At 69.0% G+C, this 112304-nt stretch carries 100 protein-coding genes and 1 tRNA gene (1 of these 101 cut by a window edge); 42 read left to right on the top strand and 59 right to left on the bottom strand.

Going from position 1 to position 112304, the window contains the following annotated elements:
• The 8 genes from dsbD to ribA all read right to left on the bottom strand — a co-directional run.
• On the bottom strand, positions 1-568 hold the 5' portion of the coding sequence (gene dsbD, locus ABE85_RS24420; RefSeq protein ID WP_067280978.1) for a protein-disulfide reductase DsbD. Its footprint begins 1415 nt before the window's first position; 568 of the gene's 1983 nt are visible here — the first part of the coding sequence; its start codon is at positions 566-568; the stop codon falls past the left edge of the window.
• Positions 565-1491: an FAD:protein FMN transferase gene (locus ABE85_RS24425; protein ID WP_067280980.1), complete on the bottom strand. Its 927-nt coding sequence runs from the start codon at positions 1489-1491 to the stop codon at positions 565-567. Before ABE85_RS24425 ends, dsbD begins: the two co-directional genes overlap by 4 nt.
• 72 nt (positions 1492-1563) lie before the next feature.
• Positions 1564-2736 carry a DUF3570 domain-containing protein gene (locus ABE85_RS24430; RefSeq protein WP_231993175.1) on the bottom strand — a complete coding sequence of 391 codons (1173 nt, stop codon included), beginning with the start codon at positions 2734-2736 and terminating at the stop codon, positions 1564-1566.
• 7 nt (positions 2737-2743) lie between these two features.
• Entirely contained in the window at positions 2744-2986 is a 243-nt protein-coding gene (locus ABE85_RS24435; RefSeq protein ID WP_067283493.1) for a DUF4266 domain-containing protein, read from the bottom strand.
• An 11-nt stretch (positions 2987-2997) separates the two neighbouring features.
• Entirely contained in the window at positions 2998-5712 is a 2715-nt protein-coding gene (locus tag ABE85_RS27190; RefSeq protein ID WP_082938917.1) for a choice-of-anchor D domain-containing protein, read from the bottom strand.
• A 13-nt stretch (positions 5713-5725) separates the two neighbouring features.
• Complete coding sequence (locus tag ABE85_RS24445; protein WP_067280983.1) at positions 5726-6175, bottom strand: type II CAAX prenyl endopeptidase Rce1 family protein; 450 nt, start codon at positions 6173-6175, stop codon at positions 5726-5728.
• Positions 6176-6317: 142 nt separating this feature from the next.
• Positions 6318-6839: a hemerythrin domain-containing protein gene (locus ABE85_RS24450; protein WP_067280986.1), complete on the bottom strand. Its 522-nt coding sequence runs from the start codon at positions 6837-6839 to the stop codon at positions 6318-6320.
• A 27-nt stretch (positions 6840-6866) separates the two neighbouring features.
• The gene (gene ribA, locus ABE85_RS24455) at positions 6867-7490 is read right to left on the bottom strand and encodes a GTP cyclohydrolase II (protein WP_067280989.1); all 624 of its coding nucleotides are present in this window, start codon (positions 7488-7490) and stop codon (positions 6867-6869) included.
• A gap of 217 nt (positions 7491-7707) precedes the next feature.
• On the opposite strand from ribA, the gene ABE85_RS24460 reads away from it, so the two are divergent.
• Entirely contained in the window at positions 7708-9453 is a 1746-nt protein-coding gene (locus ABE85_RS24460) for a M14 family metallopeptidase (protein ID WP_082938918.1), read from the top strand.
• A gap of 150 nt (positions 9454-9603) precedes the next feature.
• Here the strand turns inward: ABE85_RS24460 and ypfH are convergent, their stop codons facing one another.
• The 4 genes from ypfH to ABE85_RS24480 are packed head-to-tail and all read right to left on the bottom strand — an operon-like array spanning position 9604 to position 13653.
• The gene (ypfH, locus tag ABE85_RS24465) at positions 9604-10305 is read right to left on the bottom strand and encodes an esterase (RefSeq protein ID WP_067280992.1); all 702 of its coding nucleotides are present in this window, start codon (positions 10303-10305) and stop codon (positions 9604-9606) included.
• A gap of 15 nt (positions 10306-10320) precedes the next feature.
• Positions 10321-10659 carry a thioredoxin family protein gene (locus ABE85_RS24470; RefSeq protein ID WP_067280995.1) on the bottom strand — a complete coding sequence of 113 codons (339 nt, stop codon included), beginning with the start codon at positions 10657-10659 and terminating at the stop codon, positions 10321-10323.
• 32 nt (positions 10660-10691) lie between these two features.
• Entirely contained in the window at positions 10692-12923 is a 2232-nt protein-coding gene (locus ABE85_RS24475; RefSeq protein WP_067280999.1) for a HAMP domain-containing sensor histidine kinase, read from the bottom strand.
• A gap of 19 nt (positions 12924-12942) precedes the next feature.
• Positions 12943-13653: a response regulator gene (locus ABE85_RS24480; RefSeq protein ID WP_067281001.1), complete on the bottom strand. Its 711-nt coding sequence runs from the start codon at positions 13651-13653 to the stop codon at positions 12943-12945.
• A gap of 165 nt (positions 13654-13818) precedes the next feature.
• Between ABE85_RS24480 and ABE85_RS24485 the strand changes: the two genes are divergently transcribed.
• The 4 genes from ABE85_RS24485 to ABE85_RS24500 all read left to right on the top strand — a co-directional run bounded on the left by ABE85_RS24485 (position 13819) and on the right by ABE85_RS24500 (position 17951).
• Positions 13819-15138, top strand: a complete 1320-nt coding sequence (locus ABE85_RS24485; protein WP_067281004.1) for an SPFH domain-containing protein — start codon at positions 13819-13821, stop codon at positions 15136-15138.
• 83 nt (positions 15139-15221) lie between these two features.
• Positions 15222-16838 (top strand): hypothetical protein, encoded by a 1617-nt coding sequence (locus ABE85_RS24490; protein ID WP_231993176.1) that lies wholly within the window; start codon positions 15222-15224, stop codon positions 16836-16838.
• A gap of 179 nt (positions 16839-17017) precedes the next feature.
• A complete protein-coding gene (locus tag ABE85_RS24495; protein WP_067281007.1) occupies positions 17018-17530 on the top strand; it encodes a hypothetical protein in 513 nt (170 codons plus the stop codon).
• A 10-nt stretch (positions 17531-17540) separates the two neighbouring features.
• Entirely contained in the window at positions 17541-17951 is a 411-nt protein-coding gene (locus ABE85_RS24500) for a hypothetical protein (protein WP_067281009.1), read from the top strand.
• On the opposite strand, the gene ABE85_RS24505 is transcribed toward ABE85_RS24500, so the two are convergent.
• Both ABE85_RS24505 and pyrF read right to left on the bottom strand, forming a co-directional pair.
• Positions 17938-21222, bottom strand: coding sequence for a PAS domain S-box protein (locus tag ABE85_RS24505; RefSeq protein ID WP_157522887.1), 3285 nt, complete (start codon positions 21220-21222; stop codon positions 17938-17940). The genes ABE85_RS24500 and ABE85_RS24505 overlap by 14 nt on opposite strands.
• 198 nt (positions 21223-21420) lie before the next feature.
• Entirely contained in the window at positions 21421-22251 is an 831-nt protein-coding gene (pyrF, locus tag ABE85_RS24510) for an orotidine-5'-phosphate decarboxylase (RefSeq protein WP_067281014.1), read from the bottom strand.
• 70 nt (positions 22252-22321) lie between these two features.
• Here pyrF and ABE85_RS27790 point away from each other — a divergent pair, with 70 nt between their 5' ends.
• The 6 genes from ABE85_RS27790 to ABE85_RS24540 all read left to right on the top strand — a co-directional run bounded on the left by ABE85_RS27790 (position 22322) and on the right by ABE85_RS24540 (position 27026).
• Positions 22322-23089 (top strand): GNAT family N-acetyltransferase, encoded by a 768-nt coding sequence (locus ABE85_RS27790; RefSeq protein ID WP_067281017.1) that lies wholly within the window; start codon positions 22322-22324, stop codon positions 23087-23089.
• 123 nt (positions 23090-23212) lie between these two features.
• Positions 23213-23920, top strand: coding sequence for a winged helix-turn-helix domain-containing protein (locus tag ABE85_RS24520; RefSeq protein ID WP_067283503.1), 708 nt, complete (start codon positions 23213-23215; stop codon positions 23918-23920).
• The gene (locus ABE85_RS24525; RefSeq protein ID WP_067281019.1) at positions 23920-25236 is read left to right on the top strand and encodes an ATP-binding protein; all 1317 of its coding nucleotides are present in this window, start codon (positions 23920-23922) and stop codon (positions 25234-25236) included. The genes ABE85_RS24520 and ABE85_RS24525 overlap by 1 nt, the downstream gene beginning before the upstream one ends.
• Positions 25237-25434: 198 nt before the next feature.
• Positions 25435-26007: an outer membrane beta-barrel protein gene (locus tag ABE85_RS24530; protein ID WP_067281024.1), complete on the top strand. Its 573-nt coding sequence runs from the start codon at positions 25435-25437 to the stop codon at positions 26005-26007.
• 303 nt (positions 26008-26310) lie between these two features.
• On the top strand, positions 26311-26592 hold the full coding sequence (locus ABE85_RS24535; protein ID WP_067281027.1) for a hypothetical protein: 282 nt from the start codon (positions 26311-26313) through the stop codon (positions 26590-26592).
• Complete coding sequence (locus ABE85_RS24540; RefSeq protein ID WP_067281031.1) at positions 26574-27026, top strand: hypothetical protein; 453 nt, start codon at positions 26574-26576, stop codon at positions 27024-27026. Before ABE85_RS24535 ends, ABE85_RS24540 begins: the two co-directional genes overlap by 19 nt.
• A gap of 84 nt (positions 27027-27110) precedes the next feature.
• On the opposite strand, the gene purB is transcribed toward ABE85_RS24540, so the two are convergent.
• Positions 27111-28478, bottom strand: a complete 1368-nt coding sequence (purB, locus tag ABE85_RS24545; RefSeq protein ID WP_067281034.1) for an adenylosuccinate lyase — start codon at positions 28476-28478, stop codon at positions 27111-27113.
• 159 nt (positions 28479-28637) lie between these two features.
• On the opposite strand from purB, the gene ABE85_RS24550 reads away from it, so the two are divergent.
• Positions 28638-31535, top strand: coding sequence for a polysaccharide deacetylase family protein (locus ABE85_RS24550; RefSeq protein ID WP_231993177.1), 2898 nt, complete (start codon positions 28638-28640; stop codon positions 31533-31535).
• A 115-nt stretch (positions 31536-31650) separates the two neighbouring features.
• Entirely contained in the window at positions 31651-32160 is a 510-nt protein-coding gene (locus ABE85_RS24555; RefSeq protein ID WP_067281038.1) for a GNAT family N-acetyltransferase, read from the top strand.
• Between the two features lie 2 nt (positions 32161-32162).
• Here ABE85_RS24555 and ABE85_RS24560 read toward each other — a convergent pair whose 3' ends face one another.
• Genes ABE85_RS24560 through ABE85_RS24570 form a run of 3 tightly spaced genes read right to left on the bottom strand, consistent with a single transcriptional unit; the run spans position 32163 to position 35198 of the window.
• Positions 32163-32843, bottom strand: coding sequence for a glutathione S-transferase family protein (locus ABE85_RS24560; RefSeq protein ID WP_067281041.1), 681 nt, complete (start codon positions 32841-32843; stop codon positions 32163-32165).
• Between the two features lie 43 nt (positions 32844-32886).
• Positions 32887-34005: a M48 family metallopeptidase gene (locus tag ABE85_RS24565; protein ID WP_067281045.1), complete on the bottom strand. Its 1119-nt coding sequence runs from the start codon at positions 34003-34005 to the stop codon at positions 32887-32889.
• A complete protein-coding gene (locus ABE85_RS24570) occupies positions 34005-35198 on the bottom strand; it encodes a YjgN family protein (protein WP_067281052.1) in 1194 nt (397 codons plus the stop codon). The genes ABE85_RS24565 and ABE85_RS24570 overlap by 1 nt, the downstream gene beginning before the upstream one ends.
• 243 nt (positions 35199-35441) lie before the next feature.
• Here ABE85_RS24570 and ABE85_RS24575 point away from each other — a divergent pair, with 243 nt between their 5' ends.
• From ABE85_RS24575 to metW, 4 genes are all read left to right on the top strand, one after another.
• Complete coding sequence (locus tag ABE85_RS24575) at positions 35442-36074, top strand: glutathione S-transferase family protein (protein ID WP_067281055.1); 633 nt, start codon at positions 35442-35444, stop codon at positions 36072-36074.
• 176 nt (positions 36075-36250) lie between these two features.
• Positions 36251-38122: a signal peptide peptidase SppA gene (sppA, locus tag ABE85_RS24580; protein WP_067281057.1), complete on the top strand. Its 1872-nt coding sequence runs from the start codon at positions 36251-36253 to the stop codon at positions 38120-38122.
• Positions 38123-38264: 142 nt separating this feature from the next.
• Positions 38265-39455 carry a homoserine O-acetyltransferase gene (locus ABE85_RS24585; protein ID WP_082938921.1) on the top strand — a complete coding sequence of 397 codons (1191 nt, stop codon included), beginning with the start codon at positions 38265-38267 and terminating at the stop codon, positions 39453-39455.
• Positions 39452-40036, top strand: a complete 585-nt coding sequence (gene metW, locus ABE85_RS24590) for a methionine biosynthesis protein MetW (protein WP_067281060.1) — start codon at positions 39452-39454, stop codon at positions 40034-40036. Before ABE85_RS24585 ends, metW begins: the two co-directional genes overlap by 4 nt.
• On the opposite strand, the gene ABE85_RS24595 is transcribed toward metW, so the two are convergent.
• The 3 genes from ABE85_RS24595 to ABE85_RS24605 form a co-directional block, all read right to left on the bottom strand.
• The gene (locus ABE85_RS24595; protein ID WP_067281078.1) at positions 40017-41510 is read right to left on the bottom strand and encodes a lipopolysaccharide assembly protein LapB; all 1494 of its coding nucleotides are present in this window, start codon (positions 41508-41510) and stop codon (positions 40017-40019) included. The genes metW and ABE85_RS24595 overlap by 20 nt on opposite strands.
• On the bottom strand, positions 41507-42361 hold the full coding sequence (locus tag ABE85_RS24600) for a hypothetical protein (RefSeq protein ID WP_157522893.1): 855 nt from the start codon (positions 42359-42361) through the stop codon (positions 41507-41509). Before ABE85_RS24600 ends, ABE85_RS24595 begins: the two co-directional genes overlap by 4 nt.
• An 88-nt stretch (positions 42362-42449) precedes the next feature.
• A complete protein-coding gene (locus tag ABE85_RS24605; RefSeq protein ID WP_067281084.1) occupies positions 42450-43436 on the bottom strand; it encodes a succinylglutamate desuccinylase/aspartoacylase family protein in 987 nt (328 codons plus the stop codon).
• 92 nt (positions 43437-43528) lie between these two features.
• On the opposite strand from ABE85_RS24605, the gene ABE85_RS24610 reads away from it, so the two are divergent.
• The 3 genes from ABE85_RS24610 to ABE85_RS24620 all read left to right on the top strand — a co-directional run bounded on the left by ABE85_RS24610 (position 43529) and on the right by ABE85_RS24620 (position 46996).
• Positions 43529-44377, top strand: coding sequence for an alpha/beta hydrolase (locus ABE85_RS24610; RefSeq protein ID WP_067281087.1), 849 nt, complete (start codon positions 43529-43531; stop codon positions 44375-44377).
• A gap of 32 nt (positions 44378-44409) precedes the next feature.
• Entirely contained in the window at positions 44410-45885 is a 1476-nt protein-coding gene (locus ABE85_RS24615; protein WP_067281090.1) for a M20 family metallopeptidase, read from the top strand.
• A 103-nt stretch (positions 45886-45988) separates the two neighbouring features.
• Positions 45989-46996, top strand: coding sequence for a LysR family transcriptional regulator (locus ABE85_RS24620; protein WP_067281093.1), 1008 nt, complete (start codon positions 45989-45991; stop codon positions 46994-46996).
• 15 nt (positions 46997-47011) lie between these two features.
• Here the strand turns inward: ABE85_RS24620 and ABE85_RS24625 are convergent, their stop codons facing one another.
• Positions 47012-48196, bottom strand: a complete 1185-nt coding sequence (locus tag ABE85_RS24625) for an aminoglycoside phosphotransferase family protein (RefSeq protein WP_067281096.1) — start codon at positions 48194-48196, stop codon at positions 47012-47014.
• A 231-nt stretch (positions 48197-48427) separates the two neighbouring features.
• Between ABE85_RS24625 and ABE85_RS24630 the strand changes: the two genes are divergently transcribed.
• The 3 genes from ABE85_RS24630 to rsmA are packed head-to-tail and all read left to right on the top strand — an operon-like array spanning position 48428 to position 52979.
• Positions 48428-50773 (top strand): LPS-assembly protein LptD, encoded by a 2346-nt coding sequence (locus tag ABE85_RS24630; RefSeq protein WP_197507152.1) that lies wholly within the window; start codon positions 48428-48430, stop codon positions 50771-50773.
• A 10-nt stretch (positions 50774-50783) separates the two neighbouring features.
• Positions 50784-52187, top strand: coding sequence for a peptidylprolyl isomerase (locus ABE85_RS24635; protein ID WP_067283508.1), 1404 nt, complete (start codon positions 50784-50786; stop codon positions 52185-52187).
• An 18-nt stretch (positions 52188-52205) separates the two neighbouring features.
• The gene (gene rsmA, locus ABE85_RS24640) at positions 52206-52979 is read left to right on the top strand and encodes a 16S rRNA (adenine(1518)-N(6)/adenine(1519)-N(6))-dimethyltransferase RsmA (protein WP_067281101.1); all 774 of its coding nucleotides are present in this window, start codon (positions 52206-52208) and stop codon (positions 52977-52979) included.
• 101 nt (positions 52980-53080) lie between these two features.
• Here rsmA and ABE85_RS28665 read toward each other — a convergent pair whose 3' ends face one another.
• The 3 genes from ABE85_RS28665 to ABE85_RS24650 form a co-directional block, all read right to left on the bottom strand.
• A complete protein-coding gene (locus tag ABE85_RS28665; RefSeq protein ID WP_255362631.1) occupies positions 53081-53203 on the bottom strand; it encodes a hypothetical protein in 123 nt (40 codons plus the stop codon).
• A gap of 41 nt (positions 53204-53244) precedes the next feature.
• Positions 53245-53640 carry a barstar family protein gene (locus ABE85_RS24645; RefSeq protein WP_067281104.1) on the bottom strand — a complete coding sequence of 132 codons (396 nt, stop codon included), beginning with the start codon at positions 53638-53640 and terminating at the stop codon, positions 53245-53247.
• A 353-nt stretch (positions 53641-53993) separates the two neighbouring features.
• The gene (locus ABE85_RS24650) at positions 53994-56291 is read right to left on the bottom strand and encodes an NADP-dependent malic enzyme (RefSeq protein WP_067281107.1); all 2298 of its coding nucleotides are present in this window, start codon (positions 56289-56291) and stop codon (positions 53994-53996) included.
• Between the two features lie 279 nt (positions 56292-56570).
• Here ABE85_RS24650 and ABE85_RS24655 point away from each other — a divergent pair, with 279 nt between their 5' ends.
• Genes ABE85_RS24655 through ABE85_RS24675 form a run of 5 tightly spaced genes read left to right on the top strand, consistent with a single transcriptional unit; the run spans position 56571 to position 61427 of the window.
• Positions 56571-58691, top strand: a complete 2121-nt coding sequence (locus ABE85_RS24655; RefSeq protein WP_310732592.1) for an ATP-binding protein — start codon at positions 56571-56573, stop codon at positions 58689-58691.
• Complete coding sequence (locus tag ABE85_RS24660) at positions 58688-59344, top strand: response regulator transcription factor (protein WP_067281112.1); 657 nt, start codon at positions 58688-58690, stop codon at positions 59342-59344. The genes ABE85_RS24655 and ABE85_RS24660 overlap by 4 nt, the downstream gene beginning before the upstream one ends.
• Positions 59337-60398 carry a thiamine-phosphate kinase gene (gene thiL, locus ABE85_RS24665; protein WP_082938922.1) on the top strand — a complete coding sequence of 354 codons (1062 nt, stop codon included), beginning with the start codon at positions 59337-59339 and terminating at the stop codon, positions 60396-60398. Before ABE85_RS24660 ends, thiL begins: the two co-directional genes overlap by 8 nt.
• Complete coding sequence (locus tag ABE85_RS24670) at positions 60395-60916, top strand: phosphatidylglycerophosphatase A (RefSeq protein ID WP_067281114.1); 522 nt, start codon at positions 60395-60397, stop codon at positions 60914-60916. The genes thiL and ABE85_RS24670 overlap by 4 nt, the downstream gene beginning before the upstream one ends.
• A gap of 10 nt (positions 60917-60926) precedes the next feature.
• The gene (locus tag ABE85_RS24675; protein WP_067281115.1) at positions 60927-61427 is read left to right on the top strand and encodes a CinA family protein; all 501 of its coding nucleotides are present in this window, start codon (positions 60927-60929) and stop codon (positions 61425-61427) included.
• A gap of 17 nt (positions 61428-61444) precedes the next feature.
• Here ABE85_RS24675 and ABE85_RS24680 read toward each other — a convergent pair whose 3' ends face one another.
• The 12 genes from ABE85_RS24680 to ABE85_RS24735 all read right to left on the bottom strand — a co-directional run bounded on the left by ABE85_RS24680 (position 61445) and on the right by ABE85_RS24735 (position 72308).
• Positions 61445-61639: a hypothetical protein gene (locus ABE85_RS24680; RefSeq protein WP_067281117.1), complete on the bottom strand. Its 195-nt coding sequence runs from the start codon at positions 61637-61639 to the stop codon at positions 61445-61447.
• The gene (locus ABE85_RS24685; protein WP_067281120.1) at positions 61632-61931 is read right to left on the bottom strand and encodes a type II toxin-antitoxin system RelE/ParE family toxin; all 300 of its coding nucleotides are present in this window, start codon (positions 61929-61931) and stop codon (positions 61632-61634) included. Before ABE85_RS24685 ends, ABE85_RS24680 begins: the two co-directional genes overlap by 8 nt.
• Positions 61928-62185, bottom strand: coding sequence for a hypothetical protein (locus ABE85_RS24690; RefSeq protein ID WP_067281122.1), 258 nt, complete (start codon positions 62183-62185; stop codon positions 61928-61930). The genes ABE85_RS24685 and ABE85_RS24690 overlap by 4 nt, the downstream gene beginning before the upstream one ends.
• A gap of 139 nt (positions 62186-62324) precedes the next feature.
• Positions 62325-64739: a bifunctional diguanylate cyclase/phosphodiesterase gene (locus ABE85_RS24695; RefSeq protein WP_067281124.1), complete on the bottom strand. Its 2415-nt coding sequence runs from the start codon at positions 64737-64739 to the stop codon at positions 62325-62327.
• A 7-nt stretch (positions 64740-64746) separates the two neighbouring features.
• Positions 64747-65361: a methylamine utilization protein gene (locus tag ABE85_RS24700; RefSeq protein ID WP_067283512.1), complete on the bottom strand. Its 615-nt coding sequence runs from the start codon at positions 65359-65361 to the stop codon at positions 64747-64749.
• 26 nt (positions 65362-65387) lie between these two features.
• The gene (holA, locus tag ABE85_RS24705; RefSeq protein WP_067281126.1) at positions 65388-66455 is read right to left on the bottom strand and encodes a DNA polymerase III subunit delta; all 1068 of its coding nucleotides are present in this window, start codon (positions 66453-66455) and stop codon (positions 65388-65390) included.
• Between the two features lie 19 nt (positions 66456-66474).
• Positions 66475-66996 (bottom strand): LPS assembly lipoprotein LptE, encoded by a 522-nt coding sequence (lptE, locus tag ABE85_RS24710; protein WP_082938923.1) that lies wholly within the window; start codon positions 66994-66996, stop codon positions 66475-66477.
• A 2-nt stretch (positions 66997-66998) separates the two neighbouring features.
• Positions 66999-69632, bottom strand: a complete 2634-nt coding sequence (gene leuS / locus ABE85_RS24715; protein ID WP_067281127.1) for a leucine--tRNA ligase — start codon at positions 69630-69632, stop codon at positions 66999-67001.
• A gap of 89 nt (positions 69633-69721) precedes the next feature.
• Positions 69722-70198 (bottom strand): biopolymer transporter ExbD, encoded by a 477-nt coding sequence (locus tag ABE85_RS24720; RefSeq protein ID WP_067283517.1) that lies wholly within the window; start codon positions 70196-70198, stop codon positions 69722-69724.
• 28 nt (positions 70199-70226) lie between these two features.
• Complete coding sequence (locus ABE85_RS24725; protein WP_067281129.1) at positions 70227-70871, bottom strand: MotA/TolQ/ExbB proton channel family protein; 645 nt, start codon at positions 70869-70871, stop codon at positions 70227-70229.
• A gap of 40 nt (positions 70872-70911) precedes the next feature.
• Positions 70912-71718, bottom strand: coding sequence for a 4-hydroxy-tetrahydrodipicolinate reductase (gene dapB, locus ABE85_RS24730; RefSeq protein WP_067281132.1), 807 nt, complete (start codon positions 71716-71718; stop codon positions 70912-70914).
• Positions 71715-72308: an outer membrane protein assembly factor BamE gene (locus ABE85_RS24735; RefSeq protein WP_082938924.1), complete on the bottom strand. Its 594-nt coding sequence runs from the start codon at positions 72306-72308 to the stop codon at positions 71715-71717. Before ABE85_RS24735 ends, dapB begins: the two co-directional genes overlap by 4 nt.
• A gap of 83 nt (positions 72309-72391) precedes the next feature.
• Here ABE85_RS24735 and fur point away from each other — a divergent pair, with 83 nt between their 5' ends.
• On the top strand, positions 72392-72823 hold the full coding sequence (gene fur, locus ABE85_RS24740; RefSeq protein ID WP_067281134.1) for a ferric iron uptake transcriptional regulator: 432 nt from the start codon (positions 72392-72394) through the stop codon (positions 72821-72823).
• 82 nt (positions 72824-72905) lie between these two features.
• On the opposite strand, the gene hprK is transcribed toward fur, so the two are convergent.
• The 3 genes from hprK to hpf form a co-directional block, all read right to left on the bottom strand.
• A complete protein-coding gene (gene hprK / locus ABE85_RS24745) occupies positions 72906-73868 on the bottom strand; it encodes an HPr(Ser) kinase/phosphatase (protein ID WP_067281136.1) in 963 nt (320 codons plus the stop codon).
• Between the two features lie 52 nt (positions 73869-73920).
• On the bottom strand, positions 73921-74391 hold the full coding sequence (gene ptsN / locus ABE85_RS24750; RefSeq protein ID WP_067281138.1) for a PTS IIA-like nitrogen regulatory protein PtsN: 471 nt from the start codon (positions 74389-74391) through the stop codon (positions 73921-73923).
• 286 nt (positions 74392-74677) lie between these two features.
• On the bottom strand, positions 74678-75019 hold the full coding sequence (hpf, locus tag ABE85_RS24755) for a ribosome hibernation-promoting factor, HPF/YfiA family (protein ID WP_067281141.1): 342 nt from the start codon (positions 75017-75019) through the stop codon (positions 74678-74680).
• 740 nt (positions 75020-75759) lie between these two features.
• On the opposite strand from hpf, the gene corA reads away from it, so the two are divergent.
• Positions 75760-76749: a magnesium/cobalt transporter CorA gene (corA, locus tag ABE85_RS24760; RefSeq protein ID WP_067281145.1), complete on the top strand. Its 990-nt coding sequence runs from the start codon at positions 75760-75762 to the stop codon at positions 76747-76749.
• A 577-nt stretch (positions 76750-77326) separates the two neighbouring features.
• Here the strand turns inward: corA and ABE85_RS24765 are convergent.
• Positions 77327-77947: a glutathione peroxidase gene (locus tag ABE85_RS24765; protein ID WP_067281153.1), complete on the bottom strand. Its 621-nt coding sequence runs from the start codon at positions 77945-77947 to the stop codon at positions 77327-77329.
• Between the two features lie 183 nt (positions 77948-78130).
• On the opposite strand from ABE85_RS24765, the gene ABE85_RS24770 reads away from it, so the two are divergent.
• The 4 genes from ABE85_RS24770 (at position 78131) to ABE85_RS24785 (ending at position 80989) form a co-directional block, all read left to right on the top strand.
• A complete protein-coding gene (locus ABE85_RS24770; RefSeq protein WP_067281155.1) occupies positions 78131-79012 on the top strand; it encodes a ferritin in 882 nt (293 codons plus the stop codon).
• A 174-nt stretch (positions 79013-79186) separates the two neighbouring features.
• The gene (locus ABE85_RS24775; RefSeq protein WP_067281157.1) at positions 79187-79606 is read left to right on the top strand and encodes a VOC family protein; all 420 of its coding nucleotides are present in this window, start codon (positions 79187-79189) and stop codon (positions 79604-79606) included.
• The gene (locus tag ABE85_RS24780) at positions 79606-80490 is read left to right on the top strand and encodes a DUF3034 family protein (protein WP_067281159.1); all 885 of its coding nucleotides are present in this window, start codon (positions 79606-79608) and stop codon (positions 80488-80490) included. Before ABE85_RS24775 ends, ABE85_RS24780 begins: the two co-directional genes overlap by 1 nt.
• A gap of 58 nt (positions 80491-80548) precedes the next feature.
• On the top strand, positions 80549-80989 hold the full coding sequence (locus ABE85_RS24785) for a group 1 truncated hemoglobin (protein WP_067281160.1): 441 nt from the start codon (positions 80549-80551) through the stop codon (positions 80987-80989).
• A 90-nt stretch (positions 80990-81079) separates the two neighbouring features.
• On the opposite strand, the gene ABE85_RS24790 is transcribed toward ABE85_RS24785, so the two are convergent.
• The 5 genes from ABE85_RS24790 to rsmB all read right to left on the bottom strand — a co-directional run bounded on the left by ABE85_RS24790 (position 81080) and on the right by rsmB (position 86364).
• Positions 81080-81155 (bottom strand) — tRNA-Phe (locus ABE85_RS24790).
• Between the two features lie 75 nt (positions 81156-81230).
• The gene (locus ABE85_RS24795) at positions 81231-81959 is read right to left on the bottom strand and encodes a response regulator (protein WP_067281163.1); all 729 of its coding nucleotides are present in this window, start codon (positions 81957-81959) and stop codon (positions 81231-81233) included.
• A gap of 6 nt (positions 81960-81965) precedes the next feature.
• Positions 81966-84215, bottom strand: a complete 2250-nt coding sequence (locus ABE85_RS24800; protein ID WP_067281165.1) for an ATP-binding protein — start codon at positions 84213-84215, stop codon at positions 81966-81968.
• 94 nt (positions 84216-84309) lie between these two features.
• On the bottom strand, positions 84310-84924 hold the full coding sequence (locus tag ABE85_RS24805; protein ID WP_067281167.1) for a DUF4390 domain-containing protein: 615 nt from the start codon (positions 84922-84924) through the stop codon (positions 84310-84312).
• A 30-nt stretch (positions 84925-84954) separates the two neighbouring features.
• Positions 84955-86364, bottom strand: a complete 1410-nt coding sequence (gene rsmB / locus ABE85_RS24810; RefSeq protein WP_082938925.1) for a 16S rRNA (cytosine(967)-C(5))-methyltransferase RsmB — start codon at positions 86362-86364, stop codon at positions 84955-84957.
• A 206-nt stretch (positions 86365-86570) separates the two neighbouring features.
• On the opposite strand from rsmB, the gene folE reads away from it, so the two are divergent.
• The gene (gene folE, locus ABE85_RS24815; RefSeq protein ID WP_067281169.1) at positions 86571-87290 is read left to right on the top strand and encodes a GTP cyclohydrolase I; all 720 of its coding nucleotides are present in this window, start codon (positions 86571-86573) and stop codon (positions 87288-87290) included.
• Between the two features lie 54 nt (positions 87291-87344).
• Here folE and ABE85_RS24820 read toward each other — a convergent pair whose 3' ends face one another.
• Both ABE85_RS24820 and queC read right to left on the bottom strand, forming a co-directional pair.
• Entirely contained in the window at positions 87345-87959 is a 615-nt protein-coding gene (locus ABE85_RS24820; RefSeq protein WP_082938926.1) for a LemA family protein, read from the bottom strand.
• Positions 87956-88720, bottom strand: coding sequence for a 7-cyano-7-deazaguanine synthase QueC (gene queC, locus ABE85_RS24825; RefSeq protein WP_067281171.1), 765 nt, complete (start codon positions 88718-88720; stop codon positions 87956-87958). The genes ABE85_RS24820 and queC overlap by 4 nt, the downstream gene beginning before the upstream one ends.
• A 118-nt stretch (positions 88721-88838) precedes the next feature.
• Here queC and ABE85_RS24830 point away from each other — a divergent pair, with 118 nt between their 5' ends.
• Positions 88839-90464, top strand: coding sequence for a DUF4139 domain-containing protein (locus ABE85_RS24830; RefSeq protein WP_067281174.1), 1626 nt, complete (start codon positions 88839-88841; stop codon positions 90462-90464).
• 36 nt (positions 90465-90500) lie between these two features.
• On the opposite strand, the gene ABE85_RS24835 is transcribed toward ABE85_RS24830, so the two are convergent.
• A complete protein-coding gene (locus ABE85_RS24835; protein ID WP_067281176.1) occupies positions 90501-91775 on the bottom strand; it encodes a glutamate-5-semialdehyde dehydrogenase in 1275 nt (424 codons plus the stop codon).
• Between the two features lie 315 nt (positions 91776-92090).
• On the opposite strand from ABE85_RS24835, the gene ABE85_RS24840 reads away from it, so the two are divergent.
• Both ABE85_RS24840 and ABE85_RS24845 read left to right on the top strand, forming a co-directional pair.
• A complete protein-coding gene (locus ABE85_RS24840; protein WP_067281177.1) occupies positions 92091-92501 on the top strand; it encodes a BlaI/MecI/CopY family transcriptional regulator in 411 nt (136 codons plus the stop codon).
• Positions 92494-94893 carry a M56 family metallopeptidase gene (locus tag ABE85_RS24845; protein WP_067281180.1) on the top strand — a complete coding sequence of 800 codons (2400 nt, stop codon included), beginning with the start codon at positions 92494-92496 and terminating at the stop codon, positions 94891-94893. Before ABE85_RS24840 ends, ABE85_RS24845 begins: the two co-directional genes overlap by 8 nt.
• Positions 94894-95060: 167 nt before the next feature.
• Here the strand turns inward: ABE85_RS24845 and ABE85_RS24850 are convergent, their stop codons facing one another.
• The 8 genes from ABE85_RS24850 to ABE85_RS24885 all read right to left on the bottom strand — a co-directional run bounded on the left by ABE85_RS24850 (position 95061) and on the right by ABE85_RS24885 (position 105133).
• Positions 95061-97943 carry a pitrilysin family protein gene (locus tag ABE85_RS24850; protein ID WP_067281182.1) on the bottom strand — a complete coding sequence of 961 codons (2883 nt, stop codon included), beginning with the start codon at positions 97941-97943 and terminating at the stop codon, positions 95061-95063.
• Positions 97944-98045: 102 nt separating this feature from the next.
• Complete coding sequence (locus ABE85_RS24855; RefSeq protein ID WP_067281183.1) at positions 98046-98906, bottom strand: N-acetyltransferase; 861 nt, start codon at positions 98904-98906, stop codon at positions 98046-98048.
• Entirely contained in the window at positions 98903-99613 is a 711-nt protein-coding gene (locus tag ABE85_RS24860; RefSeq protein WP_157522896.1) for an MAE_28990/MAE_18760 family HEPN-like nuclease, read from the bottom strand. The genes ABE85_RS24855 and ABE85_RS24860 overlap by 4 nt, the downstream gene beginning before the upstream one ends.
• A gap of 52 nt (positions 99614-99665) precedes the next feature.
• The gene (locus ABE85_RS24865; RefSeq protein WP_067281190.1) at positions 99666-100295 is read right to left on the bottom strand and encodes a DUF262 domain-containing protein; all 630 of its coding nucleotides are present in this window, start codon (positions 100293-100295) and stop codon (positions 99666-99668) included.
• Between the two features lie 120 nt (positions 100296-100415).
• The gene (locus tag ABE85_RS24870; RefSeq protein WP_067281191.1) at positions 100416-101396 is read right to left on the bottom strand and encodes an AEC family transporter; all 981 of its coding nucleotides are present in this window, start codon (positions 101394-101396) and stop codon (positions 100416-100418) included.
• A gap of 177 nt (positions 101397-101573) precedes the next feature.
• Positions 101574-103403, bottom strand: a complete 1830-nt coding sequence (locus ABE85_RS24875; RefSeq protein WP_067281194.1) for an ATP-binding protein — start codon at positions 103401-103403, stop codon at positions 101574-101576.
• A gap of 168 nt (positions 103404-103571) precedes the next feature.
• Positions 103572-104495, bottom strand: a complete 924-nt coding sequence (locus ABE85_RS24880) for a pyridoxamine 5'-phosphate oxidase family protein (protein WP_067281196.1) — start codon at positions 104493-104495, stop codon at positions 103572-103574.
• Positions 104496-104503: 8 nt separating this feature from the next.
• On the bottom strand, positions 104504-105133 hold the full coding sequence (locus tag ABE85_RS24885; RefSeq protein ID WP_067281201.1) for a glutathione S-transferase family protein: 630 nt from the start codon (positions 105131-105133) through the stop codon (positions 104504-104506).
• Between the two features lie 138 nt (positions 105134-105271).
• Between ABE85_RS24885 and ABE85_RS24890 the strand changes: the two genes are divergently transcribed.
• Entirely contained in the window at positions 105272-106186 is a 915-nt protein-coding gene (locus ABE85_RS24890; protein ID WP_067281204.1) for a LysR substrate-binding domain-containing protein, read from the top strand.
• 27 nt (positions 106187-106213) lie between these two features.
• Here ABE85_RS24890 and ABE85_RS24895 read toward each other — a convergent pair whose 3' ends face one another.
• Together ABE85_RS24895 and ABE85_RS24905 are read right to left on the bottom strand one after the other, a co-directional pair.
• On the bottom strand, positions 106214-107017 hold the full coding sequence (locus ABE85_RS24895; protein WP_157522898.1) for a hypothetical protein: 804 nt from the start codon (positions 107015-107017) through the stop codon (positions 106214-106216).
• A gap of 51 nt (positions 107018-107068) precedes the next feature.
• Positions 107069-109756 carry a DNA topoisomerase III gene (locus tag ABE85_RS24905; RefSeq protein ID WP_067281215.1) on the bottom strand — a complete coding sequence of 896 codons (2688 nt, stop codon included), beginning with the start codon at positions 109754-109756 and terminating at the stop codon, positions 107069-107071.
• A 140-nt stretch (positions 109757-109896) separates the two neighbouring features.
• Between ABE85_RS24905 and ABE85_RS24910 the strand changes: the two genes are divergently transcribed.
• The 3 genes from ABE85_RS24910 (at position 109897) to ABE85_RS24920 (ending at position 112221) form a co-directional block, all read left to right on the top strand.
• Positions 109897-110505, top strand: coding sequence for an SET domain-containing protein-lysine N-methyltransferase (locus ABE85_RS24910; RefSeq protein WP_082938930.1), 609 nt, complete (start codon positions 109897-109899; stop codon positions 110503-110505).
• A 165-nt stretch (positions 110506-110670) separates the two neighbouring features.
• Complete coding sequence (locus tag ABE85_RS24915; protein WP_067281222.1) at positions 110671-111522, top strand: biotin--[acetyl-CoA-carboxylase] ligase; 852 nt, start codon at positions 110671-110673, stop codon at positions 111520-111522.
• A gap of 6 nt (positions 111523-111528) precedes the next feature.
• Entirely contained in the window at positions 111529-112221 is a 693-nt protein-coding gene (locus ABE85_RS24920; protein WP_067281227.1) for a hypothetical protein, read from the top strand.
• Positions 112222-112304: the final 83 nt, after the last annotated feature.

Below are 112304 nucleotides of genomic sequence, written 5' to 3' on the forward strand. Positions count from 1 at the left end.
CGGTCGGCGTTCCGGATCCCGTCGGCGCTGCGTCCTCGATGGGCGCAGACAGCGCGTCCGGCTGCGCTTCCCAGCTCGCCTTCAGCAGGCCGTCGCCGCCACGCGCGAGGTGCACGAGCGCCTGCTGCGGCGGATAGCAGAGCCCGCGATCGGCGCAGCCCTGGTAGCGCACCGTCAGCGTCTGAGGCACGACACCCTGCGGCAGCGGCTGCACGACGCGGATGGCATCGGCCCACAGCGTCATCGTCTTGTTGAAGTTGGGATCGAAGACCGACTTGCCGGCCGGCAGGCCCGGCGCGGGCAGCGTGGCGCCCTCGGCCTCGATGGCGAAGCGCTCGCGGTACAGGTGGTAGCCGGCGGCGACGTCGAACTCGACGATCAGCGCGGCGTCACCCGCGCCGCCGCCCGGACGGCCCGATGGCGCTTCGATGCGCGCCCGGCCCGGGAAGGCCTGGGTGGGCTCGAGGAACGCGGCCTGATCGGTCGCCGCCCGGGCGGACGGCGGCGCGGTGACGGCCAGCGCGAACGCGGCCGCCGCACCGGCGAGGAAAGTGGTGAGGAGTCTCATGGCGAGGTCGGAAGTGGGATCAGTTGTTCGGGGTCGTGCGTGCGGACCCGGCCGTCGGCGTCGACGAGCAGGAATCCGACGCCGGGCGTGCTCAATCGCGAGGCGGCTTCGGCGCCGATCAGCATGGCCATCGTGGCCAGCGCGCCGGCCGCGACGCACAGCGGCGCGACGACGCTGACGGCCTGCCAATGGCGGACCGGCTGGCCGCTGCGCGGATCGAGGATGTGGCAGCAGCGCCGGCCGTCGGGGGTGATGAAGAAGCGCTCGTAGTCACCGCTGGTGGCGAGCGCGCCGTCGCTGAGTGGAATGCGCGCGCACACCTGTTCCTCGTTGCGCGGATGCCGGATCGCGAACACCCAGGGCTGGCCGTCGGGACGCGGACCGATGACGCGGAGGTCGCCGCCCAGATTGACGAAGCCGTGCCGCAGGCCGAGGCCGCGCAGCGCGGCGACGGCGCGGTCGGCGGCGTACTCCTTGCCGATGCCGCCGAAGTCGATCTCCATGCCCGGCTGCGGCAGCGCGATCGCGCGTCCGTCCCACTGCACGCGCTGCCAGCCGATGCGCTGGAGTTGCAGCGCCAGCGCATCGGGCGTGGGCTCGCGACCCGCCTTGAAATCCCAGACGCGGCGCAGGCAGCCGCTGGTGATGTCGAAGAGGCGGTCGCTCTGCCGGTGCAGCTCGGCGGCGAAGTTCAGCAGCTGCGCCGTCTCCTCGTCGACGGCGACGGCATTGCGGCCGGCGCGTCCGTTGATCGAGGAGATCACGCTGTCCTCGCGATAGCGCGAGTACTTGCGTTCGATGCGGCGCACCTCGGCCTCGGCCGTCTCAAAGCCTTCGAAGGCCAGGTCCGCCGCCACGCCAGCGAGCACGATCTCGTTGGGCGAGGCCATCGCGGTGAAGGCATGGCGGTGGACGGACCACATGGCGCGCTCGTCAGGTTCGTGGGGCGGCGTTGTTCATCGGAGGAGGTCGTCGCAGCGGGTCGTTGAAGCCGGTCAGAACTTGTGCGACAGGCCGACCTGCAGCCAGTCGGCCTGGAATCGCGCCAGGCCCGGCGAGCCGCTGCCGCCCAGGCGCCAGGCGGCGCGCTGTTCGTAGTGCTCGAGGCTCAGGTCGGCGGTCCAGCGTGGCGCGATCTCGTAGGCGACCTTCATCCCGACCGTGATCGCACCGAAGGCGGACAGCCGCTGGTCCGGGGACAGGTATTGCGGCGATGTCGCCGTGTAGCCCGGCGGCAGCGGCGCGCCGAGCGACGCGTCGTAGACCGGGTCGTAATAGAACTTCGCCGCGCGCTGCGTCGTGTAGCGCAGCGAGGGCGTCAAGGTCCAGCCGCCCGACACGGGCTGCACCCAGGCGGTCTCCAGCGTGTTGGCGCGCACGCCGAAGCTGTCGGCGTAGTAGCGCCAGCTGCTGCGCAGCGTCGCCTTCCAGTCGGTGAAATGATGGTTCCAGCGCGTCATCAGCGTGTACTGCTCGCGCCGGTCGGGACGTCGGTCGGGGAACTTGTACGGATCCGAATACATGCCGTGGCCCCAGCTCGCGCCCAGGCTCAGCTGCACCAGGTCCACCGAGGTCCAGGCCTGGGTCACGCCGGCGGTCAGCTGCGTGGTGTTGCGGCCGCGGCTGAGTGTCGGATCGTCGGAGGAGCCGATCCAGTCGTCGCTGTACGCGGCACCGAGGTTCCAGGTGGTGTTGTTGTCTTCGCTGGAGCGGCGATAACCGGCGGAGACGGTGCGCGAGCGGTAGTCGTGCTCGGTCGAATACGCGGCGCCGAGCGACCAGGCGTCGCGATCGTTGTAGCGCGTCACCTGGATATCGCCGGCCTTGCGGGTCTCCTCCAGCCGTGAGGCGCCGGAGACCGCGCTGTGATACCGCGGCGAGGCGCCGGAGACGCTGTCGTTCACGAGCGAGCCCTCGACCGACCAGCGGCCCGCGACCGGCACCATCAGGTAGACGGAAGGCGCGGTGACCTTGATCCGGGCTAAGCCGGGCTGGCGGTCGCGGTAGTGCAGCAGCTTGACCGACATCTCGGCCTGCTCGGGCGGGGTCTCGGCAAGGGCGGGGGACTGCAGGCCGGGGAGCAGCAGCGCGGCGGCCAGAACGCCGCCCCAGGCGTTGCGGCTGCCGCCGCTGTTCGCGCCGGGGTCCGCGCTCACGTCTGCGTTCACGTCGTTCTCAGTTGCAGCCACAGCCACCTCCTCCGACGCCGTTGCCGCCGGACGCGTTTTCCTTGCTCGTGTAGATGTGCTGCGCGAATCGGTCGCCGAGGACGTCGCCGCCCATCGTCATCTCGGGGCGGGCGAGCGCGCCCTTCTCCCAGGCTTGGGGAGGTTGCATCGCGCAGCCGGTGCTGGCGATCGCGATCAGCGCGGCGATCGCGGTCGGCGCGCGGCGGCGCCAAGTGGAAGGCAGGGACATCGGGATCTCCTTCAAGGGGTCTTCAGCGCGGCGGCGATGCGGGCTTCGAGGTCGGCCTCGTCCTCGGCGCGGAAGCCGCTGTGCTGCATCAGCACGCGTCCGTCCGGACCCAGCAGCACCGAGCTGGGTATCGTCCTCACGCCGACGCGACGGGCCGAGTCGCCCTTCGGGTCGAAGCCCAGCGAGACGCTGGCCGGCACCTCCTTGAGGAAAGCCTGCGCGTCCGCGCGGCTCGCGTCGAGATTCACCGCGACGATGCGCAAACCCTGCGCGCCGTACTTCGCCTGCATGCGGTTCATCCACGGGAAGGACTGACGGCACGGGCCGCACCAAGACGCCCAGAAGTCGACGTAGGTCACCTTCGCCTTGCCGTCGTGCAAGGGGACCGGCGCGCCATCGGCGCTCGGGACACTGGCGATCGGCAGAGGCTGGCCGACATCGGCCGCCTGCGCGTCTGTGGGAGTGAAGGAGAAGGCCGTCGTCAGTGCAATCGCGGCGGCCGCTGGGAGGGTTGCCTTGGCGAAGGTCGCCCGGACTGCACGACGCCAGGCGCGGGCACTCCACCGCGCAGGGGGCATCCCTCCGGGAACCCCCAGCACCATTCCGGCCCCAGCAGCACTCGCTGCCCGCACGTTGGTCGAAGCGCTCGTGGTCTTCGTTCCTCGGCGGCGCCACAGGATCAGCGCGGAGAGGCCAGCCATCAGCAGCAGCAACGGATCCGCTGCGCCAGTGCCCGCACCGATCGTGCAACCACCACCGCCGCTGTTCGACGCTTCGGTGCTGCCTGGCGCTCCGCGCAGCGCGACCGTCGTCGTGGCCGGCGTCATGTCGCCTTGCAGCGTGAGCGTGCCGGTGTCCGTGCCCGTAGGCGCCGAGGCGGCCGCGCCAGCGCCCAGCCAGCGCAGCGTGACCTGGCAGTTCGCGCCAGGCTGCACCGTGAAGGGCGCGGCACCGCAGGCGTTGGTGCCGGTGGTGTCGATCGTGAAGCGGGCGCTGTCGACACTCAGTGCGCTGATGTGCAGCACGCCGGCACCGCTGTTGGTCAGCGTCAGCGGTCGACCGTTCGTATCGGCAGGACCGAAGTCGAGCGAGGTCGCCGACAACTGCAGCGCCGGTTGCGGCGGTGCAAGGCCGACGCCCGTCAACGTGAGCGGCGCGGGCAGCGAGGCGTTGTCCGCGACGACCGCGGCCGTGGCCGCTCGCGTGCCGACGCCGCGCGGGCTGAAGCCGATCGCGAGGTCGCAGCTGCCACCGACGGCCAGGGCGGCGCCCGCTGTGCAGGTCGACGTCGTGTCGACGCGGTAGTCGGCGGCGGCATCGCCGGCGAAGGCGAAGCTGCCCAGCGTCGCGGCGACGTCTCCGGTGTTGCTCAGCGTGAAGTGCTTGAGGCCGCCGTCCGCGCCCATTGTGACGGTACCGAAGTCGGCGGTCGTGGCGGCGGTCCACACGAGGATGGGCGTGTTCGTGAGAACGCCCGTGCCGCTGAGCGCGACCGACTGCGGCGAGGCGGCGGCATTGCTGGTCAGGCTCAGTGTGCCGGTGGCCGCGCCGGCGCCGGCGGGGGCGAAGCTGACGTTGACCGCGCAGCTGCCGCCGGCAGGCACGCCGCCGCTGCAGGTGTCGGTGGTCGTGAACGGACCCGTGGCCGCGATGGCGCTGAAGCTGAGCGCCGCGTTGCCGGTGTTGGAGACGGTGATGGTCTGCGCGGTGCTGGTGCGTCCGACGGTGAGTGCGCCGAAGCTGAGCTGCGTCGCGGACAGCGAGGACACCGGCGTGGGCTGCGCCTGGCCCACACCGGTCATGGCGATGTTGACGTTGGCCGTGGCGTTGTTGGCGGCGGGGGCGATCGCGGCGACGGCCAGGGTGGCGGTGCGTCCGCCGGTCGCGGACGGCGTGAAGGTGGCGGTGACGGTGCAGCTGGCCCCGACGGCGAGGGGCGTGCCGACGGCGCAGCTGCCGCCCCGGGTGAAGTCGCTGGCATGGACGCCGGTGACGCCGATGCTGCTGAAGTCCAGCGACGCGGTGCCGGTGTTGCTCAGCGTGACGGTGCGCGCGGCGGAGGCGCTGGCCAGCGGCTGGCTGCCGAAGGCCAGGGTGGTGGCGTCGGCGGAGAGCACGGCCGTCAGGGTGACGTTGGCGGTGCCGCTCAGCGTGATCGGGATGGGCGTGGAGATGCCGTTGTGGCTGATGGTCAGCGCGCCGCTGCGCGCACCGGCGGCGGTGGGTTGGAAGACGACGCCGACGGTGCAACTGGTGCCTGCGGGCACGGTCGCGCCGCAGGAGCCGCCCTGCACGGCGAAGTCGCCGCTGGCGACGGCGGAGAGGCTGCCGAGCGCGGCGATGCGGCTGGCACTGACGGTGATCGTGGAGACCGCGCTCGTGGCGCCGACCGCGGTCTGCGCGAAGCTGATCGACGACGGCGAGTTGCCGAGGTAGGCGGCGATGTTGGCGATGTCTGCGGCGGAGACCGCGCCGCCGACGCCGGCCATCTGCGGGATCGTGTTGATCGCGTTCTGGATCATCGCGGGGTTGTTGCGACCGCGGTCGACGACGGCCGTGGAGGCGACCGTGTGGCAGGCGGCGCAGACCTGCGAGAAGCGGGCCTGGCCGGCGACGGGGTCGGCGGCGAAGGCGGGACCCGCGAGGACCGCGGCCGTGATCGCGAGGGTCGCGACGAACGCGCCGGCGGATGAGCCGGGGAGGGCGCTGCGCAAGGGAAGGGTCATGGCGGGAGCCTCGTCAGGATGAAGAGAGGGAGACGGAGACCGTCGAGAAGAAGGGCGGTGCAAAGGGCAGCGCGTGGCCCGGAGCGAGCAGCGGCAGCAGGGCGGGCGCGGCGATCAGCCAGCACGCGTTGAAGCCCGCGTGCCACGCGATGCAGCGGGGCAGCGAGCGATGTCTCTGATAGCTGCGGCCGATCCACCACGCGGGCCCGGCGGTGGCGAGCGCGAGCAGCAGCGCAGGGAGCGGCAGCGTGGCGGGCGTGACGATGGCGAGCACGATCGCGTGCGCCGCGCCGAAAGCGAGCGCGGTCAGCGCGACGGCATGGCGCCGCGCGACGATGGCGCGCGAGGTCGACAGCCGCTCCTGGAGTCCGAGCCGGAAGAGGATCTCTTCAAGGCAGGGCGCGAGCAGGAGCTGCCGGAGTACGACGTCCCAGGGGATGGGAACGGGGAAGAAAGACGGCATGGGCGCGGCGGAAATTCACGCAGGGGTTCTGCGTAGGTGCCGGCGCGCGGGAGAAAGGTTGCGAGGAGGTGGGGGCGTTACGAGTTGGTCACAAACGGCGAAGCCTGGAGGCGACGAGCGGGCGACGTGAGGGGGCGACGGTTCAGGTGCGTCGCCGACCGGCCATTTCCTCGCCCATGGCGCGCAGCTCGGTGTCAGGTGTTGCCACACTCGCCGCCGGATAGGCGTCGTGATCCTCGGCGTCGATGTGCCGCCGGTACAGCGTGGCGAAGGTCTGCCAGCGCTCGCGCGCGGCGCTGAGCGTCTCGCCCGGCATGACTCCGTCACGGATCGCCGTCAGGTCCGGGACGATCCCGGCCCAGCGCGCTTCCATCTCCCGATGGTCGGACAGCAATTGATCCGCGAGCTCGCCGTGGCCCTCCTCGCGCAGACGCGGAAAGACGTGCAGTTCCTCGTCCTCGTGATGCAGCGGCGCGGCGATCGTGAAGTAGCGCAGCACGTCCTTCGCTGCGTCTCTGGCCTGCGCGTCGCAGCCATGCGTCGCGATGTGCTCACCGATGCGTTCGAGCAGGCTCAGCGTGCGCGCCATGCGCTCGTGGCACGCCGCCATCAGCTCGAAGGGCTCGTCGAAGCCGGCGGCGGGCGAGGCGTGCAGGAGATTCATGGACAGACCGCCGGGGTCATTTCCGAATCACTCCAGGTAGTGCCCCATCCGCTTGCGCTTGGTCTCGAGGTAACGCTCGTTGTGCGGGTTGGACGCGATGCGCAGCGGTACCAGCGCCTCGACCTCGACGCCGCCTTCGACCAGCGCGTCGCGTTTCTGCGGGTTGTTGGTGATCAGCCGGACGCTCTTCACGCCCAGCAGGCACAGGATGTCGATGGCGTCCGCGTAGTCGCGCTCGTCCTCGGCATGGCCCAGGCGCAGGTTGGCGTCGATGGTGTCGACACCGGCTTCCTGCAGCGCGTAGGCGCGCAGCTTCTCGACCAGGCCGATGCCGCGGCCTTCATGACCGCGCATGTAGATGACGATGCCGCCTTCGTCCTTCAGCAGGTCCAGCGCGCCCTGCAGCTGCGGACCGCAGTCGCAGCGCAGCGACTGGAAGACGTCGCCCGTCAGGCACTCGCTGTGCACGCGCAGCAGGCCGCCGCGCTCCTGCAGCGGACCGACCGACAGCACCAGGTGCTCCGAGCCCGTCGCCGGGCTGCGGAAGGCCCGCGCCTGGAAGTCGCCCAGCGTCGACGGCAGGTGCACCACTTCCCACTCGGTCGCCCCTTGCGTCCCCAAGGGGATCTTCTCGCAGTGATTCACAGCCATCTCTCCAGCTTCGCCTCGGCGCCCTCGCGGACGTCCCGGTCGTGTCGTTCGTTCATGTCGTGCGATGCGCGCCCGTCGGATCGACGGTGCGCCCGTGCAAGTCCAGCAATTTAACCCGTCTCAGGGAAAACGCGCTGTCACGTGGTGGAGAGGCCTCTCGGTCTCCAGGGCCCGGGCATGCAAAATCGACCGCACCGACACCGCCCCTGGGATGCCCATGACCGCTCTCCCGCCCGCCGCCGCGCCCGCGCCGAATCCATCCCCCTCGACGCTCCCGACGCCGCGCTTCGACGAATTCCCGCGCTACGACGCGCTGACGCAGCTGCTGTTCAGCTACGCGGAGGCCTGCCCCAACCTGGTGTCGGTGCGCTCCATCGGCAAGAGCTTCGAAGGCCGCGAGATCTGGGTCCTCATCCTGACCAACACCGCGACCGGCAGCGACGTCGAGAAGCCCGCCTTCTGGCTCGACGGCAACATCCACGCCGCCGAGCTCACCGCCTGCACGACCTGCCTGTACTACCTGCACGACCTGCTGAGCAAGTACGGCACCGACTCGCAGGCGACGCACCTGCTGGACACGCGGACCATCTACATGGTGCCGCGCCTGAACCCGGACGGCGCCGAGCTCGCCCTGGCCGACCGGCCGCGGCACATCCGCTCGTCGACGCGCCCGTATCCGTTCGACGAGGAGCCGGTCGAGGGCCTCAGCGTCGAGGACATCGACGGCGACGGCCGCATCCTGACGATGCGCATCCCCGATCCGCACGGCGGCTACAGGAAGCATCCGGACGACCCGCGGCTGATGGTGCCGCGCCAGCCGGGCGAATTCGGCGGCGAGTACTACCGCCTGATGCCCGAAGGCCTGGTGATCAACCACGACGGCTTCAGCATCAAGGTCAACCGCGACAGCGAAGGCCTGGACCTGAACCGCAACTTCCCCGCCGGCTGGCGCCAGGAGTTCGAGCAGGTCGGCGCCGGTCCCTACCCGACCAGCGAGCCCGAGGTGCGGGCGATGGTGGACTTCATGGTCGGCCATCCCAACATCGGCGCGGCGATCAGCTTCCACACGCACAGCGGCGTGATCCTGCGCCCCTGCGGCACGCGCAGCGACGACGAGATGCCCCCGGAAGACCTCTGGGCCTTCCAGCGCTTCTCCAAGCTCGGCGAGCAGCACACCGGCTATCCGGCGGTGAGCATCTGGCACGAGTTCAAGTACCACCCGAAGGAAGTCATCACGGGCACGCAGGACTGGGTCTATGAGCACCTGGGCGCGCTGTTCTGGGTGGTGGAGCTGTGGTCGCCCAACAAGGAGGCCGGCATCACCGGCTACAAGTGGATCGACTGGTTCCGCGACCACCCGGTGGAGGACGACCTCAAGCTGCTGAAGTGGAGCGACGAGCACTGCGGCGGCAAGGCGCATGTCGAGTGGAGCTCGTTCATGCATCCGCAGCTGGGGCCGGTGGAGATCGGCGGCTGGGACAAGATGAATTTCTGGCGCAACCCGCCGCCGCATCTGCGCGAGCGGGAGGCGGCGCGCTTCCCGGCGTGGATGAACCAGATCGCGCTGAGCCTGCCGAAGCTGGAGCTGCTGCGCACGGAGGTGCGGGCGCTGGGACCGGACACGTGGCGGGTGCGGATGGCCGTGGGCAACAGCGGCTGGCTGCCGGCCTACGTGACCAAGCAGGCGCTGGCGCGCAAGCAGACGCGCGGCGTGATGTTCGAGATCTTCCTGCCGGTGGATCCGGAGGTAGGGCTGGTGAGCGGGAAGCCGAGGATGGAAGGGCCGCAGCTGGAAGGGCATGCGCCTAAGCAGACGCAGCTGGCGTTCCTGCCGGAGCGGGACATCACGGGCGATCGCGCCTATGGCGAATGGACGGTGAGAGCGCCCAAGGGCACGCGTCTGAGCCTCGTCGCCTGGGCGGATCGCGCGGGCACTGTGCGGACCGAAGTCACCCTCGATTGACGCTGGTCGCACTGCAGCGACCGCAGCCCTCACCCCTGCCCTCTCCCGCAAGCGGGAGAGGGAGCAAGCGGCGCAGGCACTGCGAGTAGAGCCGGTCGGACTCCCTCTCCCGCTTGCGGGAGAGGGCGGGGGTGAGGGCCAGCGGCCGTGTCAGTGCTTCGGCTCGTTCTTGTCCTGCTCGGCGGCCGTGAGGACCGCTTCGCGCCACAGGCGCGCAGGGATGAACGTCCGCAACTGCTCCATCGCGCGCTCGATGAGCGCCGGATGCAGTTCATGGCCGACATGCGGGACCACGTCCGCCGTGATGTCGGCACCGAGCGTCATCAGCTCGCGCGCCGCATTGAGCAGCGCCGGATAAGGCAGCTCGCCGTCGTCCTTCCCGTGCAGCAGATGGATGGAGACATCCTGAGGCGCCTGCTGCGGCCAGTAGGCAAACGCCCCACCGAACGCGAGCACGCGACCGGCCAACTGCTCTTCCTGCTGCATCGCCTCCAGCGCCAGAATCGCGCCCTGGGAGAACCCCGCCAGCGCGACGCGTCCCCACTCCAGATCGAGCTTCTCCGCCCAGCCGCGCACCAGCGCGACCAGCGTCGGCACCGCCGCGCTCAAGCGCAGCGCCTTGAGCGTGTCGTCGCCCTGCTCGGAGTACCACTGGAAGCCCGCTCCCCCACCCGGGATCGCATCGAAAGGCTCGAAGCCTTCGAGCAGCACCAGCGCGGCGCGCGGGTACTGGCGGTGCAGCGCCTCGGCCAGCGGGCGCATCTGTTCAGGGTCGGCGCCGGCGCCGTGCAGCAGCACGAACAGCAGTTCAGGCGCCCCGTCCTTGGGGAGCAGCACATGGGCTTGAGTCATGGGCCCGATTGTCCGTCACGTGTTGTCGATGCGCTCCAGCGCGGCCCGGATATCCGCGGCGTCCGTGGGCCTGACCAGGCGCTCCACCTCCTGCCCGTCGCGCATGAAGACCAGCGTCGGCCACAGCTTGACCTTGAACGAGCGGCCCAGCGCCTGGCCCTTGCCGTCCTCGACCTTGATGTGCTGCACCATCGCGTGCCGCCCGTCGAAGGCCTGCTCCAGCAGCGGCTGCGCGGCCTCGCAGATGGGGCACCACGAGGCGCCGAACTCGACCAGCAGCGGATGCTCCTTCGACAGCGTGTCGACGGCGTCGCGGATGGGCTCGGTCAGCGCGTAATGGGGATTCATCGGCATGAAGACCTCCTTGTCGATTGAAGCGGAGCCGCTCAGGCCGCGGCGCGGCGCAGGCTCATCTCGAACACCACGCCTTCCGGCACGTTGAATGCCCGGATGCTGCCATCCATCTTCGCCAGGTAGGTCTTCGCGACGAAGAGCCCCTGGCCGCGGCGTTCCCCGTTGACCTGCGGGGCGGTGTCGGAGACGCCGTATTCGAAGATCTGGTCCAGCATCGCTGCGTCGATGTGCGGCCCCTGGTTGCGGATCCGCAGCAGGACGACACCCGGCCCGCCCGCTTCCAGGGTGATGGCAATGGGCGTGCCTTCGGGCCGGTAGCGGTCGGCGTTGCGCAGCACGTGCGTGACGGCGTCTTCCAGCGCGTAGGCCTCCGCGTGCACGGGCTGCGGCTCGGGCAGCGCGGTGTCGAAGCTGACGTGATCGATACCGGCGTAGTGCGCGTTGGCGGCCACCTCGCGGCAGAAGGCGGCCAGGTCCAGCGCCTCCGTATGCAGGTCGGCCGACGCCAGCGCCTCGCTCGGCGGCGCGCTGCCGTAGAGCACCTTCACGGCCTGCTGCATGCGCTGCACGTAGCGGTGGCTGGGATCGTCGCCCGCGCCGTGCAGCACCATCAGCGATTGCAGCGGCGACATGATCTCGTGACCGACCGCGTGCCACATCTCGCGCTCGCGCTCGGCCCGCAGCTGCTCGCGGCGCAGGCCGTCCTTCACGCGGGTCAGCGCGTCGGCCAGGCTGCCGGCGAGGATGCCCAGCTCGTCGCGGCCGCGCAGATCGGCCACGTCGAGCTCGCCGATGCGCTGCTCCGCCCGCACGTCCTGCATGTTGTAGGAGACCGCGGCCGCGCGCTTCGTGAGCACCGCGATGCCGCGGATCAGGCCGAGTTCCACCATCAGCCACGCGAGCGCGACCGCGGCCAGCATCGCCGCCGCCAGCCACGCCAGCGGACGCGCCTCCAGCGCGAGCTGACGGTCGAGGCTGCGCAGGTCGCCGCGCAGATCGAGCCGGTAGCGGCCGCTGGTCGTCGCGACCTCGTCGGAGGCGGTCAGCCAGCGGATCTCGGCCGCGTCGGTGCCGGCGCCGACGCCCAGGATCTCGCCCTGCACCGGCAGGCGGCGCATCACGTGGATCAGCCACGGCAGCGCGCGCTCGGACAGCTCCGGGCCGCGGCGCTCGGCGATGGTCGTCGCCTGCTTGCCCAGGCGCTCGATGCGCAGGGTCTCGCCCGGCTGCAGCGAGGCACCGATCCGGTCCAGCGACAGCGCGAGCGACGCGCCCGGCTTTGCGCTGTCGAAAAGGACCGGCACCACCGCTGGCGAGGAGCTCGTCCCTGCAGGCATCGCATCGGATGCGGCTGCTGACGGCTCGGCGGGCTCGGTGGGCGCGGTGGGCTCCAACGGACCGAGCAGCTCCACCCGGACCCGCATCTGGTCGAGGTCCGCCGGCGGCCAGACGGGCCGGGCGCGGTGGCCGGCGTCGTCGAAGAGCGCGTCCTGGAAGGCTTCCACCGGCAGCCGGATCGAATAGAAGGTGCGCCGCGCGCAGTCCGGTCCGCTGCTGCCCTCGGCGCATGGGCCCTCGCGCCAGAGCCAGCCGCGGAACTCGCGCACCGGGCGCGCCTTGCCGGGCAACTGCGGCCCCGCGCCGAGGAAGCCGGTCAGGCGCCCGCGCTGCGTGCCGTCTGCGGCAGCGGCACCTTCGAACGGCGCGATCCAGGTCTGCGTGCCGCCGCGCAGTTTCAGCGTCACGCGGGCGCGGTGCACGCCGCCCAGGTCCAGCGCACCGTGCTCGCGGCCGGCGAGCGGGCCGCTCTCCAGGCTGCCGACCAGGTACAGGAAACCGCCCGCGTAGGCGTTCGCGCCGACGGCGGCGCACAGGCTCGCGCCGTCGGGCCATCGCAGGCCGCAGCCGGCCATCTCGACGGCGCGCTGCGCCTTGTTCTGATCGTCGAAGTCGATGGCCGAGAACGGCAGCAGCACCGGCGCCTGGCCGTCGCGGTCGCCGACGCTCATCGCTGGATTGAGCAGCGCCAGCTGGCCGCTCGGATGGCGCAGCTGCAGGACGATCTCCGCCAGCGACTGCCGGAAGCCCTGCGCATAGCGCTGGTAGGCGCGCTGCTTCTGGTCGATGAGCACCGTCAGCACCAGGCCGACCGTCGCCAGCGCCAGCAGCAGGAAGGCCAGGTGAACGACCGCGCGCCGGCGGAAGGCCGCCAGGCCCAGGCGGGGTACGACCAGCGCGGGCAGCTCGACGGGGCCGAGTTTCATGCGACGCCCCTGTCGATGCTCACCGCGGTCCTGACCACCGGAACCCGCGCATCGGCACGTTCTCGATCGCATCGAACGTCGGGTCGACTTCCTTCAACGCTTCGCGCAGCGTCGATACATGCTTGCGGACGTTGTCGCGCGTGCGGCCGCTCTTGACGACGTCGTAGAGCTCCTCGTACGACACCACCTGCGGCGCGCGCTGATACAGCGTGGCGAGGATGCGCTGCGCCGTCAGCGGCAGGTTGATGCGCTGGCCCTGCCACAGCGGGCTGCGCTGCCACAGCGGGTCCAGCTGCAGCGCTTCCGGCGCGGCGGGCACCGGCTCGGCCGCCTCGCGGGCGCGGGCGGCGCGCAGGATGTCGAGGAAGGTGTCGATGAACTCGGATTCGTCGAAGCTGGTCTTCTGCAGGTAGTCCCAGGCGTCGAGCGCCTTCATGATCCCGCGGTAGATGGCCGCCGGCATGGCCGACACGACCAGCACCGGCGTGCCGGCGTTCAGCTTGTTGATCTCGTTGATCAGCGCGACGCCGGCGTTGCGCTCGCGGCCGAGCTCGATGTCGAGCACCACCATCTCGTAGCGCTCGCGCGCCAGCGCGGCCTCGGCGGCGTCGCGGTCGAACCACTGGTCGACCTGCAGCTCGGGGCGCGCGGCGCGGATCCAGCCGGCAAGCTGCTCGCTGGTGGGGCGGTCGTCCTCGATGACGGCGACCTTGTTCCTGGGGATGGCCATGGCGCCGGATTATCGACACCGCCGCGTCTCCCGGCGCGGGCGGCGTGTGAGGGTTTCTTCCGGACCGTGAAGGGACCCGCCGACGCCCGCATTGAGGCTTCCGGGCCCTTTCCGGACCATGAGCGTCATCCCAACACCCGATCGACGGGAACCCCGGAGGACCTCATGAACGACCGCCTGCAATCGATCCGCAACGCCGCCGCGCGGCTCAAGGCTAGTCTGCCCGGTTTCTCCCGCCGCAGCCGCGGCGACGAATTCGGCGGTGAAGGCGCCGGCGCCGGTGCCGGCGGCCTGGGCGTGCCGCTGAAGCGCGCCGGTGCCGGCCTGGTCCGCTGCCTGCCCTGGCTGGCCGGCCTGACCGCCGTGGCCGGCGCGGTGGCGCTGCTGGTCACGCATCCGCCGGTGCATGAGGTGCCGCGCGGCGCCGTGAGCCTGCGTACCAACATGCTGACGGGCGGCGTGACCGAGGCCCGCTCGGGCTCGATGCTCCAACTCCCCGGCCTGCACGACGTCCGCGACCTGCCGGTGCGCGATCGCAGCTATCACCCGGAACGCTTCGCCCGCGCCGACGGCGAAGCGCCGCTCCAGTCGCTGGAAGGACTGTCCCTGGGCCTGGACCTGACCGTGCGCTGGACCGTCGACCCGACGCGACTGGCGCAGCTGGCGACCACGCTGCCCGACGACATCGAAGGCGACGTGATCGCCCCGGCCCTGCAAGGCATCGTCTACCGCCAGATCGCCACGCACACGGTGCGCGAGATCTTCTCGACGCAGCGCGGTCCCATCCAGGCCGCGCTGGAATCCGAGCTCCGCCGCAAGCTGGCGATGGACGGCATCGTGCTGCGCGGCCTGGAGATCGGCAATGTCGACCTGCCGCAGGAGTACCGCGCCGGCCTGGAGAACCTGCTGTCCGAAGGTCTGGCCAGCGAGAAGATGCGCTACACGCTGGAGCTCAAGGAGAAGCAGGTCAAGCAGACCGAGCTGGAGGCGGCGGCCGAGAAGGTCCGCCGCGAGACCTCGGCCGAGGCGGCCGCGCGCGAGCAGATCATCGCGGCCAAGGGCCAGGAAGAGGCGATGAAGCACGTGCTGCCCTTCAAGCAGCGCCAGGTCGAGCAGCGCCAGCTGGAAGCCGAAGCCGAGCGCGTCGCGCGGGTCCGCATGGCCGAAGGCAATGCGCAGGCGCGCGGCATCGAAGCCGAAGGCGAGGCCAAGGCGCGCGAGAAGCTGGCCGACGCCGAGGCGTATCGCCAGACGCGCATCGGCAAGGTCGCCGTCGACCAGATGGCCGCCGAGGGCGCGTTGCTGAGCCGTCATCCGCTGCTGATCCAGAAGGCGATGGCCGACAAGCTGTCCGACAAGGTGCAGGTGATCATCGCGCCGCCGCCGTCGGACGGCGGATTCATCGGCAAGACGCTGCTGGGCTCGAAGCCGGAGACGCGTCAGGAAGGTCGCGCGGAAGGCGAAGGCGAGGGGGCCTCGCAATGAACCGCCGCCGTTCCTCCACGTTCCTGATCCCGTCCTTGATCCTGGGTCGAAAGGGTTCCGACATGTGCCGCCTGAAGCTCGTGATGGCCGCTGCCATCGCCGCCGTCGCTGTCCAGTTGCTCTGTGTCCATCCGGCCAATGCCGCGACGGACGACACGACGCCCAAGCCGCCGATCAAGCGCGTCTCGCCCGACGACGCGGCGCCGCGCACCGCGCTGGTGGTGCAGGACAACGCCGCGATGCGCGCGGCGGCGAAGGACTCGTCGCCGGCGCAGGCGCAGCTCTGGCGCGGCGAGGCGCTGGAGATCCGCGGCGAACGCCCCGACCACTTCCAGGTCTACGACTACCGTCGCGAGCGCGGCGGCTTCGTCCGCAAGGCCGCGCTGCTGCCGCTGAACGGGCCCGCCGCGCAGCCGGACGCGCTGCTGGCCGCATTGCGCGTGGTGCGCCAGCAGACGGGCGCGGAGTCCCTCGGCCTGGGCCTGGCCGCGGCCTACGTGCAGTCGGCGAGCGCGGCGCAGATGAACGGCGTCGACGGCGCGGAGGTGCTCGATGCGATGGGCACGCTGGCCGAGCGGCTCGCCGACCGCGCCTCGCGCACGCAGCCTCGTTCGGACGGCGTGGCGACTGTCGCCCCGTCGGCCGCCGAAACGCAGGTCGCCGCGCATCTCGATGTCGCCGCGCGCTACGGCCTGCGTTTCCGCACGCTGGAGCGCGAGGCCGGCGCGATGCAGCTCTGCTACGACGGCGAGGCGTTCCGTCGCTTGCTCGCGATGCCGGCCTCGACGCCGGAGCAGAAGGCGCGCGCCGCGCTGGCGCTGACGCGCGTCGACTGCCTGGACCCGGTCGCGACGCCGTCGCAGCGCGAGCAGATGGACCAGTGGCGCGCGGACGTGCTCGACAAGGTCGACCTGAAGGACCCGGCGCTGGCGACGCATTGGCGCAACCGCGTGCTGATGCGGCAGTCGGGTGTGTGGAGCAGCCTGGCGTTCATCCGTGCGCGTCGCGCGAGCGTTGCAGGCGTGGCCGCCTCGCCCGTGACCCTGCAGGTGGATGCGTCGTCGGCGGCGTCGCGCCGCTCGCTGGAAGCGTTCGCGCGCATCGTGCCGGCTGAACTCTCCGACGACGACCAGCCTGCCTACAACGACGCCGCCATGCGCGGCAACGCGATGCGCTGGGCGGCTTTGCCAGCGGGTGGCCCCGAGCAGACGCTCGGCGCGGTGAAGCTGAACGTCGCGGCCGGCCAGCCCGGCGAGACCTGCCTGACGCTCACGATGAACGGCGCGAGGGAAGGTATCCCTTCGCTGCTGCGCCACTGCGTGTGGGGACTGGTGATGACGGCGTCCGCGCGTGTGAACCGCGAGGGCAACGCGATCACGATCGCCTCCGTGCCGGCGGACGGCTGGCGCGAGCTCTGGCTGTTGCGCCGCACGGCGCAAGGCTGGAAGGTGTCGGTGCTGCCGCCGGTGGCGGCTCAGCCCGGCCTGGGCTACGCGGAATTCGCCGGCTGGGTGCCCGGCGGCAAGGAGCTGCTGGTCGCGCGCGAGTCCCGCGCCGAAGGCCGCTACAAGCGCAGCTACGAGCTGGTCGATCTCGACACGCTGGAGACGAGGCGCCAAGCCGGCGACATGACGATGCTCGGTGCGTTCCAGCGTTGGCAGGCGGCCGATTGGAAGGGCACCAGCCTGAGCGCAAGGTGAGGGCTGCGCCATTTCGCATGGCGACGCTGCGAGTTCAGAAGAGGTGCCTCTTTCCCTCGAAAGAGGGCCCTCTTCATCTCCCTCCCCGCCCACAACTTTGAGTCATGTCAGAAAGGGATTCGATTTCGAGAATGCGTACATCGCATCGACATGTGGTCGGTGGCAGAAAGGCAGAAACGATGTTGCAGCGAATCGAATTCGAAGACGAGCCCGAGGAGGCAGCGCTGGCGCCAGTGCCGGAGTTCCTTGAGCGCGGACGGCCGGTGTGGGTTTACAGCAAGAGCCAGAAGCCGTACCTCTACCGGCCGTGGATGAACCCTTGTTCGCCCGGCGAGTGGCCGTACGACCTCCAGGCGCTCCGCGGCACGGAGGACTACGAGGACATCCTCGAGTGGTTTGCGCAGAAGCATCCGCATCTGTTGCGCGAGGACTTCTGGGTTGTGGATCGGGAGCTTGCGCGATGCGCCGGAGACCGGCAGATCAGTGTCTACGTGGTCAGGGATCCCGAGGAGCACTACCTAGGCTTGCAGTTCACGCTCTTCGGCTATGCGCCGGACGCGAAGTATCCCCATCCCGAGATCGAAGCCTTCGAATCACTGTACGAGTCCGTCCCGGCGATTGCCCGTCTGTGGCTGGTCGCTCATGCCAATGCTTGGCCCGGCCGCTTCGAGGACCGGCATCTGGTGAAGTGAGGACTGAACCATGACTGTTTTTGACCCCGATGAAGTCCTCGCCGTGGCGAGGCACCTCTGGACCCGAAACGACGAGGCGAGCAACCGCAGCGCGGTGTCACGTGCCTATTACGGCGTGTTCTTGAGGGCTCGCGACATGGCAGGCATTTCCGAGCGACATCCCATGGTTCATCAGTGGACGCAGGAACATTACGAACGTGATGGCCAGAAGGGTCTGGCTAAGAGGCTGAGCGCTCTACGTCGCAGCAGGAACTACGCTGACTACTCGACCGAACGGCACGTCACGCGGAAGGAGGCGGAGGCGGCAATGAATCTGTCGCAGCAAGTTCGCGCGGAGCTTCGGGCGCTGGCAGGTCGTCGGCAGTACAGGGACAGCAGCAAGGTCTCGGTAGAGAAATCTGACCCGGTCAATCCGCCGTGAGCTTCACCAGCACCTGCCGCAGCCGCTGCGCGTCGATCGGCTTGGTGAGGAACTCGTTCATCCCGGCGGCGAGCGCCTCGTCGCGTTCCTGGACCAGTGCGGCGGCCGTCAACGCGATGATCGGCAACTCAGTCGCGTCGTAGCGCTGGCGCAGTTGCCGTGTCGCCTCGTGGCCGCTCATGACCGGCATCTGCACGTCCATCAGCACCGCGTCGAAGGGCTTGCCCATGCTGGCCGCAGCCGTCACCGCCTCCACCGCCTGGCTGCCGTCGCTGGCCTGGGAAACCTCCGCCCCCCACTGCTCGAGCATGGCCACGGCGATCATCATGTTCACCGGGTTGTCCTCGACCATCAGGATCCGGCGGCCCGCCAGTTCCGCGTCGTCGGCCGGCGCGCGGCGTTGCGCGCTCACTGGCGCCGGTGCCGCGGGCAGCGGCAGTTCGGCCCAGAAGGTCGCGCCCGCGCCCGGCTGGCTGTCCACGCCCACGTCGCCGCCCATCAGCGTCGCCAGCTCGCGGCAGATCGACAGGCCCAGGCCCGTGCCGCCGTAGCGGCGCGTGGTGGATTCGTCGGCCTGCGTGAAGGGCTGGAACAGCCGCTCGTGCATGGCCTCGGCGATGCCCGGGCCGGTGTCGCTGACCTCGACGCGCAGGCGACGCTCGTCCAGGCGGCGCACCCGCACCGCCACGCGGCCCTGCTCGGTGAACTTCAAGGCATTGCTCAGGTAGTTGCTCAGGATCTGCCGCGTGCGCACCGGGTCGCCGATCACCCAGGCGGGCACCGCGTCGTCCACATCGATGCTGAACCCCAGCCCGCGCGCCTGCGCCAGCGTCAGGTAACCCATGCGCATCGTCGCGAGCATGTCGCGCAGCGCGAAGGGCACCGTCTCCAGCGTCAGCCGGCCGGCTTCGATCTTGGACAGGTCCAGGATGTCCGACATCAGCCCCGACAGGCTCTCCGCGCTGTCCACCATCTGGTCCAGGTAGTGGCTGCGCGTGTCGCTGTCCAGGTCCGGTTGCTGCAGCAGCCGCGTCAGGCCGACCAGGCCGTTGAGCGGCGTGCGGATCTCGTGGCTGATGTTGGCCAGGAACGCGCTCTTGGCGCGGTTCGCCGCCTGCGCCTCGTCCTTGGCCTGGGCCAGCGCGGCTTCGACGCGCCGGCGCTCGGTCACGTCTTCCATGATCCAGATCGTGCCGCCGCGGCTCGGATGGTTCGGGTCCACGGCCCGCGCCAGGATCCGGCACAGGAAGCGGCTGCCGTCGCGGCGCCGCATCAGGCGTTCGACCTCGACCTGCTCGCCCGCCGACAGGCGCGGGCCGAGTTCGCGGCCGACGGACTCGTAGTCCTCGGCGCTGGGCCACACCACGCCGCCCGCCTGGCCGATCAGTCCGCCCGCCGGCCAACCGAACATCTCCTCCACCAGCCGGTTCGCCTGCACGAAGTGCTGGTCGCGCGTCAGCGCGATGCCGATCGACGCGTTCTCCAGGATCGCGGCATGGACCAGCCGCGTGCGCTCGGTGTCGCTGACATCGCGCGAGTTGACGACCAGGTAGGACATGCCGTCCATCACGAACGGCGCCGCCGACAGCAGCATCGGGATCGGCTGGCCGCGCCGGTTGACGAAGCTCGCCGGCAGGTCGCTGACGCGGCCATGCTGCCGCAGCGCCTCGACCAGACGTTCGCGGTCGGCGATGTCCTGCCAGATGCCGAGTTCCTCGGAGCTGCGCCCCAGCACCTCGTCGGCGGTGTAGCCGCTGACCAGCTCGAAGGTCTTGTTGACCATCACGTAGCGGCCGCTCACGGTCTCGGACAAGGTGACGACGTCGGGGCTGGTCGCGAACAGATGCGACAGCAGCGCCTCCGAGCGCCGCAGCGCATCCTGCGCGCGCGAGGTCTCGGTCTGGTCGATGAAGAAGGACAGCGTCGCGGGACCGGTGGCCGCGTCCACGCGCACGCTGGTGGCCTGCACCAGACGGCGCCGGCGCGACAGCGTCCGGAGCCGGAATTCCGTCATCGGCAGCATCGCGCCGACGGGCAGCGCCTCGATCTTGGCGGCGCGCTGGCGGGCTCGCTCCTCGTCGCCCGGCTCGTAGTGCGAGAAGAGGTCCTGCCCGATCATCGACGAGCGCTGCGTGTACCCGAACATCGCCATCGCCGCCGGGTTGGCGTCCATCACGCGGCCCCAGCGGTGCAGCACCAGCGGCGACGGCGAGCGGCGGAACAGCTCGCGGTAGCGCGTCTCGGTGGCCACCATGGCCTGCTCGGTCTGGACCTCGTCGGTGACGTCGCGGCCCACGCCCCAGTAGCCGCGGAAGTTGCCCTTGGCGTCGAAGCGCGGCTCGCCGCTGATCGACACGTAATGCAGCGCGCCGTCTTCGGACGTGCGGCGCATCACCAGGCCGCGGAACGGGCGATGGGATTCGAGGTCGGCGCGGTGCGCGTCGAGTTCCTCGTCGGTGAGGCCGAGGTGCTCGATCTCCCACGGCGCGCGGCCGAGCCGCTCCGCCATCGACAGCCCCGAGGCGCCCGGGTTGTGCTCCGTCAGGTGCGTGAAGCGGAACTGGCGGTCCATCTCCCAGTACCAGTCCGCCGCCATGTTGAGCAGGTGGCGGAAGCGGGCGTGGCGGTCGTTGACCTCCTGCATCGCGCGCCGGATCAGCTTGGCCGTGCCCAGGCCGACGACCAGTCCCGAGGTCAGCAGCAGCAGTTGCGTCAGCAGCCGGGCGGTGAGTCCGACCGGCGCGGCGCCGACCTGGATCCAGCCGCCCAGTTCCGCCGAGGCCAGCCCGCCCAGCGCGGCCAGCCCCAGCCCGAACAGCGACAGGCCCGCGCCCAGGCCGATCATGCCGGTGCCCAGCGCGACCATCAGACCCATGATCCCGAGGCTCGCGGCGTTGAGGCCGAGCTGGCGCGACACCGCCAGCGACAGCGCCGTCGCCATCGCCAGGCACATCAGCGCGACCGCCGCCGCGGGACCGTGGTGGGAAGGGAGCCGCCACAGCATCGCCAGACCGGCGAAGGTGGTCACCAGCGCAAGCACCGGCGGCAGCAGGCCGCCGAAAGGTTCCGCCGCGCCGGCGCTGGCCAGCAGCAGCAGGCCGGCCATGCCGGACAGCAGCACGCAGGCCGCCATGAACAGCCGCGCGGCGCGCCATTGCAGCTTCGCGGGCAGGCTGTCGCCGCGCGACAGCTCATGGCCCACCAGACTGCTCAGATCGTCCTGGGAATCCTTGCTCACTCGATCCCGCCCCAACTCGTTATGGATGGACATGCCCTTTCTCTCCTTGGAAAGGTTCCGGGGCGAGCGGCATGCCAGATCGGCACGCGGCAGCTCGGAATTGCAACGTCCGGTAACGGAGTCTCGGTGAGCCGAGGGTGTTCTGCAGAGGCGTGGAATCCCGAAACGCGTCCAGTTCGGTGCGCGTTCGACGTTTTTGCCAACTAGTTGGCGGGCGTCACCGGCGGGGGATCAGGCCGCGGCGGTCGGGCGCAGCGCCTCGCGTGTCGCCAGCGCCACACGGCGGGCGGCGGCGGCGAAGTCCTCGCTGGCGGACGCGTACAGCACCGCGCGGGAGGAATTCACGATCACCGTCCCGCCGTCCTTGCGCCAGCCGGCCGAGACCGTGGCGGCCGCGTCGCCCCCCTGGGCGCCCACGCCCGGGATCAGCAGCGGCAGCGTCGGGGCGAGCTCGCGCACGCGCTCGATCTCCTTCGGATAGGTCGCGCCGACCACCAGCCCCAGCTGGCCGTTGACGTTCCAGTCGCTCTCGGCCAGCGCGGCCAGGTGCTCGAACAGGCGCGGCTGGCCGGGCACGTCGGCCAGGCGCTGCATCTGCCAGTCGTCGCCGCCCGGGTTGGACGTGCGGCACAGCAGGAAGGCGCCCTTGTCGGCGTAGCGCAGGTAGGGCTCGACGCTGTCGCGGCCCATGAACGGCGACAGCGTCACCGCGTCGGCCTGGTAGCGCTCGAAGGCCTCGCGGGCGTACTGCTCGGCGGTGGCGCCGATGTCGCCGCGCTTGGCGTCCAGGATCACCGGGACGTGCGGCGCGTTGCGCTTGATGTGGGCCATCAGCTGCTCGAGCTGGTCCTCGGCGCGGTGCGCGGCGAAGTAGGCGATCTGCGGCTTGTACGAGCTCACCACGTCCTTGGTGGCGTCGACGATGGCGGCGCAGAAGTCGTAGATCCGGCCGGCGTCGCCCTTCCAGTGGGTCGGGAACTTCGCGGGATCGGGATCCAGCCCCACGCACAGCAGGGAGTCGTTCAGGCGCTCGGCGGCCTGCAGCTTCGACATGAATTTCATGTGCGGTATTGTCCCGCTTTTGCTTGAGATGACATCCGGGGGCGACGTCCCCGGGCGCTGGGAGGCGGGGATGGACGTGTTGAGAACGGCGCGACTGCGCCTGCGGTGGTTCCGGCAGTCGGATGCGGCCTTCGTCCGCGGGCTGCTCAACGAGCCGGCCTGGATCGCGCACATCTACGACGCGCAGGTCCGCACCGACGAGCAGGCCGCGGCCTGGATCCGCGAGCGGCTGGAGGCGCGCTACTGGCTGCTGGGCTACGGCTTCTGGGCCGTCGAGCGGCTGGAGGACGGCGAACTGCTCGGCCTGGCCGGCGTGATCCAGCGCGAGGGGCTGCCGCATCCGGACATCGGCTACGGTTTCCCGGAACGGTTCTGGGGTCAGGGCTACGCGCGGGAGGCGGCGGCGGCCACCTTCGACTACTGCCGGCAGGTGCTCGGCCTGCGGCACCTGCTGGGCACGACGGCGCCGGAGAACCATCCGTCCGGTCGCGTGCTGCTCGCGATCGGCATGAACGACGACGGTCTCCAGCAGACCGAGGCGCATGAGGGCCTGTCCCGGGTCTATTCCTGGCACGACCCGGCACCGCCTTCCGACGCCGACGAGATCGCCGCGCTGCGACACCGCTGGCATGCCGCGCTGCGCGGACCGGCGCGGCCGGCGCTGACGGCCTGCGTGACGCCGGAAGTCGTCGATCGCGTGATGGCCAGCCGCACGGACCTGTCGCCGCAGGCGCTGGACCACCTGGCGCAGCGCTGGGCGCCGCTGGCCGACGATCCGACGCTGCGGGCCGTGCGCACGCCCGCGGGCTGGCGGCTGGACGTGCCGGCTGATCGCTGAGACCGGAAGACACGCACCGGAAGACACGCACCGGAAGGCGTGCGCCGGAAGACGCGCGCGTGCGCAGGCGCGCTTAAGCGTGGCTGAAGTCGGCGGGGCGAGGCCTCGCCTATGCTCGCCGCCATGGACATTCCTGCTCAGACCGCCGCGCGCATCCTGCTCATCGAGGACGACGAGCGCCTGGCGCAACTGGTCGCCGATGCGCTCAGCAAGGCCAACTACGCGGTGACGATCTGCGGCGACGGCCTGGCCGGCGAGGCGCTGATGCGCCAGGAGTCCTTCGACCTGGTGCTGCTGGACGGGCACCTGCCGGGCAAGGACGGCTTCGACGTGCTGCGCGACACGCGCCGCGATTTCGCCGGTCGCATCGTGATGCTGACCGCGCGGGACGACGACATCGACCAGGTGCTCGGCCTGGAGGGCGGCGCGGACGACTACATCGCCAAACCCGTCGCTCCGCGCGTGCTGCTGGCGCGGCTGAAGGCGCTGCTGCGACGCGACGCGCTGCCGGCGGCGCATCCGGTCGGCGAGGCGCTGCACTTCGGACCGCTCACGCTGCTGCCGCAATCGCGCGAGCTGCGCCTGAACGGCGAACCTGTCGTCCTCACGACCGCCGAATACGAGCTGCTGAACTTCCTCGCGCATCGCGCGGGGCAGGTCGTCAGCCGCGACGACATCATGCAGGGCCTGCGCGGGCTGGAGTTCGACGGGCTGGACCGCGCGATCGACGCGCGCATCTCGCGGCTGCGCAAGAAGATCGGCGACGACGCGCAGGCGCCGGTGCGGATCAAGACGGTGCGCGGCCAGGGTTACCTCTTCGCGATCGACTGATGGCCGGGATCACGCTGCGCGCCTCGCTGTTGCGGATGGCGCTGGGACTCGGGCTGGCGGTGCTGGCGCTGATCCTGCTCGTCGAAGGGCTGGTGCTGATCGGCGCGTCCGAGGTCACCAACGACTACGTCCGCAACTTCATGCGCGGCACGGTGGACCTGCTGGTGCGGGACCTCGCGCCGCTGGATCCGCCGGCGCGGCGCGAGCGGGTGAGGGAGCTCGACGCGCAGTTCGACTATCCCGTGCGGCTGATCCGCACCGACCTGTCGGAACTGAACGCGGACCAGCGCCGCCGGCTCGAACGCGGCGAGGTGCTGGTCACCGGCTTCAACCGCCGCATCTACGCGGCGCTGCCGGGCGAGCCGGATCAACTGCTGCTGCTCGGGCCGCTCGATTCCAAGCGGGCGGGCGAGCTGCCGAAGGAACTCGCCGCGCAGCTGGGCGTGGCGGTCGTGATCGCGTTGGCGGTCGCGTTGATCGCGTGGTGGCAACTGAGGCCGCTGTGGCGCGATCTGCGCGGGCTGCAGCGCGCGGCCGAGCGTTTGAGCGCCGGACGGCTCGACACCGAATTGCCGCCGTTGAAGAGCCGGCTCTTCGCGCCCGTTGCCGCGGCCACGCGCGCGATGCTGGAGCGGCTGGCCGCCGCGATGGCGACGCAGCGTGAGCTGACCGGCGCGGTCTCGCATGAACTGCGCACGCCGCTGGCGCGGCTGCGTTTCGCGGTCGATGCGCTCGTCGACGAGGACGACCGCGACCGGCGCGAGCAGGCGGTGATGGCCTGCGAGCGCGACATCGCCGAACTCGACGAACTCATCGATGCGAGCCTGACGCTGGCGCGGCTCGACATGGGCGCGCTGCAGCCGCATGTGATGCAGGGGAACCTGGGCGACATGCTGGCGAAGGAGGCGGCGTCGCTGGCGCCCTTGCTCGACGGCAAGGCCTTGGACACGGACCTGCGCCTGCCCGATGTGCTGCCCTTCGACGAGCGGCTGCTGCCTTACGCGATCCGCAACGGGCTGCGCAACGCGGCGCGGTATGCGAAGGGCCGCATCCTGTTGACCGCGTGGGTCGAGGCGGGCCAGCTCTGGCTCGCGATCGACGACGACGGCGAAGGCGTGCCACCGTCGCTGCGGGAGGCGGCGTTCGAACCCTTCAAGCGGCTCGAACGCAAGGGCCGCGGCACGCGCGGCTTCGGCCTGGGCCTGGCGATCGTGCGGCACGTCGCGCATGCGCACGGCGGGCATGCGCGACTCGGCGAAGCGCCGCGACTCGGCGGCGCACGACTGCTGCTGTACTGGCCGGCCACCGCGGTCTGAAGGGCGCTCTCCGCCCCGCGTGAAGCTTCGTCAAGCGCTGCGTGCGCCGCTGTCATCGACCGTCACACAAGCGCTCAACTCGCTCCACAGACGCGGCGAGGTCGAATTCCCAGAATGAGGCCCATGTCGAACGAGCCTGGCGGTTGTCCAAGGCACCCCCGGACGACAGATCGGTCAACAGCTCTGAAGGAGTTCCAGATGAACAGCAACAACAACACCCGCACTTCGATCAACGGCAAGAAGGCCGGCCTGCTGGCCGCCGCGGCCGTCGCGCTGACCCTGGGCGTGGGCGTCGCGCACGCCGATCCGGTGACCCCGTACTACATCGGCGGCGACGTCGGCAAGACCACGCAGCGCGTGGACGGCAATTCGCAGAAGCGCACTTCGGACAGCTACAGCATCTTCGGCGGCTACAAGTTCAACGAGAACTTCGCCGCTGAAGTGGGCTACTCCGACCTGGGCAAGGTCGACTTCGGCGGCGTGACCGCGAAGAACAAGGTGTACTCGCTGGACGGCATCGCCCGCGCCCCGCTGGGCAAGGGCTTCGGCGTCTACGGCAAGGTCGGCGTGGCGTATGCCGAGCGCGACTTCAGCAACGGCCTGGGCGACAAGGACAAGACCGGCCTGAAGCTGGGTGTCGGCGTCGACTACGCGCTGACGAAGAACGTCTCGCTGCGCGCCGAAGCCACCCGCTTCAACAACATGCCGCAAGCCAACGGCTTCGACAAGAAGGACGACCGCCTGAGCATGGGCGTCGCGTACCAGTTCTGATCGACTTCGGTTGACCGGTGCCGATTCCCCCCGGCACCGGCGCCTGACGGGGCTGCTCCGAGCGACACCCGACCCCCCGATTCCCCGGCAGGTGCAAGGGCAGTGCAGAAATGCACTGCCCTTTTTTCATTGCCGCCGGACAGGGGCGAGTCGTGCTCGCGGCGCGTGACCGGCCTCGTCGACGCACAGGCGGGTCATGGGCGTCAGTCGCCGTTCTCGATGGAATGCGAACGCGCCGTCACCCGACGGTGTGATTCATCGACGCCAAGGTCGTGAATCAACTTCCTTTCCGGGAACATCGACATGAACGTTCTGACAACCTCTTGTGAATCGCGCGACCTGGAGTTCCGCGAGCTGACCGACGCGGAGATCGACACCGTGCACGGCGGCGATTCGTGGGCGGGCACGCCTGAAGGCCGCGCCACCGCCGACGCCACGGCCTGCGCCAACACCATCCTCGCGTGGAGCGGCATCGGCTCCACGGTGGGCGGCATCGGCGGCAGCTTCATCACCGTGCTGGGCGGCTGGGCCATCGGCGGCGGGCTGGCGGCGGAGTACTCCAAGGCATGCAACATCACGCGGTGAACCCGGACGCCTCCGCGCAACCGCCGCAAGGCGGTCTGCCCCGGACCGTGGCGCGCGTGGTCGCCGCGGGCGCGGGCGCCCGTCTCGTGCTCGCGCTGCCGGGGTGCTGCGCGGCGTGGTCGTACCCGCAGCTCTTCCTGGCAATGCTGGGCGCGCTCGTGTGGGGCGCCGTCGTCTTCCGCGTGACGGCGGTGTTCCTGGCGGCGGCTGTCGACGCGACACGTCCCCGGGTCTCGCGAGCGACCGTCGCCGTGCTGGGCCTCGTGGTCGCGGCGATCGGCGCGGAAGCCTTCCGCGCGCTCGCGGACGTCACGTCTGAATCCGTGATGGCCGCGGCGCTGGAAGTCCTCGCCGTGAGCTGGATCGCAGGCTGCGTGATCCTCGTCGGGCGCCGCTGGCGTCAGTCTCCAAACGCTGATCGGAACGACCGATAGCAAAAAGGGGCAGTGCCTGTTTGCACTGCCCCTTCTTTGCGATCAAGCGACGTTGACGTCGATGTCGATGTCGACGTCGATCGATCAGATCCGCTTGGCCAGCGCTTCCGCCGTGCCGGTGTAGTTGCCCGGCGTCATTGCCAGCAGGCGTTGCTTCTCGGCTTCGGGCAGCTCCAGACCCTGGATGAAGGTCTGGATCGATTCACGCGTGATCGCCTTGCCGCGCGTCAGTTCCTTCAGGCGCTCGTACGGGTTGGGCAGCGCGTAGCGGCGCATCACGGTCTGGATCGGCTCGGCCAGCACTTCCCACGAGCTGTCCAGGTCCGCGTCCAGCGCGGCCTGGTTGAGTTCCAGCTTGTCGAGGCCCTTGGTGAGCGAGTCGTAGCCCAGCAGCGCATAGCCCAGCGCCACGCCCATGTTGCGCAGCACCGTCGAGTCCGTCAGGTCCCGCTGCCAGCGGGAGATCGGCAGCTTCTGGCTCAGGTGCGTGAGCACCGCGCTGGCCAGTCCGAAGTTGCCTTCGGCGTTCTCGAAGTCGATCGGGTTGACCTTGTGCGGCATCGTCGACGAGCCGATCTCGCCGGCCTTCGTCTTCTGCTTGAAGTAGCCCAGCGACACATAGCCCCACACGTCGCGCGACCAGTCCACCAGGATGGTGTTGGCGCGCGTCACGGCGTCGAACAGCTCGGCCATGTAGTCGTGCGGCTCGATCTGGATCGTGTAGGGGTTGAAGGTCAGGCCCAGCTGCTGCTCGATCACCGACTGGCTGAACGCCTCCCAGTCCTTCTCCGGATAGGCCGACAGGTGCGCGTTGTAGTTGCCCACGGCGCCGTTCATCTTGGCCAGCAGCTTCACCTCGGCGATCACGGTGCGCGCGCGGCGCAGGCGCGCCACCACGTTCGCGATCTCCTTGCCGACGGTGGTCGGGCTGGCGGTCTGGCCGTGCGTGCGGCTCAGCATCGGCGCGGCGGCGTGGGTCCGGGCCATCGCGGTCATCTTCTCGATGACGCGGTCCAGCGCGGGCAGGATCACCTGGTCGCGCGCGGCTTTCAGCATCAGGCCGTGGCTGGTGTTGTTGATGTCCTCGCTGGTGCAGGCGAAGTGCACGAACTCGCCGGCGCCTTCCAGCTCCGCCTTGCCGGCGAACTGCTGCTTGATCCAGTACTCCACCGCCTTGACGTCGTGGTTGGTCGTCTTCTCGATGTCCTTGATCGCCTGCGCATCGGTCTCGGAGAAGTCGGCCACCAGCGCCCGCAGGAACTCGCGCGAGGCGGTCGACAGCGGCTTCAGTTCAGCCAGGCCGGCGTCCGACAGCGCGATGAACCATTCGATCTCCACCTGGACGCGGCGGTGCATCAGGCCGAATTCGGACAGCAGCGGGCGCAGCGCGGCCATGCGCGACGCATAGCGGCCATCCAGGGGCGACAGGGCGGTGAGGGCGGAAAGATTCATGGCGCGCAAGGGCCGGAACCGGCCGTTCAAGGGGGTGGGACAAACCCGCGGATTCTACAGAGCGGGTCACAATGGCCCCCGCTCCGATCTGCCACCCCCCGAGGGGAGGCCTCCGGCGGGCGGGGAGCAAGGACTTTGAGGGAAGGGTCGAGGGAAGGCATGCAAGAGAGAAGTCAACGCAAGGGCGCCGCCTGGATGGCCGCCCGAACGCTCGTCACGGCCGCGGCATCCGCCGTCACGATGACCCTGATGAGCGGCTGCAAGCCCGCCGGCGACGCCCCCCGGCCGCTGGCGCCGGTCGAGGCGGCGTCGGCCAGTCCGGCGGTCAGCGCCACGCTGCGCAAGCAGAGCGACGAGGTGCTGGCGCGCTACCGCCAGATGATCGTGCTGATGGACGGCGAAGCCGCGCTCAAGCCCGCTGAACGCGATGCGGTGCGGTCCGTCGGCATGCTGCTCTTCCACGACATGCAGGACAGCATCCGCGCCCTGGGCGAGACGGCCTCGAAGAGCACCGACCCCGCCGGCCTGGCCGCGCTCTCGGAGCTGCTCGACCGCATCGAGCAGGAGCCGTCGTGGTTCGACGCCGACCGGCTCGCCTTCAAGGAATTCCTGACGCAGCTCTCGCAGCAATTCTCGACTTCGCAGAGCATCGCCGGCCTCAAGCTGGCCAAGCGCGCGGGCGAAGATCTTGGTGTGCTGGGCGAGATCGAGAACGCCTACGAGCAGGAACTGCGCGACACCTTCGGCCGCTTCGCGCAGCGCGGCATCGTGCCCAAGCGCGAGAAGTGGACCGACTACGTCGCCAAGCTCAAGGGCCTGTACGCGCGCGACCGCATCCTGAAGGACTACGCGACCATCCTGCCGGACCTGCAGGCGCGTCCGAGCGTCACGGAGGGCCCGGATGAGACCGTGGCTTCGACGTCCAGCGGGCAGACGGCGACCGCGCCTGCCGCACCGGCTGCGACGCGCGGACCCAGCAAGCAGGAGCGCGAGTTCTTCGGCCGCCAGCTGCCGCCCAAGACGGTGCTGCTGACCTTCGACGACGGTCCGCACCCGCGCTACACCGACGAGATCCTGGAGATCCTCAAGCGCTACCAGGCGCCCGCCGTGTTCTTCGAACTGGGCCGCAACCTCGGCAGCGTCGACGCCAACGGCAAGATCAAGCCGGGCCCGGGCAGCGAGGTCGCCAAGCGCGTGCTCGCCGCCGGCCACCCGATCGCGAACCACAGCTTCAGCCACGGCGTGATGTCGAAGTTCGAGCTCGACAAGGTCCGCCAGGAAGCCAGCTCCACCGAAGCGCTGCTCGACGCCGCCGGCCGCGACGGCCAGGCGCTGTTCCGCTTTCCCTACGGCGCGCGCAACGACGCGGCGCTGGGCGCGATCGAGGCGCTCAAGCTGCGCTCGATGATGTGGAACGTCGACTCGCTGGACTGGTCCGACCCGATCCCCAAGTCCATTGCGGCGCGCGTGCTGGGCGAGCTTGGCAAGCAGCAGCGCGGCATCGTGCTGTTCCATGACATCCACGCGCGCACCGTCGAGGCGCTGCCGCTGGTGCTCGACCAGCTGAAGGCCGAGGGCTACAAGTTCGCGGCCTGGAAGGACGGCAAGATCGTCGCGGCCGACACGCCCGCCGCGGACGCGGCGCCGCCGGATCTCGCGGGCGCGAACCTCTATCGCGACAGCGTCGCGCTCGTGATCGGCATCGACCAGTACAAGGCCTGGCCGCGACTGCAGCATGCGGTGCGCGACGCCCGCGCCGTCCAGGAGACGCTGCAGACGCAATTCGGCTTCCGGCCGGAGAACGTCACCACGCTGACCGACGGCGACGCGACGCGCGCCAACATCCTGCGCGCGCTCAACGGCATGGCGCGCAAGGGCGGCGACGGCAAGCTCAAGCGCGACGACCGCGTGTTCGTCTTCTTCGCCGGCCACGGCAGCACGCGCAAGCTGCCGAGCGGGCGCGACGTCGGCTACATCATCCCGGTCGACGCCGGCACCGACGACCTGCAGACCGACGCGATCGCGATGCCGCAGCTGCAGGAACTCAGCGAGGCGCTGCCGGCCAAGCATGCGTTCTTCGTCATCGATGCCTGCTACTCGGGCCTCGGACTGACGCGCGGCGGCGCGCCGGGCGGCAGCTCGAACTTCGTGCGCGACAACGCGCGCCGCATGGGCCGTCAGATGATGACGGCCGGCGGCGCCGACCAGCAGGTCGCCGACGACGGTCCGGGCGGACATTCGGTCTTCACCTGGACGCTGCTGCAGGCCCTGTCCGGCAAGGCCGACCTCAACGGCGACGGCCTGATCACCGCGACCGAGCTGGCGGCCTATGTGGCGCCGGCGGTCTCCGCGATCGCGCACCAGACGCCGGCCTTCGGCAGCCTGCCGGGCAGCGAGGGCGGCGAGTTCATCTTCGAACTCGCGTCCACGCAGGAGCAGGCGCTCAGCGGCGACAGCAACCAGCTCGACGCCAAGACGAGCGCGCTCGCGAAGCAGGCCGACGACGCCCGCAACGCGCAGCTGCAGCCGGTGGCGCAGGCCTCCGCGCCGACCGGCGCCGCGCCCGGATCGCCCGCTGCCAGCGCGACCTCGGTGCAGGTCACGCTGAAGGGTCTGGACGGCACGGACACGGCGATCGCCACGAGCGCCGCGCCGGCGCCGACCAGTGCGCGCATCGCGGCGCAACGCGCCAACGACCGCGGCCTGCAGCTCTACAAGGAGCGCCGCTACGACGAGGCCGAGGCCGCGTTCACCGAGGCGCTCAAGCTGCAGCCCAAGTTCGCACTGGCGGCCAACAACCTGGGCTTCATCTACTACAAGCGCGACAAGCCGGCCGAGGCGGCGCGCTGGTACCGCAAGGCGATCGAGATGGACGGCAGCCGCGCGCTGGCGCACCTGAACCTCGGCGACGCGCTGCTGCGGGCGGGCGACGACGCGGGCGCGCAGGCGGCGTACCGGGCGTTCATCGAACTCTCGCCCAAGCATGCGCGGGCGGCGGAGCTCAAGGCCTGGATCGAGCATCCGGAAAGCGCGAAGAAGCCGGAACCGCCGCGCTGAGCGAGCGTTGGAAAGGACCGACGGCGGGCGGGTTGTCCCTGATGCGAGGGGCATTCCGCCTGCTGCTTAATCCGTCCTTTCCCGCTCGGTTGACGACTGGTTACCGCTCCGCTCGATGCTTTCCCTGGCCTCCGATGGCGCCGCACCGCGCCTGATCCGCGTGCATCAGATTGATCCCCTTGCCTGGGCGCCGCTGCTTGCAGCGAGCGAGAGCGAGGGGCGGCAGATGCTGCGCCGTCTGATGGACGAATGGCGCAGCGGCGCCAACCGCTACGAGCAGCCCGGCGAGTCGCTGTGGGCCTGGCTCGATGCGAACGGGCAGGTCATCGCGGTGGGCGGGCTCAACGTCGAACCGCCGCCCGGACGCCCCGGCACCGGCCGCATGCGTCGCTTCTACGTGCATCCCGACTGGCGCGGTCACGGCTTTGCGAAGCGCCTCGTGAACGCGGTGCTTGCCAGTGCGCAGGGTCACTTCAGCCGCTTGCACGTCAATTGCGAAGAAGCGGATTCAGCGACCTTCTGGACGCGTTGCGGCTTCGCGCCGATCGATGCAACCCTCGATCCCATCGAGCGTCCCGCGCGCTACACCCACGTGCGGCTGCTGCCGCAGTTCCAGGCCGCGTAAGGTCAGGCCGTCTTCGGCGGCCAGTGTTTCGCGCACACCTCGGCGACGTGGGGCAGCGCTTCGATGCGCTGGAGCAGCGCGAAGAACTCCGGCCGATTCGCTTCCAGGTATTTCCTGGCCCCCGACCACTTCGACACGATCACGGCCATCGCGTCGAGCGCGCCTGGCTTGGCCCCGCTGAGCCAAGGTTGCCCGGGGAACATGTCCGCGAAGATCTCCCAGTGCTTGTGCAGGCGCGCCTTCGTGCCGGCGATGATGGCCTCGCGGTCGTCCTTGTCGGTGCGGGTCGAGTAGCGTGCCGGGTAGTCGATGATGCTGATGCAGCTGTAGCAGTTGGCCGCGATATAGACGAGGCCGCGCAGGATCTGATCGCGATGGCGCTCGTCGCTGCCCAGCAGTCCCGCGTCGGGGAAACGCAGGCCGAGGTGCATCAGGATGGCGCCGCTCTCGGTGAGCACGGCATCGTCGGGCGTGTGCAGCGTCGGAATCTGCATCAGCGGATTGAGCGCACGCAGCGCGTCCTGCTCCGACGCGTTCTCCCACGAGGACGCATGCACGGTGCGGTACTCCTGGCCGCACCAGCGCAGGCCGATCTCGACGATCGCCGAGCCGGAGCCTTGCGTGCCGTAGAGGACGTAGCCGTCGTTGGATGTCGAGGTGGAAGCCGAGGGGGAGGCGGTCATCACGATCTCCGCGAAAGAGGAGCGGAGAGTGTAGGAGCGTCGATCAGCGCTCGAAGAACCGCATCCGCTCTTCGTCCGCCGGATGCGAGTTGAACGCGATGCGCAGCAGCTCGCCCGCGCCGGCCTTGGCCTGTTCGCCGATGTCGCGGCCGAGGCTGTGAGGTTCGGAGGCGCGCTCGGCACGCGCTTGGGCGGAGCGCTTCGAGCGCCATTCGCCGATGCGCTCGAACAGCGCCAGCATGGCCCGCGGCGACCGGCCGCTGTCGATCAGCAGCCGCTTCGCCTGCGCATCGGCCGCGCGCTCGAAGTCGCGCGAGTAGCTCGCCTGCATCAACACCGCCGGCGCACCCGCGAGCAGGCTCGAGAAATCGCCCACGGCGAAGCCCAGCAGTCCGCCCATCAGGCTCGCACGCATCGTCAGCCGCAGGCCATGCTGCTCTCGCACGTGGCCGAGTTCATGCGCCAGCACGCCGAGCACCGCATCGGGCTCGTCGCCGAGCAGATGCAGCAGTTCATCGGTGACGACGATGTGCCCGCCGGGCAGCGCGAACGCGTTCGGACCGACGCTTGGACCGGCGTCGCGGAAGTGCAGCTCGTAGGCCGTCGATTCGCCGGGCTGGCTCGCGACCATCGCGGCGAAGCGCTCCCGCCACTGCTGCTGATCGCGCGTCGGCGTCTTGCTCGGCTTGAGCAGCAGATGGTCGATCTGTTCCATCGAGCCGTCGCCGATCGACTGCTCGATCGCCGCGGGCAGGTGGCGCGCGATCAGGTCCGCGGCAGCGGGCACGCCCCAGTGCCAGGTCGCGCCACCGGCGGCCACGACCACGGCCAGCGCCACGATCGAATGCTTCCAGCTGGAGAACCACCGCACCGCGAGTCCGCCGCCCAGCCCGCGGCCCTGCGTCGAGGCGTCGGCCCAGGCGTCCCAGTCGGCGGCGTCCTTGGCCATCAGCACGCCCCCGTCGGGCAACTGCGCCTGGCGCTGCCCGTGGCGGGTGCGCTCCGGCCATTGCACGTGGCGGATCGGATAGCGGCGTTCGACGCCCTCCAGCCCCTGGTCGTGGACGACCAGCTGGTCGCGCTCCAGCCACAACCGGACTGGCCGCGCGCGGGCGCTGCGGCCGTCGAACCAGTCCGCGTGGAGGGTCGCCGCGTCCGGCATCACAGCCCCATGTCGATGCCGAAGAAGTCGCCCGCGAGATCGCCCGCGGCGTCCTGCGAAGCGTTCTCCTGGCCGGCCAGCCAGGTCTCGGGATCGCCGTCCATCGTGAGGCTCACGGCCTCCAGCCGCATGCGCGCGGTGTGGACCGCGGCGAACGGGCGATACAGGCCGAGGGTCAGCGCGGTCAGCAGCCAGTTCTTCAGCGTGAGCCCGGCCAGCGCGCCGAAGCGCAGTTGGCTGGTGAAGGACAGGTCATCGGTCGTCGTGCGGTTCCAGAGCAGGTTCTGGAAGCGTGCCGTGAAGAACGGTCCGACCAGCGCGAAGAGCAGGAGGTAGGTCAATCCGAACGACACGAACGCCGAGATCATGGTCAGGATCCGGGACCCGAGCAGGGCGCTCGCCCCCGAGATCGCCATCGCCACCAGGATCCCCACCACCAGCACGAGCAGCCCGATGCCGGCGCCTTTGAGGCACAGCCAGTACACGCTGCCGGCGCCCAGGCTCAACTCGCCCTGCTGCGCGGCGATGCGGTAGCCGTTGTGCTGGTAACGCTTGGCCGCCGCGACGATCCACGGCATCACCAGCGCCATGCCGAGGACGGCCAGCAGCACCAGGACCTCGACCGGCCCGAAGCGCGGCTTGCCGTGGAGCAGCAGCCCGGCCGGGCCGCCGATCGCCTGGGCCGCCAGCACCACGCCGGAGAGGATCCAGACCGGCAGCGCCGGGGCGTAGGCGCCCTGGAGCGTGCCGACGAAGCCGAAGCGCAGGCCGCGCCAGCCGGTATTGCCCAGCCGGAACTGCATGCCCGCGCGCCACAGCGCCGGCCAGATCGCGGCCATCACGACGAAGGCCACCAGGCCCGCCATCGGCGAGAAGTGGCCCGCCGCCGAGTACGTGCCCATCAGCACCAGCAGCAGCACATGGCCGCGGAACATCTTCCACGGATCGCCGTGGAAGGTGAGCGCATGGCCGTCGATCACCGTGTTGGCGTAGAAGTAGCGGATGCGCCGCGCCTTCGCGAACGGCCAGTACAGGCTGGCCGTGACGATCGTCAACAGCAGGTTGACGATCCAGATCCGGAAGTATTCGCTGCCCGACCCGGTGAACCGGATCTCCAACTTGCGCTTGCGGTACTCCGACAGCGGCCACCCGGTCAAACCGCCGGTCGCCGCTTCCTCCTCGTGCTGTCGCATGATTCCCTCTCTCTGACGCTGTCGTTGTGGTTGTCGCTCTCAAGGAGCCGATCTGTGCTGTGGGCGCACTGATTGCCTGTGCGTCCCCGTCGGCCCCCTCGGCCGCGACCCCGCATCCAGGCGGGGCGGGCGGGAGTGTGCGTCACCGGCGCAGGGGACGGCAATACACCCAAATGAGGGCGGCGCCACTGTCGCGTCCGGGAGTCAGTCCCGGGAGTCGACTCGCTAGAATCCCCCGACACCATGAAGCTCATCGGATCCCTCACCAGCCCCTACGTCCGCAAGGTCCGCGTCGTCATGGCGGAAAAGAAGCTCGACTACCAGTTCGAGCTGGAAGACGTCTGGGGCAGCGACAACATCCTCAAGATCAATCCGCTCGGCAAGGTGCCGTGCCTGGTCATGGAGGGTCAGGACTCGATCACGGGCGCGGTGTTCGATTCGCGCGTCATCGTGGAGTACGTCGACACGCTGTCGCCGGTGGGCCGCATGATCCCGGAGCGGGGTCGCGAGCGTTGCGAGGTGCGCACCTGGGAGGCGCTGGCCGACGGCCTGATCGACGCCTGCGTCGCGGCGCGCCTGGAGCACACCTGGTCCGGCCGCGCGCCGGGCGAGCGCAGCGAGGCCTGGGTGGAGCGTCAGATGAACAAGGTCCTGGCCTCGCTGCAGGCGATGGCCAACGGGCTGGGCGAGAAGAACTGGTGCTCGGGCAACCACTTCACGCTGGCCGACATCGCCCTGGGCTGCGCGCTGGGCTACCTGGACTTCCGCTTTGCCCAGATCGACTGGCGCGCGGCGCACCCCAACCTGGCCAAGCACTTCGACAAGCTCATGACCCGTCAGAGCTTCCAGGACACGGTGCCGCCCGCGAACGCCTGACCTGACTGATCCGGCCCGGCCGGGGCCAGGCCATGCCACCCCACGGGCCTCCCTCCGATGGGCGGGCGCGCCACTGACTTCCCGCCGGACCGCTCGAACGGGCCCACAATCGCCCGATACCGGCTCGACATCCGAGCCGGTCTGGACATTCCTTTGACGGATCCCGGGAGGATTGGATGGGTGTGAAGCGAGCGTTGGCGCCGGTCGGGCGCTTTTTCGGTGGCGTGTGGTGGTTCCTGAACGGCACGCGGCGCGTGGTGTTCACGCTGCTGTTCTGGGTGATCCTGATCGCCCTGATCTGGGCCGCGGTGCACGGCGGCAAGCCGCTGCAGGACAAGACGACGCTCGTGCTCGACATCCGCGGCGATGTCGTCGAGCAGTTCTCCGGCTCGCCGCGCGACCAGGCGATCGCGCAGATCAAGGGCGAGGCCCGCGCGCAGACCCGCTTGCGCGACATCCTGCGGGCGCTGGACGCCGCGGCCAAGGACGACCACATCGTGCAGGTCGTGCTGAACCTGGACCAGTTCGGCGGCGCCACGCCGGCCGCGCTGCATGAGATCGAAGCCGCGCTGACCCGCTTCAAGGCGAGCAAGAAGCCGGTGGTGGCCGCCGGGCTGGCCTTCGACCAGCGCGCGTACTACCTGGCCGCGCAGGCCACCGAGGTCTACATCCACCCGATGGGCGGCGTGATGATCGAGGGCTACGGCCGCTACCGCAACTACTACAAGGACGCGCTGGACCGCGTGGGCATCACGCCCAACGTGCTGCGTGTCGGCACCTACAAGAACGCGGTCGAGCCCTACTTCGCCAACGGTCCGTCGCCCGCGACGCTGGAGGCGGAAGGCTATCTGTACGACGAGCTGTGGGCGCGGTACCAGACCGCGATCGAGACGGCCCGCAAGCTGCCGAAGGGGTCGGTGCAGCGCGCGATCGACGAGCTGCCGCAACGGCTGAAGGCCGCCGGTGGCGATCCCGCCAAGCTGACGCTGGCCGAGAAGCTGGTCGACGGCCTGAAGACCGAGGACGAGGTCGAGGCGCTGCTCGAGAAGCGCGGCGCCAAGGACGAGAAGCGCCTGCGCCAGATCAACCTGGGCGCCTATGTCGCGCAACTGCCGCCCAAGCTGCCCAAGCCCGAGGGGCAGGTCGGCGTGATCGTGGCCGAAGGCGAGATCGTCGACGGCAGCGCCGGTCCGGGCAAGATCGGCGGCGAGTCGATGTCCAAGCTGATCCGCCAGGCGCGCGAGGACGACAAGGTCAAGGCCGTCGTGCTGCGCGTGAACTCGCCGGGCGGCAGCGCGTTCGCTTCCGAGCTGGTGCGTCGCGAGCTGGAACTCACGCGCGCGGTCGGCAAGCCGGTCGTCGTGTCCATGGGCGGCGTGGCGGCGTCGGGCGGGTACTGGATCTCGATGTCGGCGGACGAGGTGATCGCCGACGCATCGACGATCACGGGCTCGATCGGCGTGTTCGGCATGCTGCCCACCGGCGAGAAGCTGCTGGACAAGCTGTCGATCCACACCGGCGGCTACACGACGACCTGGCTGGCCAACGGCTATGACCCGCGCCGTCCGCTGGATCCGCGCATGGCGCAGGTGGTGCAGTCCTCGATCGAGCACATCTACGCGGACTTCACCGGCAAGGCGGCGCAGGCGCGCAAGAAGTCCTCGCAGCAGATCGACGCCGTCGGCCAGGGCCGCGTGTGGACCGGCTCGCAGGCGCTGGAGCGCGGACTGGTCGACAGAACCGGCCTGCTGTCCGACGCGATCGCCAGCGCGGCCAAGCGCGCCAAGCTCGGCGACGAGCCGACGGTGCGTTACGTCGAGCCTGACCGCAGCGCCTTCGACCGTCTGCTGACGAGCATGGGCGACGCGGCGGCGCCGTCGTTGCGCGGCATGGTCATGCACGCGCTGGGCGGCATTCCGGCGGTGCCGGCACCGCTGCGCGAGGCGCAGGTCGACATCACCTGGCTGGCCGAGCAGGCCGAGGCCGGTCCGGCGGGATCGAAGCCGCCGGTGCGCGCGATCGTGCACTGCCTCTGTACCGCGCCGTAGCTATACTTCCCCCGATGGCGCCGATTTGTCCGGCTTGCGGGCGCCCAAGAAATGCAGCTAAAGAGGGACACCCGATCCACGGATCGAGACCCGGTGTTCCGCTTCAAGCAGCGGCGCCGGGTTTTGTTTTTTGGGGTGTTCCATGGGATCTGTCGGTGACGTCACACCGCAGCGGCTGTTGTTCGATGAGCCGCTGATCTTGCGCAGCGGCGCCCGCATCGTCGGGTACGAGTTGATGGTCGAGACCTACGGCCGGCTCAACGAGGACAAGTCCAACGCGGTCCTCGTGTGCCATGCGCTCAATGCCAGCCACCACGTGGCCGGCACGCATGCCGACGTCGAGAAGAGCGAGGGCTGGTGGGACAACCTCATCGGTCCCGGCAAGCCGCTGGACACGGACCGCTTCTTCGTCATCGGCATCAACAACCTGGGCTCGTGCTTCGGCTCGACGGGGCCGATGCATCTGAACCCGGAGACGGGCCGCGTGTACGGCAAGGACTTCCCCGTCGTCACCGTGCAGGACTGGGTCGATGCGCAGGCGCGCGTGCTGGACCGGTTCGGCATCCAGAAGCTGGCGGCGGTGCTGGGCGGCTCGCTGGGCGGGATGCAGGCGCTGGACTGGTCGCTGCGGTATCCGGAGCGCATGCGCCACTGCATCGCGGTGGCGACGGCGCCCAACCTGTCGGCGCAGAACATCGCGTTCAACGAGGTCGCCCGACGGGCCATCATCACCGACCCCGAGTTCCACGACGGCTTCTTCTACGAGCACGGCGTGGTGCCCCGCCGGGGGCTGCGGGTGGCACGGATGATCGGCCACATCACCTACCTGAGCGACGACGTGATGGAGGAGAAGTTCGGCCGCCAGATGCGTTCGGCGGAGCTGGGGTATTCGACCTCGGACATCGAGTTCCAGATCGAGAGCTACCTGCGCTACCAGGGCGACAAGTTCAGCGAGTATTTCGACGCCAACACCTACCTGCTCATCACGCGGGCGCTGGACTACTTCGACCCGGCGCGCGAGCACGGCGGCGACCTGAGCCGCACCTTCGCCACGGCGCTGTGCAAGTTCCTGGTCGTGAGTTTCACGACCGACTGGCGCTTCTCGCCGGCGCGTTCGCGCGAGATCGTCAAGGCGCTGCTCGACAACAGGCGCGACGTGTCCTACGCGGAGATCGACGCGCCGCACGGCCACGATGCGTTCCTGCTCGAGGATCCGCGCTATCACGGCGTGCTGCGCGCGTACTTCGACCGCATCGCCAAGGAGCATGAGAAGTCCTTGCCGGGGGCCGCCGGCGCGCCCGTGTCGCATCGCCTGGCGGGGGTGTCGGTATGAGCGATCGCGCGGTGATGGACATGATCGCGGAGCTGGTCCCGGCCGGCTCGCGCGTGCTCGATCTGGGCTGCGGCACCGGCGAGCTGCTGGCGCATCTGCAGGCGACGAAGGGCTGCACCGGTTACGGTGTCGAGCTCGACGATGCGAACGTGCTCGCCTGCGCGCAGCGCGGCGTGAACGTGATCCAGCTCAACCTGGAAGAGGGCCTGGCGATCTTCGAGGACCAGAGCTTCGACGTCGTGCTGCAGCTGGAGACGCTGCAGAACCTGCGCAACACCGAGGCCATGCTGCGCGAGACCGCGCGCGTGGGTCGGATGGGCGTCGTCAGCTTCCCCAACTTCGCGCACTGGCCGAACCGGCTGCAGATCCTCGCGGGCCGCATGCCGGTGACGCGGGTGCTGCCCTACCAGTGGTACGACACGCCCAACATCCGCGTCGGCACCTACGCCGACTTCCAGATCCTGGCGCGCAAGTGCGGGCTGCGGGTGCTGGACAGCTTCGGCGTGCAGGAGAGCCGCCAGGTCCGCGTGATGCCGAACCTGATGGCGAGCATGGCGGTGTTCAAGTTCGATCGGGATTGAGCGTCGATTCGCCGCACTCGCCACGCATCGCGGCGAGTGCGGCGTTCATGTCGGCCAGCGCGGTCCGGTCGATGGCCTGATCCGCTTCGACGACCGCCAGCGCCGGCTTGTCGCCGAGGTACTGGAACACGGGAATCGCCTCGTCGGCGCGCAGCGCGATCGCATCTTCGAACCGACCTTGCTGCGCGAACCCATCAGCGACCTTGCACACCACCCAGGCGATGAGTCGGATGTCCTTGGACACCGCCAGCAGAGGAATCACGTCGCGGCGACGTATCCGGAGCGCATCGTCCAGCTCGCCTTGCCGTTCCAGCACGTCAGCCAACAGGTCGAGCGTGATGGCCGTGGCTCGCTCGCCGGCGAGGTCGGGCAGAGTCGGCAGGACTTCATCGCGGAGAACTTCTTCGGCGTTCTTGAGGTCGTTGTCACTCGGCTGCTCGGTGCTGAGCAGGCAGCGAACAATCTCCGCCTTCGTGAAGGCTTGCCATTTGCGCGTGCCACGGGCCACGTAGGTCGGCAGGAACCCGCGCTCCCATATCCGGCGCGCGTTCCTGATGTCGCCGCGTGCGCGGTGAGCGCTGGCCAAAGCGGAAAGCGCCCGCTCATGGGCGTTCTCGGCTTGAATCCTGCGAAGCAAGCGCACCTGCTTGTCGCGCGCCATGACCGCGGCCTCGAATTGCTCCTGCGCGGTGCGCAGCTCCGCGAGCAGGCCATGCGCGTCGGCCAATCCGATCTGGTCGCCGGCCGCCCTGGCACGGGGGATCATTTCCAGCAACAGCAGATCGTCGGCGTCTTCCCAGTCCCCCAGGGATGTCGCATGTCGGATCATGTCTGTCAGCACGAACTGACCCCAATCGAGCGTGTCCGTCGGACTGCAGGCGGCAAGCTCATGCAGCGCCATGCACCGCTCCTCAAGACGCAGTCGCTTGAGCTCTTCGCTGCGGATGTCGACGTCGCGATGAAGGTGACGGCCTAGATCCTTGCTGCGATGCGTCATTGACAGTGTTGGCGCTTCCGGGTGGAGGAATCTGAAGTGGCCCGTCCGCCAGGACCAGAGGTCCTTCGCTTCGCCGACCAGCATGCGCAAAGCCTTTGGCGTGAGCCAGAGCAGAATCGGACACGGCACGCGTGCCGCAAATTGATCGCGGCGCATGTTCATGTGACCGAGCTTCCTCGGAGTCTCGTCGTCGTCCACGTCGAGCCATCGCTCCAGCCCCATGACCTGAATCGCCGATGCGCCGACGGACAGTGCCGCCAGGTCGTTTTCAAGGTCCATCCACCGGGCATGCCGCGAGGACGCCTCGATGCTGCGGAGCCCCGGCTGTGCAGATTCCAGCATCTGGACAACGGCCGCGCGCTCCGATGCATGGCGATACAGCATGAGGAACAGGCCCCACCGATCGTGTTTGATCTCCAGGTACAGCATGAGCCGTTTGAACTCCTCAGAGCAGGAGGCCGGCAGGATCGCATTCATGCCGCCTCCGCAGTCTTTGCTTGAGCATCCAGCAACTCGGCGGCGTAGGCATACCCCGCCAGGGTCTGAACGACGGGGTGGGTCTGGCGCCAGGAGCCGGCGTTGTATTCCAGCAGCGCGCCGTTCTCGACCAGTTCGGCCAACATCTCGTTGGTGCCCAGATTCCTGCTCCTGCGATCGGCCTTGACGAGCATCAGGTAGTGCTCCTCCGTGAGGCCGTCCCGATAGTCGATGCCGACTTCCGTGATGGCGGCATCCACCGCCGCGCGATCGATCTTCGGGCCGGTGGCACGCGTGCAGGCGAAGTCGATCAGACGGAGCAGATCGCGCAGATGTCCGCCTGAAAAGGCGATCAGTCGATCCAATGCGGCCAGATCCGCGAAGAGACTGTGGTGACAGCGCTTCAACACCACTTCGCGCAGCGCGTCGAATGCCTCGACGCGGCGCGTGGTGCCATCGGATTCGAAGAGCTTCATGTTGGTGTCGATCAGCGCCTGCAGGTCCACGTGCACGACCCAATAGCGCTGCGGGTGATGGAGGGTCTCCGAAAGGTGGCGCAGCTCGGTACTCTTGCCACATCCGACGTGGCCGAAAAGCAGAAGATGCTGACCATCCGGATTGATATCCAACGGACTGGGGTCTTCGGCGTCGAAACCCAACGCGAGCTGGAAATGCCGCTCGAACAGTTCGCCGCGCGCTCGCGCGGTCTGCACGTACCTCGGATCTTCAAGGGGCAGCGATCGACCATAGTCGACCCTGACGCTCGCCGAGAGCAGACGTTTGGGCGCTGCTTCAAACGCAGCAGAAAGCTGCGTCGACCGCAGCGGAAAAACATCATCGAGATCGATCACGCGACGCTCCCGAAAAACAGAAGCGGCAAGCGTCGTCGTCAGCGCGTCACGTGTCTATGACTGGGATTTGCATCCGCTAGCAGGAACGTCAGCTTTCGTAGCGCCCCAGCCTCACCATCGTCTGTCCCGCCATCCCGGCGCGGCGCGAGGGCATGATCAGGACGCACTCGTCGTGCGGCGTGAGCCACAGACGGCCGCCGTCCTCGGCCAGCGGCGTGCCGGCCTTGGGGACCACCTTCAGGTGGTGCGTCGGCACCAGGAAGCGGAACTCCGGCGTCACCGCCGTCACGCCTTCGCCGACGCGCACCAGCCGCTGACGCTCCGGCGCCGGCACGCGCAGTTGGGCGTCCGCCCAGTCCGCGTCGACCATCGCCAGATGGCGCAGGAAACGCAGCGTCACGTCGAGCGCCATCTCTGCGCTCGCCGGCTCCCAGTGCGAGCCGCATTCGACCAGCACGGCCTGGCGATCGCTCCCGGGATCGGCGAAGCCGCCGCGGTCGATCAGCCGCAGGCCCGCCGCATGACCGGTGTCCACCAGCAGCGTTTCCGGCTGACCCAGCGCCCGCGCCAGCGGCACGCTCTTGTCCGTCATGCCGCAGATCGTCAGCGCCGGGGCGCCCGCCTCCTGCATCGAATGCAGGTCCAGCAGCACGTCCGCCGCGTCGACGAAAGGCGCCAGCTCGCGCGCCCGCCGCAGTTCCGCCGAGTGGCGCGCGCCGCGCAGCACGGCGTCGTCCCAGACGCGGTTCATGTCCTCGTCGACGCAGCGCGACGAGAACGGCTCCACCGCATTGAAACGTCCGAAGGCCTCGACGTTGGCGAAGACCAGCACCAGCCGGCCGCGCAAGGGCTTCACGTCCTGGCGCAGCAGCGTGTCCAGCGCGATCGCGCCGCACAACTCATTGCCATGGGTCAGCGCGACCACCATCGCCGTCGGTCCCGGTCGTCCCGAATCCAGCACGTGGACGAACTCGACATCGGTCCCCGTGCCCCGCCGCCAGCGCTCGATCGCCGGCGGCTGGAGCCGGACCTCCGGGTTGAAGGGCGGGAAGGACTCGAGCAGGGCGGGCGTCATCGTCTTCGAAACGTAAGGTCGAAACGTGGGGTCGAAACGTGGGGGTCGTCCACAACAGGTGGACCTCCCGGTCGATCCTACACTCCGGCCCCATGAAGACTCTCACCGGCCATGACGGCCTTCCGCTGCACTGGCGGGAATGGGGCGCCGACCTGTCGCTGCCCACCCGCGGCACCGTGCTGATCGTCCACGGCCTGGGCGAGCACATCGGCCGCTACGAGGCCGTCGCACAGCGCCTCAACGACTGGGGCTGGCATGTGGCCGGCTTCGACCAGCGCGGCCATGGCGCCTCGGGCGGCCCGCGCGGCGACATCCCGAAGCACGACAGCCTGCTGCTCGACCTCGCCGCCACCATCGACTGCCTGCGCGCCGACGACCGCAAGGGGCGTGGGCGGCTGATCCTGCTCGGTCATTCGATGGGCGGCGCCGTCGCCGCCCGCTTCGTCGCCGGCGCGCTGGAGAACGCGCCCTGGTCGCGGCCGGTCGACGGGCTCGTGCTCAGCTCCCCGGCGCTGGACGCGGGGCTCTCCGCCGTGCAACGCGGACTGCTCGCAGCCACGCTGCCGCTGGCGCCGCACCTGGCCGTCGGCAACGGGCTGAATCCTTCCTGGGTCTCGCGCAGCCCCGACGTGGTCCAGGCCTACAAGGACGACCCGCTGGTCCACAACCGCATCACCCCGACGCTGGCGAAGATGATCGCCAGCTTCGGCCCGGAGACGCTGCCGCTGGTGCCGCGCTGGACCACGCCGACGCTGCTGATGTGGGCGGGCGCGGACCGCTGCGTCGCGCCCGCCGGCAGCGCCGCCTTCGCCGCGGCGGCCGCCGCGGGCGGCGCAGTGCAGGCCGTGCCCTTCCCGGGCCTGTCGCACGAGATCTTCAACGAACCTGAGCGCGAACAGGTCTTCGCCCGGCTGCGCGCCTGGCTGGGCACACGCTCCTAGAATCCACGGTACCGACCCCGCAGGAGACCCGCATGAACGCACGTGATCCGTCGTTGCCGCTGCAGACCGATGACCTCAGCGCCCTGGGCGCCTTCGCCGAGAAGGTCTGGGACGAGGAGATCGTCCCCGCGCTGACCGACTACATCGCCATCCCCGCCAAGAGCCCGATGTTCGACGCCGACTGGGAGGCCAACGGCTACATCGAGCGCGTCGTCCGCGACGCCGCCCAGTGGGTGGAGGGCAAGAAGATCCCCGGCCTGAAGCTGGAGGTCATCCGCCAGGACGGCCGCACGCCGGTCATCTTCTTCGAGCTGCCGTCGACCAAGGCCGACAGCGCCGACACCGTCGTCCTCTACGGCCATCTGGACAAGCAGCCCGAGTTCAACGGCTGGCGCGCCGACCTCGGCCCGTGGACGCCGAAGTACGAGGACGGCAAGCTCTACGGCCGCGGCGGCGCCGACGACGGTTATGCGATCTACGCCTCGATCACCGCGCTGCTGGCGCTGGACCAGCAGGGCATCCCGCGCCCGCGCTGCGTCGGCCTGATCGAGGCCTGCGAGGAATCCGGCTCCTACGACCTGCCCGCCTACATCGACCTGCTCCGGCCGCGCCTGGGCAACGTGTCGCTGGTGGTGTGCCTGGACTCCGGCGCCGGCGACTACGACCGCCTGTGGATGACGACCTCGCTGCGCGGCATGGTCTCGGGCGTGCTCAAGGTCGAGGTGCTGACCGAAGGCATCCACTCCGGCGACGCGTCGGGCGTGGTGCCGTCCTCGTTCCGCATCCTGCGCCAGGTCCTGGACCGGCTGGAGGATTCCAAGACCGGACGCCTGCTGCCTGAATCCTTCCATTGCGACATCCCCGGCGTGCGCTTCGAGCAGGCGCAGGCGACCGCCGCGATCCTCAAGGAAGAGGTCTACAAGCGCCTGCCCTGGGCCTGCGGCGCGGACGGCGGCCCGGTGCTGCCGGTGACTTCCGACCCGGTCGAGGTGCTGCTCAACCGCACCTGGCGGCCGACGCTGTCGGTGACCGGCGTGGACGGCTTCCCCGAGATGAAGAGTGCCGGCAACGTGCTGCGCCCGTACACGGCCTTCAAGCTGTCGCTGCGCCTGCCGCCGCTGATCGACGGCAACGAGGCCGCGCTGAAGCTGAAGACGCTGCTCGAGGACAACGCGCCGTACAACGCCAAGGTCAGCTTCGTGCCGGACGGCCGCGCCGGCGCCTACGGCGCCACCGGCTGGAACACGCCGGAGCTGTCGCCGTGGCTGAGCCAGGTGCTGGACGACGCCAGCCAGGCCCACTTCGGCCAGCCGGTGGGCTACATCGGCCAGGGCGGCACCATCCCGCTGATGAGCATGCTGCAGAAGGGCTTTCCGGCCGCGCAGATGATGGTCTGCGGCGTGCTGGGTCCCAAGAGCAACGCCCACGGTCCCAACGAGTTCCTGCACGTGCCTTATGGCAAGCGCCTGACTGCCGCGGTGGCGCAGGTGATCGCCGCGCATCCTTGACCGCTGCGGACCCGGTCGGCGCCCTGTCGGTCGCCAAGGTCCGCTGATCGACGCACAGCAGAGGCGGCCCGCGGCGACGCGGCGTCCGTCCGGAGGAGACGGGATGGATCAGGTCAAGGCGATGCGGGTCTTCACCCGCGTGATCGACGAGGGCAGCCTCGCCGGCGCCGCGCGCGCGATGGACCTGGCACCCGCCGTGGTCACGCGGCTGGTGGCGGATCTCGAGGAACACCTCGGCGCGCGGCTGCTCAACCGCACGACGCGGCGGCTGTCGCTGACCGACGTCGGCGAGGGCTACCTGGAACGCTGCCGCCGCATCCTCAGCGACATCGAGGAGGCGGAGGCGCTCGCCTCCGCGGCGACCAACGAGCCGCGCGGCACGCTGCGAGTCCTCATTCCCCCGGCGATCGCGATCCATCAGCTCGCGCGGCACATGGCGCGCTTCCATGCCCTGTATCCGCTGGTCAGCGTCGAACTGGTTGCGCCGGGCCCGGTGGACACGCTCGACGAGAGCTTCGACATCACCGTCATCTCCACGCGCAGCCCGCTGCAGGGCGACTTCATCGCCCGCAAGCTGGCGCGCACCGAGGTCATCCTGTGCGCCTCGCCCGAGTACCTCGGCCGGCGCGGCAAGCCGCAGCATCCGTCCGACCTCAAGCAGCACGACGTCATGCTGCCGCCCATCCACGAGCTGACCCGCGGCGTGACCTTCGAGCGCTGCGGGGTCGACGGCCTCACCACCGAGAGCTTCTTCGCGATCCCGAGTCGGCCCGTGATGACGACGTCCTCGGTCGACACCAAGTACGCCTGCGCGCTGCACGGGCTGGGCGTGGCGGGGCTGCCGTCCTTCGTCGTCGGCGATGCGCTGATGGAAGGGGCGCTGGAGCGCGTGCTGCCGCAGTGGCGCATCTACAGCTATGCGCTGTGGGCCGCGATGCCGACGCGCAAGTTCGTCCCGGCGCGCACCCGCGCGTTCATGGACTTCCTCGTCGAGATCTTCGGCGGGAAGGACGAGGACCCGTGGCTCACCGCCGCCGGATGCCCGTCATACCGGGCCGCGCAGGAGTTCCTGGCCGCCCAGGCAGCCAAGGCCGCCGCGGCCGGGGATTGACCGCGCCGGGCTCGCTCAGCGGAGGCTGAAGCCGACCTGCGTGTACTGCGGTTGCAGATCTTCGATGAGACGCAGCAGCGGCGACAGCTCGATGTAGCGCGTCGCCGTCTTCACGACATAGGCGTAGAAGCGCGGCAGGTCCTCCGCGTAATGCGGCTTGCCGTCGCGGTGCTTGAGCCGGCAGAAGATGCCCATGATCTTGAGCTGCCGCTGCAGCACCGTCCATTCGAGGCGGCGCCAGAACAGGCCGAAGTCCAGCGCCATCTCGTGCGGGTCTTCCCCGTTCGGGTCCAGTCCGAACAGGCCGGCGCGCTTCGCGCCTTCCCAGTAGCGCACCGCCCAGTCGAGTTCTTCGGACTCTTCCCAGGAGATGAACGCGTCGCGCATCAGCGAGGCGATGTCGTAGGTGACGGGGCCCATCACCGCATCCTGGAAGTCGAGGATGCCGGGCGTGGCGAAGGCCGTGGCATGGGCGGCATCGTTGCCGGTGGCGACGGTGGCGCCGGTGCTGCCCGCCGGGCACACCATCAGGTTGCGCGGCATGTAGTCGCGATGCATCGGCACGCGCGGTTGCGCCATGACGTTGGCCGACAGCTGCGCCACGGTCCTGTCCCAGTAGCCGCGCTGCTTGTCGTTCCAGGTCTTGCCATGGTGGGCCTGGACGCACCAGTCGACGAAGATCTGCAGCTCGCGGCGCACGAAGGCCTCGTCGAACAGAGGGAGCGCGCCATCGGCGCGCGCCGCCTCGCTGGTCTGCCAGCGCAGCAGCGCGGCGGTGGCGTCGCGCATCAGCACGCGGGGCGCCTCCGTGTCGCCCGCGCGCTGCGCGGCGAGCAGCGCCTCCAGGTAGGACGCGGTGCCGAGGTCTTCCATCAGCGCGAAGCCGAGCCCGGCATCGTGCGCCAGCATCCGCGGCACATGCAGGCCGCGCTCCGCCATCAGCGCGCCGACCTTGACGAAGCTCGCCACCTGATTGGGCGACGCCGGGTCGTCCATGACGATCAGCGTGCCGCCGTCCGCCGCGGTGATGCGCAGATAGCGGCGGAAGCCCGCATCGCTGCTGGCCGCGACGAGCGTCTCCTCGCGCAGCCCGTGCGTCGCCACGAGCGGCGCCACCCATCGATGGAAGCTGGCGGCGCGGCCGGCATCGGGCCAGAGCGGGGGCGATGCGTGCGGGACGTGCGGGTCGGAAGGGGTCATCGGCGGGGGAAGCAGAAGGGCCGCTGCGTGAGCGGCCCCGGGGTCGGTGACAAGGCGCGCCGGCGGTCCTGCCGGCGTGCGAGCCTCGTGGATAATGATTCTACAAACCCCCGGGCAGCGCGGCGCGATCGACGCGCGGCCGCCTGACCTCTGCAAGACGCTGCCCGCCTGATGCGCCCACCGGTTTCCCGTCCCCGTCCGATCTCGCTGGCCGCCGCCCTTGCGGTCGCCTTGCCTGGACTCGCCGCCTTCTCCGCGCAAGCGCAGGAGTCCGCCGGTCAGCCGCTGATCCTCAAGTCGATCAAGCAGCTCCATCAGACCAAGCGCAAGGATGCCCGTCCCGCGCTGGCGCTGAGCGCCGACCGCATCACCAGCGACATGGACCAGACGTCCACGGCCGAGGGGGATGTCCAGTTGCGCTACGGCGGCATGCTGCTGAAGTCGAAGACCCTGCGCTACGACTATCCGCAGGACCTGGCCGTCGCGGACGGCGACGTCGAGCTCAGCCAGAACGGCGCCGTGCTGCGCGGGCCCAAGCTGGAGCTCTTCGTCGACAAGTTCGAAGGCAAGCTCGACAGCCCGACCTACTTCTTCGCCGCCACAGGCGGCAGCGGCAGCGCCAGGGCGATCCACTTCCTCGGCGACCAGCGCATGCGCGCCGACGAGGCGACCTACTCGACCTGCCCGGTGTCGGAGAAGGGCGAGAAGGACGCTGCGGAGGCGGGCAAGGGCAAGCGCGACTGGGAGCTGGTCACCAGCAGCCTGAACCTGGACTTCGATGCCGGCGAGGGCGTGGCCAAGGATGCCGTGGTGCGCTTCCTCGGCGTGCCCATCCTGGCGGCGCCGTCGCTGAGCTTCCCGCTCGGCGACCAGCCGAAGTCGGGTCTGCTGCCGCCCAACGTCAACATCGACAACCGCAGCGGCGTCGAGTACAGCCAGCCCTTCTACTGGAGCATCGCGCCCAACCGCGACGCGACGATCACGCCCTTCGTGATGACGCGACGCGGTCCCGGCGTGGACTCCCAGTTCCGCTACCTGGAGCCGGGCCATCGCGGCCAGATCGACTACGCGCTGCTGCCGCACGACCGCGTCACCGGCATCTCGCGCTGGGACCTGCGCCTGAACGCCGACGGCGACGTGCTGCCCAACTGGACCTACAACGTCCACACCGAGCGCGTCTCGGACGACGACTACTGGAAGGACCTGCGCAGCCGCATGCTGTCGCAGACGCCGCGCCTGCTGTCGACGGACCTGCGCACGCAGCGCGACTTCAGCTTCAACTGGGGCGAGATGCAGACCTATGCGCGGGTCCAGAAGTGGCAGCCGCTGCAGGTCGCGCAGGTCGAGGACAGGTTCGCCTCGCCGTACCAGCGGTCGCCGCAGATCGGCGTGCGCCTCCAGACCGGCGCCGACGAATCGGTGCTGGCCGGCTACCTGCCGACCGGCCGCCGCGCGCGGCTCGAAGGCGGCCTGGAGGTCGAGTACAACCGCTTCGACCTGCCCGGCGGCGCGCTGGGCTCGCAGACGCAGACCGGCGAACGGTTGCACCTGCTCGGCCACGTCAGCCTGCCCTTCAGCGGCGCGGCGTGGTGGCTGATCCCCAAGCTGTCGGTCAACGCAGCGAGCTACAACCTCGACCAGGCGATCGACGTGACCGGCCGACGTTCGATCGGCCGCACGATCCCGACCTTCAGCGTCGACCACGGGTGGATCCTGGAGCGCAACACCTCGCTCTTCGGGCAGGCGATGCGCCAGACGCTGGAGCCGCGATTCCTGTACGTCAACACGCCGTACCGCGACCAGAGCGCGATGCCCAACTTCGACGCGGCGCCGCGGGACTACAACTTCGACTCGGTCTTCGCGGAGAACCAGTTCTCCGGCGTCGACCGCGTCAACGACGCCAACATGCTGGCTTTCGGCGCGACCACGCGCTGGATCGAGGACGAACGCGGCGAGGAGCAGCTGCGCCTGGGCATGGTCCAGCGCTACCTGTTCCGCAACCAGCAGATCACCCCCGACGGCACGCCGCAGACGCACCGCCTGTCCGACGTGGTGCTGCTGGCCTCGGCCCACTTGAACCAGGCCTGGTGGACGGACAGCACGCTGCAGCTGAACTCCGCCGACGGCAAGGTCGAGCGGACCGTGCTGCGGCTGCGTTATTCGCCGGGTCCGTTCCGGACTGTCAGTGCGTCGTATCGCCTCGCCCGCGGGCAGAGCGAGCAGATCGAGCTGGCCTGGCAATGGCCGCTGTTCGGACCGGACCGCAAGTCGGTGTCCGGAGGACCGGGCTGCGCGGGGGCCTGGTATGGCGCGGGCCGCCTGCAGTACAGCATGCGCGACAAGCGTCTGACCGATTCCGTGATCGGCGCCGAGTACGACTCGGGCTGCTGGATCCTGCGCGTCGGCGCGGAACGCCAGGCCACCGGCCGCGCGGAAACCAACACCCGACTGATCCTCCAATTGGAACTGGTCGGCCTGTCGCCGCTGGGCTCCAATGCGCTGAAAGTGTTGAGAGACAATATCCCCGGTTACCGTTCGCTGAGCTCCGAGCGCTCGGCCTTTGGCACTTATGACTGAACTGCGTTCGATGCGACATCTCAAGCCGGTGGCGGCCACTCTCCTGTCCCTGACCGCCGTCCTGGCCGGGTCGGCTTCCTCGGCGCAGACGACGCCCGCTCCAACGCCTGCGGCCGCCGCTTCCGCGCCCGCCGCCGCGGCGTCCGCGCCGGCGGCCAATCGTCCTGTCGTCGAACAACGGCAGCTCAAGCCGGGTGACTACATCGCGGTGATCGTCAACACCGACATCGTGGCCGCGTCGGAAGTCATCCAGCGGACCGAGCGCGCCCGCGAGGAAGCCCGCCAGCGCGGACAGACCGTCACCAACGAGCTGCTGCACAAGCAGGCGCTGGACAGCCTGGTCGACGAGCGCGTCGTCGTGACCTATGCGCGTGAGAACGGCCCGCGCGTGGACGAGCCGGAACTGGATCGTGTCGTCGCGAACGTCGCCACCCAGAACAAGCTGACGATGCCCGAGCTGCGCCAGCGTCTGGCCGCCGAGGGCATCGACTTCAAGCGTTTCCGCGAGAACCTGCGCGACCAGATGCTGAGCGAACGCGTCCGCGAACGCGAGGTGCAGGGGCGCATCCGCATCACCGACGGCGACATCGACAAGTATCTGGAAGAGCGCCAGGCCGCGTTGCAGGGCCGCGCGCAGCTGAACATCGCGCAGATCCTGGTGCCGGTGCCGGACGGCCTGAGCGTGGCGGCCGTGGCCGAGCGCAAGGCGCGCGCCGAATCGGCGCTCGCGCGCATCAAGGCCGGCGAGGACTTCGCCAAGGTGGCTCGCGAGGTGTCGGAAGACGCCAACAAGGACCGGGGCGGTGAGATCGGCCTGCGCGCCGCGGACAAGCTGCCCGACGTCTTCGTCGACGCGGTCAAGGACCTGAAGGACGGCGAGGTGCGGCCGCAGCCGCTGCGTTCCGAGGCGGGCTTCCATGTGCTGAAGCTGATCGAGCGCAACTCCGGCAAGGCGTCGATCAACGTGGTCGTGCAGACCCATGCGCGCCACATCCTGCTGCGTCCTTCCGAACAACTGAGCCCCGAGCAGGCCACCCGCCGGCTGGTCGAGTTCAAGCGCGCGATCGAGTCCCGCCGCGCCACCTTCGAGCAGCTGGCCCGCGCCAACTCGGAAGACGGCAGCGCGCAGGAAGGCGGCGACCTGGGCTGGGTCTCGCCGGGCGGCTTCGTGCCCGAGTTCGAGCAGGCGATGGACGCCTTGCCGCTCAACGGCATCTCGGATCCCGTGCCCTCGCGTTTCGGGATCCACCTGATCCAGGTGCTCGAACGCCGCGACGTCGTGCTCGACACCAAGCAGCTGCGCGAGCAGGCCCGCAGCGCGCTGCGTGAGCGCAAGTACGAAGATGCCTACAACGACTGGATGAAGGAAATGCGCGCCCGCGCCTTCATCGAGACCCGCGAGTGGCTGGACTGACCGGCCGGGGCTGAGTTCATGGGACATGTCGCGCGCAAGCGCTTCGGCCAGCACTTCCTGACCGACAAGGCCATCATCGACGGCATCGTGGACGCGATCGCGCCGGGCGAAGACCAGGCGATGGTCGAGATCGGCCCGGGCCTGGGCGCGATGACGCTGCCGCTGCTGCAGCGCCTGCCGGCGTCGAGCCAGCCGCTGACCGTCATCGAACTCGACCGCGATCTTGCCGCGCGCATGCGCAAGCGCGGCGACGTGACGGTCATCGAGTCCGATGTGCTGAAGGTCGACTTCGCCGCGCTGGCCGCCGAGCGCGGCCGCAAGCTGAAGGTCGTCGGCAACCTGCCGTACAACATCTCGTCGCCTATCCTGTTCCACCTGCTGGGTTTCGTGGACCACGTGGTCGACCAGACCTTCATGCTGCAGAAGGAAGTCGTCGACCGCATGGCCGCCAAGCCGGGCAACAAGGACTTCGGTCGGCTGAGCGTCATGCTGCAGTGGCGCTACGACGTCGAGGCGCTGTTCGACGTGCCGCCGGAGGCCTTCGATCCGCCGCCGCGGGTGGACTCGGCGATCGTGCGGATGGTGCCGCTGTCGACGCCCGCCAGGATCGACGAGGCGCTGCTGAGCGAGCTGGTCGCGTCGGCGTTCTCGCAACGCCGCAAGCTGCTGCGGCATTCGCTCGGCAAGTGGCTGGACGCCCGCGGTTTCCAGGGCGAATTCAACCTGCAGCGCCGCGCCGAGGAAGTGCCGGTGGCGGAGTTCGTCGCGCTCGCGCTGGCGGTGCAGGGCTGAGCCATTCCGGCGTCGCGCGATCCGACAGGCCAAACAAAAAGGCCTTCCGTCGCCGGAAGGCCTTCTGCATCGGACACTAGGGTCAGTCGTTCTTCAAACGATCATGCGGCGCTGAGCCACATGGACGTGTCGAAGGCGCTGCACATCATCGGCATGTTCATGCCGAAGTTCGGATTCGGATTCGCCTTGGTGCTCTTGAGCACCGGCTTCACCTCTGGAGCCACTTCGGTAGCCCGCTCCCATGAACCTTGTTCTTGGGAGCGGGCTACTGAAAAGAATAGAAGCACCGGAATGAGACCTTCCGCTCGGCCCAGAAATCGGCCGCCTCGCGGAAGACGTCGAGCAACTGCTCGCGCGCCTCACGATCGAACTTTGCATGGTCCGGCAACTGGTCCAGCACCACGACGAAACCGGGTTGCGTGCCCGACTTGTTGACCAGATTGGTCATGCAGTCGTACAGCGCTTCCATGTTCTTGCCGAAGTGGGCCGGAAACAGGAAATTGCTGGCAATCAATTCCAATACGTCCTGTTTGGTCTCCGCTGGAGACAGGTCGGCGTACAGGAAGTGTTGGCCGGCGTCCTGCGCGGCCTGCATCAAGTCCTCGACCCGGTAGGCTCTGATCGCCTGCACGATGTTGGGACGGACTGTCTGCAAAAGCATTGTCGCGTTCCTCCTAGATGGGGTTCCGAATTCATGTCCAACCCCGGCCTGTGGCCCCGGACAGAACCCGCTAGGGAGCCTGCGATCGTCGGTGGCGTGGGCTGGGTCAGAGAGGGTTAACCCTGAACTCTGAAACCGAGATGGTACAGAAACGGGCCCGAATGCTCAAGCCGGGGGCTACCAGAATGCCCTAAAAAGCGGCAACGTTGGCGTGCGCTCACATTCGGCGCAACCACGACGTAGACTGATCGTCATCCCACAGAAATTGTCTGGTGAGCCGCTACAAACTTTTTATATAGGCGGGGCCGCAGGTCGGGTTTAAAGGCCTTCCTGCGGCTGAATCCACCCGGATCTCAGCGGGCTGCGTTCGCGTCCGCGACGGTCAGGGCCGTCATGTTCACGATGCGGCGCACCGTGGCCGACGGCGTCAGCACGTGCACCGGCTTGGCCGCGCCGAGCAGCACCGGCCCGATCGCGATGCCGCCGCCGGCGGCCGTCTTCAGCAGGTTGTAGCTGATGTTGGCGGCGTCGATGTTGGGCATGACCAGCAGGTTGGCCTCGCCCGTCAGCGTGCTGTTGGAGACCAGCTGCTCGCGGTAGTGCGGGTCGAGCGCGGCGTCGCCGTGCATCTCGCCGTCGGCTTCCAGCCAGGGCGCCTGTTCCTTGATCAAGGCCAGCGCGTCGCGCATCTTGACGGCGGACGGGCAGTTGCTCGAACCGAAGTTGCTGTGCGACAGCAGCGCCGCCTTCGGACGCAGGCCGAAGCGCATCATTTCCTCGGCCGCCATCTGCGTGATCTCGGCGATCTGCTCGGCGGTCGGGTCGTAATTGACGTGGGTGTCGACCAGCATGACCTGGCGTCCCGGCAGGATCAGCCCGTTCATGCAGGCGAAGGTCTTGACGCCGGGGCGCTTGCCGATGACCTGGTCGATGTACTGCAGGTGCATCGCGGTGTTGCTCCAGGTGCCGCAGAGCATCCCGTCGACTTCACCCTTGTGCAGCATCATGGCGCCGATCAGCGTCAGGCGGCGGCGCATCTCGATCTTGGCGAGCTGCTGGGTCACGCCCTTGCGCTCGGTCATCGCGAGGTAGGTCTGCCAGTAGTCGCGATAGCGGTGGTCGAACTCGGTGTTCACCACGTCGTAGTCGCGACCCTCCTGCAGACGCAGACCGAAGCGCTCGCAGCGTTGCGCGATGACCTCCGGACGGCCGATCAGCGTCGGGCGGGCGATCCCCTCGTCGATGACGATCTGCACCGCGCGCAGCACCCGTTCCTCTTCGCCTTCGGCGTAGGCCACGCGCTTGTGCTTGGCCTTCTTCGCGATCTGGAAGATCGGCTTCATCGTCGTGCCGGAGGCGTAGACGAAGCTCTGCAGCTTCTCCAGATACGCCGGCATGTCGGCGATCGGACGCAGCGCGACGCCCGAGGCTTCCGCCGCCAGCGCGACCGCCGGAGCGATCTTCATCATCAGGCGCGGGTCGAAGGGCTTGGGGATCAGGTATTCGGGGCCGAAGCTCAGGTTCGCGCCCGCATAGGCGGCGGCGACGACTTCACTCTGTTCCGCCTGCGCGAGCTCGGCGATCGCGTGGACGGCGGCGATCTCCATCTCGTCGTTGATCGTCGTGGCGCCGCAGTCCAGCGCGCCGCGGAAGATGTACGGGAAGCACAGGACGTTGTTGACCTGGTTCGGATAGTCCGTCCGGCCCGTGGCCATCAGCGCGTCGCCACGGATCGCGTGGACGTCCTCCGGCTGGATCTCCGGATTCGGGTTGGCCAGCGCGAAGATGATCGGCCGGGCCGCCATCGAGGCGACCATGTCCTGCTTGAGCACGCCGCCCGCCGACAGGCCCAGGAAGATGTCCGCGCCGGCGATCACGTCGCGCAGGCTGCGCTGCTCGGTGGGCTGCGCGTAGACGGCCTTGTCCGGGTCCATCAGCTCGGTGCGGCCTTCGTAGACGACGCCGGCCAGGTCGGTCACCCAGATGTTCTCGCGCGGCAGGCCCAGCTTGACCAGCAGGTTCAGGCAGGCGAGGGCGGCGGCGCCGGCGCCCGAGGTCACCAGCTTCACCGACTTGATGTCCTTGCCGGCGACCTTCAGGCCGTTGAGCAGGCCGGCGGCGACCACGATGGCGGTGCCGTGCTGGTCGTCGTGGAAGACCGGGATCTTCATCCGCTTGCGCAGCTCGCGCTCGACGTAGAAGCAGTCCGGCGCCTTGATGTCCTCGAGGTTGATGCCGCCGAAGGTGGGCTCCAGCGCGGCGATCACGTCGACCAGCTTGTCGAGGTTGTGCTTCTCGTCGATCTCGAGATCGAAGACGTCGATGCCGGCGAACTTCTTGAACAGGACGCCCTTGCCTTCCATGACCGGCTTGGAGGCCAGCGGTCCGATGTCGCCCAGGCCCAGCACGGCGGTGCCGTTGGAGATCACCGCGACCAGGTTGCCGCGCGAGGTGTAGCGGAACGCGTTGGCGGGATCGGCGACGATCTCCTCGCACGCGGCGGCCACGCCCGGCGAGTACGCCAGGGCCAGGTCACGCTGGTTGATCAGCTGCTTGGTGGCCGCGATGGCGATCTTCCCGGGGGTCGGGAACTCGTGGTATTCGAGAGCGGCCTGGCGCAGCTGCGCACGTTTTTCTTCGGACGTGGACATGGGGGACTCTTCTGGTTGAAACCGGTCCGCCGTCGTGGGCCGGGTCGGCGATTGTAGGAGTCCGCCCCGACGGCGGCAGTGCGGACTATGCGTATGCTGCATGTCGGCAGGGCCGCAGGCACATACGCGAAACTGCGCATCGCCACGGGCCTGCGGCGCGCCATACTGCCTGCCCCGCGCGCGGGAGATGCGCGTGCCCGGGCATGCCTGGGCGATCCTTTCAAGCGCCTTTCACGCCACGTTCACACCCCTCGTCCCGACCTGCCGTCCGACCACCGCTTGCCTGCTCCGACCATCATGCGGCCCGCCGCTCCCTTCTCCCCGATGGCGCCTGGCGCAAGGCCCCGGCGCTGGCGTCGCGCGCTGCTGTGGGGGACGCTGGTCGCGCTGCTGCTGATCGCGCAGTCGCTGCTGCTGTCGCTGACCTTGAGCCATGAGGCGGCGCGCGCGCAGGAGGCGTCGGACCTGGCCGCCGCCGAGGTGACCGCGCGCGCCAAGCAGTTGATCGGCCGCGACCTGCAAGGGCTGCAAGGCCTGATGTGGGCCGAGGACGACGACTGGCGCGGCAACGCCGCCGCGCAACTGCGCCAGACGCGCGTGCTGCTGCGCATCGAACTGCGCGACTCGGAACGCCAGGTGCGTCGCGCGGTCGACTCGCCGTATGCGCCGCCGCTGTTCTCAATCCTGGCGCGCGAGCAGCTGCAGATCGAGACCGAGCTCGCCTGCATCGCCGCGCTGCGGCAGGGGACGCCGCTGTTCTCGCGCTCGTACTTCGTGCCGGGGCCGGGCGGCGACGGCATGGAGGTCGCCGACCTCTGCCTGCCGCGCGTGCGCGCCGGGGAGCCGCGCTCCTACGTCGTCGCGACGATGGGTCTGCGGCCGTTGCTGGAAGAGTCGGTCTCGCAGGACCAGGCGCGGCGCTTCGAGATGTCCTTCGTCGAAGGCGACGGCACGCGCCTGGCGCGGACCGGCCTGACGCGCGGCACCGGCTTCTACCTGTCGGAGCGCCTGCTCGACCTGCCGGGGCTGAGCCTGCAACTGCGCGTCGACAACGCGACCGGACGGCCGCAGCTGATCCCGAACCTGGCGACGGCGCTGGTGCTCGGCCTGTCCATGGCGCTCTTCGCGCTGGTCATCATCCTGGCGCGCGACACGCGCAAGCGCGCGCAGGCGGAGCACGCGCTCGCCGAGTCGCTCGCGTTCCGCCAGGCGATGGAGAACTCGCTCATCACCGGCCTGCGCGCGCGCGACCTGGACGGCAACATCAGCTACGTGAATCCGGCGTTCTGCGCGATGGTCGGCTACCCGGCGGAGGAGGTCGTCAACACCGGCCGTCCGCCGCATGCGCCGCCCTACTGGCCGCCGGAGTTCACCGATGAATACTGGCGCCGGCACCACGATCGCGAGGCGCGCTGGGAAGCCGGACTGCCGCCGCGGGAGGGCTTCGAGACGGTCTTCGCGCGCAGCACCGGCGAGCGCTTCCCGGTGATGATCTACGAGGCCCCGCTCCTGAACGCGGAGGGTCAGCAGACCGGCTGGATGAGCGCGGTGCTGGACCTGAGCGCGCAGCGCAAGGTCGAGGAACTCTCGCGCCAGCAGTCCGACCGGCTGCAGGCCACGGCGCGGCTGGCGACGGTGGGGGAGATGGCCTCGCTGCTCAGCCATGAACTGAACCAGCCGCTGGCGGCGATCGCGAGCTACGCGACGGCGTCGATCAACCTGATGGTGCGCGAGGCCGACGATCCGCAGACGCCGGCGATGGTGCGCCAGGCCGTGACGCGCATCGCCGAGCAGGCCGAGCGCGCCGGCCGCGTGATCAAGAGCGTGCACGACTTCGTCAGACGCCGCGAGGCGGCGCGGGAATGGGTGAACGTGGAGCAGCTGCTGGACGCGGTGCTGCCGCTGATCCGGCTGCAGGCGCGCAAGAGCGGCGCGCGCATCGAGATGGATCTGGCCGCGGGCCTGCCGCGCGTGCGCTGCGACCGGACCATGGTCGAGCAGGTGCTACTGAACCTCACCCGCAATGCGATCCAGGCGATGGACGGCCCGACGCCGCTCGCCGACCGCGCGCTGATCATCCAGGTGAAGCGGCTGCAGCCGCGCTGGCTGAGCTTCGCGGTGATCGACCGCGGACCCGGCATTCCGCCGGAAGTGGCGCGCCAGCTGTTCACGCCGTTCTTCACGACCCGCACCGAAGGCATGGGCCTGGGCCTGAGCCTGTGCCGGACCGTCGTGGAGCAGCACGGCGGCGCGATGGATTTCGAAAGCCGCGTCGCGCCCGCATCGCCGACCGGGACGGAGTTCCGGTTCAGCCTGCCGTGCGAGGATGCGCCTGGGTCGGCGCAGAAGTCCGGGGCCGACCGGTTCCCCGTCATTGGATCTGGAGAGTCGTCCGCATGAAGCCGCAGTCCCTGCCGATGGTCTACCTCGTCGACGACGAGGAAGTGGTGCGCGATGCGCTGGCCTGGCTGCTGCGCTCGCGGCGGCTGTTGTCCGAGGGCTTCGGCAGCGCCGAGGCCTTCGAGTCGATGCTGGACGGCCTGCCGCGCAGTGGCCGCGACTGGCCCTCGGCGCCGAGCTGCCTGCTGCTGGACGTGCGGATGCCGGGGATGAGCGGCCTGGCGCTGTTCGAGCGGCTCATCGAGCGCGGCCTGCTGGAGACGCTGCCGGTGATCTTCCTGACCGGTCACGGCGACGTGCCGACGGCGGTCGCGGCGGTGAAGCAGGGCGCGTACGACTTCGTCGAGAAACCGTTCTCGGACAACGCGCTGGTGGACCGCGTCGAGCACGCGCTGGCGCAGAGCGCCGAAGCGATCTCGGCGCGTGACGCGAAGTCGGCGCTGGGCCACCGCGTCGGCGACCTCACCGAGCGCGAACGCGAGGTGATGCAGCTCGTCGTGCAAGGCCTGCCGAACAAGCTGATCGCGGATCAGCTCAACATCAGCGTGCGCACGGTGGAGGTCCATCGCGCGCGGGTCTTCGAGAAGATGGACGTGAAGTCCGCGGTCGAGCTGTCCAACCTGCTGCGCGGCGACAATGCCGCCCATGGGTGATTCTTCTGAAGCATCCGGCGCATCCGCCGGTGCATCTGCCGGATGTTCCGGCACGGGTGGACGACGGGACGGCCGACCGCTCGGCGAGTTCGACCTGATCGACCGCTTCTTCGGCCGCGCCGGGCGCGCCGGCCGGACCGAGGGCGGCGCGGTGACGCTGGGCATCGGCGACGACTGCGCAGTCCTGACGCCCTCGGCGGGCCACCAGTGGCTGGTGACGGCGGACATGCTGGTCGAAGGACGGCATTTCCTGTCGACGGTCTCGCCGCGACGGCTCGGACACAAGTCGCTGGCGGTGAACCTCAGCGACCTCGCGGCCTGCGGCGCGACGCCCAAGGCCTTTTTCCTGTCGTTGGCGCTGCCACGCGTCGACGAGGCCTTCCTGGCGGGTTTCGCGCAGGGGCTGTTCGAGCTCGCGGACGCGCATCACATCGTGCTCGCCGGCGGCGACACGACGGCGGGTCCGCTCAACATCAACATCACGGCGATGGGTGAGGTGCCGTCGGGGCAGGCGCTGCTGCGTTCGGGGGCGAAGCCGGGGGATGACGTCTGGGTCAGCGGCACGCTCGGCGATGCGCGGCTGGCGCTGGAGGTGTTCCGGGGCACGCTGTCGCTGAGCGCGACGCAGTTCGACGAAGCCCGCCTGCGGATGGAAATGCCGGAGCCGCGTGTCGCGCTCGGCCGGGCGCTGCGCGGCATCGCAACGAGTGCGGCGGACGTGTCGGACGGTCTGGCCGGCGACATCGGTCATGTGCTGAAGCGCTCCAACGTCGGTGCGACGCTGCGGCTGGCGGACCTGCCGCGCTCGGCCGTGCTGGGCGCGATGCCCGAGGACATCCAGCAGCTGTGCCTGCTGAGCGGCGGCGACGACTACGAACTGGTCTTCACCGCGCCTGCGCAGGCGCGCGACCGCGTGCTCGACGCGGGGCGCGAATCCGGCACGCCGGTGTACCGCGTCGGCCGCATCGATGAAGAACCCGGCCTGCGCGTCGTCGACGGCGCGGGTCGCCCGCTGCAGGGCTTGCTGCAGAGCTTCGACCACTTCAAATCATGAGCGCGGTGCGTCCGACTTTCGGCTTCATGGTCAGGCATCCCGCGCACTGGATCGCGATGGGCTTCGGCAGCGGGCTGGCGCCGAAGGCGCCGGGAACGGTGGGCACGCTGTGGGGCTGGGCCGCGTTCGCGATCCTCAACCTGTGGCTGACGCCGGTGCTGTGGGGCGTGGTGATCGCCGCGAGCATCCCCATCGGCTGGTGGGCCTCGACGGTCACCGCGCGGCATCTGAAGACCTGCGATCCGGGCTCGGTCGTGTGGGACGAGATCGTCGCGATCTGGATCGTGCTGTGGCTGATCATGCCGGCGGGGTTCTGGTGGCAGCTGGCGGCGTTCGGCGTGTTCCGCTTCTTCGACGCGGCGAAGCCGGGTCCGGTGCGCTGGGCCGACGCCCTGTTCAAGATCGAGCCGGGCCAACCGGTGACGGTGTGGCAAGGCTTCGGCATCCTGTTCGACGATCTTGTGGCGGCTGCATGTACGCTCGTGGTGTTGGCCGGCGCGAGGGCGCTGCTGCATTGAGGAGATCCCCATGCTGTTTCCCGACGAATCCGAACTGATCGAACGCATCGCCCTGGCGCTGATCCAGCGCAAGGAGCGCATGGGCACCGCGGAGTCCTGCACCGGCGGGCTGATCGCGGCGGCGTGCACGAGCCTGGCGGGATCCAGCCAGTGGTTCGAGCGCGGCGTGGTGAGCTACACCAACCAGGCGAAGACGGAGCTGCTCGGCGTGCCGGCGGCGCTGATCACGCTGCACGGCGCGGTGAGCGGCGAAGTGGCCGAACAGATGGCTCGCGGGCTGGTCGCGCACGCGCCCATCGACTGGGCGATCGCGGTGACCGGCGTTGCCGGGCCGGGTGGCGGCACCGAGAACAAGCCGGTCGGTACGGTGTGGCTCGCGCTGATGCATGGCCGTCAGCGTGTGCGCGTGTGGAAAGAGCATTTCACCGGCGACCGGCATGCTGTGCGCGCGCAGACCGTGCGCGCGGGCCTTGAAGCGCTGTGTGATGCGCTTGAGGACAGGGATTCCTGACGCTCCACGCGCGGCGCTCAGGTAAGCGGGGTGCGCCTTGCCGCGCTCAGTTCCTGCGCGATGGCAAGGTACTTCGCAATGAGCGGTTCGAAAACTGCCTCGACTGATTCGCCTTCTTCAGTTTCCGCTTCGGTGACGCCCTCCGCGAAAGAATCTTCAAACTCCTTCAACTGAGTGTCCCGCCACGTCTGCGGTTGTTGGTTGTCATGCATTGAAGATCCTCGTGATGTCGCGGGATGTGTGAATGATGCGGAAGACGTCGACACGAGCAGCTTTGAGATCCACGATGTAGTAGATCCCGTAGCGACCGTGCACGCGGCGACGCGCGTCGGGGTTGTTGGGGAGGCGTGCGAACGGAAACGACTCCGCCATGGTGGCCAGGCTTTCCACCTTGGCCTCCAGTTCGGCGAGAAACGATTCGGCGCGCGCAGGATTGTTCCGCGCGATGTAGTCGCCGATCGATTGAAGATCCGCTTTGGCCTCCCGCAGGAGGCGGACAATCACTTCTTTGCGTTTGCCATGGCACGGTACTTCGCGATCAGAGGGCCGAAGACAGCTTCGACAGACTCCCCTTCGCCGGCCGCGGCCTGAGCCTTCCCGCGCGTGATGGAGTCATCCAACTCCTTCAACTGCGCTGCCCGCCACGCCCGCAGCTCCTCACTGTCACGCAGCACCTGCGTGCGCGACGAATACTTTCCGCTCTCGATCAGATCCAGCACGATGGCCTCCAGTTCGGGTCCCAAATCTGCGTGAATCATCTCGTTGAGTCCTGAGGAAAGAAATCGCTTCAGAGGGGGAGATCGCATCCCCATTCGGCGGGAGCAAGGTTGTGCAGTTGATTCGCACGAATGAGCAGGTCAACGGCGGTCGGCGTTCATGCCGGGCAAGACCTGGCCCTCACAGTCCGGCCAGGATCGTGTTCGCCTGCGCGTCGTCCAGGTTTGGCGGCTGCCAATCACGGAGCCAGTCGGCGAACTTCTCAGCCGGCATCGGCCGCGACAGGAAGTAGCCCTGGCCTTGGTCGCAACCCAGCGTCTGCAGCAGTGTCCATTGCTTGGCGGTTTCCAGGCCTTCGGCCACAACCGTCAGCCCCAGGTTGTGCGCCAGCTCGATGGTCGAGCGCACGATCTTCGCGTCGTCGATGTCGCGCTCCATGTTCATCACGAAGCTGCGATCGATCTTCAACTCGTCCACCGACAGCTGCTTCAGATACGCCAGCGACGAGTAGCCCGTCCCGAAGTCGTCGATCGACAGCTTGAAGCCGAGCGCATGCAGCTGCTCCAGCGTCTGCAGCGCGCGCTGCGGGTCGTCCATGATCGCGGACTCGGTGATCTCCAGGCACAGCGCCGGCGGCGGCACGCCCGCCACCAGGTCCGCCACCTTGATCGGCAGGTCCTGGTCCATCAGGTCGCGCGTCGACAGGTTCACGCTGATCGGCAAGGCCAGGCCGTCCCGCTGCAGCGTCATCCACGCCTGCGCCGACGCATGCAGCACCCATGCCGTGATCTGGCGGATGAAACCCGTCTGCTCCGCGAAGGGGATGAACTCCATCGGCGGCACCAGGCCGCGCGTCGGATGCTGCCAGCGCACCAGCGCCTCCGCGCCCGAGATCTTCTGGCCGTGCAGGTCCACCTTGGGCTGCAGGAACAGGCGCAGCTCGCCGGCGTCGATCGCGTGCCGCAACTCGCTCAGCAGCGACAGCGATTCCTGGCTGGCCGCATCCATGCTCGGGGCGTAGACCTCGCAGCCGCTCTGGCCGCGCTTGGCCGCGTGCATCGCCAGTTCCGCGCGCGCCAGCAGCAGCATGGGATCGCGCCCGTGCTGCGGATACAGCGCCACGCCCATCCCGGCCGACAGGTCCACCGTCTGGTCGTCGATGCTCAGCGCCCGCTCGAAGTCGCGCTGGATGCGCTTGCAGATCGCCTCGGCCCGCGTCGCGCCGGCGCCGTCGATCATCAGCAGGAACTCGTCGCCGCCCACCCGGGCGATCAGGCTGACCTCGTCCTTCAGCAGGTGCTGCAAGCGGTCCGCCACCGCGCGCAGCAGCCGGTCGCCGAAGGGGCGCCCCAGCACGTCGTTGACATGCTTGAAGCGATCCAGGTTCAGCATCAGCAGCGAGAAGCGCACGTCGCTTTCCACCATCCGTCTGGCGAGCGCCTGATGGAACTGCTCACGGTTCGGCAGGTCCGTCAGCGGGTCCCAGAACGCGAGGCGGTTCACCTCTTCCTCGCGCGCCCGGATGCCCTGTCGCATCGCCTCGAAGGCCTCGGCCAGATCGCCGATCTCGTCGCTCGACGGGCGCTCGACCGGCTGCGCGTAGTCGCCCTGGCCGAGCCGGTGCGCCGCGCTCGCCAGCGCCTTCACCGGCCCGCTGATGCGCCGCGCCGTCAGCACCGCGCCGACCGCGAACAGCAGCACGCCCACGCCGCTCAGTCCCAGCAGCATCCACTGCAGGCGACGGTACGGCGCCAGGGCCTCGTCCACCGAGCGCAGCAGCAGCACGGCCACCGACTTGTCGGTGTCGCCCCCGTGCGCCAGCGGCTGCAGGCGGGCCTGGAACAACTCGTCCTCCAGCGCGATCTGGAAGGTCTTCACTTCACGGTCCGTCGCGCCCAGCGCCGGCAGCGCCTGGACCGCGCGCGCCGTCGCGGCCGGGTCCAGCACCGACGCGAGGACCTGCCACTGCCCCGTCGCCGACTGCGCCAGCAGCACACCCTGGATGTGCACGATGCGCTTGAGTTCCTGCAACTGGTCGCTCTTCAACTCGAAGCCGGTGAAGATCCAGCCGCCCAGACCGGCCGCCCGCATCCGCGCGACCACGACCTGGTAGGCCTTGCCGTCCAGCAGCAGCAGCTGGCTCTGCGTGCGGCCCTGCTGCTCGCGGGTCACGCCGCGCAGCAGCGGGGTCACCTTCGCCGCGATCGCGTCGGTCGCCGTGACCAGCTTGAAGGCGTCGTCCGCGTAGCCGATGAACGCGGCATCGCCCCGCTCGCTCAGGTTGGTGAAGACGTCCTGCAGCATCGCGCGCAGTTCTTCCCCCTGGATGCCGGCCGACACGAGCTGGCGCAGACCGTAGTCCGATTGCAGCAGGTCGGCCACCAGACCGCGCTGCTGGTTGTCTTCGTCGATGAGCTGGACCAGGATGCGCTCACCCGCCTCGAGTTCCTCGGTCACCTGCGCACGGGCGTTGCGCCCGATGCCCTGGTCGATCAGCGCGAGGTTGAGCAGCTGGACCACCATCAGCAGCGCCAGGAACAACGCGACGATGCGCCCTTCCAGCCGCCGCAGGTTGAGGAAGTCCGGCCAGCGCATGGCGGCGTCAGTCCTTCAGGTCGACCTTCAGCACGCCTGCGGCGCCCGCGCCCACCGTCAGGGGCTGTGCGGTCGGCGCGGCATTGCCCAGGCGCGGCGCCCACAGGCGCAGTCGGTGATCGCCGGCCGGCAGGTTCAGCCTGACCTCGCCCTTGGCGTCCGTGATGCCGAACACCGGCGTGTCGACGACCACGATGTGCGCGCTCATCCGGTCATGGATGTTGCAGCCGAGTTGCGCCACGCCGGCCTTGTCGAAGACCACCGGTTCCGACGGCGTGCCCGAGTACAGCTTGAGTTCGAACTTCTTCGTCGGCGAGAACGAATAGACGTGGTGCCGCACGGTGTCGAAGTTGGGGAAGTTGACCGACGTGCCGGTCTGCACTACCAGCAGCTGGGGCTGAAACTGGCGGTCGCGCTGGGCCATCTGGGCCGTGGCGCCCGTCGCGGGCCTGGCCGGCTGGCCTTTCAGCTCGACGGCGACCGCCGCGTTCGGCACCGGCGCGCCACTGGTGTCACGGACCTGGATCGTCCAGTCCGCCGCACGGGCCGTTGTGGTGCACATCAGCGCGCCAGCCAGTGTCGCGGCGGCCATCAGCAAAGGGGCGGAACGGAGGGGGCTCATCAGCAACGCCAGAGAGACGACAAGCGTCAACCATAGCGGGTTTTCTGTGCCGGCGGGCGCAGGGCTTGCTCCAGCAGGAGGGCCAATCGCCCCAGCGCTTCCCACGGATCGGTGGGCCATTCCGGGTGGCGCAGTCCCTTGACGATGCCGTCGCAGATCTGCGCCGCCACGACCAGGCGCGTCAGCGCCGCGCCGTGCAGTTGAGGGACGATGCGTTCGAAGAGTCGCTCCTTGGGTCCCCAGATGCGGGACTCCCGCAAGGCCATCGGCAGCGGCTTGCCCGCCGCCACCGCGTCATGGACGCGCTTCAGGCCGCGGATGTCCTCGGCCATCGTCCAGTGCACCAGCACCGCGGCTTCACCCTCGGCCTTCAGGCCGTCGAGCATGCGCAGCACGCGGCCCACCTTGCCGCTCAGCAGCGCTTCGCTGAGCTTGAAGACGTCGAAGCGCGCCACGTCCAGCACGGCGGCTTCGATCTGCTGCAGGCTGAGCTCACCCGCCGGGTGCAGCAGCGCGAGCTTCTGCAGCTCCTGGTGGGCGGCGAGCAGGTTGCCCTCGACCCGGTCGGCGAAGAACTCCAGCGCGCGCTGGCCGTCCGGCCCGGCCGCCACCGGCTGTCCCTGCTGTTGCAGCCGCCGGGCGATCCAGGCGGGCAGCTCGCGCCGTTCGACCGGGTCCACCTTCACCGACACGCCGGCGCTGTCCAGCGCCGTGAACCAGGCGCTGCTCATCTGGGTCTTGTCCAGCCGGGGGAGCGTCACCAGCGTCAGCACGTCCGGCGGGAGACCGTCGACGTAGCGCTGCAGCGCATCCGAGCCATCCTTGCCCGGTTTGCCGCCCGGGATGCGGATCTCGATCAGCTGCTTGTCGGCGAACAGGCTCATCGCCTGCGACGCCGCGATCACCGAGGCCCAGTCGAAGTGCGCGCCGCTGACGATGAAGACCTGGCGCTCGCTGTAGCCCTGCTTGCGCGCCTCGGCGCGCAGCGTGTCGGCGGCCTCCTGCGCGAGCAGGGGTTCGTCGCCGTGCACGACATACACCGGCTTGAGGCCTTTCGCCAGATGGCTGGCGAGTGCGTCGCCCTTGATCTGCATGCGCGCGGTCCGTCCGGGGTCAGGTGGGCAGGTGCACCGCCGCCAGGCGACGCAGCAGCAGGCCGACGGCCTCCACCTGCATCGCCTTCTGCAGCGAGAGCTCTTCCTGCTCCTTGGCCAGGGCCGCGCTTTCGCTGTAGTTCATGTCGCGCGTGAGCCGCAGCTCCGTGCGCGGCAGCAGGATGTCCCCGCCCGCCGTGCGCAGCGAGTAGTCCAGCGACAGGCGCAATTGCCATTCCGTGATCTGACCGGCGGCGGTCGTCGCCACCGAGGTCTTGTCGCGGATCTCGCGCTCGGCGTCGATGATGACGTCCGCGCGGTTCGGGTCCTCGACCAGGCGCACGGTGCTGCGCTGCACCTGCCGGCGCAGTTCCTGCGCCAGCGGCGAATGCGGGATGAAGCCGGTCAGCGCCAGCGTCTTGAAGTGATAGACCGGCTCCTTGCGCAGCTCAAAGCCGCAGCCCGACAGCAGGCCGCCGGCGCCGACAGCACCCAGTGCGCCCAGGGACGCGAACGACAGCAGATCACGGCGCTTCATCATGCTCACACCACCACGTTGACGAGACGACCGGGCACGATGACGACCTTCTTGGGCGCCTTGCCCTCCGCGAACTTCTCGAAGTCCGGGCTGGCCAGCGCGATCGCCTCGATCGTGGCCTTGTCGGCCGAGGCCGCCACCTTGATCGCGCCGCGCAGCTTGCCGTTGACCTGCAGCATCAGCTCGATCTGGTCCTGCACCAGCGCCGGCTCGTCGACCTGCGGCCAGGCGGCGTCCAGCAGCTCGCCCAGTTCGGCGGCGAAGCCGAGCTCGGTCCACAGCGCGTGCGCGATGTGCGGGCAGGCCGGGTAGATCACGCGCAGCAGCACCGAGAAGCCTTCGCGGACCGCCGCCGACTGGCCCTCGGCCTTGAAGCCTTCCAGCGCGTTCAGCAGCTTCATCGCGCCCGAAACCACGGTGTTGTATTGCATGCGCTCGTAGTCGTACGAGACCTGCTTCAGCACCAGGTGGACTTCGCGGCGCAGCGCTTTGCCGTCGTCGCTCAGCGCGGCGACATCGGCGCCGCCGGTCTTGATCGCGTCGGCGTGCTTCGTGCCGAAGCCCCACACGCGCTTCAGGAAGCGGTGCGCGCCTTCGACGCCGGCGTCGTTCCACTCGAGCGTCTGTTCGGGCGGCGACGCGAACATCACGAACAGGCGGGCCGTGTCGGCGCCGTACTCGTCGATCAGGGCCTGCGGGTCGACGCCGTTGTTCTTCGACTTCGACATCGTCGTCATCTCGTACTCGAGCGGCAGGCCGTCGGCCTTCAGCGTGCCGCCGGTGGGCACGCCATGCTCGTTGCGGATGACGTCGACCTCGTGTTCCCAGTAGTAGTTCTTGCCGGCGTCTTCAGGCTTGCGGGAGAACGCCCCCTTCAGCACCATGCCCTGCGTCAGCAGGTTGGTGAAGGGCTCGCTGAACTTGATCAGCTTCAGGTCACGCATGACCTTGGTCCAGAAGCGCGCGTACAGCAGATGCAGGATCGCGTGTTCGATGCCGCCGATGTACTGGTCCATCGGCATCCAGTAGTCGGTGCCGTCGGCGACCATCTTTTCCGGATTGGTCGCGTCGCAATAACGCATGAAGTACCACGAGCTGTCCACGAAGGTGTCCATCGTGTCCGTCTCGCGCCTGGCCGCGGCGCCGCACTTCGGGCAGCTGCAATCCAGGAAGTCCGCGCGCTTGTCCAGCGGGTTGCCGCTGCCGTCGGGGATGCAGTCCTCGGGCAGCACGACGGGCAGGTCCTTCTCGGGGACCGGCACCGCGCCGCAGCTGTCGCAATGGATGATGGGGATCGGCGTGCCCCAGTAGCGCTGGCGGCTGACGCCCCAGTCGCGCAGGCGCCAGGTCGTCTTCTTCTCGCCCAGGCCCTTGGTGCCGACCAGTTCGGCCACCTTGTCCACGGCCTGCTTGTGCGTCAGGCCGTCCAGCGCGCCGGAGTTGATGCACAGGCCGCGCTGCTTGTCGCCGTACCACTCGGCCCAGGCGTCGGTCGAGTAGGCCTCGTCGCCCACCGCCACGACCTGCTTGATCGCGATGCCGTACTTCTTCGCGAAGGCGAAGTCGCGCTCGTCATGCGCCGGTACGCCCATCACGGCGCCGTCGCCGTAGCTCATCAGCACGTAGTTGCCGACCCAGACCTCGACCTGTTCGCCGGTTAGCGGGTGCGTCACGAAGAGGCCGGTCGCCAGGCCCTTCTTGTCCTGCGTGGCCAGTTCGGCCTCGGTCGTGCCGCCCTGCTGGCATTCCTCGATGAACGCGGCCAGCGCGGGGTTGGTCTTCGCGGCATGCGCGGCCAGCGGATGCTCCGGCGCGACGGCGCAGAAGGTCACGCCCATGATGGTGTCGGCACGCGTCGTGAAGACGTAGAGCAGGCCGCCCTGGATGGGCTGACCGTCCTCGCCCGTGATCGCATGCGGGAAGGCGAAGCGCACGCCCTCGCTCTTGCCGATCCAGTTCTCCTGCATCAGGCGCACGCGCTCGGGCCAGCCCGACAGGTAGTTCGCGTCCGACGGATCGGCCACCGCGGCCAGCAGTTCCTCGGCGTAGTCGGTGATCTTCAGGTAGTAGCCGGGGATCTCGCGCTTCTCGATCGTCGCGCCCGAGCGCCAGCCCTTGCCGTCGATGACCTGCTCGTTCGCCAGCACGGTCTGGTCGATGGGGTCCCAGTTCACGACCTGCGTGCGGCGCTCGGCGACGCCGGCTTCCAGCATCTTCAGGAATAGCCACTGGTTCCAGCGGTAGTAGTCCGGCTTGCAGGTGGCGATCTCGCGCGACCAGTCGATCGCCAGACCCATCGCCTGCATCTGCGACTTCATGTACGCGATGTTGTCGTAGGTCCAGGCGGCCGGCGGCACCTTGTTCTTCATCGCCGCGTTCTCCGCGGGCAGGCCGAAGGCATCCCAGCCCATCGGCATCAGCACGTTGTAGCCCTTCATGCGCAGCTGACGGGTCAACATGTCGTTGATCGTGTAGTTGCGGACGTGGCCCATGTGCAGCTTGCCGCTCGGGTAGGGCAGCATGGAGCAGGCGTAGAACTTCGGCTTGGACGCGTCCTCGACGACGCGGTAGGCGTCGCGGGCGTTCCAGTGATCGCGGGCGGCCTGTTCGACCTCGGAGGGAGCGTATTTCTCGTTCATGGTGGCTCGGGCAACGTAGCCGTCGATTGTAGGAGGCTGCGCGCCGTCGCCCGATCCTCCGTGGGAGGGCCGCCCTGCGGGGGGAACGATCAGCGCTTCGGGGGGGCCGTGGCGCCCTTTGCGGGGGCGGCGCCGTCGGCCTTCTCGTCGATTTCGCCGTTCTCGGCGACGAACGCGATCCGGTTCAGGCCCGCCTTCTGCGCCCAGCCGATCAGCTGCGCGACCTTGCCGTAGGGCACGGACTGGTCGGCGCTCAGGCGAAGCTCGGCATCGGGCTGGCGCTGGGCCAGTTGCGTCAGGCGCTCGCGCATGGCCTTGGCGTCAAGCTTGTCCTCGCCGAGTACGTATTCGCCTTCGGGCGTGATCGACAGCGCGATGAAGTTCGCACCTGGCGCGGGGGAGGCCGCGTCGCTCTTGGGCAGGTCCAGCTTGAGCGCGCTGCCCATCAGCGGGGCCGCGATGATGAAGATCACCAGCAGCACCAGCATGACGTCGATCAACGGCGTCATGTTGATCTCGCCCATCGGCTTGGGCGCTTCGCGACGTTCGAGGCGGCCGAAACTCATGGCGGAGGCGTCCGGACGGGCAGGGCGCTCAGGCGCCGCCGACCAGCTCGCGCAGGTCATGCGCGAAACCTTCGAGTTCCGCCTCGCAGGCGGCGACCCACTTGCCGAACAGGTTGTAGGCGAGCACGGCCGGAATCGCCACGGCCAGGCCGGCGGCGGTCATGATCAGCGCCTCGCCGACCGGACCGGAGACCTTGTCCAGGCTGAAGTTCCCGGACGAGGAGATGCTCAGCAGCGCGTGATAGATGCCCCAGACGGTGCCGAACAGGCCGACGAAGGGCGCGGTGGCGCCTATCGTCGCCAGCACGACCTGACCCCGGCTCAGGCCGTTCAGCACGACGTGCAGGGCGTCGCGCAGGCGGCGCGTCAGTTGCGACGTCTTCCGTGCCGAGGCGGCCAGCGTGCCCGGGGCACTGTCCTGCATCGCGGCGTCGATCAGCGGGAGCATCAGCGCGCCGCGATCGAGGGCCTTCAACTGATCGCGGCCCTGGCCGACATCGGGCGCCGCCCAGAACACCGGCAGGCCGCGGCCAAGATCGGTCCGCGCGCGCGCCAGCGTCCAGCTGCGCCAGAAGATCAGCACCCAGCTGCACACCGACATCGCCAGCAGCAGCAGGGAAACGAAACGGGCGACACCGTCGCCCGCTTGCCAGAGGTGGATCAGTTCGGTCATCGCGTCGTGGGTCGGGCGCCGATCAGGGAAGTCCGTGGGCTCAGGCGATGCCGAGCACGTCGTTCATGTCGAACAGCCCGGTCTTGCGTTCACCCAGGAAGCGCGCGGCGCGCAGGCTGCCCTGCGCGAAGGTGGCGCGGCTGGAGGCCTTGTGGCTGATCTCGATGCGCTCGCCGATGCCCAGGTACATCACGGTGTGATCGCCGATCACGTCGCCGCCGCGCACGGTGGCGAAGCCGATCGTCGACGGATCGCGCTCGCCGGTGACACCTTCGCGGCCGTAGACCGCGCAGGTCTTCAGGTCGCGGCCGAGCGCCTCGGCGACGACCTCGCCCATCTTCAGCGCGGTGCCGCTGGGCGCGTCGACCTTGTGGCGGTGGTGGGCCTCGACGATCTCGATGTCGTAGCCCTGCGCGAGCGCCTTCGACGCCTGCTGCAGCAGCTTGAGCACGACGTTCACGCCCACGCTCATGTTGGGTGCCATCATGACGGCGGCGCGTTGGGCGAACTCGCCGATCTTCGCCTTCTCGTCCGGGCTGAAGCCGGTGGTGCCGATGACGGTGCGCACGCCCAGTTCGGCGCACAGCGCGAGGTGCGCCATCGTGCCTTCGGGGCGGGTGAAGTCGATCAGCACGTCGGCCTTGGCCAGACCGGCCGCGACGTCGCTGGTGATCGCCACGCCCGTGGCCTGACCCAGGAAGGCGCCGGCGTCCTGACCCAGCGCGGCGCTGCCGTCGCGATCGAGCGCGGCCGCCAGTTCGAGGTCTTCCGCCGCCAGCACCGCTTCGACCAGCATCCGGCCCATGCGGCCGGACGCGCCGGTGATCGCGATCCGCAGACGGCTCATCGGCGGGGCTCCAGCGGCGGGTAGTCGCGCGTCGGGCCGATCGGCTCCGGCGTCGTGGTCGCGGCGGTGCGCACCGGCGGCGGCAGCGCCTTGCGCTCCTCTTCCGTCAGCTCGAGCTTGGGCTCCTTGCCGGAGACCTTCAGCGTGTTGATCGACGCGATGAATTCCTTCTCGGTCGGCAGGTCGTCCGGCGCGTCGATCTTCGACAGCTGGTCGCCGTCGAAGCTCAGCAGGATGTGGCGGTTCTGCGGCGCGGCGCCCTGGCGCCGGATCGTGAACACGTAGTCCCAGCGGGCCTCGTGGAAGACGTCGGTCAGCAGCGGCGAGCCGAGCACGTCGCGCACCTGGGCGCGTGTCATGCCGGGCTTGATCGCGGCGATCTGCTCCTTGGTGACGACGTTGCCCTGGACGATCTCGACGCGGTACGGCGTGACCAGGCCGAGCACTTTGTCCCCGCTCACGGAGAGCGCGTCGAACTTGGGCATCTGCGAGCAGCCGCCCAGCGTCAGGAGACCAACGACCAGGCCGGCCACGGCGGAACCGGAAGCGGTCCGGCGTGCAATGCGGGGGATACGGAAATTCAATGACATGGCACGTCTCGGCCGAGGCGCTAGGGCTATGATCGACGGATTCTAGCGGCACGCACCCACGCTCTTCCGCAGGCGCAAACCCCATGAACCGGTCAGACGAAATCAAGAACAGCGGGCTCAAGGCCACCTTGCCCCGCATCAAGATCCTCGAGATCTTCCAGACGACCCAGCAGCGGCACATGACCGCCGAGGACGTTTACAAAGCTTTGCTCGATGAACGCGCGGACATCGGTCTCGCGACGGTCTATCGCGTGCTCACGCAGTTCGAGCAGGCGGGCCTGCTGTCGCGCAATCACTTCGAGTCGGGCAAGGCCGTGTTCGAGCTCAACGAGGGTCATCACCACGACCACCTCGTGTGCCTGACCTGCGGCTTCGTCGAGGAGTTCTACGACCCGCAGATCGAGGAGCGCCAGCACGCCATCGCGCTGGATCGCGGCTTCCAGTTGCAGGAGCACTCGCTCGCGCTGTACGCGAACTGCGTGAAGAAGGATTGCCCGAACAAGGTGGCCCGCTGAGGCGTGCTGCTGATCCGGCTGGAACGACAAGGGGCTCCGATGGAGCCCCTTTTGCATCGCCGGATCGATCGGACCGTCGGCGTCAGTTCGTGTCGTTGAGGCCCTGCTCGATCGCGCGCTGGTGGCGCTCGACGAACTCGCGGTAGGTGTCGATGCCGCGCAATTGCAGGATGGTGTTGCGCACGGCGGCCTCGACCAGCACGGCCAGGTTGCGGCCCGCGTCCACCGCGATCACGACCTTGCGCACGGGCATGCCCAGCACGTCCTCGTACAAGGGCTCGTAGGGCAGGCGTTCGAAGTCCCGCTCCATCGTTTCCTTGCGGACCAGGTGCACGATCAGCTTGAGCCGCATCTTCCGGCGCACCGCCGTCTCGCCGAAGATCGCCTTGATGTCCAGCAGGCCGATGCCGCGGACTTCCAGCAGATTCATCAGGAGTTCGGGGCAGCGGCCTTCGATCGCGGTCTGCGCGATGCGGAAGAAGTCCACCGCATCGTCCGCCACCAGACCGTGGCCGCGGCTGATCAGTTCCAGGCCCAGTTCGCTCTTGCCGAGGCCGGATTCGCCGGTCAGCAGTACGCCCAGGCCCAGGATGTCCATGAACACGCCATGCCGCGTCGTGCGGTTGGCGCAGACGTGCGCGAGGTAGGCGCGGACCAGGTCGATGACATGGCCGGCGCTTTCCGCCGTGGTGAAGAGCGGGATCTCGGCGCGGTCGCACATCGCGACCAGCCGGTCCGGCGGTACCTGGTCGTCGGCGACGATGATCACCGGCGGTTCCAGCGTGACGATGCGAGCGATGCGGCGATCCAGCACGTCACCGGAGGCCTGGCTCAGGTAACCGACCTCGCGCCGGCCCACGATCTGGACGCGGTAGGGATGGATGTAGTTCAGGTAGCCGACAAGGTCGGCGGCCGACTGCGCGTCGCGCAGCGCGGCTTCGTCGAAACGGCGCTCAGGATGCGCGTGTCCGGCGATCCACTCCCAACGCAAGGCCTCGCGGTGTTCCTCGAACAACCGGTCCGCGCTGATGGAAGTGGCTTTCAAGTTCGGCGGGCCGGGGTCGTGGCGGTGAGGGGTCGGAAAGCTGCGTCGGCGCTCAGGCGACCGACTTCAGCGGCTCCCAGTCGGCGATCAGGCGATGCACCGTCGCGGCTTCGGGCTCGGTCTTGAGACGCTCGCGCAGTTCGCGGTCGGACAGCATCTCGGCGATCTCGGACAGGATCTCGAGGTGTCTCTGCGTGGCCGCTTCCGGCACCAGCAGGAAGATCAGCAGCGTGACCGGCTCGTCGTCCGGCGCGTCGAAGCCGATGGGCTGCTGCACGCGCAGCACGGCGGCCAGCGGATTCTTCAGGCCCTTGATCCGGCCATGCGGGATCGCGACGCCGTGACCCAGGCCCGTCGAGCCCAGGCGTTCGCGGGCGAACAGGTTGTCCGTGACCGCGGCGCGGGAAATCGAATGGTTGTTCTCGAAGAGCAGCCCCGCGTGTTCGAAGACCCGCTTTTTGCTGGAAGCGTCCACATCGACCAGCACGTTGCTGGCAGGAAGGATGGCGGCGAGACGGTTCATCGGGCATTTGCCGGTCACGACGACCGGCGGGCTGGGGGAGCAGCACTGCGCACCAGCGGGGCGCAGATTCGAGGGTTGAGGGACAGGATTATAGGAATCCCGCCACCGACAGGGGCATGCCGGATGCGACGCTCCTGTGAAAACGTCGTCCCTGGTGTTGCATTGCAACAATTCTCGGCAAAAAGGCGGCCCGATGGGCCGCCTTGCGGGTGGAACCTCGGGAAACCCCGGGGTCCGGGAGCGGGCCCGCCGCCCGGCATTCGCCATGGCGGGAGCCCTGGGCCGGTCACCCGGCGCTCAGGTCCATGCGCTTGGCCGATTCATGATGATGGTTCTGCACACGGTCCTTGTGGCGGCAGACCTGCCGATCCAGCTTGTCCATCAGCTCGTCGATGGCCGCGTAGAGGTCCTCGTGCGAGTGTTCGCAGAAGATCTCCCGTCCCTTCACATGCAACGTGACTTCCGCGCGTTGGCGTCGATCCTTCTCCTTCTGCTTCTCCACGGTCAGCAGGACGTTGATGTCCACAACCTGGTCAAAGTGCCGGATGACCCGGCTCAACTTGTTCAGCACGTACTCACGCAGAGCCTGTGTCACTTCGAGATGGTGGCCGCTGATGGTCAGGTTCATAAAGCCTCCTTTCACAAGGGCTTGGTCGGAAACGGTGTCGAGTCGGCGGCGGATGCCGCTTTGAAAAGAGCAGTTCAGGGTCTTGGGGGTCTTTGGGCCTTGGGGCGGTGAGGAAATCGATGTGGGTGGAAGGCCACGCCGCCGACGGGGTGTCGGAAGCGGACTGGAAGCGGATGGGGGATCAGGAGATGGCGTCGGAATGAACGGTCCGCGAGGGACCCGGAAGGCCGCGAGGGCCGATGGCATGCGGGTTCTGAGGCGACATCGATGAAGAAGACGGGACCAGTCTGCTCCCGTTCCGGGGCTCGGGCAAGTGATGAAAAGCAAGGTTTGGGGGCGAATATTCCCGCCTTGCGGCATGGCGAGGTCCGTGCTCGAATGCTGGGTGTTGTGTGGCTGACGCTCCCAGGCGCGCTTCCTTGCCGCCCCCGAGGACGCGATGTGATAATTCCGCGTCCCGATTACTGGAGTTCCCCTTGGACAGCGACCACTCTCTGTGGCCATCCGCTCCAGCGTCAAACCGCCGCAGCTTCTGAGCGTTCAGCGTCACCGCCAGCAACGCCGCCGCGACGCTTGTCCGGAGTGAGACGGGCCACCTTCGACCTGCATCCCGCGCGTGCCGCTTTCCGGCGCCGCCCGCTCCCTGACACTTCCTGCGCCGCGACGATCCCGAGGGTCCGTCAACGCGCACTCCGGCTTGCGCGTTCGCCAGAGCGCGTCACCGCCGACGAAGGACCCGCATGCTGAATGTTTTCACGCTGGACAACGGCCGCCTCAAGGGAGGCATGGTCCAGGAGGAGATCGCCACCGCCGCCGAGCTGCTCGCGCGCACGGACGACGGCCGTGACCCGGTCTGGGTCGATCTGGAATCGCCCACGCCGGAAGAGAAGGACTGGATCCGCGAACGCTTCGGGCTGGTGATCCCGGAGGACATCGTCGACGAAGACCTGGAAGAGTCGGCCCGCTTCTACGAGGAAGACAACGGCGAGCTGCACATCCGCTCCGACTTCCTGATCGACGACATGGAGGCGCCGCGCAATGTGCGCGTGGCCTTCATCCTGTTCAACAACGTGCTGTTCTCGGTCCACAACGAGGACCTGCCGGTCTTCCGCCTGCTGCGCCTGCGCGCGCGCCGCATCCCCGCGCTGATCGAGGACGCGAAGGACGTGCTGCTCAAGCTCTACGACGCCGACGCGGAGTACTCCGCCGACGTGCTCGAGGGCATCTACGACAACCTCGAGAAGGTCAGCGCGCGCGTGCTGAAGAAGGATGTCAACGACACCGAGGCCGGCGCGGTGCTCGCGGCGATCGCGCGCGAGGAAGACCTGAACGGCCGCATCCGGCGCAACGTGATGGACACGCGTCGCGCGGTCAGCTTCATGATGCGCAGCCGCATGCTGAACGCCGAGCAGTTCGAGGAGTCCCGGCAGATCCTGCGCGACATCGATTCGCTCGACTCGCACACGGCCTTCCTCTTCGACAAGATCAACTTCCTGATGGACGCCACGGTCGGCTTCATCAACATCAACCAGAACAAGATCATCAAGATCTTCTCGGTCGCGAGCGTCGCGCTGCTGCCGCCGACGCTGATCGCCAGCGTCTACGGCATGAACTTCGACGGCATGCCGGAGCTCCACTGGAAGTACGGCTACGTCTTCGCGCTGGGGTTGATGGTCGCGTCGGTCACCGCGCCCTTCATCTACTTCCGCCGCAAGGGCTGGCTCGCCTGAGGCCCACGAAGCCCTCCCGGACTTCTTCTGCTGTCGAAAGTCTCCGCAAGGCAGAAATACAAAGGGCCTCCGCGATGCGGAAGCCCTGGGTATAAAAGTAGCCTCAAGACGCCCCTGGCCAACGAGGGAGGGAGGGAGGAGGAGGAGAAAGGCCTCGGGATTGCAGCTTCACGAGGAAGCAGGTCTTGCGGCTGAAAGTGGATGCGTTGACTGTACTCCCATCGCTGCCGGGATCGGTGGAAACCCGGAATGCCCTCCTGAACCGCTGCGCCTTCCAGCCCGTTTAAGCGTCCTCAAAGTGAGCGCTGCTACCGGCTGTCGACGCTGCGTTTGTCGTCAGCGATGTGTTGAACGAGCCGTCATGGTGCAGCGCATCGCGGTCGATGTCATCCCACCGATGAACGAATAAGTGAGCAACTGTCACCGTTGTCCCGCCTAGCCGGGACAGTTTTCAGGGTGATGACGACCCCTCGCTACAGGCGCACCGATTGCCAGAACCCGCGCCTTTCATTCAGCTTTTGCAAGCGAAGAAGGTGCGGGAGTTCAGGTTTTTCAATTCAGCCGATCAGCGTGCCGCTCACTGCGGTTGTGCGACCAGCTTTTCCACCGCCTGGGTGAACTGGGGGCTGTCCGGGCTCACGCCGGACGCGAAGCTCATGACCTGCTTGCCGTCGCGCGAGATCAGGTACTTGTGGAAGTTCCACTTCGGCGATTGGCCTGAGCGCTTGGCCAGATCGGCGAACAACGGATTCAGATCGGACTTTCCGGCGGCCACGTTGCTCTTGCTGAACATCGGGAACTTCACGTTGAAGGTGTTCTCGCAGAACTCGGCGATTTCCTTGTTGCTGCCGTACTCCTGGTTGCCGAAGTCACCGGATGGAAAACCGAGCACCACCAGGCCCTTGTCCGCATAGCGCGCCGACAGCGCTTCCAACGCCTTGTACTGCGGCGTGTAGCCGCAGAAGCTGGCCGTGTTGACCACCAGCACGACCTTGCCTGCGTACTGGCAGAGAGCCTGGGGCTTCTCATCCTGCAGACGGGGCATTTGACGATTGAGCAGTTCAGGGCAGGATGCGGTGGACGCGGCGGTGGTTTCCGCCGCGGGCGCGGCATGGGCGGAGCTCGCGGCGAACGGTGCCACGAGCACCGCCAGCAGGAGCGCGGTTCGCCGGAGGAAGGGGCCGAAGGACGGGGTCATGTCGTTGTCTCCTGGGATCGGTAAATCCGGATGGTCCAAAAGCCGCGGTGCTGCGAAAGAAGCGAACGCGGCATCAGGTTCATTGGAAGCGCGATTAGGCCAGATCGCCCCACGGGCCGATGGCGTAAGGGAATGTCATGGTGCGGCCGGTAGAATCCGCCGCGCTCAACAGGACGCAGACTGATGCTTTATCCCGAACTCTTCAAGCAACTCGAAGCCGTGCGCTGGAACATGGACACGGACATCCCGTGGGACAAGTTCGACGCGTCAAAGCTGACCGACGATCAGGCGCGCACGATCAAGATGAACGCGATCACCGAGTGGTCCGCGCTGCCCGCCACCGAGATGTTCCTGCGGGACAACAAGGACGACAGCGACTTCTCGGCCTTCATGAGCGTCTGGTTCTTCGAGGAGCAGAAGCATTCGCTGGTGCTGATGGAGTACCTGCGCCGTTTCCGTCCCGACATGGCGCCGACGGAAGCCGAGTTGCACGAGGTGCGCTTCGAGTTCGATCCGGCGCCCGCGCTGGAGACGCTGATGCTGCACTTCTGCGGCGAGATCCGCCTGAACCACTGGTACCGCCGCGCCGCCGAATGGCACACCGAGCCGGTCATCAAGGCGATCTACGAGACCCTGTCGCGCGACGAGGCCCGCCATGGTGGCGCCTACCTGCGCTACATGAAGCGCGCGATGACCAAGTTCGGCGACGAGGCGAAGGCCGCGTTCGCGAAGGTCGGCGTGCTGATGGCCAGCGCGCGCCGCACGGCGCAGGCGCTGCATCCGACCAACCTGCACGTGAACGCCAAGCTGTTCCCGCGCGACACGATCCAGAGCCGCCTGCCCGATCCGGAATGGCTGGAGCGCTGGCTGGACACGCAGATCCAGTTCGACACCGTCTGGGAGAACAAGGTCGTCGAGCGTATCCTGCACAACATGAGCCTGCTGATGGAGCGCAGCTTCGCCAGCGTCCAGGAGTTGAACCGCTTCCGCAAGGAACTGACGCAGCGTCTGGCCCAGGCGGCGCAGCAGGCGCAGGCCGGCGGTGCCGCGCCGCAGGCGACCTGACCCCAAGGCGCCCTCCGCTCGCACAAAGGCCCGCTGATGCGGGCCTTTTCATTGGGCGCGACCGCAGCACCCAGGCGGTCTTCGCACATGGCCTTGGCGCATGCGCGCCGGGCTCGCTGCGGCCACAATGCATCATTCCGTTTCCATTCTCCCAACGCCATCCGCCGACCGCTCATGAAGTATCTGCACACCATGGTCCGCGTGACCGATCTCGAGGCCTCCCTGAACTTCTACCGCGACGCGCTGGGCCTGCAGGAAGTCCGCCGCACCGAGCATGAGGCCGGCCGCTTCACGCTGGTCTACCTTGCCGCGCCTGGCGACGAAGACGCCCAGATCGAACTCACCTACAACTGGGACGCCGAGGTCTACACCGGCGGGCGAAACTTCGGTCACGTCGCCTACGCGGTGCCGGACATCTACGCCGCCTGCCAACGCCTGATGGATGCCGGCGTGCTCATCAACCGCCCGCCGCGCGATGGCCGCATGGCCTTCGTGCGCTCGCCCGACAACATCTCCGTCGAACTGCTGCAGGACGGTCCGGCGCTGCCGCCGGCCGAGCCGTGGATCTCGATGGCCAACACTGGCGCCTGGTAATGATCCGAACGCTTGCCCCCTTGCTGCTGGTCGTGCCGCTGGCCTGTGCCGCGCAAGCGCAGGGCAAGCTGCTGCTCACCGGTGGTGTGAGCAGCATCGACGGCGCCGCGGGTGGAGGCCTGACCCCCTGGGCCCTGACCGGCAGCTATGCCACCAGCGGTCAGGTCGGCGCGACCGCCTACTTCACGCGGCTGCCGGTGCAGGACTACAGCCTGTCCGGCTACGGCGCGTCCGTGGCCTTCGGCGAGCGCGCCGAGCTGTCGATCGCGAAGCAGGACTTCAGCGCGGGCGGCACGGGCGCGGCGCTCGGCCTGCCGGGGCTCAAGCTGAAGCAGACGATCCTCGGCGCCAAGTTCCGGCTGGTCGGGGATGCGGTGCTCGACGCGGACACCTGGATGCCTCAGATCGCGCTGGGCGTCGAATACAAGCATCTCGATGCGGGCGGTCTCGCGCCGACGCTGAGCGCGCTCGGCGCGAAGCGCAACGGCGTCGATGTCTACCTGAGCGCCACCAAGCTGTTCCTGGCGCAGAGCACGCTGGTGAACGTGACGCTGCGCGCGACACGCGCGAACCAGAACGGTCTGCTGGGCTTCGGCGGCACGGCGAGCGGCCGGTATTCGCTGATGCCCGAGGTGTCGGTCGCGTATCTGATCAACAAGCAGTGGGCGATCGGCGCGGAGTACCGCATGAAGCCCGACAAGCTCAACCCGTCGGTCCTCGGCGACGCGCTGCGCGAGGATGACTGGAAGGACGTGTTCGTCGCCTGGGCGCCGAACAAGCACGTCTCGCTGACGGCGGCGTATGTGGACCTCGGTCGCGTGGTGCCCGGCGTCCAGCCGCGGCGACAGCGTGGGGTCTACGGGTCGATCCAGTTCGCGTACTGATCCCCGGCGCGACGCCACGGCAACGAACCGACGACGAACCGACGAGGAGGCCTGGACGATGCGATCTGCTCGAAGGATGTGGACGGCCGGCGCGCTGGCGCTGCTGATCGGCATGGGCGTGGGCGCCCCTGCGAACGCGGCGGATGACGCGCTGTACCGCTCGCTGGGTGGCGAGGAGGGCATCGCCCGCATCGTGGACGGCATGGTCGATCGCGCCTACGCGGACGACCGGATCAAGAAGAAGTTCGACGGCGTCAATCCGAAGGCGCTGAAGGAATCGATCCGCAACCAGTTCTGCGTGCTCAGCGGCGGCTCGTGCAAATACGAGGGCGAGACGATGAAGAACTCGCATGCCCACCTGGCGCTGGACAAGGCCGACTTCAATGCGTTGGTCGAGGACCTGCAGTTCGCAATGGATGACCAGCAGGTGCCGTTCGCGGTGCAGAACCGCTTGCTGGCGCTGCTCGCGCCCATGCATCGGGACATCATCACGCGCTGAGTGCGACAGGCATCGCCCGGCGCTTTGGCGTCTTCCATTCAGGCGACGCCAGAAAGCAGAAAGCCCGGCAGAGCCGGGCTTTCTTGAATCTGGTGGCCAAGGGCGGAATCGAACCACCGACACGCGGATTTTCAATCCGCTGCTCTACCAACTGAGCTACTTGGCCGTGAGACTGGGTCTCTCGCTCCGCTGTCCTGGATCTTGCGACCCGTGCCGAACAACGAAGACAGCGACTATAACACTAAATTCCGCTGCCTCTCTTGTTCCTCGACAAATCGACGCCGAGTTGCTTCAGCTTGCGGTACAGGTGGGTGCGCTCCAGGCCGGTCTTCTCGGCCACGCGGGTCATCGAGCCGTTTTCCTTGGCCAGGTGGAACTCGAAATAGCTCTTCTCGAAGGCATCGCGTGCCTCGCGCAGTGGGCGGTCCAGTTCGAAGACCTGTTCGGACGCCAGGCCCTGATGCGGCAGCGGCGTCACCGGGGCCAGGCCGGCCGTCTGGACCGGCATCGTGCCGGGGGCGATCGGCGGCAGCGACTCCGGGCGCGGATAGCTGTTGCCGATCACCGTCCCGATCACCGGCGCCGCCGGCGGAGCGGGGCGGGGCGTCGTCTTCACCAGGGCCTGCTCGACTGCGCGCAGCAGCTTCTGCAACGTGATCGGCTTTTCCAGGAAGGCCATCGCGCCGAACTTGGTCGCCTCGACCGCCGTGTCGATCGTGCCGTGGCCGCTCATCATGATGACCGGCATCGTCAACTGCCCGGTGCTGCCCCACTCCTTGAGCAGCGTGATGCCGTCGACGTCCGGCATCCAGATGTCCAGCAGCACCAGGTCCGGACGCGATCGCTCGCGGCTCGCCCTCGCCTGCTGGGCGTTCTGTGCGAGTTCGATGGTGTGCCCCTCGTCGGAGAGGATTTCTGACAAGAGGGCGCGGATGCCCAGTTCGTCGTCAACAACAAGAATGGTTGCCATGTATGCCTACTGTTCACGCGGCCGAGGCGCGTCCTGCGCAGGGCTCGGTGCAGTCGCGAGTTTTGAAAATGATAACGAAACTTGTGCGCCGCTCGGCGGCTGATCGCCGCCGCCGGCTGCTGGGAGATTCACCAAGCGGATCCGGGCGCCGTGCTCGTCGGCGATTTTCTTCACCACGGCAAGCCCGAGCCCCGTGCCCTTGGTCTTGGTCGTGACGTAGGGCTCGAAGGCACGCTTCAACACGTTCTCCGCAAAACCCGGCCCGTTGTCGATGATCACCAGCCGCAGCGCCCGCAGCTCGCCGGCTTCGGTCAAGGCCTTCTGCGTCCGCACCGTCACGTGGCCGTCCGGCTGATGGCTGACCGCATCCAGCGCGTTCTGCACGAGGTTGTGGATGACCTGCCGCAGTTGCGGCGCGTCGCCCATCATCAGCGGCGGATCGGTCGCCAGATCGGCTCTCAACTGTCCCGCTTCCTGGGCTTCGGCGTACAGCGTCAGCACTTCGGCGACCAGCCCGTTCAGATCCAGCGGCAGGAGCTTGGCCGCGGGCAGCCGAGCATAGTCCCGGAATTCGTTGACCAGCTGCTTCATTGCCTGGACCTGGTTGACGATGGTGCCCACCGAGCGCACCAGCATCGCCTGGTCGTTGCCTTCGAGCTTGGACTCGAGCTTGAACTGCAGCCGCTCCGCCGACAGCTGGATGGGCGTCAGCGGGTTCTTGATCTCGTGCGCGAGCCGTCGCGCCACTTCGCTCCACGCGGCCGAGCGCTGCGCCGAGACGACCTCGCTGATGTCGTCGAACACCAGCAGCCGCGCGTCCTGCGGCAGCAGCGCGCCGCGCAGCAGCAGCGTCAGCGCGGTCTTCTCATCGAGCTGCAGTTCGAACGAATCCTGCCAGTGCTCGCGCTCGCCGGACTCGGAGCCCTGCAGCTCGAAGCGCTGCCAGATGTCCTTGCTGAACGCGGTCAGCACGGGCAGGTCCTCCAGCGGCCGACCCACATAGGCCGACAGCGGCAGCTTCAGGATGCGCGTCGCGCCGGGGTTGACGGTCTCGATGCGGCGATCCGCGTCGAACACGATCACGCCGGCCGTCAGGTTGTCGAGGATGGTCTGCACATGCGTGCGGGCGCTTTCGAGCTGCGTCACGCTGAGCTCGACCAGCGCGCGCGCATCGGCGAGCTGCTGCGTCATGTCCGCGAACGAGCGCGTGAGCCCGCCCAGCTCGTCGCGCGAGCGGAACACGGGCTTGGCCTTCAGGTCGCCGGTCGCGACCTCGCGCATGCCCTCGGCCAGCAGCAGCAGCGGCTGCACCAGCTGGTTGGACAACGCCACCGCCAGCAGCAGCGCCGCGAACACCGCCAGGATCAGCACCAGCGTCAGCGTGCCCAGGTACATGCGTCGCAGGCCGTCGCGCAACAGCGAGCGCTGCAGGTACTCCTGGTTCGCCGCCGACACGTTCAGCGCGTTGCTGATGACCTTGCCGGAGATCTGCTTGACGACCATCAGATAGCGGTCGCTATTGGTCAGCTGCAGCCCGCTGCTCGGCAGCAGCGCCAGCGAGCGGATGCGCGCCTCGCCCTGCATCGCCGCCTGCTCGTCCTCCAGCCCTTCCAGCCGCGAGGCGATCCCGTTGCTGCGCGCCTGCGAGATCAGCGTCGCACTGGGGCGCGCGGGGATCTCGCTCGACTCGCCGCCCGCGGACAGCACGACCTGGCCGTTGCCCGCGATCAGCGCCACGCTGCGCGCGCCCAGCTGGTCGCGCAGCCGCTCCAGCGCCAGCGGCGCCAGCGCACCGTCTTCCCATCGCTCGGCCGCGGCGCGGGTGCGCACGGTCTGCTCGGTGCGCAGGTTCTCCAGCGTGTCCTGCCCCAGCGCCAGGCCGGCCTCCAGCGCGCTGGCCAGGCGCTGGTCGAACAGGCTCTCGATGCTCCGGTTCACGAACTGATAGGAGACCGTGTAGATGAGCAGACCTGGCACCACGCCCACGATCGCGAAGATCCCGGCGAGCTTGAGCAGCAGCCGGCTGCCGAAGCGGCCGCGCTTCACCCGCAGCGCGAGCCGGGTGCCCGCCACGCCGATGACGACGATCAGCGCGGTGGCGACCGCGACGTTGACCCAGAACAGCCAGACGTAGTGGCGTTCCAGGAAGCCGCGTTGCGCGGTCGTGCTGATGGACAGCAGGAAGGCCAGCATGCCGCTGGCTCCCGCGATCGCGGTCACGGAAATCAACCACGCCAGACGCGCCGACTTGGTCACTGGTCAGGGTCCTTGCTGAATCGGGGGGAGGGTGAAAGCGGCGGACAAGCGATGGACAGGCGGCGCAGGGGTGACGTAGGCAAGGTCCGCGTGCTCAAGGCTGAGGGCGGTTGGGCGGTGGCGTGGAGGGGGCCTCCAGCGTCAGTGTGACATTGCGGTCGACGCTCAACGCCCAGCCCTGGCTGCCGCCCAGGCCGATCTGCATCGGCCGCGGGAGCTGCGCGGTGTCCAGCTTGTAGCTGAACTCCAGGTAATAGCGGCCATCGTCCTCGATGTCCTTGGTCTCGGCGACACGCCACCCGGACACGCCGCGCAGCGACGAGATCGCCTCGGCGAGCGTGTCGAAACTCTGGTGCAGGCCGCCGGTGCTGACGCGGTACTGCCGCGTCAGCGGCTGCCAGGTCAGGCGCCAGGTCCGGCTGGCCTGCGCGACGCGGGCATCGCGCCAGTACCAGCGGTTGCGCAAGACCTGGACCTCGGCGACGAAATAGACCGCCACGCCCTTGAGCAGCGCCTCCTCGGCCTGCTTGGGCAGCTCGAAGCGGGTGCTGAAGCTCAGGGCCAGGCCGTCCTCCACGCGTTCCGCGTTCAGCACCTGCAGGGCGACGCCCTGGGCCAGCGTCCAGCCGTGCAGCGCCAGCAGCACACCGACCAGGGTCAGGTGCTGCCACCAGGAACGCAGCGGAGCGGGACGGGATGGCGGAGACACGCGGACGGATTCAGGGGGGAAGTTCTGGGGTCAGGTCTTCTGCAACAGCGCGTAATAGAAGCCGTCGGTGACGGCAGTCGCGCCGGAGGCGGAGTCCTGCGGACCATTGTCCGCGAGCGGCAGCAGATGCCCGGCCCCCTGGTCGAACTGACGCGACCTTGCATCGCCATGGCGTTGCAAAAACGCGTCGATCTGGTCCTGGCCTTCGGCCTTGAAGACCGAGCAGGTCGCGTAGACCAGGCGGCCGCCGGGCTTGAGCAGCGGCCACAGCGCCTCGAGCAGCTCGGCCTGGATCCGTGCGAGCGACGGAATGTCGTCCGGCCGGCGCAGCCAGCGCACGTCCGGATGCCGGCGCACGATGCCCGATGCGCTGCACGGCGCGTCCAGCAGGATCGCGTCGAACGGCCGGCCGTCCCACCACGCGGCGGTGTCGCGCGCGTCGGCCGCGCGCACGGCGCCGTCGAGCTTCAGACGCTGCAGGTTCTGCCTCACCCGTTCCAGGCGCTTGGCATCGGCGTCCAAAGCCAGCAGATCGAGCCGGTTGCCGGCGAGTTCCTGCAGGTGGGCCGTCTTGCCGCCCGGCGCGGCGCAGGCGTCGAGCACCCGTGCGCCCTCGCCCAGTTCCGGCCAAGCCTCGCCCGGGGACAGGTCTTGCGGGCGCCGCTGGCCCAGCAGCAGCGGCGCGGCCAACTGCGCCGAGGCGTCCTGGACAGAGGCATGTCCGCCGTCGAAGCCGGGCAGGGCCTGGACCGGGCGCGGCTCGTCGAGCACGATGGCCTGCGGGAACAGCGCACCGGCGGGATGCGCGGCGATGCCTGCCTCGCGCAGGCGGGCGAGATAGCCGTCGAGGTTGTCGTGCGCCGGATTGACTCGCAAGGTCATCGGCGGCTTCTGCTGGTTCGCTTGAAGCAGTCCTTGCCACTCGGCGGGCCAGTCGCTTTGAAGGCGGTCCTGCCACCAGCGCGGATGGTTGAAGCGGGCGACGGGATCCGCCTCCGCGGCGGCGACCAGCGCTTCGCGCTCGCGCAGGAAGCGTCGCAGCACCGCATTGACGAAGCCCGCACTGTTGGGGGCGCGCTGGCGCACGGCGTGCACGGCCTGGTCGACCAGCGTGTGATCGGTGTAAGCGGTCTCGCCGGGCCAGAGCAGCGCCAGTGCGGTCACCAGCAGCGCATCCACTTTCGGCGGCGGATTCTTCGGAGCGAGCGTGGCTCGCACGACCTGCGCCGCGCCCAGGCGGCGCAGCACGGTGAAGCTCAGAGCCTGCACGCCGGGTCGGATGTCGGCGGGAGAACGGGCGAGCCACTCAGTCAATGAGTGGCCCTCGCGCACGGCCTGCACGGCATCGGCCGCGCCGGCCAGCAGCCGGTGGAGCGGCGGCGCGCCGCCGGACGCGGCGTTCTTGGAAGGCGAAGGGGACGGGGAAGAAGGGGCAGGCACCGGTGGAGTTTAGTGGCGAAGGCAGCGAGTGCCTGTGGGGCCGGAATGATGCTGGAGGTTCGCGGACGCGAGGCCTCCTGCATCGTGGAGAGCCCGCGCCAGGCCTCTCGCACGCAAGCGCCTCGCAAGAGCCTCGCAAGAGCCGCTGCTACCGCCAAGAGCCTTGCTTTCGCAATGGCATGAAGATGCCGCGACAATCCCTCCCCATGACGAGCACTCTCATCCTGAGCCCTGAAGAGCTGGCCGCGCTACCGGCCTCCGACCGCATCCGTTACCGGCTGGTCCAGGCGGGCCGGCGCCATCATGCCAACGACAACATCGCCGACTTCATCGAGGCGGGCGAGCTCGACCAACTGCAGGCCGAGGTGCAGGCGCGGATGCAGGAGGTGCTGCAGTCGCTGGTGATCGACACTGTCAGTGACCACAACACGCAGGAGACGGCCAAGCGGGTGGCGAAGATGTTCGTGAAGGAGGTCTTCGCGGGTCGTTATGCGCCGCCGCCGCCGGTGACCGAGTTCCCGAACGCCGAGCGTCTGAACGAGCTGATGATCGTCGGCCCGATCACGGTGCGCAGCGCCTGCTCGCACCACCTGTGCCCGATCATCGGCAAGGTGTGGATCGGCCTGCTGCCGAGCGAGCATTCGAACCTGATCGGCCTGTCGAAATATGTGCGCCTGACCGAGTGGATCATGAGCCGCCCGCAGATCCAGGAAGAGGCGGTCGTGATGCTGGCCAACGAGCTGCAGGACCGCGTCAAGCCGGACGGTCTCGCGATCGTGATGGATGCGGACCATTTCTGCATGCACTGGCGCGGCGTCAAGGACATGGACTCGACGATGACCAACAGCGTCATGCGCGGCTCGTTCCTGAAGGACGCGACGCTGCGCGCGGAGTTCCTCGCGCTGATGAAGAACAAGAAGGGCTGATCCCTGCAGCGGTCGGTCACGAGGGCCCGCCTGGCGGGCCCTTTGCGTTTCAGTTCAGAGGCTGCGCGCCTCGCTGAAGCCGACGAAGCTCATCAGCACGCGGGTCGGGAACTGCCGGATCGCCGCGTTGTAGGCGTCCACCGCCTGGTTGAAGACCTGCCGCGAGAACGCGCGCTGGCGGTCGATCATCTTGAGTTCGTCGACGGCGCCACCCAGGTCCGGATCGGCGTTCAGCTCCGCGTGGTGCTCGACCAGCGACACCATCCGCGTCAGCGCGGCGCCGTGCACCGCCGCGGCCACCGCCAGCAGCGCCACCGGATCCGCGGCGTAGGGTCGAGCGCGCACCGCCTGCGCTGCGGCCCGAGCCTCGGCCTGCGTCGAGGCCAGCGCGTCCAGGCTGGCCTGCTCGCTGGGCAGGCGCTCGCGCAGCCGCTCCAGCAGCAGATCGCCGTGGGCGAAACGACGCGTCAGCGCGTCGTCCAGCTGCGCGTAGGCCCTGCCGATCTCATTGCGCAGCAGCATCACGCGGTTGTAGGCGCCGATGCTCCAGAAGGCCACCACCGCGGCCAGGCCCCACAGCCACCAGTTCCAGTGGATCGCCGGCACGGCGCTGGCGGCGCTGACGGCGCTGGCCGCGTCGATCGCGTTCGCGGCGTTGAGGGGGATCATGGCGCGACGGCCTTGCCGGCCGTCTTCGCCTGCTGGAACTCGTTCCAGCCCTTGGCGCGCAGCTCGCAGGCCGGGCAGTGGCCGCAGCCCCAGCCCCACGGGTGCCGGGTCTTGCGCTCGCCGAGGTAGCAGGTGTGCGTGTGCTCGATGATCAGCGCGTTGAAGGCCTCGCCGCCCAGCGACTCCGTCAGCGCCCAGGTCTGCGCCTTGGTCAGGAACATCAGCGGCGTCTCCAGCGTCATCGGCGTGTCCAGCCCCAGGCTGAGCGCGACCTGCAGCGCCTTGAGGGTGTTGTCGCGGCAGTCGGGGTAGCCGGAGAAATCGGTCTCGCACATGCCGCCGACCAGCACCGACGCGCCGCGCCGGTAGGCCAGCGTCGCGGCGAAGGTCAGGAACAGCAGGTTGCGGCCGGGGACGAAGGTGTTGGGCAGTCCGTTGGCCTGCAGCTCGATCGCGCGTTCCTGCGTCAGCGCGGTGTCGGAGATCTGGCCCAGCAGGCTCAGGTCGAGCAGGTGGTCCTCGCCGAGCTTGGCCGCCCACTGCGGGAACTGTCCGGCGATCTGTGCGCGCACGGTCTGGCGGCAGTCGAGCTCGACGCGGTGGCGCTGGCCGTAGTCGAAGCCCAGGGTCTCGACCTCAGCGAAGCGCTCCAGCGCCCAGGCCAGGCAGGCGGTGGAATCCTGCCCGCCGGAGAACAGCACCAAGGCCTTGCGGCACGAGGCGTGGACGGCGGGAATCGGGGCGGTGGCGGCGTCGGACATGGGGAGCGGGTGGCCAGGGGACCAGCGGTTGACAGGGAATGCGGCAGGCCGGAAGTGTGCCAGCACCGTGATAGCGTCGTCGGCCACAGAGGGTGTGGACATGCAACGGGAGAGGTCGATGAAGCGATTCGACAGCCGGATCACGACGAGGGCCGCCGCGGTCACGATCGTGCTGGGCGCCGCGCTGGGCGGCATGGGCGGGGCACGCGCGCAGGGCGCGAGCGCGATCAGCCAGGTGCTGCTCTATCCGGGCGGCGCCCAGGTCGAACGCACGCTGACCGCGCCCGCGGGGACCGGCGTGGCCCGCTTCGCCTGCCTGTCGCCGTACCTGGAACGCGACACCTTGCAGGCCGAGGCCGCGCCGGGCGTGTCGCTGGGAGACCTGCAACTGGAACTGCTGCCGGTCGAGCAGGTGCCGGAGTGCCAGCGCGTCTCGCCGCGCATCAAGGAACTCGAGCAGCAGCGCAGCGCCGTCGATGCGGAGATGGGCGGCGTCGACCTGGCGCTCAAGTACCTGCGCAGCGTCACTGACCGCGATGGCAAGCCGGGTGTGGCGTTGAACGCCTCGGTCGAGTCGCTGCGGCGCAGCGGCCAGGAACTGCTCACCCGCGAGCGGGCGCTGCAGACGCGCATCGCCGAACTCGAGCAGCAGTTGCGCATCGCGCGCGCCGCCGAGCCGGCGTTGAGCGGCCAGGTGGGCGTCGTGCTGCTGCGCCTGTCGAGTCCGACGGCGGTGCCGGTGAAGCTGTCCTACCGCGTGCGCAACAGCGGCTGGACGCCGCAGTACCGGGGGCGGCTCGACACGGCCAAGGGCACGCTGACCGTCGAGCGGCTGGCCCGCGTCGCGCAGGGCAGCGGCGAGGACTGGAACGACGTCCGGCTGAGGCTCTCGACCGAGCAGCCGCGGCAGGCGATCGCACCGCGCGCGCTGTCGATCTGGCGGATCTCGATGGCGCCGCCACCCGTGCCTGTGTCCGCGCCGCCCATGCCGCAGGGCTTCTATCCCGCGCCCGTGATGTCGGCGCCGGCCCCTGCCGCTCCCCCACCGATGTTCCGCCGGGCGGGGGACAACAGCACGGCCGAGCCGCCCGTGGTGGTGAACTTCGACGCTTCCGTTTTCCAGGGCGAGTTCGCCGCCGAATACGCGCTGCCGCAACCGGTCACGCTGCGGGGCAACGGCCAGGAACTGTCGCTGACGCTGGGACAGCAGACGCTGGATGCACGCCTGATCGCGCGAGTGCAGCCGCAGATCGAGGCCCAGGCCTACCTGTTCGCCGAGGCCAAGCGGCCGGCGGGCGCGTTCCCGAACGGTCCGATGCAGCTGTATCGCGACGGCAGCCTGATCGGCAGCACGCCGTTCCGCCCGAATGACGGCACCGAGTGGACCTTGCCGTTCGGCACCGACGATTGGCTGCGCGTCGACGTCAGTCCCGAACAGCGTGACGGCGCGGAGACCGGTCTGATCGCCACGCGGCGGGAGCGGGTCGTCACGCGTCAGTGGGCGATCGAGAATCGACGCACCCGGCCGGTGACGCTGCAGGTGCTGGAAGCCGCGCCGGTCGGCGAGCACGCCGACATCCGCGTGCAGACGCAGTTCTCGCCGGCGGTGACGCAATCCGACTGGAACAACCGACCCGGCGTGCAGTTGTGGGAACTGCCGCTGGAGCCCGGCAGGACGCAGCGCTTCAGCGCGGTCTATCGGATCAGCGTGCCGAGGGACGCGAACGTGCTGGGCCTGCCTTAATCAGCTCCGGCGGTTCCGGCGGCTCGGCGGGCCGGATCAACCCCGGATCTCGCCCTGGCCGAGCACCACCCACTTCATCGACGTCAGCCCTTCGAGGCCCACCGGGCCGCGGGCGTGGAACTTGTCGGTGGAGATGCCGATCTCGGCGCCCAGGCCGTACTCGAAGCCGTCGGCGAAGCGCGTGCTGGCGTTGACCATCACGCTGGCCGAATCGACCTCGCGCAGGAAACGCATCGCGCTGACGTGATTGGTCGTGAGGATCGCGTCGGTGTGGTGCGAGCCGTGCCGGTTGACGTGCGCGATGGCTTCGTCGAGCGAGTCCACGACCTTGATGCTGATGATGGGCGCGAGGTATTCGGTGTCCCAGTCCTCGGCCGTCGCGGGCTTGAGCAGGTCGCGCGGCACGGCGTCCAGCAGCGCCAGCGTGCGCTCGCAGCCGCGCATCTCCACGCCCTTGGCGGCGAACACCATGCCGATGCGGGGGAGGAAATCGGCGGCCTGCTTCGCATGGACCAGCAGCGACTCGGTCGCGTTGCAGGGGCTGTACTTCTGCGTCTTCGCGTTGTCGACGACGGTCACCGCCAGGTCCAGGTCGACCTCGGCGTCGACGTAGCTGTGGCAGTTGCCGTCCAGGTGCTTGATCACCGGGACGCGGGCCTCGCGGCTGATGCGCTCGATCAGGCCCTTGCCGCCGCGCGGGATGATGACGTCGACGAAGGCGGGCATCGCGATCAGCAGGCTTACCGCGGCGCGGTCGGTCGTGTTGACGAGCTGCACCGCCTCGCGCGGCAGGCCGGCTTCCTCAAGGCTGTCCGCCACCAGCGCGGCGAGCGCCAGGTTGCTGTGCAGCGCCTCGGAGCCGCCGCGCAGGATGCAGGCGTTGCCGCTCTTGATCGCGAGCGACGCGGCCTCGATGGTCACGTTGGGACGGCTCTCGTAGATCATGCCGAACACGCCCAGCGGCACGCGCATCTGGCCGACGCTGATGCCGGTCGGGCGGCGTTTCATGCCGGTGATCTCGCCGATGGGGTCAGGCATTGCGGCGATCTGCTCGCAGCCTTCGGCGACAGTGGCCAGCACCTTCGCGGTCAGCCGCAGGCGGTCGACCATCGGGGCTTCCAGCCCGGCCTCGGTGGCGGCGGCGAGGTCGCGTTCGTTCGCCGCCGCGAGCGCCGGGCCCGCGTCGCGCAGGCGGCGGGCGAGCGCCTGCAGCGCGAGGTTCCGGGCGGCGGTCGGGGCGGCGGCCATCAGCGTCGCGGCCGCGCGGGCCGCCTCGCCGACGCCGGTCATGTAGGCGTTGAGGTCGGTCATAGGTCTTTCATTCTGACCGATGCCCCGCGGTGGCCGCGGGGCCGGGGCCATCGAAAGCCGAAAGCCAAGCCTTCGCGGTATCGCACCAGCCCGGCCCTCACCCCTCCCTCTCCCGCAAGCGGGAGAGGGGGAAAGAGGAGCGAGCCGGTCGGGCTCCCTCTCCCGCTTGCGGGAGAGGGCAGGGGTGAGGGCCAGCGGCGGTGGAAGTGCTGAAGCCCGGGTTGAGGGTTTGTCCCAGGAAGCCGGCACTTGCGGCAACGTCGTTGGATCTTCTACAGTTGTAGTACGACAGGTGTAGAAATACGGAATCCGATCATGGACGAGTCGATCAACGACGACGGCAAGGGCGATGTGTCGCTCAGCGAACTGCAGCTGGCGCTGATGCGCGTGCTGTGGACGCGCGGGCGGGCCAGCAATGCCGAGGTGGCCGAGGCCCTGCGCGAGCAGCAGCGCCCGCTGGCGCACACCACCGTGGCGACGCTGCTGTCGCGGCTGGAGAAGCGCGGCCTGATCGCCAGCGAGCGCGACGGCCGTGCGCTGGTCTACCGCGCCGCGGTCAGCGAGCCGGAGGTGCAGCGCTCCATGGTGTCGGGGCTGCTGAGCACGCTGTTCGGCGGCAAGCCCGAGGCGCTGCTGAGCCATCTGGTCTCGGAGGGCGAACTCGGCGACGATGACCTCGCCAGGATGCGCGCGCTGCTGAAGAGCAAGGGAGGCCGCCATGATTGAAGCCCTGTCCGGCTGGCTGTTGAACTATCTGCTGCACAGCACGGTGCTGCTGGGCGGTGTCTGGGCGCTGGAGCGCGCGGGCTGGCTGAAGCACCCGGCGTGGCGCGAGGCGTTCTGGCGTGCGGCCTTCTTCGGCGCCGTGCTGACGGCGAGCGTGCAGCCGCTGACGCAGGTCACGCGGATCGCCCTGCCGGACGTCTGGGCGCCGACGCCGGTGCCGACGCTGGCACTGGCGCAGCATGAGCAGGACACAGGCGCTGATGTCGTCCCGAACCTGGGAACGGTCACCACCCCATCGACCGGTGAGGGGCATGCATCGACGTCCGCCTCGGCACTGGCGGTGACCGCGACGTCGCCCGCGCGATTGCAGGTCGAACGGGCTGCCGATCACCTGACGGTCGTCGCCGATCACCCGGTCGACCTCTCCGATGAATCGATGCTCCGGCGTCGGGAGTTCCTGCGCGAGGGCCTCGCCGCGCTGCTGCTCTCCTGGCCGCTGGTGGCGCTGCTCGGCCTCGGCCTGACGCTGGTGCGCTGGCTGGGCTTGCGCCGTCAGGTGCGCGCGCTGCCCGTCTGCGGCAACGAGGAACTCCAGCAGGCCGCCGCCGAACTCGCCGGCATCGCCGGCGTGCGCGTGCCGACGCTGCGCGTGAGCCCGCACTGGGCCAGTCCGCTGGTCGCGCCGGGCGGGCAGATCTGTCTGCCTGAGCGCCTGATGCGCACGCTCGACGGACAACAGCGCGTGGCGGTCCTCGCGCACGAAATCGCCCACCTGCGCCGCCGTGATCTGGCCTGGCGCCTGGCGGCCCGGCTGGTGTCGCAGCTCGGCTGGCTGCAGCCGATGAACCGGCTCGCGATGCGCCGCCTGGACCTGCTCGCCGAGCTGGCCTGCGACGCCTGGGCCGCGGCCGAGGCCGGCGCGATGCCGCTGGCCGAGGGGCTCTACGTCTGCGCCCGCGACATGGCCGCCGCGACCGCCGCCGCCGAGGGTCGGCGAGGCGCCCGTTCCATGCCGGCGCTGGCCAGCGCGATGGCCGCCGCCCGCTCCCCGTTGATGGCGCGGATGGACGCGTTGCTCGAAGGCTCGCCGCTGGCCGGCACCACGCCCGCGCGCCGCCGCCTGGGCCGCGTGCTGATCGCCGGCGGCCTGTGCGCCGTGGCGCTGGCCGTGCCGATGCTGGTCGTCGGCAAGGCGCCGCGGCTGAGCGTCGACCTGAGCGGGGTCAGCGGCGCGTTCTCGTCCGCCTTCAGCGGCCTGAAGGTCACGCGGCAGGTCGTGATCGCCGACGGCGTCGAGCGCCGCGTGAACTTCTCGGGCGATCTGGAATTCAACGGCGACGAGACCGACGTCGTCTCGCTGGCCGACAAGCTCTCGATCATGGAGAAGGCCGACGGCGTGACGCGTCGCGTCGAGATCGCCGCGGACGGCAAGGGCGGGCAGGTGCGCCGCTTCTGGATCGATGGCGACAGCCGGCCGATCGATGCACAGGCGCAGGCGTGGATCACCGGCCAGATCGGGCTCATCGCGGAGAGCGTCCAGGGCAGCGGCCCGCGCGTGGAGCGCCTGTTGCGCACGGGCGGCACCGAGGCCGCACTCGCGGACATCGGCAAGGCCCGGGACGCGATGGCGCGCCGCAGCCGCATCGAGGCGCTGCTCGACAGCGGCCCGCAGAGCGACGACACCGTGTCGCAGCTGATCGCGCTGGCGGGCGGGATGACGGACGATTTCCAGCGTCGGACCGCGTTCGTCGCGTTGATCGAGCATCGGACGCTCGCGCCGGGTCCGCAGCGCGAGCTGCTGGCATTGGTCCCGACGCTCAAGGGCGATTTCGATCGTCGTCTGGTGCTGGTGGCGCTGTCGCCCCAACTGGCCAACGACACCGCCGTGATGACCGCGTGGCAGCAGGCGGTGCGCGGCTTCGGCGGCGACTTCGACAAGCGCATCGCGATCGTCGCGCTGATCGACGAGGACCACGAGGCCACGCCCGAGCGCCTGCGCACGGCGATCGCCGCGAGCGGCCTGATCGGCGGCGACTTCGACAGGCGCACCGTGCTCACGGCGGCGGCGCAGCAGATGCATGGCGACGCGGCGACCTACGCCGCCTCGTATGTCGATGCGGTGCGGGGCATCTCGGGCGACTTCGACCGCCGTTCCGCGCTCATCGCGTTGATGGACGGCACCCAGGTCGACCGCGAGGTCGCGCTGCAGGTGCTGCGCGCCACCAGCAGCATGAGCGCCGGCTTCGATCGCGCCGAACTGCTGATCGCGCTGGCGGAGCATCTGCCCGCGGAGCCGGAGGTGCTCGCGCAGTACCGGCAGGCCGCGCGCGGGCTGAGCACGCACGACCGGGGCCGCGTGGAGGCGGCGATCGACCATCTGACGTCGTCCTGAACGCCCCCGCCGCGTCGGCGCACGATCGCGTCATGGCACTGCACGACCGCGTCTGCGGTACCTTGTTCGCGATGATGGGTGCCGCACTGCCGCCGACGCGTTGAGCGGATCGCCGACGCAATGAAAAACGGACGCCGAGGCGTCCGTTATGCGTTGTCGTCAGACGATCACGGCTTCGCGGCCGAGGCCGCACCCGAGGGTGCGGTCACATCGACCGGCGCGCCCTGCAGGTCGCGGATCTCCAGCGGCTTGCGTCCGAGCGCCTCCAGCTGCGGCAGCACCTTGGCCTTGTCGCCGACGGCCACGACGATCAGCGCGGCCGGATCGACGTAGGTCTTCGTCGCCTTGTAGGCGCTGCTCGCGTTCACGGCGCCGTACTTGCGCGGCAGCGACGTGATGCTGTCCGCCGGCGCGCCGACGGCCCACTCGCTGGCATAGCTCGAGGCCACGACGCGGTTGGTGTCGAACAGCCCCGGCAGCGCCAGCAGCTGCGCGTTGCGCACGCGGTTCAGCTCGTCGGCGCCCATCGGCTTGGCGCGCATGCCGTCGATCTCCTTGAACATGTCGGTCAGCGCGGGGCCGGTGACGTCGGTGCGCACGCTGCCGCGGATGCCGAACAGGCCGCTGTCGCGGTTCATCGTGTACGCCGAGTAGATGCCGTAGGTGTAGCCCTTGACCTCGCGCAGCTGCGTGTTGATGCGCGACGTGAAGAGACCGCCCATCGCCGCGTTCATCACCTTGATGTCCTCGGCGTCGGGCGTTCCCGACTTCGGTCCGGGCGCGACGACGCTCAGCGCGGTCTGCGGCGCATTCGGCTTGTCGACCAGGATCACGCGGGCGGCGACGGGCTTGGGCGCGGCGGTGTCGACCGCGGCGGCGGCCGTCTTCGGGCGTTCCCAACCGCCGAACAGGCGCTCGGCCAGCGACTTCAGCTCATCGGCCGAGATGTCGCCGGCGACCACCAGCGCGGCCTGGTCGGGCCGGTAGTGCGTCGCCCAGAACTGGCGCAGCGCGGCGGCGTCGGTGGCCTTGATCGAGGCCTCGTCGCCGATCGCGGCCTTGGCCAGCGGATGGCCTTCACCGTAGATCACGCGGTTGGAGACGACCGACGCGACAGCCGGCGCCTGCTCGCGCTGCTGCTGCAGCGCGGCCAGGCGCTGGTTCTGCATGCGCGCGATCTCGGCGGCATCGAAGGCCGGATGCAGCGTGACATCCGCCACCAGCGCCAGCGTCTGCGCGAAGTTGCGCTTCAGGCTGCTCGCTTCGATGCGGGCCTCGTCGCGGCCCGCGCCGCTGCTGATCGCCGCGCCCAGCGCGGCGGCCTCGTCGGCGATCTGCTGCGCGGTGCGCGTCTGCGTGCCCTGCTGCAGGAGGCCGGCGGTGAAGCTCGACAGGCCGGGACGGTCCGCCGGGTTGGCGGTCTGGCCGGCGCGCACGACCAGCGTCGCGCTCACCAGCGGCAGGCCCGGGTTCGGAACGTGGATCAGCGTCAAGCCGTTCGCCAGCGTCAGGCGCTTGCCTTCCGGCAGCACCGAGGCCTTGGCCTTGCCGCCCTTGGGCTGCGTCTTGCGCCAGGCGACGTCGGGGTTCATCGACTCGCGCTCGCCCTTGCCCGCCTTCTCGGGCGCCGGCGGGGTCGGGACTTCAGCGGCCAGCTTCTGCTCGCCCGGCGTGGCCAGCACGACGACGCGCGCGTCCTTCTTCAACTGCTGCGCGACGACGTCGCGGATCTTCTCCGGCGTGATCGCCTGGTAGCGCGCCAGGTCCTTGCCGATGTAGTTCGGATCGCCGGCCTGCTGGTTGTAGTAGTTGATCTGGTCCGCCAGGGCCTGGACCTTCTCCAGGCGCGCCAGCGTGCTGGTCTCGATGGCGGCGCGGGCGCGGACCATCTCCTCAGGCGTCGGCGGATTGACGGACAGCTCCGCGACCGCGTCGTCGACGATCTTCTGGATCTCGTCCAGCGACTTGCCGGGACGCGCGATCACCTCGACCGAGAACACCGAGCCCAGCGACAGCGAGTACTGCTGCACCTGCACCGACTGCGCCAGCTGCTTGTCGTAGACCAGCGTCTTGTAGAGGCGGCTGGACTTGCCGCCGCCCAGCACGTGCGAGGCGAGGTCCAGTTCGGCGTCGCCCGGCTGGAACACGGCCGGCGTGTGCCAGGCGATGTCCAGACGCGGGAGCTCGATGCGGTCGGTGACTTCGACGCGCTTCTCCTCGGTCAGCTTCGGCTGCGGGACGTTGACCGGCGGCACCGGATCGCCGGCCTTCAGCGGGCCGAAGTACTTCTGCACCAGCTGCTTGGCCTGCGCGGGATCGAAGTCGCCGGCCAGCACCAGCGTCGCGTTGTTCGGGCGGTAGTAGCTGCGGGCGAAGGCCTTGACGTCGTTCAGCTTGATCGACTGGATGTCGGCGTGCGAGCCGATCACCGTGGCGCGGTAGGGATGGCCTTCCGGGAACAGCGCCTGGTACAGCGCTTCCTCGACGATGCCGTAGGGGCGGTTCTCGACGGACTGGCGGCGCTCGTTGCGCACGACGTCCTGCTGGTTGGCCAGCGAGACCGAATCGACCTCGTCGATCATGTAGCCCAGCATGTCCGACTTCAGCCACAGGCCGAGTTCGAGCTGGTTGGACGGCAGCGTGAAGAAGTAGTTCGTGCGGTCGAAGTCGGTCGAGCCGTTGGAATCGGTGCCGCCGGCGGCGTCGATGATCTTGTCGGCCGAGCCGCGCGGGATGTGTCGGGTGCCGGCGAACATCAGGTGTTCGAACAGATGCGCGAAGCCGGTCTGTCCCGGTGCCTCGTTGCGCGGGCCGGCGTGCACCCACAGGTTGAAGGCCACCAGCGGCAGGCGGTGGTCCTCGACCAGGATCACCTCGAAGCCGTTGGCCAGCTTCACCTTCTCCAGCTTCACGTTGAGCGTGCCGCCGACGGTGGTGACGGCGCTGGTCCCGGCCGCGGCCGGCGCGGCCAGGGCGCTGTGGTTGATGCCGACCAGGGCGGTCAGGACGGCCAAGGTGATGGCGGCGGGTGCCGCGGGCTTGAATCGCATGGTGGGACGCTTCCCTTCAATGTTGGTGCGGGGCACGCTAACCAAAGCGGGCCTCCCTCACAAGTGCCGGAACTCTGGAAGATCGAGCTCCGGGGCCTGGGGTCAAAGCGGCCGCAGCATCAGCTGCTGGTGCAGCGGTTGCGGAACGGCGCCTAGCGCGCGCAGCGCCGCACCGCCGAGGTCTTCGCGCTGCAGCTGCGGCACGCGCAGACGGCGCTCAGGGTACACGGCGGCGAGGGCCTGGATCAGCGCGCGGGCGTCGGCCTCCCGCGGCGCGATGAAGCTGTGGACCATGACGGTCTCGTCGGGGAGGCTGAAGACGATCTGGCTGTCGGCGGTCTGCCAGCCGTGATAGTCGATGCCATGCCGGATCGTGGCCGCGGTGACCTGCAGCGGCAGGTCGGGGAGGCGGCGCTCGGCGGCGTCGAGCCAGGCGAGCAGATGCGGCATGTCGATCGCGTGGAGCGCTCCGGCCGTCGACGGTGCGATCGCGCCGGGCTCGGCGACGTAGCCGAAGAGGTCGTGCTGCCTGCGGAAGCCGCGTCCCTCATACAGGCGTCGTGCGCGATCGTTCTGCGCGAAGACTTCGAGCTCCACGGCGCGCATCCCGGCCGCTGCGGCGCGGGCGATGAAGTCGTCGAGCAATGCAGGCGCGGCCCCGGTGCCGCGCGCGGCGGGCAGGGCGCCCATGGTCGCGAGACGCCACCGGTTCGACACCGGCCGCTGCGCGACGAACGCGAACGCCAGCGGCGCGCCGGCCGCATCGAGCGCCACGCGCGACAGCGGCAGGTCGACGCCCTGCCGCGCGAGGAACATCGGCCACTGCGCGAACGGGATCTGGAACGGGCCGATCAGGTAGTCGGCGAACGCGCCGGTGAAAGCGGCGTGGAGGATCTCCGGCGCGACTTCGTCGGCGCGGACGAAGGAGAAGTCGTGGACATGCGTGTCGGTCGGTTGTCTCATGTGGCGCTTGGAGGCTCCCGCCCGCTGGCTGTTGGCGCGGCGACGGTTGATGTGGCGACACCCGATGGTACGGCGGTCAGGAAGGCCTTCTGAGCCACGGCGTTCTCGATATCGGTCTTGAACCAATGAAGCATCTCGACGACTTCCTCGACGAGTGTCTGGAAGCGGACGATGTCGATGAAGAGATGCTCGCCATGCGCGATTGCGTTTCGATTGGCCAGCAAGACTTCATCCAGCGTCGAAAAGCGCGTCGAGTACGGTCGATGGTCGATGTCGAGCCATTCGGCGATGTTCTTGAAGACCTTCGAGTTCAAGTTTGAGTTTGTCCCGATGCTGGCCTTCGAAAGGCGCGTCGCTTGATCCTGCTGGGCTCGCAGGAAAGCTACCGCTGCGATGGCGGCATTGGCCGTGCCGGTCTCCGCCAACGGTGCCAGCAAGGTCCTCATGCTCAGGGCGACGAAGCAATCCTTCAGATCGCGGTTCCTGTCACCGCGATGCGCCAAGTGGGCCACATAGGCGTTGGCCGCCCCTTTCACGAATCCTTCCCAGTGCGCATACAGCATGGCGACGCCTGCCCTGATGTGGACGTCGACGCGATTGCGCCTGGCTGAAGTGACGCAGGCCTGCAATTCGCGAATCTCCGCGAGGCGCCACGCCAGGTCGGATTGCAGGTGAGTCATCAGTTCTGCAGAGGTCCGGATCTTCATGATCGTGGCGCCATCAACAGTGAATGAATCTGCCCGGGGTCGGGCAGTCGTGTCAGTCCATATGGGAGGGATCCGTCTTGCCCAACGAGATCATGGCCAGCCGAAGCTCCTCCGGCGTAAAGGCCGTCCCATTTGCGTTGAAGCGTTCGAACAGCGCCTGCGCCACGTCCATTCCGCATTGATGCCGAAGGATCTCCACATGGATTCGCGCACGCCTGAGGTCCAGTCGCAGCTGGATGTTGAAGGCCGTGCCGTCGTCTTCGGGATCATCGTCCTCATCTTCTTCGGCAACCGCGCCGTGCCAGGACATGCCCGACAGCGCAGGCAGGAGCGTCGTGTCGCGGAGGACGAGTGGCGTGACTGGGCGGCCCTTCTCATCCAGCAAGTCACCGGTCAATTGAAGGATTGTCATGACCGGATGCAGGCCGTCCAGCAGGTCCCACGTGCCGTCTTCGCGTTGAAAGACGAATATCGGCGGAACGGCGAGGCCGAGCAGAACGGACTCCACGAAACGGGTCTTCTGCGATTCATCCCATCGGAACAGGCGCTGGTAGAGCGGATCGATCACCAGCTCCTTGGAGCGATAGAGGGTGACGACCTCTCCGAGCGACATGCCGTATGCGTCTGTGGAGATCTGGCGGCGCGCTTGATGGAGCTGACTCTGGAGTTCCCGGGCGGTCATTGCTGAAGGTCTCTTGTGATGTGAGACCAACGATTCTGAGTCCGGTCCGGGAGCCCGCATTCATACGCATCCCAGTCATTTCCGAGACGTGGAGATCGTGCTACCGACGACTCGAAACGCCTACTTCGTCGTGCCCAGCCAAGCCGGAATCGCCAGCCAGATCGGCGCCGTCGCCGCGAACAGCAGCGTGCCCAGCACGATGGCGCCGGAGGCTTCGGCCTCCAGCGTCCGGTAGCGTTGCGCGAACATCATCGCGTTCGAGCCCGGCGGCAGCGCGGCCATCATGACGATCACGGCGAGCGGCATGCCCGACAGTCCGAAGCCCCAGTGCGCGATGCCCAGCACGAGTGCCGGCAGCACCAGCAGCTTGAGCGCCGCCAGGCCCAGCAGCGTGCGCATCGCCCCGCGCGGCATGCCGTAGTAGGACAGCGACATCCCGATCAGCACCAGGCACAGCGGCACGACCGCGCTGCCCAGCATCTGCAGCACCTCGTCGAGCACGGCGGGCAGCGGGATGCCGGTGGCATGCCACGCGAAGCCGCAGAGCACCGGCAGCACGACCGGATGGATGACGGTATTGCGCATCGTCGTGAGGATGGTCCGCTTCAGGCTCGCCCCGCCGCTGGTGTGACGGGCGAGGTCCATCTCGACGAGGACCGTGGCGATGGTCAGCAGCGTCAGCGCATGCAGGCTGACCACGGTGATGTGGACCGCGAGGCCGCTCTCGCCGAACACGCCCGCCACCAGCGGCACGCCGACCTGCAGCGTGTTGCCGAAGCTCGCGGTGATGCTGCGCACGGCGGGTGCGGCCGGGTTGTCGGGATGGCGCTTGCGCTCGTACAGGTAGACGGCGACCAGCATCAGCACCACGGGCGCGAAGAATGCGGCCACGGTGAGCCATGGCAGCTCCGAGATCTCCACGCGCGCGGTGGTGCGGAACATCAGCGCGGGGACGAACAGGTAGAACGCGATGTTGGAGAGGATGCGGGCCGGGTCGTTCTCGCCGCCGGCCTTGCCGAGCCAGCGCATGTGCCCGACGAACCACCCCATGCCTGCGGCGATGAAGATCGCCAGCAGCTTGTAGAACAGGACGGCAGTCATGGCGGGGGAGTATGCCGCTGCGCGTGCAACCCCCGCGCGCCGCCCGCACAGCAGCCTCCGTTCAACGTGAAGTCAACGATCGCCACTGGGGCCGGAATGGGGCTTGGGGTTCGCGGACGCGAGGCCCCATGCCCCGTGGAGAGCCCGCGCCTGGCGGAGCGAAGTCTGAGGGCCGCCTCAGGACGCCAACGGCAGCTCCAGCGCGAAGCTGAACCTGCTGCCCTCGTCCGGCGAGGTCTCGACGGTGATCTCCCCGCCCATGAGCCGCACGAGCTGCTGGCTGATGGCCAGCCCGAGCCCGGTGCCGCCGGTGCGGCGCGACTGGTCGGCCACCTGCTCGAACGGTTGGAACAGCCGGTCCATCTGCTCGGGCGCCATGCCGATGCCGGTGTCCGAGACGGTGAAGCGCAGCACCAGGCTGCTGGGGCCTTGCGCGATGACATCGACGGCCAGGCCGACGCGTCCATGGTCGGTGAACTTCACTGCGTTGGAGAGCAGGTTCAGCAAGACCTGGCGCAGCCGCTGCCCGTCCGCCCGCACACGCGAGGGCAGTTGCGGGTCCAGTTGCACGTCGAAGGCCAGGCCCTTCTCGGCCGCGCGCGGCCGCATCGATTCGCTGCAGATCTCCAGCAGCGCCCGCAGGTCGAGCGGGCTCAGCTGCAGCGTCAGCTTGCCGGCCTCGATGCTGGCGACGTCCAGCAGGTCGGTGATCAGCACCAGCAGGTGCTCGCCCGATTCGCGCATCAGCCGGATGCGCTGCTGCTGGGCCGCGGTGAGCGAACTGTCCATCTGCAGCAGCTGCGCGAAGCCGAGGATCGCGTTCAGCGGCGTGCGGAACTCGTGGCTCATCGTGGCCAGGAAGCGGCTCTTGGCCTGGTTCGCGGCCTCTGCCCGCTGCTTGGCCTGGGAGAGCTCGACGGTGCGCTCGGTCACGAGCTCCTCGAGGTGGTCGCGATGCTGCGTCAGTTCCTGTTCCGCCAGCCGGCGCAGCGTGATGTCGCTGACCAGGCCCTCGATGCGCGGGGCGCCGTCCAGCACCAGGTGCAGGCTCAGCTCCACCCACAGGTCGCGCCCGTCGCGCGTCGTCACCAGCAGCGGCACCTGTTGCAGCAGGCGATGCCGTTCCAGCGCGCGCGCCAGACGCCGGTACTCGTCACGCTCGATGCGCACCATGCGCCTCAGGGTCACGCCTTGCGCGTCCTCGGGATGCCCCAGTCCCAGCATCTGCGCCAGCGCCTTGTTCACGCGCAGCAGCCGGCCGTGGCCGGCGGCCTGGAAGATGCCTTCCGCCGCGTTCTCGAACAGGCTGCGGTAGCGCTGCTCGCTGCTGCGCAGCCCCTCGGCGAAGTCGCGCAGCTTGCCGCTCATCGCGTTGAGCTGCTCGGTCAGGTCGCCGATCTCGTCGGCATGTTCGGGCTCGATGTGCGCGCCGAGCTCACCGCTCGCCACGCGCTGCGCCAGCCCGCGCAGGCGCGAGACCGGGCGCTCCACCAGCCGCCGCACCAGCACGTAGCTCGTCAGCGCGATCGCCAGCAGCACCGTCGCCAGCAGGCTGGCCACCAGCCGGCGCGTCTCGCCCAGCGTCTGGTCGATGTAGCTGCGCGTGTAGACCAGCGTCGCGCGACCCAGGGCGCCCGCGGGGCCCTGCGCGCCGGCGCGATGGCTCAGCTCGAACTCCAGCGTCAGGGGCCGCACCGCCAGCGTCTGGCGCGAGCGCTGCAGCGTCTCCAACCCCGGCGCGGCCAGCGTGATCGACTGGACCTCCGGATCCGCCATCACGGCGTCCAGCAGCTCCGACAGCGCGGCGCTGTCCAGGTTCCACACCGGCTCCGCGAAGCCGCGCGCCACCAGCTGCGCCATGCGCTGCTGGCGCTCGACCAGCGCCGTGTTGAGTTCGTGCTCGTGGCGGTCGACCCAGTACAGGCCGATCAAGCCCACCAGCACCGTCGCGCTGAGGCTCAGCGCGGCGACCAGCCGCGTCTGGATGCTCAGCGTCGATCGACCCATGACCGCATGCCCTCTCCTGACTCGCACGTTTATTTGCGGTCGAGTGTCGCGCAAATGCGAGGGTCATCCGGAGGATTGAGGCACGAACCGACCCCCTGGATTTCACGGGTTGCGATTTGGGGGAGCGCGAAAGGCCGCTGGCGCGCCCGGCTTCTCCGGACCGAGGACCTAGTCGGTGAACTGCGGCGCGAGCCGCGCTCCGCTCCATCGCCAGGGGAGCGCACCGGGGCGGCGCAGGCCGCCGGTGACGCGCAGGGTCAGGCCTCGCGCGTCGTCGGTCCAGGCGACATCGGCCTCGGCCGCCAGGTGCAGGAGCTCGCCGCGCGCGTAGTCCGGCACCAGCAGTCCGGCGCGCGGGTGGCGCAGCAGGTTGCCCAGCGTCATGAAGAAGCGGTTGCCGGGAAACTCCGGCATCCACAGCGTGATGCCGCCGTCCAGGCGGCGTTCGACGCGGAGGAAGCCCGGCGGGCCGCCGCGGTGCGAGACGTCGACGCCGTCCGCGCGCCCGTCGCCGGGCACCGGCGCCGAGGCGCTCGCGATGAACACGGTGTCCGCGGCTTCGATCAGCGCCAGCGCACCGTCATCGAGCGCCGCGCCCAAGGGCCGTGCCAGGGCGGAGGGCGTGTCGTCCCAGGCCAGCGGATCGCGCGCCTGGATGTACTTGGGGCAATTGCCGAAGCTCTGCACGACGCCGACCGCCAAGCCGTCGCCGGAGAGCGAGAGCAGCCGCCCGTTCATGCGATTGCGCCGCCGCGTGTGCGGCTCCAGCCCGAGCAGCCCCACCGGCGCGCCCGGTCCCTGCGCCCGCAGCGCGGCGAGCGCCGGATCCTGGGCGTCGAACCCCGTGGCCACGGCCATCGTCCGTGCGTCCGGCGTCGTGATGAAGCCCGGCGGGCCCGCCAGCATCGTCGCCCATGGCTGACCCGCGGCGTCGATCGCGCCGAGCAGCAGCGTGGGCAGCTTGTTGAACAGCTCGCGGTGCTGGTCGGGCATGTGATCGCGGATGATCTGCGAGCCGATCTCGGCCATGCGCTCGCGGACGCCGACCGCTGCCTGCAGTGCCTGTTCGCCGGGGTGCCAGGTCGTGTCCATGGGGGTCCTCAGAACTTTTGCGGCAGGGGCTTGAAGCGGGGCAGCGCCTCGATGCGCGCCAGCCAGGCCCGCAAGCGCGGGTAGTCGTCCAGCGAGACGCCGCCGAGCGGCGCCTGCGCCGTGTAGCCGTAGAAGGCCACGTCGGCCAGCGCCGGCCGGTCGGCGATCAGGAAGTCGGTGCGCACCAGCTGGTCTTCGACCATCGCGAACAGCCGGTGGCCCAAGACCCGCGACGCGGGATCGACCTGCAATCCGTTCAGCGTGCGGAATCGCGGCGTGGCCGCACCCGGTCCGAGCAGGCTCACCGACAGGCTGAACCAGCGCTGCTGCCAGGCGGCCTCGACGGCATCGCGCGGCAGCCAGCCGGCGTCGGGCGCGTAGCGCGTCGCGAGGTAGACCAGGATCGCGTTGCTCTCCGGCAGCACCAGGTCGCCGTCTTCCAGCACCGGCACCTGGCTCAGCGGATTCATCGCCACGAAGGCGGGCTGCCGCTGATCGCCGCCGGGCAGGTTGATGTCGACCACCGTGTACGGCAGGTCGAGCAGCGACAGCAGGAGTTCGACGCGATGGCAGTGGCCCGAGGCGGCCACGCGATGCAGGCGGAATGGCGCGGACGGGCGGAGGGCGGGGGCGTTCATGGGGGAGGGCTCTCGCGGTGATTCTTGGAGGCCTCTACCGTAGCTCTTGCAGTCGCTGGCTGGAATGCCGATGTCGAATCATTCAGAATTGCAGTTGTCGAAATAATTGGGCGCTGCTCGCGAGCGGCGCGCCGTCCGATGGATCACCTCGACCGCTTGCGCTGCTTCATCGCCGTCGCCGACACCCAGAGCTTCGCCGCGGCCGCTCGACGGCTGGGCTGCTCGGCGCCGGCGGCCACGCGTGCGATCGCCTCGCTGGAGCAACGTCTGGGCGTGCAGCTGTTCCAGCGCAGCACGCGCTCGGTGCGGCTGACCGAGGCCGGCGAGCGCTTCGTCATCGACTGCCGCCGCATCCTGGGTGACCTCGATGAGTCGGAGGCCGCGGCGGCGGGAGGGCAGGCCGATCCGGCGGGACTGCTGTCGCTGACCGCACCCTCGATGTTCGGGCGGCTGCACGTCGCGCCGCTGGCCACGGCCTTCCTCCAGCAGCACGCGCGGATCCGCCTGAAGCTGCTGCTCGTGGACCGGGTCGTGTCGCTGATGGACGAGGGGCTGGACCTGGCGGTGCGGATCGCCCATCTGCCCGATTCAGGGTTGACCGCCGTGCCGGTGGGCGCGATGCGCCGGGTGATCGTGGCCTCCCCGGAGTACCTGGCCCGTGCCGGTGAACCGCGCACGCCGCGGGACCTCGTCGAGCACCGGATCGTCGCCAGCTACTTCGACGGCCAGAGCATGACGCCCTGGCGCTTCCGCGACGGCCCGCAGTCGCTCTCGCCCACCTTGATGGTGAACGACAACGCCGCGGGCATCGCGGCGGCGGTGGCCGGCGTGGGTCTGGCCCGGTGCCAGGTCTATCAGGCGGCGGACGCGGTGCGTGAGGGCCTGTTGCGCATCGTGCTCGCCGACCACGAACCGCCCGCGGCGCCGGTGCATCTCGTCCATGCCGCAGGCCGTCGCGTGCCCGCTTCGCTGCGGCTGTTGCTGGACTTCATGGCGGAGCGCTTGCGTGCGCAGCCGGTGCTGGGCGGCGACGCGTTCCTGCGCGCGCCCTAGCAGACGCTGCGGCGTCACGGCGATGCGCTAGGGACGCTGGGCATCGCTCTCCAGGGCGTACGGCAGCACCCCGAACGGATCGTAGACATTGCGGGCGTCGCCGGGATCCCGCAGACCGCCTGCGTCGCCGTCTAACGCGGTAGGCACGGGACAAAGTCCGTCGATGAAGCGCTCGAACTCCGCCAGGGCGATGGCGAGTCGATCCACCGTTGCCGCAGTATGGACCTTGAGCGACTGGCGGGCATGGTCGCGTGACCGGCCATTGGCATGCCCGTCGATGACGCCACTCCTGAGCAGACCCTCCTGCTTCTTTGCAAGGCGGAGCTCCTGGTCGACCAGTGGCGCGAGCTGTGATTCCGGCACCTGCAGCAGGTTGCGCAATGCCGGCAGGATCCGCTCGAGCAGACCCATGGCGCGGTCGGCACTCTGGCGTTCCAGCGTCGTCGGCGCTCCCGACAGCACCCCTCGGGCCGCGACGCCCTTGAGTCCCTTCAACATGTGCTGGCGCAGTCGGAGGAGTTGGGCCGCCGCGGAGGCGGACGCCGCGTCACGCCCGATGCGGTCGAGCGAGAAGTCCAGCTTGGCCAGTCGCCGTGCGCGCAGGATGGCGACCGGCACCCGCGACGAACGGTCGGGGACCTCGAGCACGAACGGTCTCGAAGGAGCCGCGCCCGGAGACAGTGTTGCCGACAGGGCTGCGGTCGCAGCCACCGCCGGGCGTGGCGTCACCGGCTCGCTCCCCGAAGAGACCGACGGACCGGCGGCTGTCGTCGGGAACGAGGAGGCGTGGCTGTGCGTGTGGGTGTGGGAGGTGGGGTTGAAGCCGAACATGCGCGATGCGGTCTGAGCGGGAGGGCCCGCTCAGTGCATCGCGCGGGGCGATCAGCCCTTGGCCGTGGCCTTCTTCGCCGCGACCTTCTTGGCCGCAGGCGCCTTGGCCGCGGCCGTCTTCGCGGCAGGGGTCTTGCCGGCCGGCTTCGCACCGGTCTTGGCGCCCGGCTTCGCCGCGCGCGGTTCGAACTCGAACATCACCTTGCCTTCCTTCTTGTCGTAGGCGAGGAAGGCCTTGAACTTGCGGCGCGTCTTGTTGGAGACGAAGTTTTCCAGCAGGTCGGTCTTGCCGGTCGCCAGCAGCTTGGTCATCTGCTCGGCCTCGATGGGCTGCTGCAGGATGATCTTGCCGCTCTTGAAGTCGCAGGTGACCTTGTCGCCGACCGCGTGTTCGCAGACGTAGTTGCTGCCGAAGTCGAAGACGCGGCCGTTGCACTTCGGGCAATGGCCCAGCGCGGTGTGGCCGCTGAAGTCCACCGGCTCGCCGTTCTCCTCGGCCTTCTTCGCGTCCTCGCCGAAGTCGAACTCCAGCTTCCAGTTGTCGATCTCGGCGTCGAACACCAGCGCGAGCTCGGCCGTGAAGGGCCATCCCGCCTTGGAGCGGAAGCCCTCCAGCGGACCGACCTTCTTGTCGCGCAGGAAGGTCTCGACCTCGGCCAGCTCGAAGCTGCGGCCGCCCGGGATCTTGGGGATCGAGAAGCCGCACTCGTCGCCGTTGCCCACCTTGCCGGTGCAGGTGAAGCGGCGGTAGTTCTCCTTGACCACGCCGCCGCACTTCGGACACGGCGTCTTCAGCGTCGCGTAGTCGCCGGGGATGGTGTCGCGGTCGTATTCCTTGGCCTTGCGCACGACCTTCTCGGTCATCGCGGCGATCTCGGCCATGAAGTCCTCGCGCTTGAGGCGGCCCTTCTCCATCTCTGACAGCTGGAACTCCCAGTTGCCGGTCAGCTCGGGCTTGGACAACTCGTCGACGCCCAGGCCGCGCAGCAGCGTCATCAGCTGGAAGGCCTTGGCGGTCGGGATCATCTCCCGGCCTTCGCGCAGCATGTACTTCTCGGCCAGCAGGCCTTCGATGATCGCGGCGCGCGTGGCCGGCGTGCCCAGGCCCTTCTCGGCCATGGCCTCGCGCAGCTCGTCGTCGTCGACCAGCTTGCCCGCGCCTTCCATCGCCGACAGCAGCGTCGCTTCCGTGTAGCGCGCCGGCGGCTTGGTCACCAGCGCCTTCACGTCGGTGCTCTCGGTGCGCACAACCTCGCCGGCCTTCACCGGGACCAGCATCGCGCCGCTGGTGCCCGGCTCGGCGTTCTCGTCGGTGGCTTCCTTGCCGTAGACGGCCTGCCAGCCCGGCTTGATCAGCACCTTGCCGTTGGTCTGGAACGCATACGACTTCTCCGCCGTCTTCACCGTCGAGATGCGCGTCGTGACCTGGAACTCGGCCGGCGGGAAGAACACGGCCAGGAAGCGCTTGACGACCATGTCGTAGAGCTTGGCCTCGGCCTCGGTCAGGCTGCTGGGCGCCTGCAGCGTCGGGATGATCGCGAAGTGATCCGACACCTTGGCGTTGTCGAAGACCTTCTTCGTGGGCTTGATGTAGCCCTTGTCCAGCGCCGTCTTCGCATGCTGCGCCAGCGGCTGCAGCGGGCCGGGCATGTTGGCGCTGGCGATCATGCGCGCCGTGTCCTGCGCGACGATCAGGTAGTCCTCGGGCAGGTAGCGCGAGTCGGTCCGCGGGTAGGTCAGCACCTTGTGCTTCTCGTACAGCGCCTGCGCCAGGCCCAGCGTCGTCTTGGCCGAGAAGCCGAAGCGCGAGTTGGCCTCGCGCTGCAGCGTGGTCAGGTCATAGAGGCCGGGGCTGGCCGTCGTGCTGGGCTTGGACTCCTCGGTCACCGTGGCGGGCTGGCCCAGCGCGGCGGCGGCGATGGCATCGGCCTCGGCCTGCGTCCAGACGCGGTCGGCGCGCTGCTCGGGATCGTCGGCGTTCTTCTTGAACGCGGTGTCGAACCACTTGCCTTCGTACTGGCCGGCCTCGGCGTCGAAGTTGCCGCGGATTTCCCAGTAGTCGCGGTAGACGTGCTTGCGGATCTTCTCCTCGCGCTCCACGACGATGGACAGCGTCGGCGTCTGAACGCGGCCCACGGTGGTCAGGAAGAACCCGCCGTCGCGCGAGTTGAACGCGGTCATCGCCCGCGTGCCGTTGATGCCCACCAGCCAGTCGGCTTCCGAGCGGCAACGCGCCGCGTCCGCCAGCGGCAGCATCTGCTGGTCGGTGCGCAGACGCTCGAAGCCGTCGCGGATCGCCTGCGGCGTCATCGACTGCAGCCACAGCCGGCTCACCGGCTTGGCGACCTGCGCCTTGGCCGTGCCCGCGTACTGGACGATCAGGCGGAAGATCAGTTCCCCTTCGCGCCCCGCGTCGCACGCGTTGATCAGCGAGGTCACGTCCTTGCGCTTGATCAGCTTGACCAGCGCGTTCAGGCGGCCCTTGCTCTTGTCGATCGGGTTCAGATCGAAGTGGGGCGGGATCACCGGCAGGTGGGCGAAGCTCCACTTGCCGCGCTTGACGTCGAATTCCTCCGGCGCCTTGATCTCCACCAGATGGCCGACGGCCGAGCTCACGACGTAGTCGTCGTTCTCGAAATACTCGTCATGCTTTTCGAACTTGCCCGACAGCGCGGTCAGCGCCTTGACGATGTCCTGCGCCACCGACGGCTTTTCCGCGATCACCAATGCCTTGCTCATGCGCTTGCTTCTTTCCTCTTCGTTCAGGCGTCCACGATCTTCATGAACGTCTGCCTACAATCCGGCCTCGCGCGCCCACGCGCCTACGTACGTGTGTACACGCGCGCGCACCCATGAATTCAATGTACCGGACTCGCTCCATGCCGCAACCGCGCCCCGCTTCGAGTGTTCCCGCCTCCGTCGATCCGGCCGTGGATCCCGCCGCCGATCCGACCCCGCTCAAGCGCAGCCAGCGCATCGAGGTCCGCGCCTCCGGCGTGCACGGGCGCGGCGTGTACGCGGTGGCGCCGCTGAAGGCGGGCGACAAGCTGATCGAATACAAGGGCGAACACATCTCCTGGGACGAGGCGCTGGACCGTCATCCGCACGATCCGTCGCAACCGGACCATACCTTCTACTTTCACCTTGAGACCGGCGGGGTCATCGACGCGGCGGTCGACGGCAATCGCGCGCGCTGGATCAACCACGCCTGCAGCCCGAACTGCGAGGCCCGCGAAATCGACGGCCGGGTGTTCATCCATGCCCTGACGGACATTTATCCGGGTGAAGAGCTGTTCTACGACTATGGTCTGGTGATCGATGAGCGCTATACGCCCAAGTTGAAGAAGCGGTTCGAATGCCGGTGCGGGACGCCGGGCTGCAGACGCACGATGCTGGCGCCCAAGGAGAAAGCGCCGAAAGAGAAAGCGTCCAAGGAGAAAGCGCCCAAGGAGAAAACAGCGGCCAAGGGCGCCTCGAAAGGCGCTTGAAGCGCGTCGGAGGTATCGGCGCACCCTGTCAGGTCCTACAGCCACCGATTCATGGTGCGGGCGCCCGGACGGGGACCATCTCCCTCTAGACTCCGACCATTCACGACCACCGGGCTGCTCGGCCCGGGAAGACCAAGACGGGATCGCAAGATCACATTCGCGGCGATGCAAGAACATCAGAACTGGGGCGCAGAGGCCCTGTGGCAAGACCTGGAGCCGTTGCTGCCGGGGCTCAGCATCGAGGTGCTGGCGCGGGTCGAATCGACCAACGCCACGCTGATCGAGCGCGTGCGCCGGGACGAGGGCACCGTGGCCGCCGGTCGCGCGGGCGATCGTCCGTACGGACGCCGCCAGCACGACCTGCACCCCTGCCTGCTGATCGCGGAACACCAGACCCACGGCCGCGGCCGGCAGGGCCGCGCCTGGCACAGCACGGCGGGCGCGTCGCTGACCTTCTCGCTGTCGATGCCGGTGGAGGTCGCGGACTGGTCCGGGCTGTCGCTGGTCGTCGGCGCGGCGATCGCCGAAGCGCTCGATCCCGACGGCAGCCGCCTGGGCCTGAAGTGGCCCAACGACCTGTGGCTCGACGAGCGCAAGCTCGGCGGCATCCTGATCGAGACGGTGCCCGCCGGCAGCTCGCGCATGGCGGTGGTCGGCGTGGGCCTGAACGTGTCGGACCGCGCGAAGGTCGCGGAGTCGCAACTCAACACCGGCTTCGCCTGCCTGCAGGAACTGATTCCCGACGTCACGCCGCCGCAGACGCTGGCGCGCCTGGCGCCGGCGCTGGTGAAGGCGCTGGCGGCGTTCCCGCAGACCGGCTTCGGCGCGTGGCGCGATCGCTTCGCGCGTCGCGACCTGCTGCAAGGCAAGGCGATCACGGCCGGCGCGCTGGAAGGCACCGGCGCGGGCGTGAGCGATCGCGGTGAACTGCTGATCGATACGCCGCAGGGCCGCCAGACGGTCAGCGGCGGCGAGGTCAGCGTGCGGCTCGGCGGCGCGTCCGCCGCACAGGGATAAGCCACGATGCTGCGCGCCGCGGTCGCCCTGCTCTTCGTCATCAACGTGCTGGTGTTCGGCTGGAACAAGGGATGGATCGCCGGCGTGTCGTCCACTGCGCCGCGACTGGACCAGCAGATCAATCCGGAACGGCTGTCGCTGCTCAACCAGAAGGCGGTCACGCAACTCGCGGCACGCTCCTGCCTGGAACTGGGCCCGCTGATCGGCGATGAACTGCTCAAGCGCGCCAACGCAGCGTTGAGCGGGGCCGGGATTGCGGCGTCATCGATCGAGAGCAATGCCGTCAACACCGGCGGCGTGTGGGCGCTGGCCACGATCAAGATGCCCAGCAAGGACTTCCGCGAACGCAAGGAAGACACCTACCGCAGCGCCAAGATCGCGTTCGAGCCGCTGCAAGGTTTCCCCGACGAGCAGCCCACGCTGGTGCTCAGCAAGCACGACAGCGAAGCGGCGGCGCTGGCAGCGCTCGATGGCATGACCAAGCGCAACTACAAGGGCCTGCGCGTGATGCGCCTGCAAGAGCCCCTGCAGCAGACGACGCTGCGCCTGTCGCGGCTGGACAGCACCCAGTCCGGGAAGCTGAATGCGCTGGCCAATCCGCCCTGGGGCGAGAAGCGCAAGGATTGCTCGGTGGAAGCGCCTGCGGCGTCCTCCGCGGCGAGCGCCGCGAACGGATCAGGGTCGGGCGCGAGCCGCTGACAACACCTGACCCCTTCTCGCTTGCGAGAGAGCGCAACACATTGCGCTGGGTGCAACACGCAACCCTGGGTGCAACGACTCCC

Source organism: Mitsuaria sp. 7 (genome assembly GCF_001653795.1).
In the GTDB taxonomy this organism is placed as follows: domain Bacteria; phylum Pseudomonadota; class Gammaproteobacteria; order Burkholderiales; family Burkholderiaceae_C; genus Roseateles.

What these genes read in the sequence shown, in the direction of transcription:
- ABE85_RS24425 (WP_067280980.1), bottom strand. Translation starts at nt 1,491, where the DNA reads ATGTGGTCCGTCCACCGCCATGCCTTCACCGCGATGGCCTCGCCCAAC.
- ABE85_RS24435 (WP_067283493.1), bottom strand. Translation starts at nt 2,986, where the DNA reads ATGTCCCTGCCTTCCACTTGGCGCCGCCGCGCGCCGACCGCGATCGCC.
- ABE85_RS27190 (WP_082938917.1), bottom strand. Translation starts at nt 5,712, where the DNA reads ATGACCCTTCCCTTGCGCAGCGCCCTCCCCGGCTCATCCGCCGGCGCG.
- ABE85_RS24445 (WP_067280983.1), bottom strand. Translation starts at nt 6,175, where the DNA reads ATGCCGTCTTTCTTCCCCGTTCCCATCCCCTGGGACGTCGTACTCCGG.
- ABE85_RS24450 (WP_067280986.1), bottom strand. Translation starts at nt 6,839, where the DNA reads ATGAATCTCCTGCACGCCTCGCCCGCCGCCGGCTTCGACGAGCCCTTC.
- ribA (WP_067280989.1), bottom strand. Translation starts at nt 7,490, where the DNA reads ATGGCTGTGAATCACTGCGAGAAGATCCCCTTGGGGACGCAAGGGGCG.
- ABE85_RS24460 (WP_082938918.1), top strand. Translation starts at nt 7,708, where the DNA reads ATGACCGCTCTCCCGCCCGCCGCCGCGCCCGCGCCGAATCCATCCCCC.
- ypfH (WP_067280992.1), bottom strand. Translation starts at nt 10,305, where the DNA reads ATGACTCAAGCCCATGTGCTGCTCCCCAAGGACGGGGCGCCTGAACTG.
- ABE85_RS24470 (WP_067280995.1), bottom strand. Translation starts at nt 10,659, where the DNA reads ATGCCGATGAATCCCCATTACGCGCTGACCGAGCCCATCCGCGACGCC.
- ABE85_RS24475 (WP_067280999.1), bottom strand. Translation starts at nt 12,923, where the DNA reads ATGAAACTCGGCCCCGTCGAGCTGCCCGCGCTGGTCGTACCCCGCCTG.
- ABE85_RS24480 (WP_067281001.1), bottom strand. Translation starts at nt 13,653, where the DNA reads ATGGCCATCCCCAGGAACAAGGTCGCCGTCATCGAGGACGACCGCCCC.
- ABE85_RS24485 (WP_067281004.1), top strand. Translation starts at nt 13,819, where the DNA reads ATGAACGACCGCCTGCAATCGATCCGCAACGCCGCCGCGCGGCTCAAG.
- ABE85_RS24490 (WP_231993176.1), top strand. Translation starts at nt 15,222, where the DNA reads ATGGCCGCTGCCATCGCCGCCGTCGCTGTCCAGTTGCTCTGTGTCCAT.
- ABE85_RS24495 (WP_067281007.1), top strand. Translation starts at nt 17,018, where the DNA reads ATGTTGCAGCGAATCGAATTCGAAGACGAGCCCGAGGAGGCAGCGCTG.
- ABE85_RS24500 (WP_067281009.1), top strand. Translation starts at nt 17,541, where the DNA reads ATGACTGTTTTTGACCCCGATGAAGTCCTCGCCGTGGCGAGGCACCTC.
- ABE85_RS24505 (WP_157522887.1), bottom strand. Translation starts at nt 21,222, where the DNA reads ATGTCCATCCATAACGAGTTGGGGCGGGATCGAGTGAGCAAGGATTCC.
- pyrF (WP_067281014.1), bottom strand. Translation starts at nt 22,251, where the DNA reads ATGAAATTCATGTCGAAGCTGCAGGCCGCCGAGCGCCTGAACGACTCC.
- ABE85_RS27790 (WP_067281017.1), top strand. Translation starts at nt 22,322, where the DNA reads ATGGACGTGTTGAGAACGGCGCGACTGCGCCTGCGGTGGTTCCGGCAG.
- ABE85_RS24520 (WP_067283503.1), top strand. Translation starts at nt 23,213, where the DNA reads ATGGACATTCCTGCTCAGACCGCCGCGCGCATCCTGCTCATCGAGGAC.
- ABE85_RS24525 (WP_067281019.1), top strand. Translation starts at nt 23,920, where the DNA reads ATGGCCGGGATCACGCTGCGCGCCTCGCTGTTGCGGATGGCGCTGGGA.
- ABE85_RS24530 (WP_067281024.1), top strand. Translation starts at nt 25,435, where the DNA reads ATGAACAGCAACAACAACACCCGCACTTCGATCAACGGCAAGAAGGCC.
- ABE85_RS24535 (WP_067281027.1), top strand. Translation starts at nt 26,311, where the DNA reads ATGAACGTTCTGACAACCTCTTGTGAATCGCGCGACCTGGAGTTCCGC.
- ABE85_RS24540 (WP_067281031.1), top strand. Translation starts at nt 26,574, where the DNA reads ATGCAACATCACGCGGTGAACCCGGACGCCTCCGCGCAACCGCCGCAA.
- purB (WP_067281034.1), bottom strand. Translation starts at nt 28,478, where the DNA reads ATGAATCTTTCCGCCCTCACCGCCCTGTCGCCCCTGGATGGCCGCTAT.
- ABE85_RS24550 (WP_231993177.1), top strand. Translation starts at nt 28,638, where the DNA reads ATGCAAGAGAGAAGTCAACGCAAGGGCGCCGCCTGGATGGCCGCCCGA.
- ABE85_RS24555 (WP_067281038.1), top strand. Translation starts at nt 31,651, where the DNA reads ATGCTTTCCCTGGCCTCCGATGGCGCCGCACCGCGCCTGATCCGCGTG.
- ABE85_RS24560 (WP_067281041.1), bottom strand. Translation starts at nt 32,843, where the DNA reads ATGACCGCCTCCCCCTCGGCTTCCACCTCGACATCCAACGACGGCTAC.
- ABE85_RS24565 (WP_067281045.1), bottom strand. Translation starts at nt 34,005, where the DNA reads ATGCCGGACGCGGCGACCCTCCACGCGGACTGGTTCGACGGCCGCAGC.
- ABE85_RS24570 (WP_067281052.1), bottom strand. Translation starts at nt 35,198, where the DNA reads ATGCGACAGCACGAGGAGGAAGCGGCGACCGGCGGTTTGACCGGGTGG.
- ABE85_RS24575 (WP_067281055.1), top strand. Translation starts at nt 35,442, where the DNA reads ATGAAGCTCATCGGATCCCTCACCAGCCCCTACGTCCGCAAGGTCCGC.
- sppA (WP_067281057.1), top strand. Translation starts at nt 36,251, where the DNA reads ATGGGTGTGAAGCGAGCGTTGGCGCCGGTCGGGCGCTTTTTCGGTGGC.
- ABE85_RS24585 (WP_082938921.1), top strand. Translation starts at nt 38,265, where the DNA reads ATGGGATCTGTCGGTGACGTCACACCGCAGCGGCTGTTGTTCGATGAG.
- metW (WP_067281060.1), top strand. Translation starts at nt 39,452, where the DNA reads ATGAGCGATCGCGCGGTGATGGACATGATCGCGGAGCTGGTCCCGGCC.
- ABE85_RS24595 (WP_067281078.1), bottom strand. Translation starts at nt 41,510, where the DNA reads ATGAATGCGATCCTGCCGGCCTCCTGCTCTGAGGAGTTCAAACGGCTC.
- ABE85_RS24605 (WP_067281084.1), bottom strand. Translation starts at nt 43,436, where the DNA reads ATGACGCCCGCCCTGCTCGAGTCCTTCCCGCCCTTCAACCCGGAGGTC.
- ABE85_RS24610 (WP_067281087.1), top strand. Translation starts at nt 43,529, where the DNA reads ATGAAGACTCTCACCGGCCATGACGGCCTTCCGCTGCACTGGCGGGAA.
- ABE85_RS24615 (WP_067281090.1), top strand. Translation starts at nt 44,410, where the DNA reads ATGAACGCACGTGATCCGTCGTTGCCGCTGCAGACCGATGACCTCAGC.
- ABE85_RS24620 (WP_067281093.1), top strand. Translation starts at nt 45,989, where the DNA reads ATGGATCAGGTCAAGGCGATGCGGGTCTTCACCCGCGTGATCGACGAG.
- ABE85_RS24625 (WP_067281096.1), bottom strand. Translation starts at nt 48,196, where the DNA reads ATGACCCCTTCCGACCCGCACGTCCCGCACGCATCGCCCCCGCTCTGG.
- ABE85_RS24635 (WP_067283508.1), top strand. Translation starts at nt 50,784, where the DNA reads ATGCGACATCTCAAGCCGGTGGCGGCCACTCTCCTGTCCCTGACCGCC.
- rsmA (WP_067281101.1), top strand. Translation starts at nt 52,206, where the DNA reads ATGGGACATGTCGCGCGCAAGCGCTTCGGCCAGCACTTCCTGACCGAC.
- ABE85_RS24645 (WP_067281104.1), bottom strand. Translation starts at nt 53,640, where the DNA reads ATGCTTTTGCAGACAGTCCGTCCCAACATCGTGCAGGCGATCAGAGCC.
- ABE85_RS24650 (WP_067281107.1), bottom strand. Translation starts at nt 56,291, where the DNA reads ATGTCCACGTCCGAAGAAAAACGTGCGCAGCTGCGCCAGGCCGCTCTC.
- ABE85_RS24660 (WP_067281112.1), top strand. Translation starts at nt 58,688, where the DNA reads ATGAAGCCGCAGTCCCTGCCGATGGTCTACCTCGTCGACGACGAGGAA.
- thiL (WP_082938922.1), top strand. Translation starts at nt 59,337, where the DNA reads ATGGGTGATTCTTCTGAAGCATCCGGCGCATCCGCCGGTGCATCTGCC.
- ABE85_RS24670 (WP_067281114.1), top strand. Translation starts at nt 60,395, where the DNA reads ATGAGCGCGGTGCGTCCGACTTTCGGCTTCATGGTCAGGCATCCCGCG.
- ABE85_RS24675 (WP_067281115.1), top strand. Translation starts at nt 60,927, where the DNA reads ATGCTGTTTCCCGACGAATCCGAACTGATCGAACGCATCGCCCTGGCG.
- ABE85_RS24680 (WP_067281117.1), bottom strand. Translation starts at nt 61,639, where the DNA reads ATGCATGACAACCAACAACCGCAGACGTGGCGGGACACTCAGTTGAAG.
- ABE85_RS24690 (WP_067281122.1), bottom strand. Translation starts at nt 62,185, where the DNA reads ATGATTCACGCAGATTTGGGACCCGAACTGGAGGCCATCGTGCTGGAT.
- ABE85_RS24695 (WP_067281124.1), bottom strand. Translation starts at nt 64,739, where the DNA reads ATGCGCTGGCCGGACTTCCTCAACCTGCGGCGGCTGGAAGGGCGCATC.
- ABE85_RS24700 (WP_067283512.1), bottom strand. Translation starts at nt 65,361, where the DNA reads ATGAGCCCCCTCCGTTCCGCCCCTTTGCTGATGGCCGCCGCGACACTG.
- holA (WP_067281126.1), bottom strand. Translation starts at nt 66,455, where the DNA reads ATGCAGATCAAGGGCGACGCACTCGCCAGCCATCTGGCGAAAGGCCTC.
- lptE (WP_082938923.1), bottom strand. Translation starts at nt 66,996, where the DNA reads ATGATGAAGCGCCGTGATCTGCTGTCGTTCGCGTCCCTGGGCGCACTG.
- leuS (WP_067281127.1), bottom strand. Translation starts at nt 69,632, where the DNA reads ATGAACGAGAAATACGCTCCCTCCGAGGTCGAACAGGCCGCCCGCGAT.
- ABE85_RS24720 (WP_067283517.1), bottom strand. Translation starts at nt 70,198, where the DNA reads ATGAGTTTCGGCCGCCTCGAACGTCGCGAAGCGCCCAAGCCGATGGGC.
- ABE85_RS24725 (WP_067281129.1), bottom strand. Translation starts at nt 70,871, where the DNA reads ATGACCGAACTGATCCACCTCTGGCAAGCGGGCGACGGTGTCGCCCGT.
- dapB (WP_067281132.1), bottom strand. Translation starts at nt 71,718, where the DNA reads ATGAGCCGTCTGCGGATCGCGATCACCGGCGCGTCCGGCCGCATGGGC.
- ABE85_RS24735 (WP_082938924.1), bottom strand. Translation starts at nt 72,308, where the DNA reads ATGTCATTGAATTTCCGTATCCCCCGCATTGCACGCCGGACCGCTTCC.
- fur (WP_067281134.1), top strand. Translation starts at nt 72,392, where the DNA reads ATGAACCGGTCAGACGAAATCAAGAACAGCGGGCTCAAGGCCACCTTG.
- ptsN (WP_067281138.1), bottom strand. Translation starts at nt 74,391, where the DNA reads ATGAACCGTCTCGCCGCCATCCTTCCTGCCAGCAACGTGCTGGTCGAT.
- hpf (WP_067281141.1), bottom strand. Translation starts at nt 75,019, where the DNA reads ATGAACCTGACCATCAGCGGCCACCATCTCGAAGTGACACAGGCTCTG.
- corA (WP_067281145.1), top strand. Translation starts at nt 75,760, where the DNA reads ATGCTGAATGTTTTCACGCTGGACAACGGCCGCCTCAAGGGAGGCATG.
- ABE85_RS24765 (WP_067281153.1), bottom strand. Translation starts at nt 77,947, where the DNA reads ATGACCCCGTCCTTCGGCCCCTTCCTCCGGCGAACCGCGCTCCTGCTG.
- ABE85_RS24770 (WP_067281155.1), top strand. Translation starts at nt 78,131, where the DNA reads ATGCTTTATCCCGAACTCTTCAAGCAACTCGAAGCCGTGCGCTGGAAC.
- ABE85_RS24775 (WP_067281157.1), top strand. Translation starts at nt 79,187, where the DNA reads ATGAAGTATCTGCACACCATGGTCCGCGTGACCGATCTCGAGGCCTCC.
- ABE85_RS24780 (WP_067281159.1), top strand. Translation starts at nt 79,606, where the DNA reads ATGATCCGAACGCTTGCCCCCTTGCTGCTGGTCGTGCCGCTGGCCTGT.
- ABE85_RS24785 (WP_067281160.1), top strand. Translation starts at nt 80,549, where the DNA reads ATGCGATCTGCTCGAAGGATGTGGACGGCCGGCGCGCTGGCGCTGCTG.
- ABE85_RS24795 (WP_067281163.1), bottom strand. Translation starts at nt 81,959, where the DNA reads ATGGCAACCATTCTTGTTGTTGACGACGAACTGGGCATCCGCGCCCTC.
- folE (WP_067281169.1), top strand. Translation starts at nt 86,571, where the DNA reads ATGACGAGCACTCTCATCCTGAGCCCTGAAGAGCTGGCCGCGCTACCG.
- ABE85_RS24820 (WP_082938926.1), bottom strand. Translation starts at nt 87,959, where the DNA reads ATGATCCCCCTCAACGCCGCGAACGCGATCGACGCGGCCAGCGCCGTC.
- queC (WP_067281171.1), bottom strand. Translation starts at nt 88,720, where the DNA reads ATGTCCGACGCCGCCACCGCCCCGATTCCCGCCGTCCACGCCTCGTGC.
- ABE85_RS24830 (WP_067281174.1), top strand. Translation starts at nt 88,839, where the DNA reads ATGAAGCGATTCGACAGCCGGATCACGACGAGGGCCGCCGCGGTCACG.
- ABE85_RS24835 (WP_067281176.1), bottom strand. Translation starts at nt 91,775, where the DNA reads ATGACCGACCTCAACGCCTACATGACCGGCGTCGGCGAGGCGGCCCGC.
- ABE85_RS24840 (WP_067281177.1), top strand. Translation starts at nt 92,091, where the DNA reads ATGGACGAGTCGATCAACGACGACGGCAAGGGCGATGTGTCGCTCAGC.
- ABE85_RS24845 (WP_067281180.1), top strand. Translation starts at nt 92,494, where the DNA reads ATGATTGAAGCCCTGTCCGGCTGGCTGTTGAACTATCTGCTGCACAGC.
- ABE85_RS24850 (WP_067281182.1), bottom strand. Translation starts at nt 97,943, where the DNA reads ATGCGATTCAAGCCCGCGGCACCCGCCGCCATCACCTTGGCCGTCCTG.
- ABE85_RS24855 (WP_067281183.1), bottom strand. Translation starts at nt 98,906, where the DNA reads ATGAGACAACCGACCGACACGCATGTCCACGACTTCTCCTTCGTCCGC.
- ABE85_RS24860 (WP_157522896.1), bottom strand. Translation starts at nt 99,613, where the DNA reads ATGAAGATCCGGACCTCTGCAGAACTGATGACTCACCTGCAATCCGAC.
- ABE85_RS24865 (WP_067281190.1), bottom strand. Translation starts at nt 100,295, where the DNA reads ATGACCGCCCGGGAACTCCAGAGTCAGCTCCATCAAGCGCGCCGCCAG.
- ABE85_RS24870 (WP_067281191.1), bottom strand. Translation starts at nt 101,396, where the DNA reads ATGACTGCCGTCCTGTTCTACAAGCTGCTGGCGATCTTCATCGCCGCA.
- ABE85_RS24875 (WP_067281194.1), bottom strand. Translation starts at nt 103,403, where the DNA reads ATGGGTCGATCGACGCTGAGCATCCAGACGCGGCTGGTCGCCGCGCTG.
- ABE85_RS24880 (WP_067281196.1), bottom strand. Translation starts at nt 104,495, where the DNA reads ATGGACACGACCTGGCACCCCGGCGAACAGGCACTGCAGGCAGCGGTC.
- ABE85_RS24885 (WP_067281201.1), bottom strand. Translation starts at nt 105,133, where the DNA reads ATGAACGCCCCCGCCCTCCGCCCGTCCGCGCCATTCCGCCTGCATCGC.
- ABE85_RS24890 (WP_067281204.1), top strand. Translation starts at nt 105,272, where the DNA reads ATGGATCACCTCGACCGCTTGCGCTGCTTCATCGCCGTCGCCGACACC.
- ABE85_RS24895 (WP_157522898.1), bottom strand. Translation starts at nt 107,017, where the DNA reads ATGTTCGGCTTCAACCCCACCTCCCACACCCACACGCACAGCCACGCC.
- ABE85_RS24905 (WP_067281215.1), bottom strand. Translation starts at nt 109,756, where the DNA reads ATGAGCAAGGCATTGGTGATCGCGGAAAAGCCGTCGGTGGCGCAGGAC.
- ABE85_RS24910 (WP_082938930.1), top strand. Translation starts at nt 109,897, where the DNA reads ATGCCGCAACCGCGCCCCGCTTCGAGTGTTCCCGCCTCCGTCGATCCG.
- ABE85_RS24915 (WP_067281222.1), top strand. Translation starts at nt 110,671, where the DNA reads ATGCAAGAACATCAGAACTGGGGCGCAGAGGCCCTGTGGCAAGACCTG.
- ABE85_RS24920 (WP_067281227.1), top strand. Translation starts at nt 111,529, where the DNA reads ATGCTGCGCGCCGCGGTCGCCCTGCTCTTCGTCATCAACGTGCTGGTG.